Origin of the sequence: Roseovarius spongiae (genome assembly GCF_003651245.1) — a bacterium.
GTDB lineage: Bacteria > Pseudomonadota > Alphaproteobacteria > Rhodobacterales > Rhodobacteraceae > Roseovarius > Roseovarius spongiae.
The window spans coordinates 1-111578 of the sequence record NZ_RAPE01000003.1 but is presented as its reverse complement, the minus strand read 5'-3'; the positions used below and the strand labels follow the sequence as shown (position 1 = coordinate 111578).

Sequence of the window (111578 nt, the reverse complement as noted above, 5' to 3'; positions counted from 1 at the left end):
GGTACCTTCTACGGCCTTGCCACGACCGTTCCGGCCGTCGTCGACACCATCCGCAGCCTCGCCCCGCAGGACGGCGACAGCGGGGTGGAGGTCTTCAACCGGCTGATGACCGGGCTTGAATCGCAGCTTGGCGGGATGGGCGTCGCGTTCTCGTCCTCGTTGCTGGGGCTGGCCGGGTCGCTGATCGTCGGACTGCTGGAGCTGTTCGCGGGTCACGGGCAGAATCGTTTCTACCGCGAGCTCGAGGAATGGATGTCGACCATCACCCGGGTCGGCCTCGCCTCCGCCGCCGACGGCGAAGGCTCGCCGCAGGAGGCGGTTCTGGGCGAGGTGGTGGATCACATGAACGAGCAGATGGAATCGCTGCAGCAGATGCTCACCCAGTCCGACGTCAGCCGCGCGATGGCCGATGAGCGCCTCGCCGCGCTTTCGGAGTCGGTGTCGCGGCTGGCCGAACGGATGGAGGGCGTGGCCGAGACCAACGCCGCGCTGGAGCGCGTCGCCGAGGCGCAGGAGGCGCTGTCCGCGCGGCTTGCTGAGCGCGAGACAGAGGAGGACCGGCACGGGCTCGACGCCGAAAGCCGGATGCGCCTGCGCTCGATCGACGTGCAGATGCTGCGCATCCTTGAAGAGTTGAGCGCGGGGCGGCAGGAAACCATGACCGAGCTGCGCACGGATCTGGCCACGCTCACCCGCGCGCTGAACCAGGCGCGCCCCTCCCCAACGCCCCGCCGCGCCGCCCCCCGCGCCGAGCGCGAGGAGTGACGCATGGCCCTGTCGCGGCGCACCGGCCAACGGTTCCAGGCCTCGATCTGGCCCGGCTTCGTGGACGCGATGACCGGCTTGCTGCTGGTGCTGATGTTCCTGCTGACGATCTTCATGGTGGTGCAGTTCGTCCTGCGCGAGACGATCAGCGGGCAGGAAACCCAGCTTGACAAGCTGTCCGCCGAGGTTGCGGCGCTGGCCAGCGCGCTGGGTCTTGAACAGGACAGGAACGCGACGCTGACCGAACGGGTGGGGCGGCTGACCACGACGCTGGGCGACGCGCGCCAGCGCGAGAAGGAACAGGTGGCGATGATCTCCGCGCTGCGCTCCGAACGCGACGCGCAGGCCGAGGCGCTTGAGGCCGCGAACGCGCGCATCGCCAGCTTCGAGGAACAGGTCGCGGGGCTTCTGGCGCAAGGGCGCGACCGGGATGAGCGTATCGCCGCGCTCGAGGACGAGCGCGCAACGCTGATCGATGAGCAGGAGGCGCTGCAACTCGCGCTGGCGGACCTGCGCGACGAGATTGACGCCGAGGCCGAAGCCGCGCGCCTTGCCGCCGCGCAGGCCGATGCTCTCGAGGAACTGGTCGCCGACCTGCGCGCCCAGAACGCCGAGGCTGCAGAGGCGCAGAGCGCGCTGGGCGCGCAGATCGACGAATTGCAGGCCGAGCTTAGCGAGGAGGAGAAGGCCCGGCTTGCCCAGGCCGCCGCGGCGCAGGCGCTGCGCGAGAAGCTGGCGAACGCCGAGACGGAACTGACCGCGATGACCCTCGCGCTCGAGGAGGAGCGGCGCAAGGCCGAGGAAACGCTGACCCTGCTGGCCGCCGCGCGCGAGGCGGGCGACGATCTGAACGCGAAGCTCGCCGCGGCGCTGCTGGCCGGGGAGGAGAAGGCCGACCGGATCGCGACGCTTGAATCGTCACTCGCGGAGGCCGAGGGCCGGCTGGCGGACCTTGAGGAATCGCGCAGCGACACGGTCCGGACGCTGTCGGCGGAGAAGGCCGAGATCGAGGCCGCGCTGGCCGACGCGCAAGAGGAGATCGCCGCGCGCGAGGCCGCGATCGAGGCGTTGCGCAGCCGCCTGCGCGAGGTGGAGACCGCGCTGGCCGATGCGCGCTCGGACGCCGAAGCGGCGACCGCGGCGCTGGCCGCGGACAAGGAGGATTTGCAGGCCCAACTCGACACCGCGCAGACGGCGATGCGCGACCAGCGCGCGGCGGCCGACCAGTTGCGCCTGCGTCTGAGCGAGGTCGAGGCGCGGCTGGCCGATTCGCTGGGCGCGAACGAGCGGCAGGAGGCCGAACTGGCCGCGCAGATCACGGGGCTGGAGGAGCGGCTTGCCGATGCGCTGGAGCGCGGGCAGGACCAGCAGACCGAACTTGACGCGCTGCGCCGCACGCTCGCCGCGACGCAGGCGGAGCTTGAGCAGGCGCAGACCCGTCTCGCCGCGCTGCTGGCGAGCGCGACCGAGCAGACGCTGAGCGCCGACGAGGTGCGCGAGAAGCTCGCCGAGGCGCTCGCCGCGAAGTTGGCCGCGGAAGAGGACGCCGCCGAACAGCTTTCCCGCGCAGAGGAACGCGCCGCGCTCTTGTCGCAGGCGCGCGAGGAGCTGGCCCGCCAGGAGGGCGCGACGGAGGCGGCGCAGCGCGAACAGGCGCTGCTCAACCAGCAGGTCGCGGCGCTGCGTTCGCAATTGCGCGAGTTGCAGGCGCTTCTGGACGACGCCGAGGTCCGCGAAGCCGCCGCCGACGTGCAGCTTCAGGCGCTTGGCAGCGAGCTCAACAAGGCGCTGGCCCGCGTTGCGGCCGAGGAACGCCGCCGCCGCGAGGCCGAGGAGGAGAAGAACGCGCTGCTTGCCGCCGAACGCGAGCGGCTGGCGGCGGAGAAGGAAGACCTTGAGAAATACCGCTCGGAATTCTTCGGCAGGCTGCGCGACGTGCTGGGCGCGCAGGAAGGTGTGCGGATCGAGGGGGATCGTTTCGTCTTCAGTTCCGAGGTGCTCTTCCCGCCGGGACAGGCGACGCTGTCGGAGGCGGGCAAGGGCGAGATCGCCAAGGTGGCGGATATAATCCAGAAGGTCGCGGACGACATCCCGGACGGGATCGACTGGATCATCCGGGTGGATGGGCACACGGATGACGTGCCGATCCGCAACTCCTCGGAATTCGCCGACAACTGGGAACTGAGCCAGGCGCGCGCCCTGTCGGTGGTGCGCTACATGATCGATACGCTCGGCCTGCCGCCCGATCGCCTGGCCGCGAACGGCTTTGGCCAGTGGCAGCCGGTGGCGGAAGGCGACAGCGCGGAGGCGCGCGCGCAGAACCGCCGGATCGAGCTGAAATTCACCGAGAAGTAGCGCGCGAGAGAAATCCAATCTCTTGCCGCAGCTCTTGCAAGACCTCGGGACGTCACTCGATCCGCGCGGATGCCTCGGCGCTGTCGATCTCTTCGCCGTCGCGGATCAGCGTGACCCGCAGCACGATCCGCCCCGGCCCCCAGCCGCGCCCGCGCGCGCGGCGCCCGGCCGCGCGGAAGAACTGCGCCTGCGCCTTGTCGAGCGTGGCGTCATGGGTCACGATCTCGCCCCGCGCGCCCATGAGCGAGAGGCGCACCACATCGCCCGCGCGCCCGCCGAAGGCATAGCCCCAGCCGACCAGCGCCGGCGCGTCGCTGTCCAGCGTCGCGGCATGGGCGACGCCGTCCTTGATTTCCTCGAAGGAGGGAACAGTTGTGGCGATGCCCGCGGCGATGATCCCGCCGGGCGCATAGGCGGGGGTGTCCTGCCAGAGCGTATCCGAGGGCTGCGCGCCATCGCAGGCGACGGGGCCGTCCGGCGCGAAGGGATCGACGACGCGGCCTGCGTGGCGCACGCTCAGGTGGGCGTGCGGGAACTGCGTGCGCCCAGACAGCCCGACGAGGCCGAGCCTGTCGCCGCGCTTTACCCTGTCGCCCGGGCGGACCGTGACCGACCCTTTTCGCATGTGGCAATACTGCGTTTCCCAGCCGCCGCCGTGGTCGATCACCACGCCGTTGCCGCAATTGCGCCCGCCGAGCGCGGCAGCCATGTCCGGGGTATAGGCGCGATCCTCCATGGCGTTGCGCACGCCGCGCACCCGCCCCGGCGCGGCGGCGAGGACCGCCACGCCCGCGCGCATGGCGGCGCGCGAGGGCAGGGCGAAATCGGTGCCCTTGTGCCCGTCATAGGTCAGCCCGTTACACATGAAATCGCGCACGCCGGGGCCGGGGTCGCGGTCGGTATATTGCTGGATGTGGCAGGTTTCGCCCAGGATGCAGTCCACCGGCAGGCCGAGTATGAGGCGATCCTGCGCCGGGGCGCGCCCCGCAAGCGTCGTTGCGGCGAGAAGGGCGGCGCAACTCGCCGCCCATCGCGCCGCGCGCATCAGTCCGCCGTGAGCAACGGGGGTTTCTTGCCCGCAAGGCGCGGATGGTCCGGCCCTTCGATCTGCAGGTTGATCTTGCCGTCGCGCACGCCGACCTTGACCAGTCCGCCCTTGGCGAGCTTGCCAAAGAGCAGTTCCTCGGCCAGCGGCTTCTTGATGTGCTCCTGGATGACGCGGCCAAGGGGGCGCGCGCCCATCTTGTCGTCATAGCCCTTGTCGGCCAGCCATTCGGCGGCGGGTTGGGTGAGTTCGATGGTCACGTTGCGATCCAACAGCTGCGCCTCGAGTTGCAGCACGAACTTCTCGACCACGCGCAGGATCACCTCCTTGGGCAGCGCGCCGAAGGAAATCACCGCGTCCAGACGGTTGCGGAATTCCGGCGTGAAGGTGCGCTCGATGGCGGCTGTATCCTCTCCCTCGCGGCGGTCGCGGCCGAAGCCGATCGCGGCCTTGGCCAGTTCGGAGGCGCCGGCGTTCGAGGTCATGATGAGCACCACGTTGCGGAAATCGACCGAGCGCCCGTTGTGGTCCGTCAGCGTGCCGTGATCCATCACCTGAAGCAGGATGTTGAACACGTCCGGGTGCGCCTTTTCGATCTCGTCGAGCAGCAGCACGCAATGCGGGTGCTGGTCCACGCCGTCGGTGAGCAGCCCGCCCTGGTCAAAGCCAACATAGCCCGGCGGCGCGCCGATCAGGCGGGAAACCGCGTGTTTTTCCATATATTCGGACATGTCGAAGCGGATCAGCTCGACCCCGAGCGTATCGGCGAGCTGCTTGGCCACCTCGGTCTTGCCGACGCCGGTGGGGCCGGCGAAGAGGTAGTTGCCGATGGGTTTCTCCGGCTCGCGCAGGCCGGCGCGCGCCAGCTTAATCGCTGAGCTGAGCGCCTCGATCGCCGTGTCCTGGCCGAAGACCACCCGCTTGAGCGAGGTTTCGAGATCCTTCAGGACCTGCGCATCGTCCTTGCTGACGTTCTTGGGCGGGATGCGCGCGATCTTGGCCACCACCGCCTCGATCTCCTTGGGGCCGATGGACTTGCGGCGCTTTGAGGCGGCGACAAGATGCTGCGCGGCGCCGGCCTCGTCGATGACGTCGATGGCCTTGTCCGGCAGTTTGCGGTCGTTGATGTAGCGCGCGGAGAGGTCCACGGCGGTCTTGATCGCGTCATTGGTGTACCTGACGCTGTGGTGATCCTCGAAATATGGCTTCAACCCCTTGAGGATCTTCACCGAATCCTCGACCGAAGGTTCCACGACGTCGATCTTCTGGAACCGGCGCGACAGCGCGCGGTCCTTTTCGAAGTGCTGACGGAATTCCTTGAAGGTGGTGGAACCCATGCAGCGCAGCTTGCCGCCCTGTAGCGCGGGTTTCAGCAGGTTGGAGGCGTCCATCGCCCCGCCCGACGTGGCGCCGGCGCCGATGACGGTGTGAATTTCATCGATGAAGAGCACCGCGTCGGGGTGGTTCTCGAGTTCGGTCACGACCGCTTTCAGCCGTTCCTCGAAATCGCCGCGATAGCGCGTGCCGGCCAGCAGCGCGCCCATGTCGAGCGAGAAAATCGTCGTCTTGGACAACACCTCGGGGGTTTCGCCCGATACGATCTTGCGCGCCAGGCCTTCCGCGATGGCGGTCTTGCCGACGCCGGGGTCGCCGACCAGCAGCGGGTTGTTCTTGCGCCGACGGCAAAGCACCTGGATGCAGCGCTCCACCTCCGAATCACGGCCGATCAGGGGATCGACATCGCCCTGGCGAGACTTCTCGTTCAGATCGACACAGTATTTCGCCAGCGCCGATTCGCCCTGTTCGACTGCATCGGATTCCATCTTGGCGCCCGCCTCTTCCTCTTCCGCGCCCGACACGGGGCGGGATTCGCCAAAGGCGGGATCCTTGGCGACGCCGTGGGCGATGAAATTCACCGCGTCATAGCGGGTCATGTCCTGTTCTTGCAGGAAATAGGCGGCGTTGCTTTCCCGTTCGGCGAAGATCGCGACCAGCACGTTGGCGCCCGTCACCTCGGTCCGCCCGGATGATTGCACGTGGATCGCGGCGCGCTGGATCACGCGCTGGAAGGCGGCGGTGGGCACCGCCTCCGAGCCTTCGATGTCCGTCACCAGGTTCGAAAGATCGTCGTCGATGAATTCGACCAGCGTGGTGCGCAACTCCTCCGTCTCGACGCTGCACGCTTTCATCACGCGGGCCGCGTCTGGCTCGTCCACGAGGGCGAGCAGCAGGTGTTCCAGCGTCGCGAATTCGTGCTGGCGCGCATTGGCCAGCGCCAGCGCCGCGTGAATCGCCTGTTCGAGCGTCGTCGAGAATGAAGGCACGAGGGTGCTCCTTCCTGGTCTGGCCGGGCGTTGCGCCACGATCCTTGTCTTGTAACCTTAAAGTTTGGTCGATATCGGGCCGGCTTCAAGGTTTTTTTGTTCCGGCGCGGTCACATTTGCGGAATATTCCTCCGCCGTGCCCAATTTGACTCGGGTGTCAGAACCGGTCCTTGCGCGCGCGTATCTCGGCAAAGACCTCATCGTCGGGGGCGTCCTGCATGCCGAGGCGGGCCCGGATGGCCGCGTCGTCGGCGCGCAGAAAGGGGTTGGTGGCCAGTTCATCGGCCAGTTTTGAGGGAACGGTCGGGCGCCCCTCGGAGCGGGCCGCGTCAACCGCGTTCGAGCGGGATATAAGCGCGGAATTCTCCGGGTCAATGGTCAGCGCGAAACGCGCGTTCGCGGCGGTGTATTCGTGCCCCGAGTAAATGATGGTCTCGGGCGGCAGCACGGCGAGCTTTTGCAGGCTTCGCCACATCTGTTCGGGCGTGCCCTCGAACACGCGCCCGCACCCCAGAGCCATTAGGCTGTCGGCGGTGAAGGCCGCCTGCGCGCCGGGGATGTGCACGGCGATATGCCCCACCGTGTGCCCCGACACGTCGAGCACATGGCACGTCTCGCCGCCGAACTCAAAGCTGTCGCCCTCGGCCACCTTCAGGTCGAGCGGCGGGAGCCGCTTCGCATCCGCCGCGGCGCCGATCACCTGCGCGTCGCGCCCTTTCAGCAGCGCGTCGAGCCCCTGCACGTGATCCGCATGATGATGGGTCAGTAAAACGTGGCTCAGCGTCCAGCCGCGGCTCTCGAGCGCGGCCGAAATGGGCGCGGCGTCGGGGACGTCGACCACCATCGTCTCACCGCTTGCGTCGTCGTGGGCGATGAAGGCGTAGTTGTCGGCGAGGCAGGGAACGGTCACGATTTCGAGCGTCATGGGGGCCTTCCGGTTTATTGGCGTTTTCTCTCTGCGGGTTTACGGGGTAGGATCAGAGTGACTGATCGGGGACCGCGACGCAATGCATCTCGACGTGCAGGAATTGCGCAACTTCTACTACCGCAGCACGCTGGGCCGGGCGGCGCAGAAGGCGGTGCGCGCGCAACTGCTCGAGTTCTGGCCCGAGGCCAAGGGGCAGACGGTGGCGGGTTTCGGGTTCGCAGTGCCGTTCCTGCGCCCCTACCTGGCCGGCGCGCGCCGGGTGATCGCGCTGATGCCCGCGCCGCAGGGGGTGCTCGGCTGGCCGCAGGGAATGCCCAACGTGAGCGTGCTCTGCGACGAGACGCAATGGCCGCTGGAAACCGGGCTGGTGGACAAGCTGCTGATCATGCACGGCCTCGAGGTGAGCGACCGCCCCGCAGCGCTGCTCGAGGAATGCTGGCGGGTGCTTGGCCCCGGCGGGGCTGCGATATTCGCCGTCCCGAACCGCGCGGGACTCTGGTCGCGTAGCGACCGCACGCCGTTCGGGACCGGGCGGCCCTATTCGCAGACCCAGTTGGAAACCCTGCTCAAGGCGCACGCCTTCATGCCCGAGCGCCACGCCACTACGCTTTACCAGCCGCCCAGCGAACGCCGGTTCTGGCGCAAGACGGCCGGCATGTGGGAGAAGATGGGCGGGTCGCTGAACTTCATCGACGCCGGCGGCGTGCTTATGGTCGAGGCGACCAAGCGGGTGCAGGCGCCCTCCGAACCGGGGCTGCGCGCTACCGTGCGCAAGCCGCTCGACGCCCTGAACCCAAAGCCCAAACCGGTCGCCAAACCTGTCTGATCCCGTGATAGCGTTAACGCCGCCCGGACGGGTCGGCGCGCGGCGCCACGATTCCCCGCAGCCGGATCGCGGAAAATCCGATTTTTTCGTGCGGCGAATGGCGCGCAAACCGCCGCCGGGCGCATAGCCACATGAAAACGCGGGAGTTTTTCAGAAACGGGCCGATGGCATAGCAACTTGCCCGCTGTGAAAGGCTCTGCTAGACCCACGCCGGATTACAGTGATAAGAGTGCTCGGGTGCTCGCTAACGTCCCCGGAGGCGCGGTGCTGCGTCTTGAACCGGGGCTTAACCGTCGGAAGGGTGGACGTGTCCGAACCAGCTTCGATTTCCTCCGGTATCGCCGAACGCTATGCGACGGCGATTTTCGAACTCTCCCAGGAGACCGGCGAACTCGCCGCTCTTGAATCCGGCGTCGACGCGCTTGCCGCCGCGCTCGACGCCAGCGCGGATCTGCGCGAGGTCATCTCGAGCCCCGTCATCGGGCGGGAAGACCAGGCCCGCGCGATCGAGGCGCTCGCCGCCGAGATGGGCCTGACGGCGGCCTTGTCCAAGGGGCTTGCGCTGATGGCGCAGAAGCGCCGCCTGTTCGTGCTGCCGCAGCTCGTCGCGCAGCTGCGCGCGCTGATCGCCGAAGAAAAGGGCGAGGTGAACGCCGAAGTGACCAGCGCCAAGGCGCTGACCAAGGCGCAGAGCGACAAGCTCGCCAAGACGCTCAAGGCGCGCGTCGGCAAGGACGTCAAGATCAATGCAACCGTCGATGAATCCCTCATCGGCGGCCTAATCGTAAAGGTGGGCTCGAAGATGATCGACACCTCGATCCGCTCCAGGCTCTCTTCCCTCCAGAATTCAATGAAAGAGGTCGGATAAATGGGTATCCAAGCCGCAGAGATTTCTGCAATCCTGAAGGATCAGATCAAGAACTTCGGGCAAGAGGCCGAAGTCGCCGAGGTGGGCCGGGTTCTGTCGGTCGGTGACGGGATCGCCCGTGTGCATGGCCTCGACAACGTGCAGGCCGGCGAACTGGTCGAGTTCCCGGGCGGCATCATGGGCATGGCGCTGAACCTCGAGGCCGACAACGTCGGCATCGTGATCTTCGGCTCGGACCGGGACATCAAGGAAGGCGACACCGTCAAACGCACGAAATCCATCGTGGACGTGCCGATCGGGGATGCTCTGCTCGGCCGGGTGGTCGACGGCCTTGGCAACCCGCTGGACGGCAAGGGCCCGATCGAGACCAAGGAGCGCGGCCTCGCCGACGTGAAGGCGCCGGGCATCATCCCGCGCAAATCCGTGCATGAACCGATGGCGACCGGCCTCAAGTCCGTGGACAGCATGATCCCGATCGGCCGCGGCCAGCGCGAGCTGATCATCGGCGACCGCCAGACCGGCAAGACCGCGATCGCGCTCGACACGATGTTGAACCAGAAGTCGATCAACGACGCCGCCGGCGACGACGAGAGCAAGAAGCTCTACTGCGTCTATGTCGCCATCGGGCAGAAGCGTTCGACCGTGGCGCAGCTCGTGAAGAAGCTCGAGGAGAACGGCGCGATGGAATACTCCATCATCGTCGCCGCCACCGCCTCGGACCCCGCGCCGATGCAGTTCCTCGCGCCTTATTCCGCCACCGCGATGGCGGAGCATTTCCGTGACAACGGCCGGCATGCGCTGATCGTTTACGATGACCTTTCCAAGCAGGCCGTGGCCTATCGCCAGATGTCGCTGCTCCTGCGCCGCCCGCCGGGACGCGAAGCCTATCCGGGCGACGTCTTCTACCTGCACTCCCGCCTGCTCGAGCGTTCGGCCAAGCTGAACGAGGAGAATGGCGGCGGCTCGCTCACCGCGCTGCCGATCATCGAAACGCAGGGCGGCGACGTGTCGGCGTTTATTCCGACCAACGTGATCTCGATCACCGACGGTCAGATCTTCCTTGAAACCGACCTGTTCTTCCAGGGCATCCGTCCGGCGGTGAACACCGGCCTGTCGGTTTCGCGTGTGGGCTCCTCGGCGCAGACCAACGCGATGAAATCGGTCGCCGGCCCGGTGAAGCTCGAGCTTGCGCAGTACCGCGAGATGGCGGCCTTCGCTCAGTTCGGCTCGGACCTCGACGCGGCGACGCAGCAGTTGCTGAACCGCGGCGCGCGCCTGACCGAGCTGATGAAGCAGCCGCAGTATTCGCCGCTCACCAACGCCGAGATCGTCTGCGTGATCTACGCCGGCACCAAGGGTTACCTCGACAAGCTGCCCGTGAGCGACGTGGGCCGCTTCGAGGCCGGCCTGCTCAAGCATCTGCGCGGCAAGCATTCCGACCTGCTCGACTGGATCACCAACGAAGACCCGAAGGTGAAAGGCGACGCCGAGGACAGGATCAAGGCTGCGCTGGACGAATTCGCCGCCGACTTCGCCTGAGGGAAAGGACGACAGGCTCATGCCAAGTCTAAAGGACCTTAAGAACCGGATCGAGTCGGTCAGATCGACCCGCAAGATCACCAAGGCCATGCAGATGGTGGCCGCGGCGAAACTGCGCCGCGCCCAGGAATCCGCCGAAATGGCCCGCCCCTACGCCGAGCGTTTCAACGCCGTCATGGGGCGGCTCGCCGCCGCTGTCGGCGATTCCGAAAGCGCGCCGAGGTTGCTGGCCGGAACCGGCAAGCAGGAGACCTACCTGCTGATCGTGATGACCGCCGAGCGCGGGCTTTGCGGCGGGTTCAACGCCAACATCGCCAAGCTCGCGCGGCAGGACGCCAACAAGCTCTTGGAGCAGGGCAAGACGGTCAAGATCATGACCGTCGGCAAGAAGGGCCGCGACGCCCTGCGGCGCGAATATGGCGACTATTTCGTGGACCACGTCGATCTCACCGAGGTCAAGCGCGTGGGCTATGACGACGCGCAGTCGATCGCGGCCAACGTCCTGAGCCGCTTTGACGCGGGCGAATTCGACGTCGCCAAGATCTACTTCTCGGAATTCGAGAACGTGGTGACGCAGATCCCGACGGCGAAACAGATCATCCCGGCGGATTTCGCCGCGCCCGAAGAGGACCAGGACTCCGGCGGCGTGTTCTACGATTACGAGCCCGACGAGGAAGCGATCCTGCGCGACCTGCTGCCGCGCGGCGTGGCCACCGCGATCTTCAGCGCATTGCTGGAGAACGGCGCGTCCGAGCAGGGCGCGCGGATGTCCGCCATGGACAACGCCACGCGCAACGCCGGCGAGATGATCGAGAAGCTGACCATCGAGTACAACCGCTCGCGTCAGGCCGTCATCACCAACGAGCTGATCGAGATCATCTCCGGGGCGGAGGCGCTGTAGATGGCCGAAGTGACCAACGACCTGATCTGCGAAGAGCTCAAGGACGTTCAGGGCGATGTCGCGATCCTCAAGCGCGACGTCTTGGATCTGAAGGGCGGGATGCCGGCTCTCGAGATCGCCGTTGGTCACCTGCAAACCTCGATCGGACAACTGAATGGCAGGGTGGACACGATGGATTGCGGATCGACCGTATCGAAGCGCGGCCGGGCCTGACCGAAACGCCGAACCCGACGGCAGAATAGAATCACGGGCCTGAACGCCCAAAGACGGAGACGAAACATGGCAAACGCAAAAGGCAAAATCACGCAGGTGATCGGCGCCGTGGTGGACGTGCAGTTCGACGACCACCTGCCCGAGATCCTCAACGCGCTCACCACCGACAACAACGGCAAGCGCCTGGTTCTCGAAGTGGCGCAACACCTGGGCGAAAGCACCGTGCGCACCATCGCGATGGACGCGACCGAGGGCCTCGTGCGCGGGCAGGAAGTGACCGACACCGACGGGCCGATCACCGTGCCGGTGGGCAACGCGACCCTCGGCCGCATCATCAACGTCGTGGGCGAGCCCGTGGACGAAGGCGCCGAGATCAAGGCCGAGGAACGTCGCGCGATCCACCAGGACGCGCCGACCTTTGCGGAACAGTCGACCGCCTCGGAAATCCTCGTCACCGGCATCAAGGTGGTGGACCTGCTGGCCCCCTACGCCAAGGGCGGCAAGATCGGCCTGTTCGGCGGCGCCGGCGTGGGCAAGACGGTTCTCATCATGGAACTGATCAACAACATCGCCAAGGTGCACTCGGGCTTCTCCGTCTTCGCCGGCGTGGGCGAGCGGACCCGCGAGGGTAACGACCTCTACCACGAGATGATCGAATCCAACGTCATCAAGCCCGACAACCTCGAGGAAAGCCAGGTGGCGCTGGTCTACGGCCAGATGAACGAGCCTCCGGGAGCGCGGGCGCGCGTCGCCCTGACCGGCCTCACCCTGGCCGAGCAGTTCCGCGACCAGTCCGGCACCGACGTTCTTTTCTTCGTCGACAACATCTTCCGCTTTACGCAGGCGGGTTCCGAGGTGTCCGCGCTTCTGGGGCGTATTCCCTCGGCGGTGGGCTACCAGCCGACGCTGGCGACCGACATGGGCGCCATGCAGGAACGCATCACCTCGACCAAGGCGGGGTCGATCACCTCGATCCAGGCCGTCTACGTTCCCGCAGACGACCTTACCGACCCGGCGCCGGCCACGACCTTCGCCCACCTCGACGCGACGACGGTTCTCAGCCGCGCGATTTCGGAGCTGGGCATCTACCCGGCGGTGGACCCGCTCGATTCCACGTCGCGCCTGATGGACCCCGCCGTCGTCGGCGAGGAGCATTACAAGGTCGCGCGGGACGTGCAGGGGATCCTGCAACGCTACAAGTCGCTTCAGGACATCATCGCCATCCTCGGGATGGATGAACTGAGCGAAGAGGACAAGCTGACCGTGGCCCGCGCGCGGAAAATCCAGCGCTTCCTGTCGCAGCCCTTCGACGTCGCCAAGGTGTTCACCGGCTCGGACGGCGTGCAGGTGCCGCTGGAGGAAACCATCGCGTCGTTCAAGGCGGTGGTCGCCGGCGAATACGACCACCTGCCCGAAGGCGCGTTCTACATGGTCGGCGGCATCGACGAGGTGAAGGCCAAGGCCGAGCGCATGGCGGCGGACGCCGCTTAAGAACGTGGCGGGGTCCTGCCCCGCCACCACGGCAACGATCCGGGCGTAGCGTGGGGCTCCACCCCACCTTCCGCCACAAGAGGAGACCGACATGGCTGACAAGATGCAATTCGACCTGGTGTCGCCCGAACGCCTGCTGACCTCGGTCGAGGCGAGCGAGGTGCAGATCCCCGGCGCCGAGGGCGACATGACCGTCATGCCCGAGCACGCGCCGCTGATCACCACACTGCGCCCCGGCATCCTGCGCGTCCGCAGCGGTGAGGGCGACGCGGAGTACGTCGTCACCGGCGGCTTTGCCGAAATCAACGCGACCGGCGTTTCGGTCCTTGCCGAGCGCGCGCTGCCCAAAGCTGACGTGACGCAGGAACATTTCGACGAGATGGTGCAGGCGGCGAAGGATGCGCACGCAAGGGCGCAGGACAATTTCGTAAATGAGCCCGGCCCGGTGGATGACGCGGCCAAGCTCTTGGCCGACATGGTCGCGGTGGGCGGCCATATCGGGCTCGATTCCCAGTCCAAGGCGCCCCTGCCGGGTTGACCGCGGCAACCATCGCAAGATCACCGGAAAGGGGCCCGTCGGGCCCCTTTTTTGGTGCGTTTTGCCCATGCCTCACGTCCGAAGCTCGGAATTATAAGAGCGGAGGCTTTTCGGGAAAAAGACGTGCTCAGAAACGAAATTCCTGCCAGCGCAGCCTTCTTTGTGGTCTCACACGTGAAAACGGCCGGCGGCCGAGGAGGAGCCGAGGCGCCCGTCCTTCCACCGGTCAATCGCTTGGCATCCGATCTTCTCCCCGAAATATCCTCGCCGAAGGCATGAAAACTCGTCTGGCGCCCGTGCAAAGCGGCTTGGCTGAGGAACGTCCCCTTTTCACTTTTCCTTCCCATTTCCGTCGCAATTGTGGGTAGACTGCGGCCTGGGGAAGATTGACGGAACTGCATGAGAAGATTGGAAACGAGACTGATCGGGATCGATCAGGGCGAGATCGTCCTGTTTTCCGATTACGAAAAAAACGGGCCCATGTGGGCAGGCGCGGGCGAGCGTGAGCGCCGGCACTCAATCCGTTTCGAGGAGCGATTCCGCGACCCGCCCGTGGTTCAGTGCGCCCTGTCGATGTGGGACATCGACAGCGGGTCGAACGCGCGGATGGATGTCCGGGCGGAAACGATCAGCGAAACCGGCTTCGAGGTGGTGTTTCGCACGTGGTCGGACACGCGCGTCGCGCGCGCGCGAGTGCGCTGGATGGCGATCGGGGAATTGCATCACCCCGACGATTGGGAATTGTATTGAATGCGCCGAAGTCGGGATGACCCCTTGCGCGATCAGTTCCCGAACTGCCCCTCGTAGACCGGCTCCAGCGTCGGGGTGTCGAAGAGCGAGGACACGCTGGTGCCGTTCCAGATATTGAGAATGGCCTGCGCGAAGACCGGCGCGGTCGGGATGATGCGCACGTTGGGCGTGTTGCGCACCGCCTCGGTCGGGGCGATGGTGTCGGTGATGACCATGCTCTTCAGGACCGACCCGGTGATCCGCTCGACGGCGGGGCCGGACATGACGCCATGGGTGGTGTAGGCGTGAACCTCGGAGGCGCCGTTTTCCAACAGAACCTGCGCGGCCTTGCAGAGCGTGCCGGCCGTGTCGCACATGTCGTCCACGATGATGCATTTCTTGCCCGCCACGTCGCCAATGATCGTCATTTCGGCCACTTCGCCGGCCTTCTCGCGGCGCTTGTCCACGATGGAGAGCGGGGCGTTGATCCGCTTGGCCAGCTCCCGCGCTCGGGCCACCCCGCCCACGTCGGGCGAAACGATCATCACCTCGTCCAGTTCGTCCTTGAACTGCTTCATGATATCGAGCGCGAAGACCGGCGAGGCATAGAGGTTGTCCACCGGAATGTCGAAGAACCCCTGGATCTGCGCGGCGTGCAGATCCATCGTCAGCACCCGCTCGATCCCGGCTTCGACCAGCATGTTCGCCACCAGCTTGGCCGATATGGGCGTGCGCGCCTTTGAGCGGCGGTCCTGCCGCGCGTAGCCGAAATAGGGGATGACGGCGGTGATGCGCATCGCCGAGGAGCGGCGCAGAGCGTCGGCCATGATCAGCAGTTCCATCAAATTGTCGTTGGCCGGGTTCGAGGTCGGCTGGATGATGAACATGTCCTCGCCGCGGACGTTCTCGAACACCTCGACGAAGATCTCGCCGTCGTTGAAGCGTTCGACCCGCGCATCGACCAGCCCGAGATTGACGCCCCTGTGCATCGACATGCGCCGCGCGATCGCCGTCGCGAGCGGCATGTTGGCGTTGCCCGAGATCAGTTTCGGTTCCGGTGTGGCTGGCATGGGGAAGTCTCCGCGCGGGTTTCCGTTGGACAGATTCGTGACGTTGACACCGCTTAGCATGGGCGTAAGGTCTGGCAAAGCTGCTCTGCCCAGGAGGGGGCCGCGAAATGACCCGTATCGACCGTTTTTTCCCCGCGCCCGCGCCATGCGCCCGCTTTGATCGCTGATCCAGGTCATGCCGAAGGCGATCAGGGGCGGTTTTCCGACATATTGGACCACGTTCGGGCAGGGTCCGCGCGAGGCGCTGCTGATCCATTGCAGCCTCGCGCAATCCGGGGCGTGGGGCGGGATGGCGCGGCGCCTGTCCGGGGCGCTGACGATGACCGCATTCGATCTCCCCGGCCACGGGCGGAGCGGTGATTGGGACGGGCGCGGCGAAATCCAGCAGGTGACGACAGGCATCGCGGCGGATTTCGCATGCGCCGGTCCGGTCGACGTGATCGGCCATTCGTTCGGCGGGACCGTGGCGCTGCGGATGGCGGTGGACTATCCCGACCGCGTCCGCACATTGGTGCTGATCGAGCCGGTGTTCTTCGCCGCCGGGATGCGCGCCGATCCGCAGGCCGCCGAAACCTGCCGCGCGCAGGAGGCGGCGTTCGACGCGGCGATGGCGCGCGGCGATCATGAAACGGCGGCGCGCGAGTTCCTCGGACGCTGGGGCGACGGTGCGCCCTGGGAGGATCTGAACGAAGCCGAGCGCGCCGGCATCATCGCGCGGATTCCGCTGATAGAGGCGGCGACGCCGGCGCTTTACGACGACATCGGCGGGTTGCTGGCGCCCGGCGTCCTGGACTCGGTCGCCGCGCCCGCGCTGCTGATCGAGGGCAGCGAATCGCCCGGAATCATTGGCGCGGTCAATGACGCGCTGGCGGCGCGGCTGCCACGCGCGGAACGCTCGGTCATCGGCGGGGCGGCGCATATGGCGCCGATCAGCCATCCGGCGCAGGTCAGCGCGGAAATCCTGCGCTTCCTGCAACAGGCCTGACCCCTCGTCCGCCCCTCGCGGGCCGTCCTCGCCTCAGTCCCCGGCGGCGGCGACAAAGGCGTCGATCTGGTCGTCCCCGATCGACCAGTCGCAGACGAGGCGCATCATGATCGGTTCGTCGTCGTCGCCCTCGAGCGTCCCCCAAAGGCCATAGACCGCGCCCGCGTCGTGCAGCCGCCGATGCGTGCGCCGCGGCAGGGTGGCGAAGATCATGTTGGCCTGCGGCTCGGCCAGCAGCGTGAAGTCGGGCAGGTCCCGCAGCCCTGCGACCAGGCGCGCGGCCTTGGCGTTCGCGGCCTCGGCGGCGCTGCGCCACGTATCATCGGCGAGATAGCCGCGCATCTGCGCCGAGAGATACCGGTGCTTGGAAAACAGGTGCGCGCCGCGCTTGCGCCGCAGCTCGAACTCCCAGGCGTGGCGGGGATCGAAGAAGATCACCGCCTCGACCCCGGCGCAACCGTTCTTGGTCCCGCCAAAGCTCAGCGCGTCCACGCCCGCCCGCCATGACATCTCGGCCGGGCTGCATCCGAGGGCGACGCAGGCGTTGGCAAAGCGCGCGCCGTCCATGAAGGTGGGCAGGCCGTAATCCTTCGCCACCGCCGTCAGCGCGCGCAGCTCGTCCAGCGAATAGACGCGGCCCATCTCGGTCACCTGCGTGATCTGCACCGGCCCGCGCTGCGAGCAATGCACGTCGCCCTGGGCGCAGGCGTCGATCGCCGCGCGCAGCTGGTCGGACGTCATCTTGTCTTCCTCGCCGACAAGCGTGAGCTTCGCGCCGCCAGTGTAGAACTCGGGCGCGTGGCATTCATCGACCTGGATATGCGCAAGCGGCGTGCAGAACACGGTCTGCCAGGGCTGCGTCAGCGTCGCCAGCGCCAGCGCGTTGGCCGCGGTGCCGGTCGCGACGAGATAGACCGCCGCTTCGGGCGCTTCGAAGGTCTCGCGCAGCTGCGCGCGCACCTCGTCCATGAGCGCATCGGCGCCATAGGGCCGCGCGTGGCCGCTATCGGCGTCCATCAGCGCGCGCGCCACCTCGGGACGCATCGGCCCGGCGTTGTCGGAGGCAAAGAACATCAGATCGGCTCCTCTATCACGTGATCTTCCCAGTCGTCTTCGTCGATCTCGGTCTCGGAAACGGTGCGGTGCTGCATCGACACGCCCGCTGAGTGGACGCTCTCTGGATCTCCCGAGATCAGCGGGTGCCAGTCAAAGAGGGGCTTGCCCGTCCATAGCAGCTTGTAGGCGCAGGTTTCGGGCATCCAGTAGAGGTTGGCGTCCATGTTCTTTGGCCTGAGCACGATGCATTCCGGCACGAACCGGTGGCGGGTCTCGTAATGCGCGCAGCGGCAGGTCGCGTCGTCGAACAGGCGGCAGGCGACGCGGGTCAGCGCCACCTCGCCGGTGTCCTCGTCTTCGAGCTTGTTCATGCAGCACTTGCCGCAGCCATCGCAGAGCGCCTCCCATTCCTCGCGCGTCATGCGGGTCAGCGGGACAGTCTCCCAGAAGCGGGGGCGCAGCTTGGTCATGTCGCGGACAGGATGGCGCGGGCGCGGGCGCAATCGGCGTCCATCTGCGCGATGAACGCTTCCAGGCTCTCGAAGGTCTCTTCCGGGCGCAGATACTCGACCAGCGCGATCGACAGATGGGCGCCGTAGAGATCGCCCGAGAAATCGAAGAGGAAGGTTTCGAGGTTGGGCTCTTGCCCCGCGAACTGCGGCCGCACGCCAAGCGAGGCCGCACCGAGGTAATGGCCCGCATGGACGCCGTCGAGCACGTCGACCCGCACCGCGTAAACGCCGTATTTCGGCTTGTGCAGCCCCTCGAGCCGCATGTTCGCCGTCGGATAGCCCAGGGTGCGCCCGCGCTGTTCGCCGCCCTCGACGACGCCCTCGATCCGGTGCCAGTGACCCAGCATCAGCGCGGCGTCACGCGGCCGGCCATCGCTCAGCGCGTTGCGGATCGCGGTCGAACTGACCTCGCCTTTATTGCCAGCCAGAAGATGTGCGATGCCGACGCCGAAACCCATTTCGCGTCCGAACCGCTCGAGGTCGGCGGCGTTGCCCGCGCGGCCCTTGCCGAAACAGAAATCCTCGCCCACGACCACGTGGCGCAGGCCAAGACCCTCGGCGATGACGTCGCGGGCAAAGGCCTCGGGGGTGAGCGCGGACAGCGCGGCGTTGAAGTTCAGCTCATAAAGCCGCTTGACGCCCAGCTTTTCGAGCCGGTGCGCGCGCGCGGCGGGGTTCATCAGGCGAAAGGGCGGAGCGTCGGGCGCGAAATATTCGCGCGGGTGCGGCTCGAAGGTGACGATGCCGAGCGGCGCGCCGATCTTGCGCCCCGCCTCGCGCGCGAGGTCGATCACCGACTGGTGGCCGAGATGCACGCCGTCGAAATTGCCGATGGCGGCGCTGGCGCCGCGATCGTCGGGTTCGACATAGGTGTAATCGCGGATGGTGCGCATGGCGGATGGTTAGCGCGCAGGGCAGGGGCGCGCAAGCGGGGATGGCGGTTCCCCTTCTGGCGGTGTCGCATCGGTCAGGCGGTCATCGCGTCGATCTGCATCTGGGTGTCGTGCGCTTGCTTCATCAGCCATGCGACGAAACGCTGGACCTGCGCCCGACCGGCTGCGCCGTCACGCTGGTGCAACCGGTAGGGGTGCGGCGCCACGATGTGCTGCGTCTTGGGAAACGGGGTGACGAGGCGCCCGTTTTCCAGATCGGCCAGGGTCAGCGAGAGGCCGCAGATCAGGAATCCGACATTCTGCCGCACGGCGTCCAGCGCGTGGCGGGCATGTTTGTAATGCACACCGCGTTCCGGTCCGGATTCGCGGTGACCAAAGCGCGCGAACCAGTCGGGCCAGCCGGGATAGGCTGGATCGTCACGTTGCATCTGCAAATGCAGCAGCGGCATGCCCTCCATCTGCAACACCGGATCCCAATCCGCGATCCTGCGCGTGTTGTCGGGGCCGGTCACTGGAAGAAACACGTCGCGAAAGAGGGGCGGGTCGTCATCGCCGGAATAGGTGATGCGCAAATCCGGTGCGCCCAGTCGCAAGGGGACGTCTCCGGCGCCGTTGATACAGAACAGGATGTTGGGATGCTGGTCCCGAAAGGAGGGCAGGCGCGGGGACAGCCACAGCTCGGCCCAGTCCGGATCCGCAACGATGTGGATTTCGCTGACCCGCTGGAAATCGAGCGTTTCGGTGGCCCGTTCCAGCGCTGAGAAGGCGCGGTGCAAATCATCCAGCGCCTGCCCGAGCTCGACCGTGGGCTGCAACCCGGAGCGCGCCCTCAAGAGTAGATCGGACCCCAGATAATCTTCGAGCGCGCGAATCCGCTGGCCGACCGCGGCGGGCGTGATGCCGAGCCGCATGGCGGCGCCCTTGAGCGAGCCTTCGCGGATCGCCAGTTCGAGCGCCTGAAGCGATTTGAGGTGTGTGACGACGACCATTTGATAAAGGTTACCTTTCGCATACAAATACGCAAGCTTTTCAGATAAAGGTAAGCTTTCGACCCCTAAAGAAAATTGGGTTATGCAGATTTGGAAATTGCGCTCATGCTGGCGTCATCACATCCACAACACCGAAGGGAAGGACGATGAAACGCTACATGATCGAACGCGACATACCGGGAATCGGTGAGTTTTCACTGACCGAGCTTTGCGGAGCGGCCCGTGCCTCGAACCAGGCGCTCGCCACGATCGGGCCGGATATCCAGTGGGTCCATTCCTATATCGCGGGGGAAAAATCGTTCTGCGTCTATCTTGCGAAAGGGGACGAGGAAATCCGCAAACATGCCGAACTCAGCGGCATCCCGGTCACAAGGATCACCGAGGTTCCACAGATCATCGATCCGTTGACGGCGAATAACTGAGGCGTCGCGCCGATATCGGCACTGCCGGTGCGTATGTAGGAAGCACCGGTGGGGTCAGTCGAACTTGGTCGAAGGCGCCAGCACCGTCGCCTCGCCCACGAGCACCTTCTTGCCGTCCACCAGGCAGCGGCAGTCGAGCTGCACGCGGCGTTTGGCGTGGTCGATAGCGATCACCTCGACCTCGGCGCGGACCATGTCGCCGGGGCGCACGGGCGCGAGGAACTTGAGCGTCTGGCCCATGTAGACGGTCCCGTGCCCCGGAAGCTGCTCACCGATCACCGCCGAGATCAGCCCGGCGGTCAGCATCCCGTGCGCGATGCGCCCCTCGAAGATCGTATCGCGGGCGTAGTCGTCATCGAGATGCACGGGGTTGCGGTCGGTCGAGACCTGCGCGAACATCTCGATATCCTCGTCCGTCACGACCTTTTGCAGGTGCCGGACCATGCCCATCTCGATCTCTTCGATGGTGATGGTTCCACGCGGCAGGTTGTCTAACATCTCGCCCTCCTCGTCGCTGCAAGAGCAATAATCCGGCGTCACGGCGTCGGGTTTGGCAACTTTATTACTTCGCGGGTGCAGAAAATCAACCCCAAACCGTCACCGCAACCGCCCGATCGTGTAGGTCGGACTGGCCTTCTCCTTTGCCAGGTAGGCCTCGAGCGCGTCAGCGTCGGGGTGGTGCTCGGTCTTCGTTTCGCGCATGGCGAGCCCCCCGGCGATAAAGAGCGAATCGATGTCCTCGCCCATGGCGCCGCGGATGTCGGTTCCGATGCCGTCCCCGATGGCGAGGATCGCGTGGTTGCCGATGTCCTTGCCAAGCGCGACCAGACGACGACGCGCGAGGTCGTAGATCGGCGGGTGCGGCTTGCCGAAATAGAGGCTTTCGCCCCCCATCTCCGTATAGAGCCGCGCCAGCGCCCCCGCGCACCATTCGCGCCGTTCGCCGCGGTCCACGACGATGTCGGGATTGGCGCAGAGCAGTTTCAGCCCCTTCTGCTTCGCATAGAGGAACTCGGGCCGGTTCACGTCCGGGTCGGCGAAGGGGTCGAAAGGTCCGCAGCAGACGATGCCTTCGGCCTCCTTTAGCGGCACGCGGGTGATCTCGAGCGGATCGTCCAGCACTTCGAGCGGCTCGAAGAAACCATCGTCGCGTTCCGCATCACCCATGAACCACACCTTCTGGCCGACCGCGCCGCGGAACATCGCCGCGCGCGCGGAATCGCCAGAGGTTGCGATGGCGTCATAGGCGTCGCGGGGCACGCCGAACTGCTCGAGCTGCGCCTCGACCCCGGCGCGCGGCTTGGGCGAGTTGGTGACGAGCACCACGCGCCCGCCGCCCTCGCGGAAGGCCCGCACCGCCGCGACCGCGTCGGGAAAGGCGGTCACGCCGTTGTGCAGGCAGCCCCAGAGATCGACGAAGAGCGCCTCGTACCGATCGGAAATTTCGGCGAGGGAATGGATGATCCGGGTCACGTGGGCCTCCGTCTGCTGTCTAGGCGGCAAAGATATGGCAGGCGGCGGCGGATCTGGCCAGAGGCGATTGCCCGCGCATGGGCAATTGCGATGGACCTTCTTCCCTTGGCGAGGCGTTGTCGCGGCACAGAGGATCGGCGCGAGAAAGCGAGGGTTTAATGCCGCACGATCATACCGGGCGCGCCGATGCGGCGCACGCCCACGCCACCGGCGACGAGCGCAGGATCGGCATCGCCGCCGCGCTCACCGGCGCGTTCATGCTTGCCGAGGTGACCGGCGGGCTGGTCGCGGGGAGTCTCGCGCTCATGGCGGATGCGGGCCACATGCTGACCGATTTCGCGTCGCTGACCCTCGCCTGGCTGGCCTTCCGCCTGGCGCGCAGGCCGGCGGACTGGAAGCGCACCTATGGGTTTGACCGTTTCTCGGTGCTGGCGGCCTTCGTCAACGGGCTGGCGCTGTTCGTGATCGCGGGCTGGATCGTCTGGGCGGCGATAGGCCGCCTGACCCATCCGCAGGAGGTCCTGGGCGGCGTCATGCTCTGGATCGCGCTGGCGGGGCTGGTCGTGAACATCGTCGCATTCCTCGTGCTGACGCGCGGCGAGGGCGAGAACCTGAACGTGCGCGCCGCTACGCTGCACGTGATGGGCGACCTGCTGGGATCCATCGCGGCGCTGATGGCGGCGCTGGTCATTATCTGGACCGGATGGACGCCCATAGACCCGATCCTGTCGGTGTTGGTGGCGGTGATCATCCTGCGCTCGGCCTGGGCGGTGGTGGCGCAGAGCGGGCATATCCTGCTCGAAGGCACGCCCGCCGGGTTCGACCGGCGCGAGGCGACTCAGGCGCTGACGGACGAGATCGACGGGCTGGCGCGGGTCGAGCATCTGCACGCCTGGTCGGTCACGCAGGAACGGCCCATGTTGACGCTCGAAGCGGAACTGGACCCCGGCGCCGATCCCGCGGCGGTGAAAGAGGCGATCAAGGCGCTGCTGGACGAACGCTACGGCATCGGTCACGCCACAATCGAGATCGCGCAGTAGTAACCCCGCCGCCTCGGTTTGACCGGTCGAATTTTACTTGGCGGAACAGACATGCCGAATTTCACACAGAACGACACGGACATGACGATAAGTTCGGGCGATTGACGGGCCGTCGCGGACCTCGCGGATGTCGAAAACATGGTTGACGCGAACGGCGTGGATCATTTCCCGGGGAAGGACGCGCACAGCACCTTCGGCTATCCCGGCGCGCAGCTTATCCCGCAGTCAGGATCGCCGCGGCGATAAAAAGGCCGAACACCCAAAGCCACGCGAGACCGATGATATTGAGCGTGCGCGCGAAGGGTTGCTTGCGCGTCTTGTGCCGCAGAACGCGCTGCGCCAGCTTGGCGGCAGGCCAGCCGCCAACCATCGCCATCGTCAAGAGGGTCTTTTCCGGGATGCGCCATTCCTGCGTCCGTGCACGGTTCTTGTCCAACCGGAACGCCGTGAAAGTCACGGCGTTCACCATCAGGACATAACCCGCGATCGCCGCAGGATGGCCAGTTCCGATCACGGATCAGACCTTGAGGCTCGGGATGATCTGCTTCTTGCGGCTCATCACGCCGGGCAGGACCACGGCGTCGCCCTCGACCGCGACGTCGAAGGATTTCGCGGCAACGTCCCGTACCATGTCGTTGGGGATGAGCAGCGTCGCCTCCTCGTTGAGGATGTCCACCACGAAGAGCAGCACCTGGTCGACCCCGTCCTCGGCGGCGACCTTCGGCATCGCCGACATCAGCGCTTCCTTGCGTTCCAGAACCGTGCGCGGCGCGGTCGTCTCGAGCACGGAGACGCGGAAACTGACGCCGGAGACCTCGTATTCCTTGCTGTCCATGCGCAGCAGCTCCGCCTCGCAAAAGGCCGAGACATCGGATTTCGCCGCGAACATCTGCGCGGCGTAATCGCCGATATCGACGCCAAGCTCGTCGGCCAGCCGCTCGGCCACAGCGCGGTCATGGTCGGTGGTGGTCGGGCTGCGGAATTCCAGCGTGTCGCTCAGGATGCAGGTCAGCGCCGCGCCTTTGGCCCAGTCGGGCATATTGGCGGCGTCCTCGCCCATCAGGTCGATCATCACCGTCGCCGTGCAGGCCAGCGGGCGGATCGTCACGTCGATCGCGCCCTTCGTGTGAAGCCCGCCGACCAGCTTGTGATGGTCGATGATCGCGCGCAGGTCCGCGTCGTTGATCCCGGCCGGCAGTTCGGCGGGGTTGTTGGTGTCGACGACGACGCAGGGCTGGCCCGGCTCGACGTCGGAAATGATGCGCGGCGTGGGCAGTTGCCAATGCTTCAGCATGAAGGCCGCCTCGGTGCTCGGCTCGCCCAGCAGGACGGCTTCGGCGTTCCCGCCCAGGACCTCGTTGATGTACCAGGCCCAGAGGATCGGCGATCCGGTGCTGTCGGTATCGGGTGACGTGTGACCGAAGACGAGTGTTTTCATGACCAAAGCCTCTTGCGCGTGTGAAAGAATTTTCGCGCGTTATAGGCGCGCGATCCGGCCTTGTCACGCGCGCAGGCGGGGGCCAGACTGCGCGCCATGAGCAAGCCCGCCGAAACCGAACTCTACGCCCCGGTGAAGACGCTGTTCGAGGCGCGCGGCTATGCCGTCAAGGGCGAGATCGGTGGTGCGGATCTCATGGCGCGCCGCGACGGCGAGGAGCCGGTGATCGTCGAGTTGAAGTCAGGCTTTTCGCTGATCCTACTGCAGCAGGCGGCGGCGCGGCAGGCGATCACCGAGCGGGTCTATGTCGCGGTGCCGCGCTGGTCGGGCAAGGCGGGCTGGCGCGTGTTCAAGGGCAACATCGGCCTGTGCCGCCGGCTCGGGATCGGCGTCATTTCTGTCGATCTCGGGGAGGGGGCGGCGCGCGTGCATGCCGAACCCGGCCCGTTCCGCCCGCGACGCTCCAAGCCGCGCCGCGCCGCGATGCTGCGCGAATTCGACGCGCGCGAGGGCGACCCGACGGCGGGCGGGACCAACGGGCAGGTAATGACCGCCTACCGGCAGGACGCACTGCGCTGCGCCGCCTGCCTCGCCGAGGTCGAGACTGCGCGGGGCGCCGATGTCGCCCGCGCCAGCGGCGTGGCGCGCGCCACCCGGATCATGGCCGACAACCACCACGGCTGGTTCCGCCGCGTGGCGCACGGGGTCTATGCGTTGAGCGATGCGGGGGCCGAGATGATCGCCGCAGCGCCGCCGCCCTGAGCATCGAGCCGCGACCTTCGCGGCTGAACTCGGCCGCCTTCGGCGAGGATATTTGGAGCAAGAAGAAAGAGGTTGCGTTTGCCCCGCATCAGGAGTCGAACGGAATCCGCTCGATCTTGAACCCGCGGGTTTCGAGCATGTGCAGCAGGCCGTGCTCGCCGGGCAGGTGCCCGGCGCCAGCGGCGATGAACACGTCGCCGGTCACGTCGTCGCCGGTCAGCAGATCAGCCCATTCGGCGTTGCGATCGCGCAGCAGCAGGGTTTCGAACCGCTCGAAGTTCGCCTCGGCTTGCGGGCCGCTCTCCTCGGTCGAGATCTTGCGCGAGAATTCCCAGATCAGCGCGGTTTGCTGGGCCAGGTAGCGCTGGCGCAGCGTGTAGGCCGCGTCATCCGCGTCGCCCGGCCATGCGAGGAACAGCCGGATCGCGTCGAGCTGTTCTTCGCGTGGCATGTCGTCGAGCAGCGACAGCACCGCCGTCGCGTCCTCGAGCGAGCGCGTGGGAACGCCGGCGGCGGCGGCGGTCTGGCCGATCATTTCGTCGATGCCCGCGCCCATGAGCGCGCCGGCCTGCGCCTCGCAGGGGCCGATGCCGAGCATCATCGACGCCCAGATCGGCTTGAACTTGGCGGCCATGAATGACGGGAATCCGCGCTCGCCGAGCTCGTCCCGCAGGGTGCGCCAGTCTTCTTCGCCCAGAAGGTCGGGCAGGGTCGGGCCTTCGGTGATGAACATGATCGAGGGGTCTTCGGCCATCTGCCGCTCAAGGCGTTCCTGGTCGGCGGTCGACATCTCGAGATAGACGGCGTCCGCCGCCTTGATATGGGTCGCGAGCGCGTCGAGATGGGCGCGGGTGCGGTCATGTTCGAAGTGATAGGTGCCAAAGATCGTAAGGCGCGTGGACCCGCGCTCCGCGCGCCAGAGCAGCCCTTCGGGATATGGAGCGGCCTGCGCGGCCCGCTCAAGGGCCTCGCGTTCGGATGCGGGCAGGGCGGCGATCATGTCGGTCCCGCCACAGCGCGCGGCGGCGATCCCCGGCAGGAACAGCAGGCAGGCGAGGGTGGCGAGGAGGGCTTTCAATTCTCGTAACTCCGCATGGGACCAGGGCGTAGATGTAACCATGCCGGCGGTAGGATCAAGCGTCCGGCGCATCGGCGTCCATACGCCCCCCGCCGCCGATCCCTTGGGCGCGACTTTTCGCAAGAGTCCTGTTGACAGGCCGCCCCCGGCTGCCTAGCTATGCGCCGTTAGCACTCGCAAGAAGTGAGTGCTAACGGGTCCGGCCGGACCCGATCGGAGTAACTTTGAGCCAAGGAGCCTCAGAGATGGCATTTATACCGCTGCATGACCGCGTGCTTGTCCGCCGCGTTGAAAGCGAAGAGAAAACCAAGGGCGGGCTGATCATCCCCGACAGCGCCAAGGAAAAGCCCAGCGAGGGCGAAATCGTCGCCGTCGGCGAAGGCGCGCGCGACGATGACGGCGATCGGATCAAGCCCGACGTCAAGGAAGGCGATCGCATCCTGTTCGGCAAGTGGTCGGGCACCGAGATCACCATCGACGGTGAAGAACTGCTGATCATGAAAGAGAGCGACATCCTGGGCAAGATGGCCTGAGGCCGCGCCCACCGTCGCATCACGCAACACTGACTGATAGGAAATCGAGAAATGGCTGCTAAAGACGTCAAATTCGATACCGAAGCCCGCAACAAGATGTTGCGCGGCGTGAACATCCTCGCTGACGCGGTCAAGGTCACGCTCGGCCCCAAGGGCCGCAACGTCGTCCTCGACAAGTCGTTCGGCGCGCCGCGCATCACCAAGGACGGCGTTTCCGTCGCCAAGGAGATCGAGCTCGAGGACAAGTTCGAGAACATGGGCGCGCAGATGGTCAAGGAAGTGGCCAGCCGCACCAATGACGAAGCCGGCGACGGCACCACCACCGCCACCGTGCTGGCCCAGGCCATCGTCAAGGAAGGCACGAAATCCGTCGCCGCCGGAATGAACCCGATGGATCTCAAGCGCGGCATCGACCTGGCCACCGCCAAGGTCGTCGAGGCGATCAAATCCGCCGCCCGCGAAGTGTCCGACAGCGCCGAGGTCGCGCAGGTCGGCACCGTGTCCGCCAACGGCGAGGCCAGCATCGGCCAGATGATCGCGGACGCGATGCAGAAGGTCGGCAACGAGGGCGTCATCACCGTCGAGGAGAACAAGGGCCTCGAGACCGAGACCGACGTTGTCGAGGGGATGCAGTTCGACCGTGGTTACCTCAGCCCCTATTTCGTCACCAACCCCGACAAGATGGTGGCCGATCTCGAAGACTGCATGATCCTGCTCCACGAGAAGAAGCTGTCGTCGCTCCAGCCGATGGTTCCGCTGCTCGAGAGCGTGATCCAGTCGCAGAAGCCGCTGCTGATCATCGCCGAAGACGTAGAGGGCGAAGCCCTGGCCACGCTCGTGGTGAACAAGCTGCGCGGTGGCCTGAAGATCGCCGCCGTCAAGGCGCCGGGCTTTGGTGATCGCCGCAAGGCGATGCTGCAGGACATCGCGATCCTGACCGGCGGCCAGGTGATCTCCGAGGATCTCGGCATGAAGCTCGAGAATGTCACGATGGACATGCTCGGGTCGGCCAAGAAGGTCGAGATCACCAAGGACGAGACCACCATCGTCGATGGCGCGGGCGAGAAGGCCGAGATCGAATCGCGGGTCACCCAGATCCGCAACCAGATCGAGGAAACCACCAGCGACTACGACCGCGAGAAGCTGCAGGAACGTGTGGCCAAGCTCGCCGGGGGCGTCGCCGTGATCCGCGTCGGCGGCATGACCGAGGTCGAGGTGAAGGAACGCAAGGACCGCGTTGACGACGCGCTCAACGCGACCCGCGCGGCTGTTCAGGAAGGCATCGTCGTGGGCGGCGGCGTGGCGCTCGTTCAGGCGGGCAAGGTGCTCGAAGGGCTGACGGGCGACAACAACGATCAGACCGTGGGCATCGGCATCGTGCGCAAGGCGCTCGAAGCGCCGCTGCGCCAGATCGCCGAGAACGCGGGCGTCGACGGCTCGGTCGTGGCCGGCAAGATCCGCGAGAGCGACGACGCCAAGTTCGGCTTCAACGCCCAGACCGAGGAATACGGCGACCTGTTCAAGTTCGGCGTCATCGACCCGGCCAAGGTCGTGCGCCACGCGCTTCAGGACGCCGCCTCGATCGCCGGTCTGCTCATCACCACCGAAGCGATGGTGGCCGACAAGCCGCAGAAAGAGGGCGCAGGCGCCGGCGGCGGCATGCCCGACATGGGCGGCATGGGCGGCATGGGCGGCATGATGTAAGGTTCTCGCCCCGCGAAAACCGTTCAGGTCAAGGCGGCAGGCGTTTGGCGCAGCCAAATACCGAGAGCCTTGACCGCCCGGAACGCTCGATCAAGCATCACCAAGGGTCGCCTACGGGCGGCCCTTTCTCGTTTCCGTCGCTCCGGAAGAGTTTTCATGCCTCCGGCGGGGATATCTGCCGGCAAGAAGAAGGACCAGCCGCAAGGCTGTCCCGGCGCCGTCACCGCACCAGCGTTTCCAGCGCGTCGTAGGCGACATCGTCCGAGAAGGCGACGCGGGGCAGGCTGTCGGGCTTGAGACGCAGAGCGGCGAGTTCGGCGCGCGTGAACCAGCCGTGCCGGTTGACCACGCCCGCCGGGTCGCGCCAGCGCGGCGGAAGCGCGCCGCCTTGCATGTCGCAGCGGAAGAAGACCTCGACCTGGTGGAGCCCGCTGGCAGGCGCGTGAAATTCGTTGACGAGACAGGGCGCGCCCACGTTGACGCGCAGACCGATCTCCTCGCGCAATTCGCGCGCGAGGGTTTCGGCCAGCCCCTCATGCGGCTCGACCCCGCCGCCGGGGGCGCACCACAGGTCGCTCTGATCGCCCGGATAGGCATTGACGAGAAGCAGGCGGGAGTCCCTGACGATCACGGCGCGCACTGCAAGGCGAATGGGCATGGCGACCTCCGGTTAGACCTAGCGGTGAGGCGCATTTGCGCATATCTGCACCGGTATGAAAATCCTCTGCGTTCTCCTGGCCCTTGCGTGTCCCGGCGCGGCGCTTGCCGATTGCGTGATCCTGCTGCACGGGTTGGCGCGGACGGATGCGTCCTTCCTGGTCATGCAGGAGGTGCTCGAGGCCGAGGGGTATCGGGTGATCGCGCCCAGCTATCCCTCGACCGAGGCGCGGATCGACGTGCTTGCGAACGAGTCCCTGCCGCAAGCGGTTGCGGCCTGCGGGGACGCGCCGGTTCATTTCGTCACCCATTCGATGGGCGGCATCCTGTTGCGCGTGTGGCTCGAGAATAACAGGCCCGCGCGACTGGGGCGCGTGGTCATGCTGGCGCCCCCCAACCACGGCTCGGAAGTGGTGGACGAACTGGGCGGGCTGGAACTGTTCGAGTGGCTGAACGGGCCGGCGGGGATGCAGCTCGAAACCGGGCCGGACACATTGACCGAGAGCCTGCCGCCGGTTGATTTCCCGCTCGGGGTGATTGCTGGCACGCGCTCGCTCAATCCCTATTTCTCGTTCCTGATCAGGGGCGTGGATGACGGCAAGGTGTCGGTCGCCTCGACCAGGGTCGCTGGCATGGCCGATCACATCGCGCTGCCGGTGACGCATACATTCATGATGAACAGCCCGCTGGTGATCCACGAAGTGACCGCGTTCCTGCGTGACGGTCGATTCGATCACGAGATCGGTCTCGGCGACTTTTTCCCCGGCGGGGACGCGCCATGAGGCCGCTGCGGCTGACTGGGGCGCAGGTGCTTCTGCCCGACGGTCTGCACGAGACGCCTCTGGCGTTCGAAGGCGGCCTGATCGTCGCGGATGGGCAGGGTCGCGAAGTGGATCTGAGCGGTTTCCTGGTGCTGCCGGGCATCGTCGACATCCATGGCGACGGGTTCGAGCGGCACCTCGCGCCCCGGCGCGGCGCGATGAAGGACATGGACGGCGGGCTGATCGCCGCCGAGGCGGAGTTTGCCGCGAACGGGATCACGACCGCCGTTCTGGCGCAGTTCTACAGCTGGGAGGGCGGCATGCGCGGCCCCGATTTCGCGGTCCGCGTCTTCGGCGCGCTGGAGAGGGTGCGCGGCGCGACCGTCACCGACCTGCGCGCTCAGCTGCGGTTCGAGACGCCGATGCTCGACGCTTACGACGCGGTGCTCGACGTGATCGACGCACACCGAATCGGTTACGTGGCGTTCAGTGATCATTTGCCGCATGACGCGCTGGCGCGTGGCAAGCGACCGCCGCGCCTTAACGGGCAGGCGTTGCGGATCGGGCGCAGCCCCGAGCGCCATCTCGAAGCAATGCAGGCGATGCATGCGCGCATGCACGAGGTTCCGGCCGCCATTGAGCGGCTCACCGCCGCCTTGCGCGCGCGCGGCGTACTGATGGGCAGCCATGACGACCGGACCGCGGCCGAGCGCGCCGCGTGGCAGGCGCGGGGCGTCGCTGTGTGCGAGTTTCCCGAGACGCTGGAGGCGGCCGAGGCGGCGCGGGCGGCGGGCGGCGTGGTGGTCATGGGCGCGCCCAACGTGGTGCGGGGCGGGTCGCATAACGGCAACGTGAGCGCGCCGGACCTGGTCGCGATGGGGCTGGTCGATGCGATCGCGTCCGACTACCACTATCCTTCGTTGCGCGCGGCGGCGTACCTGCTGGCGGATGCAAGGCTTTGCGACCTGGCCGCGGCCTGGCGTCTTGTCTCGGGCGGGCCGGCGGCGGTGCTGGGCCTGCGCGATCGGGGCGCGCTGACGCCGGGCATGCGCGCTGATCTCGTGGTGCTCGACGCGGCCACGCGGCGGGTGGCGGCGACGCTGTGCGCGGGGCGGATCAGCTATGCCCGGGGTGAAGCGGCGGCGCGGTTCATGGGCTAGCGCCGAGCGTCGGGATCGGCGGCGCACCGCGCGGCGTTTTCATTGTCGCTTCCGATTCGGACCTTGTTTGGCTACACTCTGTTTCGAGGCAGCAAACAAAAGGGCGAGGGAATGCGAACGGCAATTCTGTGGGCAGCAGTCGCCGGACTGGCGATGTTGCAGGGCGCAAGCGTCACCGCGGCGGAACTCAGGACATCGCTGAGACCGCAGGTACGGCCTGTCGGTCTGCGCATCGTGACGCGGGACGAGACCGTCACCCGCGAGGCCATGCCGGTGGTGTCACTGCGCCCCGTGCTGCGTCCCACGCAGGCCGCAAAGCCGGCGGTCGTGCAGGTGTCGGCGGTGAATCCGGGCTTCGCCAACTGGATCCGCGGTTTCCGCGGCCGCGCCGGGGCGGCCGGCGTTCAGGGACGCGTGTTCGACGCGGCCTTCAGCGGCGTGCAATACGACCCGGGCGTGGTGAAGCTCGACCGCAACCAATCCGAGTTCACCAAGCAGATATGGGAATACCTCGACAGCGCGGTGTCGCCCACGCGGATCAGCAACGGCAAGCGCGAGCTGCGCCGCCATCGCCGCACGCTGGAAAGGATCGAGGCGCATTTCGGCGTCGAAAAGGAGGTCGTTACCGCGATCTGGGGCATGGAGAGCGCCTATGGCGCGCGGCGCGGCTCGCGTCCGCTGATCCAGAGCCTCGCGACGCTGGCCTATGACGGACGGCGCGGGCGGTTCTTCGAGAAACAGCTGATCGCGGCGCTCAAGATCGTGCAGGCGGGCGACGTGGCACCGCGCTTGATGACCGGGTCCTGGGCGGGGGCGATGGGGCATACACAGTTCATCCCGACCTCCTATCTCGCCTACGCGGTGGACTTCACCGGCGACGGAAGGCGCGATATCTGGTCGGATGACCCGACCGACGCGCTGGCCTCGACCGCGGCCTATCTCGCGCGGTTCGGCTGGAGGAAGGGCCAGCCCTGGGGCGTGGAGGTGATCCTGCCGCGCGGGTTTGATCCGGCGCGCGCTCGCCGGTCGCTCACGCAGGCGCCGTCCGCCTGGGCCGCCGAAGGCGTACGCGACATTCACGGCAGGCCGGTGCCGAATTACGGCGACGCCTCCATCTTGTTGCCGGCGGGAACGCAGGGCGCGGCCTTCATGATCTTCCACAATTTCAGCGTGATCGAGAAATACAACAAGGCCGACGCCTACGTGATCGGCGTCGGGCACCTGTCCGACCGGCTCAAGGGCGGGCCCGCCATCCAGGCGAACTGGCCGCGCCAGTACCAGTCGACCACCTCGCGCCAGAAGAAGGAAATCCAGCGTCATCTCAAGCGCCGGGGCTACGACGTGCAGGCCATCGACGGGCTGATCGGCCCCAAGACCATCACCGCGATCCGTGCATTCCAGAAATTGCGCGGCATGCCGCCGGACGGCTATCCGTCGCGGCAATTGCTGAAGGCGCTCAAGGGCGGCTGAAAGGTTACTGCGGGAATTCCGCTGCCGGCTCGCATTCGCCGCCGGCGAAGCAGCGGCGCACCGTTTCGCGCATGACGCGGTTGGGGTCGGCGAAGGCGTCGCCACCGCAGGGGTTGATGGACAGGCTGTAATCCCCGTTTTCCTTGCGCAGGAACCCGAGGTAGAGCGTGCCCGACTGCGGTTTGGCGCACCACGGCCCGGCGCATTGCACGTTGAGCGTCACGTCGCGCGCGAACGCGGTCACGAAACCCTCTGCGCTGAGCGTGTGGCCCTTGATCCGGGCGGGAATCTTGGTTTCCGGCGGGATGTTCTGTTGCTGCTCCATGTCGACCACGGGCAGGCGGCTTTCGTCGAAGGTGAGCGTGCCGAGCACGCCGACATAGACCTCTTCGGCGTCGTTCACCCGCTGGAAGGTCGCGGCGACGTCATGCGGCAGGCAGGACAGGGCGGACGCGGGGACGGGCGCGAGAAGAGAAAGGCACAAGAGGATGCGCGGGATCATGCGAGGCGCTCCTTGAATTCGGACAGCACGCGGGCGTAGACCTCACGTTTGAACGGGACGATATGTGCGACCAGGTCGTCGGGAGGTAACCAGCGCCATTCGGAAAACTCCGGATGCTCGGTGGCGAGGTCGATGCTATCGTCCGCGCCATTGAAACGCAGCAGGAACCACTTCTGTTCCTGCCCCCGATAGCGCCCCTTCCAGACCCGCGACACGAGGTCGTGCGGCAGGTCGTAGCGCAGCCAGCCGCGCGTTTCGGCCTCGACCGTCACGAGGTCGGCGGGTACGCCGGTTTCCTCGTGAAGTTCGCGCAGCGCGGCGCGGCGCGGATCCTCGCCCGGGTCCACCCCGCCCTGCGGCATCTGCCAGGCGGGGGCGTCATTATCGATGCGCTGCCCGACAAAGACATGCCCCCGCGGGTTGGCGAGCATCACGCCCACGCAGGGGCGATAGGGCAGGCGGGCGATTTCCTCGGGCGTCACATGGGCCTCCGTGGGCGGGCCGGGTCCGGTCCCCGGCCCGCGCCGCGCGTCAGTCCGATCCGTTCAACGTGCTCAGCCCCTTGAGGATATCGATGGCGTAGGCCAGTTGATAATCCTCCTCGCGCAGCTTCGCGACTTCCTCGGCGCGGACGCGATCCTCCTCGATGTGGCGGATCTCGTCCTCGGTCAGGCTGTCATTGTCGAGCCGACCGCGCAGGTCCGCCTCCGAGCGCAGGAGCGGGTTCTTGTTGGTTTCCTCTTCCTCCTCTTCCGAACGGTTGCGGCGCGGCTGTTTCACCAGAATGTCCGGAGAGACCCCCAGCGCCTGGATCGAGCGGCCCGAGGGCGTGTAGTAGCGCGACGTGGTGAGGCGCATGGCGCCGTCCCCGCGCAGCGGCATGACCGTCTGCACCGAGCCCTTGCCGAAGCTCTTGGTGCCGACGACCACAGCGCGGTGGTGATCCTGCAACGCGCCGGCGACAATTTCGGACGCCGAAGCCGAGCCGCCGTTGATCAGCACGACCATCGGCTTGCCGTCGGCAAGGTCGCCGGGCGTCGCGTTGAAACGCTCGCCATCGGCGGGGTTGCGGCCGCGGGTCGAGACGATCTCGCCCTTGTCGAGGAATGCGTCTGAGACCTTGATCGCCTGGGTCAGCAGCCCGCCGGGGTTGTTGCGCAAATCGACGACGATGCCGTCGATCGCGTCGATGCCGCCGGCCTCCTCGATCTGTTTTTCCAGCCCTTCCTTGAGGTTCGGGAAGGTCTGGTCGTTGAAGGTGGTGACGCGCAGAACAACGGTGTTCTGTTCGGTGCGCGCGCGCACCGCCGTCAGCTTGATCGTATCGCGGATGATCGAAAGCTCGAACGGTTCCGCCTCGCCTTCGCGCACGACGGTGATGACGATTTCGGAGCCGACCGGCCCCCGCATCATCTCGACCGCCTGGTCGAGCGTAAGGCCGAGCACGCTTTCGCCGTCGACATGTGTGATGAAATCGCCGGCCTCGACGCCGGCTTCGTCCGCCGGGGTGCCGTCGATGGGCGAGACGACCTTGACGAAGCCCTCTTCCTGCGTGACCTCGATGCCCAGCCCGCCGAATTCGCCGCGGGTCTGTTCCTGCATCTCCCTCGCGTCATCGGGGCTGAGATAGGACGAATGCGGATCGAGCGAGGTCAGCATGCCGTTGATCGCCGCCTCGATCAGGTCGGCCTCGTCCACTTCCTCGACATATTGCGCGCGGATGCGCTCAAAGATGTCGCCGAACAGGTCGAGCTGCTCATAGACGTTGGTGTTGCGCGTCGCCTCCTGCGCGATCAGGGGCGCGGCGACCTGCGTGGTCACGACCAGCCCCGCCAGCGTTCCCGCCGCGGCGGCCATCACGAATTTCCTCATGTCTCAATCATCCTTGTCTGTCCTGAACCACTGTGCCGGATCGACGGGCGTATTATCCTGCCTGACCTCTATATATAGAGTTTGGGTCCAATCGGAACCGGGGTCTTGCAGACGGGCGGGAACAATTCCGTCATCATCGGGCTCTAGCCCCCCCATCAGCCCCACCGGGCTGCCCGCGGGCAGGACTTCGCCCGTTTCGCCAAAGGTCGTCTCCATCCCCGCCAGCACGATCAGCAGGCCCGATCGCGGCTCGAGGATGGCCACGTCGCCGTAATCGAGCAGCGGACCGCGATAGCGCAGCGTGGCGGCGGCGGGCGCCGTCACCAGCGCGCGGGGCGGGGCGGCGACCAGGATGCCGGGGCGCTTGATGCCCGCCGCGTCGGCCTCGCCCGCGCCGCGCAGAAGGCGGCCCTGCACCGGCAGCGGCAGCGATCCCTTGGCCAGTTCCGCCGCGGGCCCGGGCGCGCCGGTCGGGTCGGCAGCGATCTGGCTCAACCCGCTGGCGAACCCGTCAAGCGATTCGGTTGAGGCGATCAGCAGCGCGGTCTTCACCGGATCCTCGGTGAAGCGGCGGGGCAGGTCGGTGCGGTCTGCGATCGCCTGGCTGAGCGCCGCGCGCGCGGCCTGAGCTCCCCTGAGCCCGTCCTCGAGGCGGTTCGCCGCGCTGTCCTGGAGCGCGCGCAGAACGACGAGATCGTCAAGCTTGGCCCGCAGCTTCACCACGCGCGCGTTCAGCCCCGGCGTCACGTCGGCGAGGATCATGCCCGAGCGCGCGGCGCCCACCGGCCCGGTGGGATGGAGCATCGTCACCGGCGCGGGGGTGTGGCTCATCGATTGGAGCACGCCGAGGAGCTGCGCGATCTCCTCCTCGCGCGCGGCGAGGTCGCGTTCGAGCGCCTGCTGGCGCACGGCGGCGCGGCGCAGCCCCTCGCGCATCGCCTGCAAGCCCGCCTCGTAGGCGCGCACCGTTTGCGTCAGCGCCTTCACACGGTCGCGCGCTGCGGACGCATCGTCTAGCGCGCGGGTCGCTTCCTCCAGCATGCGCGCGGCGGCCTCGGCCTCGGCGGCGGGGCCGTCCTGCGCCTGCGTCGCGCCGGCGAGCGCGAGCGCGAACAGCAAGGCGACGAGGCGTTTCATGTCAGCAGGCTCCGCCCAGTCATCTCGGGCGGTTGGGACAAGCCCATCAGTTCCAGCAGCGTCGGCGCGAGATCGGCGAGCCGTCCGTCGCGCAAGCCCGCCCCGTCGGGGCCGCCGGTGAGGATCACCGGCACCGGGTTGGTGGTGTGCGCGGTGTGCGGCGCGCCGGTCGCGGGGTCGACCATAACCTCGCAATTGCCGTGATCCGCCGTGACGATCATCGCGCCGCCGACTTCGCGCAGCACAGTGATCGCGCGGCCCAGCCCGGCATCGACCGCCTCGCAGGCTTTGATCGCCGCGGCGAGGTCGCCGGTATGTCCCACCATGTCCGGGTTCGCATAGTTCACGACGATCAGATCGTATCGTTTCCCGATGGCGCCGACCAGGTGATCGCTGACCTCTTCGGCGGACATTTCCGGGGCGAGGTCATAGGTCGCGACCTTGGGCGAGGTGGCCATGTAGCGGTCCTCACCCTGCTCGGGGGCTTCCTTGCCGCCGTTCAGGAAGAAGGTGACATGCGGGTATTTTTCGGTCTCGGCGATGTGAAACTGCGTGCGCCCGTGCCGCGCGACCCAGGCGGAAAGCGTGTTGATGGGCGCCTCGTCGGGAAAGATGCAGTCCATGTAGGTCGAATGCCGGCGCGAATACTCGGTGAAGCCGCTGACGATGGCGAATTTCGGGCGCGCGCCGGTCTCGAAATCGTCGAAGTCCGGGTCGGCGAAGGCCGCCAGAAGCTGGCGCGCGCGGTCGGCGCGAAAGTTGAGGCAGAGGATGCCGTCGCCGTCCTTCATGCCGGCATAGCCGCCGAGCACGCGGGGCTTGATGAACTCGTCCGTGCGCCCCTTGCCGTAGGCCACGTCGATGGCCTCCCCGGCGGTGTCGGCTGTATAGCCGCGCCCCTGCGCCAGCGCCTCGTAGGCGAACTTGACCCGCTCCCAGCGATTGTCGCGGTCCATCGCGTAGTAGCGCCCCGACACGGTGGCGATGAAGGCGCCGACGGGCAGGGCGGCGCGCAGTTCCTCAAGATAGGTCTTGGCCGAAACCTGCGCCACGTCGCGCCCGTCGGTGAAGGCGTGGATCGCCACCCGCAGCCCTTGCGCGGTGAGCGCGCGGGCGGTCGCGATCATGTGGTCGAGGTGGCTGTGAACGCCCCCGTCCGACAGCACCCCCAACAGGTGCGCCGTGCCGCCGGAGGCGCGCAGCGTCTCGGCGAAGTGCAAGATGCCCGGCAGGCGCGCGAATGTCCCGGTCTCGATGGCGCGGTCGATGCGGCGCAGGTCCATCTCGACCACCCGGCCGGCGCCGATGTTCATGTGCCCGACCTCGGAATTGCCCATCTGCCCGGTCGGCAGGCCCACGTCGGGCCCGTGCGTGACCAGCCGCGCATTCGGGCATTCCGCCATCAGCGCGTCGAAATGCGGCGTATGCGCGAGATGCGGCGCGTTGGCCTCGGTGCGCTCCGAGAGGCCCCATCCGTCGAGGATGCACAGGACCACCGGTCTTGGCGTGCTCATGGGTCGTCTGCTCCTGCCCCGGTTGTTGCCGCCTTACTAGGGGACAACGCGGACGGGGAAAACTCTGTTTGCGATAACGCGCTAATTCGTGATGATTTCCGGCCCCATCAGCATGTTGGGCAGGTAGGTGGACAGCCACGGGATGTAGGTCACCATGATGAGGAAGATGAAGAGCACGCCGAGGAACGGCAGCGCCGCGCGCACCACCCCCATCATCGGCATCCCCGCGACCCCCGATGTCACGAAGAGATTGAGCCCCACCGGCGGCGTGATCATTCCGATTTCCATGTTGACCACCATGATGACGCCCAGGTGAATCGGGTCGATCCCCAGTTCGATGGCGATGGGAAAGACCAGCGGCGCGACGATCACCAAAAGGCCCGAGGGCTCCATGAACTGCCCGCCGATCAGCAGGATCACGTTGACGGCGATGAGGAACATCACCGGCCCGAACCCCGCGTCCAGCATCGAGCGGGCGACCATCTGCGGAATCTGCTCCTCGGTCAGCACGTGTTTCAGGATGAGCGCGTTGGCGATCACGAACATCAGCGTGACCGTGAGCTTGCCCGCCTCGAAAAGCGTGCGCCGCGTGTCGCGGTGAAAGAACGCAGTGACGAGCGCATGCGGCGCGCGCAGCAGTGAGCGGCGCGGGCTGTCGCCATGCGCGGCCAGCGGCCCCATGTCGCGGTAGATGAAACATGCGACGATGAAGGCATAGACCGACGCCACCGCCGCCGCCTCGGTCGGGGTGAAGAACGCGCCGGTGAGGCCGGGGATGCCGTAGATTCCGACCATGATGACCACGATGAGCAACAACCCCCAGAGCGCATCGCGGAAGGATGCGGCGATCTCGCGCCAGCCGCGCCATTCGCCGGCCGGCATGCCCTTGATCCGGGCCAGCACGTAGATCGCCACCATCAGCATCAGCCCGGCGAGGATGCCAGGAATGACCCCGGCGAGGAACATGCGGCCCACGGACACCTCGACCGCGGCCGCATAGACGACCATGACGATGGAGGGCGGGATCAGGATGCCCAGCGTGCCGGCGTTGCAGATCACGCCGGCGGCGAACTCGCGGGTATAGCCCGCCTGCCGCATCGCCGCGATCACGATCGAGCCGATCGCCACCACGGTTGCCGGAGACGACCCCGACAGCGCCGCGAACATCATGCAGGCGAACACGCCCGAGATCGCGAGCCCGCCGCGCAGATGCCCCACGCAGGCGATGGAAAACCGGATGATCCGTTGCGCCACGCCGCCCGTGGACATGAACGAACTGGCGAGGATGAAGAACGGGATGGCGAGCAGGGTGTAATGCCCCTCGAACGCCTGGAAGAGCGTCTGCGCCACCGAGGCCAGCGTCGTGTCCGAGAACCACAGCAGAAACAGGATAGACGACATGCCCAGCGACACGGCGATGGGCACGCCGATCATCAAGAGGCCGATGATCAGCAGGAAAAGCAGGAGGACCGCCATCAGGCGCCCTCTGCGCGCTGTTCGCGCACGTTGTCGAGTTCGTCCTCGACCTCATGGCTGGCGACGACGCGGTCGATCCTGCCGGTCCAGAGCCGGACGGCGGCCTGGATGAAGCGATAGAGCAGCAGCGCCATCGACAGCGGCAGCACCGCGTAGGGTATCAGGCGGGGCAGCTTGTTGTAGGATTCGCCTTCGTTGAAGGCATCGCTCATCCAGTTGAGGAAGGCGGGAAGCGGCACGTCGTTCACCTCGTACCAGCCCTTGTCGAGGAACTTGTCCTCGAACCCGGCCGGGAACCAGCGCCCGGTGGTGGCCGGCAGGTTGGCGAAATTGGCCCAGTAGTCCCACGCTCCCTTGAGCAGCAGGAACGAGAACGCGATGCAGACCGAGACCGAGATCAACCCGAGGACGCGCCGCGCGGGCGGCGAGACCATGTCGATGATCACGTCAACGCCCAGATGCGCCCCCTTCTTGACCGCGTAGGACGCGCCCAGCAGCACCAGCCAGCCAAACAGGAACACGGTCAGTTCGAGCCCCCACAGCAGGTTCGAGTTGAAGCCCTTGCGCAGCACCACGTTGGCGAAGGTGATCAGCGTCATCGCGCCCAGCAGGAACGCGATCAGGTTCTCCTCGATCCTGTCGACCAGGGTTTCGCCCGGTTTCGGATGCATCTTGTCGTCCCCTCCCGAAGTCGCGCCCCCGCCGCGCGCGATGGCGGGGGCGGCGGGGGTCCGGTTTCCCGCCGGGCCCCTTTTCGTCACGCGGTTACAGACCCGCGTTGATTTCCTGCGCGGCGTCGATGTTCTCCTGCCCGACGTCCTCGGCGAACTGCTCCCAGACGGGTTTCATCGCGTCGACCCATTCCTGGCGCTGCTCGGGCGTCAGCTCGCGCACCTCGCCGCCGGCGTCGATGATCGCCTGGCGCGCGGCCTGGTTGACCTCGTAGGATTCGGCGTTGCGCGTCTTGGTCACCTCTTCGAGGATGGTCAGGAACTGCTCGCGCACGTCCTCGTCCAGGCTGTCGAGCCACTCGGTCGAGGTCACGACCATGTAGTCGATCACGCCGTGGTTGGTTTCGGTGATTCCGTCCTGCACCTCGAAGAACTTCTTACCGTAGATGTTGGACCAGGTGTTCTCCTGCCCGTCCACGACGCCTTGTTGCAGCGCGCCGTAAACCTCGGAGAAGGCCATCTTCTGCGGGATGCCGCCGATCGCCTCCATCTGCGCCACGAGTACGTCCGAAGATTGCACGCGGAAGCGCAGCCCCTCGGCGTCCGACGGCACGAGCAGCGGTTTGTTCGCCGACATCTGCTTCATCCCGTTATGCCAGAACGCCAGCCCCTGAAGGCCGCGGCGCTGCATCGTGTCCTTCATCGCCTGCCCCGCCTCCGAGTTCTGGAACGCGTCCACGGCATCGATGTTCTTGAACATGAACGGCAGATCGAACATGCGGTATTTCTTGGTGAAGGCCTCGAACTTGGACAGCGAGGGCGCGGCAAGCTGCACATCGCCCTGCAACAGCGCCTCGAGCACCTTGTTGTCGTCATAAAGCGTCGAGTTGGGGAAGACCTCCATGCAGGCCTTGCCGTCCATTTCCTCGTTCACGCGCTCCGACAGCAGCGAGGCGGCAATCCCCTTGGGGTGTTTGTCGGTGTTGGTGACGTGGCTGAACTTGATGACGACCTCGCCGTCGTCGCAGGCGGCGGTGGCGGCGCCGGTCATCGCGCCGAGGGCCAGAGCGGCGATTGCGGCCGCGGTTGCGAATTTCATGATCTATCCTCCCAGGGTTCGATCGGTTTTCATCAGAGCGGTGCGCCGGTGCGGCGCGCTCGAACCCGAGCAGACACCGTGTTGGGCCATATCGCAAGCAAAAGCTGGGTTGCGGCGTTTTGGCCGCGTAGCGGGACGCCGGAAAACAGCGGGTTGCGTCATGACCTGCGGTCATGGGGTCGACGCCGGCTCTAGGCGTTTATCGGATGAATTCGTCACGCTCCGGGTCGGTGAAGCGCGAAGAGGTCCGGCCATCCACATGTCGTGAGCGTCTCGCATCAAGCCTGCAACCGGAATCAATCGCGGGACGCCTTGTCAGCGGCGCCGCAACGTATCGCCGTAGCTGATCGTCGGTTCAAGCGCGACGCGCACCGGCGAGGGGTCGCCCGCATCCGTTATCCGCGCCGCGATGATCTCCGCCGCGCGGTGTCCGATCTCGTGCCGGCACGCGTCCATCGTCGCCAGTTCGCGCGGCAACCCCTTGAGCAGGTTCAGCCCGTTGAACCCGGCAAGCCCGATCTCGTCGGGGATGCTTGCCTTCTGTTCGAGCAGCCACAGCAGCCCGCCCGCGCCGATCATGTCGTTGGAGTAATAGATGAAATCCAGCTCGGGATCGCGCGCCAGGATGGTTTGCGTCATCTCGCGCCCCTTCACCAGCGCCGAGCCGCCCTCGTAGAATTCCTGGTCCGCGATCTCGACCCCGCCCTTGGCCAGCGCCTCGGTGAACCCCTCGAAACGTTTGCGCGCCCGGTGATCGCGCGGCATCTTGGTGCCGAGGAACCCGATCCGCTCATACCCGGCGCGCAGGATCGCCCGCGCCATCTGCTCGCCCGCGCGGCGGTGCGAGATCCCCACCACCGAGTCGATCGGCGTGCCGTCCACGTCCATGATCTCGACCACCGGAATCCCGCTCGCGCGCAGCATGGCGCGCGAGGCGTCGGAATGTTCGAGCCCGGCGATGATCACCCCCGAGGGCCGCCATGACAGCATTTCGTAGAGAACTTTCGCTTCCTTTTCGGAACTGTAGCCGGTCACGCCCACGACCGGCTGCAACCCGGTGTCGTCAAGCGCGGCGTTGATCCCGGTCATCACCTCGGGGAAGACGAGGTTGGACAGCGACGGGATGATCACCGCCACGAGGTTCACCCGCGACGAGGCGAGCGCACCCGCGATCTTGTTGGGCACGTACCCCAGCGCCTTGGCCGTGCTCAGCACCTTTTCGCGGGTCGCGTCGGAGACGTCGCCGCGGTTGCGCAGCACGCGGCTCACCGTCATCTCGGACACGCCCGAGGCCTCGGAGACGTCGCGCAGGGTCAGCGGGCGTTTTTCATGGGATGTCATGGCGCTCGGCAATCGCAAGAGAGATCGCCCGATGCTAGCCGAACCTCCGCGCCCGGCGCAAGCCGTAGCGGCGCGGACCGGCGCGCTCAGTTTTTTGCCGCCTCCGGCGGTTCGCACGCGTGACAAGCGCGGAGCGCCCCGCTAAGACCCCCCGCAGCGGCCCCGTGGCTCAACTGGATAGAGCAGCCCCCTCCTAAGGGGCAGGTTGCAGGTTCGAATCCTGCCGGGGTCGCCAGAACCACCGTCCGCCAACGAGGCATAAAAGCGCGCATAGTGTCAACTTGGCGTGATGATTGCGGATCCGGGACGATCCGCCGCTCCTGATTCTCCTGCGCCTTCAAGGCGCAAGGCGAACCCGAGAAAAGTTCCATTCTTCAATAAAAAATATTACCGCAGAAGCGGTTGAACCTCCGGCGCGCTTTTGTTTGTCTACGGCCGAACTCGTCGCGGACAGCCTGACACGGCTGTTTCCGCGCGAAGTTGCGGGCTGCTCATCCCATGGGCAGGCCGCAGGAAGACGAAGATCAAGAGGAGACGACGTCATGAAAAAGTATCTACTCGGAACCGCGCTGGCGCTGATGCTTCCCGCCGCCGCGATGGCCGCGGACGATTGCGGCGAGGTGTCGATGGCTGAAATGAACTGGGCCTCGGCCAAGATCGACGTGGCGGTCGCCAAGTTCCTGCTGGAGCAGGGCTATGGCTGCGACGTCAAGGTCGTGCCGTCGGACACCACGCCGGCCGTGACCTCGCTTGCGGAAAACAACGAGCCGGACATCGTGCCGGAAATGTGGCCGAACTCGGCCGGCGACGTCTATACCAAGCTGAAAAAGAGCGGCAAGATCGTCGAACTGACCAGCATCCTCGATCCCGGCGGGGTCGAAGGCTGGTGGATCCCCGCCTACCTGGCCGAAGAACACCCCGAGTTGAAGACCATTCAGGGCGTGCTCGAACATCCCGAATTGGTCGGCGGCCGGTTCAACAACTGCCCCGACGGCTGGGGCTGCCGCATCGCCAGCGACAACCTGGCGCGCGCCTTTGACCTCGAGGGGCACGACATCAGCGTGTTCAACCACGGTTCGGGCGAAACGCTGGCGACCTCGATGGCCTCGGCCTACGAGAACGAGGAGCCGTGGTTCGGCTACTACTGGGGGCCGACGACCCCGCTGGGCAAGTATGACATGGTCAGCGTGGATCTCGGGCCGTTCGACGAGGAAGCCCACGCGGCCAACCAGAACCCGAACACCCCCGATCCCAAGCCGTCGGCCTTTCCGACCGCTCCGATCCTGACGATCGCGACCAAGGATTTCGTCGACTCCCACCCCGAAGAGGCGGAATTCATGTCGAAACTGTCCTTCAAGACCGACGAGATGAGCAGCCTTCTGGCCTGGATGGACGAGAACAACGCCACGGCCGAGGAAGCAGCGGCCCACTACCTTCAGAACAACAAGGATACGTGGAAAACCTGGCTGAACGACGACGCCAAGGAGAACCTGTCGAAGCTGCTGAAGTAACGCGGCTTCGAACGGGGCGGCGCCAAGGGGCGCCGCCCTTCACCTTGGTCGATACAGTGACGAAAGCGTTTCGTTCAGGGGGCGAAGCGCTTTCGTGATTATCGACATGAAGGGAGCGGCGGCGCGATTTGCGCGTCGGCAGAACAATGACGCGATGCGCGCGTCAACGGACAAGAGGCCGCCCGGCCCGGGAAGGATTTGATGGCGACATACGATTTTCTGTTTGACAGTCTCGGCTTGCGCGAATGGTGCGGTGACGAAGGCGGCGGCATCACCTCAATGGCCGACCTGATGAGCGAGGCCACCGGCGAAGAGCAGGTCGTCTCGGCCTGGGACACGCCGTTTCCGTCGCTCGACGCGCTGCACGACGCCTGCGCCGCGATCCCGCAATCGCGCGACGTGACGCTGGGGCTGGAGAATGGATTCCTCGACATCAAGGACAGTCTCAAGGTGGTGGTCGACCCGATCACGCAACCGCTGAGCTGGGCGCTGGAGAACGCGCTCTGGCTAATGCAATCCGTGCCGTGGTGGATCATGATCCCGGCCTTGATGCTGATCGTCTATCTCGTCGGGCGCTCGTTCAAGCTGGTCGGGCTGGTCGCGGCGGCGTTCGGTTTCCTCGCCTTCATCGACTATTACGACTACACGATGCAGACGCTCGCGATCATCTTCGTCTGCGCGGTGATATGCGTGGTGCTGGGGGTGCCCATAGGCATCGCCATGTCGCGCAGCGACAGGGTGCAGCGCGCGATCATACCGATCCTCGACATGCTGCAAACGCTGCCGCCCTTCGTCTATCTGATCCCGCTGATCTTCCTCTTTTCGGTGACCGAGCCCAAGCTATATGGCATCGCCATCATCCTCTACGCCATCGTGCCGGTGGTGCGGCTGACGGATCTTGGCATCCGGCTGGTGGACAAGGACGTGATCGAGGCGGCCGACGCCTTCGGCATGACCAAGCGGCAGAAGCTCTACGGGGTGCAGATCCCGCTGGCGCTGCCCAACATCATGGCCGGCGTCAACCAGACCATCATGATGAGCCTCGCCATGGTCGTCATCGCCTCGCTCGTCTCGGCGCCGGGGCTGGGCGTGCTGGTGCTGCGCGGCATCCGCAACCTTGAACTGGGGGTCGGCCTGCTCTCGGGTCTCGGGATCGTGCTGCTGGCCATCATCCTCGACAGGGTGACCAAGGCCGCGCTGGCGCGCATCAACGCGCAGCAGAAAAGCTGAAGGAGGCGAGCATGGTTGACGAGAACACCCCCAAGATCTCGGTCCGCGGCCTCTACAAGATCTTTGGCGACGCCCCGGGATCGGTGCTGGACCTGGTCAGGGACGGCATCGGCAAGGCCGAATTGCAGGCCGAGACGGGGCATGTCCTTGGCCTCAACGACATCAATGTCGACATGCCGCGCGGCAAGACGACCGTGATCATGGGGCTTTCGGGCTCGGGCAAGTCGACGCTCATCCGTCACCTCAACCGCCTGATCGAACCGACGGCGGGCGAAGTCTGGGTCGATGGCGAGAACATACTGGAATACAGGCAGGGAAAACTGCGCGAGTTGCGCCAGAAGCGCATGTCGATGGTGTTCCAGAAATTCGCGCTGCTCCCGCACCGCACGGTGCTCGAGAACGCCGGGCTGGCGCCGGCGGTCAGCGGCAAGAGCCGCCGGCAATACGCGGAGGAAGCGACCAAGTGGCTGGACCGCGTCGGGCTGGAAGGGCAGGGGGGACAATACCCCGCGCAACTTTCGGGCGGGATGCAGCAGCGCGTCGGCATCGCCCGCGCGCTGACCAGCAATTCCGACATCATGCTGATGGACGAGGCGTTCTCGGCGCTTGATCCGCTCATCCGTACGGACATGCAGAACCTGCTGATCGATCTTCAGGAGGAGTTGCAGAAAACGGTGGTCTTCATCACCCACGATCTCGACGAGGCGCTGAAGCTGGCCGATCACCTGGTGATCCTGAAGGACGGCTATGTCGTTCAGCAGGGAGAGCCGCAGGAGATCCTGCTCAATCCCAACGATCCCTATATCGAGGATTTTGTCGCCGACATCAACCGCGCCCGCGTGCTGCGCGTCCGATCGGTCATGGAAGAGACGCGGGATGATCCGGGGGAAGTGGCCGGAGAGGTCGACCATGACGACACGCTGGAATCCGTGATCGCGAAATCCGGCGGCGACACGACCAAACGCTACCGGGTCACCGAGGACGGCCGGCTGGTGGGCGTCTTGCACATGCGCGCCCTGGTGCGCGCGCTGGTTCCCTCGTCCCGCGATGATGCGCCGGCAATGGCGGACGCCTGAGCGGCGGCCAGCCGCGGCGACGAGCAGGGCGAGCTTCTGGGTCGCGCGTTGGCGGGGCGCGGCGTTCTCGGCTTTGGGGGGCGAGGCGCGGAAAACCGGCCATGCCGCGCGCTCAGCCCTGCTCGTCGGCGCCCTGCTTCATCGCCGACAGCATCAGCATGAGCGCGTCGGACTGATTGCGGGTCTGGACCGCGCCGATCGCGAGGTCGATCAGCACCTCGGGCGCGTCGTTGAGCGCGCGGACGTCCGCCGCGCTCATCCCCGGCGACAGCCGGCAGGCCACGTCGGTGTGGAACCTGTCGTTGAGATAGTGCGCCCAATCGCTGATGCGCGCATCTTGCGCGCCGGTCAGCACGTCGCGCACGGCGTCGCCCATCGCGGGGTCAGCATCCTCGCAAGCCTGCGCGGCTCTGGCGATCAGTAGCGCGGCGGCGGCCGCCCTCATCAGCTGTTTCATTCCTCGATCTCCTCTTGGGGCGCGTCATCGGGCGGCACGTCGGCGCGCACCTGCGCGAGATAGCGGGCAAAGCAATCTTCGGCCACGCCGTGCGATTGCACGATCTTGGAATAATAGGGCGTCGCGATCCGGCTGAGGAATCCCGCCCTTTCCATGTTCTCGATCACCCGGCGGCCGGTCTCCGGCGAAAACAGCATGATCGTCAGCCGCTGGATATCCGCCTGGTCGAGCCCCGGCGTGTCCGACAGCAGGTTGGCCTTGGCCTTGTGGATCTGGATCATGCTGAACATCCCCCGCTTCAGACGCGGAACCTCGAGCCCCATCAGCCTGCGCCGCTCCGGCCCATCGATCAGATCCTGCAACTGGTCGTTATGGGTCAGGATGTAGCGTTCCAGTCGCGCGGGATGCGCGATCAGGTCGAATGCGCGCAGCAGGAACAGGAATTCGGTCAGCACAAAGACGTTCTCGCTGCGCAGGGTCTGAAGCAGTCCGGGATCGCTGTCAGTGGAGGCGCGGCAAAGATTGTTGTGGAATTCCGTCTTGGCCCGTCGCAAACTCTCAAGCGTCGTGATGTCGGTGGCGAAGCTCATCGTCATGGCTCTCATCTAGAGGGAGGCGGCACGGTTTGAAAATGCCTGCCAGAAATTAGTTGGGCGCCTATTAATCAGTCAAGCCCACCATGATTGAGTGGCAAGCGGACCTCGCCTATCTTTCCTTTTGACGACGGCGGATGGATCGCGACAAAGGAGCAAGAGAATGTTCAATCCCCTCAGAATGACGGCAATCGCCGCATTGTTGGCCACGGCCGGTCTGGCGCAGGCCGACAGCGCGGCGCTCGACGGGTTTCGCGCGCTGAGCGCGGTCGAGGTGAGCGAGGCCAAGATGAGCGCGGTGATGAAGCCCGTGGACGTCGCCGACGCGGCGAGCGCGGCCAAGGGCGTGCTGCGCCCCGGCGACCGGATCGCGTTCGAGATCAGCGGCGTCAAAGGGACCAAGGTATATATCCTGAACATGGACGCGACCGGGACGATCCAGATGATCTATCCCAACAAGTTCGTTGAGGACGGCGGCGCGGCGCAGGCGCAGGACGTGATGACGGTGCCCGCCGAGGGCGCGAATTACGAATTCGAAGTCAGCGGCGACGGCGGCAGCGAGATCGTCAAGGTCATCGCGGTGGAGGGCGACAGCATGGCGTTCGATGCGCTGATCGCCTCGCTTTTCGATCAGGAGAAGGCTTTTCCGCGCGCGCTGCAACCAGCGGCCAAGACCACCGACGCGCTGACGGCGTTCTTTGAGGCGACGGGAGACGCGAAAATCCGCGACCCGACGCTTGAATACGTGATCGCGCAATAGGCGGCGCGATGCGGGGAGGGAACGACATGGCTGGTAAGGCGGCGCTCGGGGTGCTGGCGGCGGCGGTCGCCGCGCTTGTGGCGGTGGGGCCGTCAGCTGCGCGGGACGCCTGCGGCGCGCTGCCGGAGGTCCTGGGCGAGTCGGCGGACAGCGCGCAGATCAGATGCGCCCTGACGCGCGCGCGAGAGGCGTCACAGACGCGGGCCATCACCATCAACGAGGTCAAGCCGGCGGTCGAAGCGGCGCCCTTCGCGATCGAGTTCGAGTTCGGCAGCGCGCGCGTGACGCCCCGCTCGGCGGAACTGCTCGCCAGGGTGGCGGGGGTGATCGCCGCCGACGACGCCCTGCGCGGCGCGGCCTATTTCATCGACGGGCATACAGACGCCGTCGGATCGGACGCCGCGAACGAGGAACTGGGCCGCGCCCGCGCGGCCGCCGCCGCGGCCCACCTGCTGAGCGCCGTCGACTTCGCCCTTGTCGTCAAGGTCCGCAGCTTTGGCGAAAGGCAGTTGCTGGACGCCGAGAACCCGAATTCCGCCCGCAACCGCCGGGTCGAGATCACCCCCGTCGCATTGGAGTAGATGCATGTCGAACCTGAATGGACCCCGATCGCGGATCGTTCCCGGACTGCGGATCGGTCTGAGCGCCCTCACCGCCGTCGCTCTCATGAGTTGCACTGAGACGACGCCATGGGCCGGCGCGGCCAAGCCGAAACCCGCGGAACAGGCAACTGCGCCCGAACCGGCGCCTGCGCCCGCCCGCACAGCAGCCGTCCCCAAGCCAAAGCCACGCCCGACCATGACCCGCAAAGCACCGCCGAACCCTGCGCCCCGCGACCTCGCGCTCAGCGTGACCTATCTCGTCCGGCTGATGGTTCCGCCGGGCAGCGAGCTGAGCGTGCGCGCCGAGGGCGCCGACGGCGCGTCATCCGTCAAGACAATCGAGACCGCGGGCGGCCCGCCCTATGCTCTCGAACTTCCGGTCAGCGGCGACAAGTCCGCCTATCCGATGACAGTGAACGCGACCCTGAATTCGCTTGTCGGGCACACGCTCACGGGTGCGGTCACGCTTGATGCGCCGCCGGGCGACGCCCCGGTCGAGATCGTTCTCGCCCCCGCATCCGAGTAAGGAAAAGTTCGACATGAAAAAGAATTTTCTCAAATCCATTTGCGCCGCCGCGATCGCCTGCGCGCCCTTTGCCGCCAGCGCCGCCTGCATCGACGCCTTCATGACCGGCCTTGACGAATACGAGAAAGGCGCCGCCACCTCCAAGCCCAGCTTTCGCGTGAACGAGTTGCTGGTGCTATGCTTCACGCCCAACCAGTCGGGTTTCGTGTCGGTGTTCGACGCACCGATCAAAGGGGATTTCCAGCAGCTTTACCCCAACGTGCTGACCCATCCCGATGGCGAAACCTACGCCCCGGTCAAGGCCGGCCAACAGTATTGCTTTGGCGGGCGCGACAGTTTCCCGCTCTACCATCCGCCGGAAGAGGGGATCGGCGTCGGCAAGGTCTCGATCACGCTGACCAGCAAGGAGGAATATCAGCTTGACGAGGACGACTACGCCATTCCCGGGCAGAGGGTGAGCCAGTCAAAGATGAACCTGCATCTCAGCAACCACCAGAGATCACGGGAAAAATGTTCCGCGCGCGATGTCACCTACATCGAATACCGCATCACGAATTGAGTTGGAGATTTCCATGAAAACCATGTTCAGCAGGTTCCTGGCCTCTGCCGCGCTCTGCCTTGGCGTGGTCGGCGAGGTCGGCGCACAGACGCAGATGGAGTGCGTCGATCCCAAGTCCGACCAGCCGACGCTGCGCATCGTCAACGGCGACCGCGCCAAGGCAAGCGACTGGCCCTTCATCGTCGCGCTCTATCACACGGGGGCGAAGGCGCAGTATTGCGGCGGTTCGCTCATCAGTCAGGACTGGGTGCTGACGGCGGCGCATTGCTGGGGTGACGGCAACGATCCCGCGCAAAGCGTCGTGGCCCGCGCGGCGCGCGACGGCACGCTTGACCCCGAGGCCCGCGGCATCGCCAAGCTGATCGTGCATCCCGGCTACGATGCGCAGGACGCCAATCTGCACGACGTTGCGCTGCTGAAACTGTCGAGCCCGTTCGACATTCCCAACAGCCAGCTCGCCATCCTGCCGACGAAGAAGGTCGAGGCCAAGCTCGCCCCGACGCGCACCTGTTCCGAGGTTGCGGGGTGGGGGGCGCTCGAATTCGGGGCCGGGTCCGGGTCGAAATACCTGATGTCGGTGAATGTCCGGCAATTACCGACCGAAGTGTGCCAGAAGGGATATCAGGGCATCCGTCCCGGCAACGGCCCGCATCTTTGCGCCGGCTACGAAGAGGGCGGCAAGGACAGCTGCCAGGGTGACAGCGGCGGACCGCTCATCGTGCGCGACGGGCCGACCGGCTACCTCCAGGTCGGCGTGGTGAGTTTTGGCCGGGGCTGCGCCTGGGAGGGCTTCCCCGGCGTCTATGCGCGCACCTCGGATCACCGCGACTGGATTTTCCAGACAGTCGAAGCCAACTGACGCGATGCGGGGCCCGCGCACATACCTGCGCGCCTGCGCGATGGCGGCGGCGGCCCTCGCCGCCGCCCCGGCCGCGGCAAGCTGCGCCGGCCCGTTCCAGTTTCCGGTGGAAGACCTCGAGGCAAGCGTCGTGCGCCAGATCCTCGTCACCACCAGGGACGAGATCGAGCGGTTCTTCGATTTCCGATTCGACGCCTTCTGCATGGATGAAGAGGAATACGGCGCCTATTACGACATCAGGGGCAACACGCTTGTCGTCGGGGTGCAGTTCTTTCTCGACGTGGCCAATCCGCCGGGCAACATCAACCGCGCCATCGGCGTGATCGCGCACGAAGCCGCGCATGCGTTCCAGACCAAGCATGGCCTGCTCGACATGCTGGTGGAGACTAACCCACACCGGGTCAAGTGCATAGAATTGCACGCGGATTTTCTCGCAGGCGGCTATATGGGCTGGCGGGCGCGGCTTTACGACGTCGACGTGACCAACCTGACCGAAATGTTCTACGATCTCGGGGACCAGCAGATGCAGGCGGATGGTCATCACGGATTGGGGGCCGAACGGTTCCTGTCGTTCCGGCAGGGTTTCCAGACGGTGACGGACAACGAAATTACACTTTCAAGCATGGGGATTGCATATGTTTCACAAGCGAAATGCGATTGACGCGGGGCGCGCGACGGCCCTCGCGCTGATCATGGGGATGGGGATCGCCGCCGCGCCCGCCGCGGCCCAGCAACTGAAGATGAACATCGGCTGCCCGACGCTCGGCAGCGCGGATATCGGCAACTACACCATCGATGAGCTGAACAAGCTCTGCCACAACAACAGCGGCTCGGCCTCCACCGGCGGCAGCGGATCGACCTCGGCGCAGGACGAGCTGATGGCCTCGGCCGAGGGCGGCGCGGCGCTCAGCTGCGGGCAGCACAAGGCGCTCGCGTTCAAGGCGCGGCTCAACCCCGGCTTCGTGGAGGGAGAAGCCTCGCAATCGGTGGTCGACAAGTATTGCCAGGGCAAGCCCGACGACGCGCTGCCGGACGAGAGCTACACCGGCGGCGATCAGGTCGCGGGCGCGTTCCGCTTCGAGCGCGGCTACAACAACCATTATTCCGGCGCCAAGGGCCGCATCTGCAAAAGCTACTACTCGGGCGACGCCTATCTCGACAACGGTCGGATCCAGTTCACGTCGGGCGGGCACACCTGGCGCGGCACGATCAGCTCGAACTCCTACATCTCGGTCACGCGCGACGGGGTGACGCCGCGGCCCAAGAACCCGACCTCGATCACCGGCCCGATGTTCAATGCCGAGCTCTATAACGGCTATTGCGGCTACGGCTTCTTCCGTCTTTCAGCACAGTAGGTTCACATGACAGGAAATTTCCGGACGATTCTCGGCGGCGCGCTGCTCGCCCTCGCGCTTGCCGGCGGGGCCGCGGTGGCGAGCGAGGATTGCCTCGCCCCCGGTGAGGTGCGCGACAAGGACGTGGCGCGCAACGCCAAGCTCATCGGCGCACAGAAGGGGCTGTGCCTCTCGGCTCTCGATTTCGAGGAGAACGGCATCACTTGGCGCGTCACCGTGATCGACGACAGCGCCCAGCCGGACGGCCCGACGATCTACCTGCTGCACGACAACGAGGATTCGGCCTTCGACGCCGGGCTCTACTCGGTGCTGAAATACGGCGGCAGGCTGATCGCGCTCGAATCGGGCGAAAGCCGCACCCACCAGGGCCAGGATCCCAACCGCAATTTCGGCATGACGAAAAAGGCCACCGCCGCCTGCGCCGACATGCGCGTCAAGCCCGCGCCGCTCTTCACGCAGTTCCTGCTGGACCTGCGCAACCCGCGCATCGCCTTCTTCCTCACGCTGCACAACAACGCCGACGGGCATCGCGGCAACGGCGGCTCGGGGGGGATCAGCGCCAAGCGCACGAGCGCGGTGATGACCGGGATGATGTCGCCGAAGGGTAACGCGGACGAGGATGACGCGGTGCTGCTCGCCGGTAAGCAGCCCTATGAGAAGAACCGCCGCGCCAAGATGGCGGCGGGGTTCTTCCTCGAGCGGGGGATCAACGTGATTTACGAACACGTCCGCCCCGAGCGCAACGATTGCTCGTTCTCGAACTACGTGGTGTTGAACGACCTGGGCGAGTATTACAACATCGAGGCCCAGCACGGCCATACCGCGCAGCAGAAGGCGATGCTCGATTCGATGATGACCTTCCACCGCATCGGCGTGCGCAACAACGCGATCAGGTAGCGGCGGCGCGGCTCACCCCTTCATCAGCGCGGGCAATTCGCCGGTCAGGCCGGCGGCCTCGCGGATGAAACCGCGCCGCAGTCCCGGCATTGCGCCGAGCGCCCCCATCCCAAGGTGCCGCGCGGCGCGCAGCAGCGGGTTGTCGTTCGAAAACAGCCGGTTGCTGGCGTCCGTGGCGAGCGCGAGCGTCTGCGTGTCGAAGCGGCGCCATTGCTCGTAACGGCGCAGCACGTCGGGGGCGGCGATGTCCTCGCCCCGCCGCTGCGCCTCCGTGAGGACCTGGGCCAACGCGGCCACGTCGCGCAGCCCGGCGTTGAGCCCCTGGCCGGCGATGGGGTGCAACCCGTGCGCCGCGTCGCCCACCAGCGCCACCCGCTCGGCGATGAAGCGATTGGCGAGGCTCAGGCCCAGCGGATAGTTGTAGCGCGGACCCTTGATCGCAATCTCGCCCAGGAAATCGCCGAAGCGCGGGCGCAGGACATGCAGGAAATCCGCATCGTCCAGCGCGGCGAAGTCGCGTGCGGTGGCCGCCGATTCGCTCCAGACGATGTTCGACACGTTGCCCGGCAGCGGCAGGATCGCGAGCGGGCCGGGGGGCATGAAGAACTGATGCGCGATGCCGTGATGCGGCCGCTCATGTTCGATGGAGCAGACCAGCGCGGTCTGCCCGTAATCCCAGCCGGTGCGCGCGATGCCCGCGCGCCGCGCAGTGCCCGATTGCCGCCCGTCCGATCCGACGATGAGCCGCGCCGCGACGCGTTCACCGGAGGCGAGCGTGAGAATCGCCCCTCCCGGCGCCGTCTCCTGCCCGGTCACCGTTTCACCCGTGCGCTGGGTGATGCGCGGCTCAAGGTCCATCGCGGCCAGCAGCGCGCGGCGCAGGAAGCGGTCCTCGCACATGTGGCCCATCGGGCCTTCCTCGATCTCGGCGTGGTCGAAATGCACGAAGAAGGGCGACAGCGGCCCTTCGCCCGCGCGTCCATCGCTGACCTTGATCTCGAGCATCGGCTGCGTATCGCCCGCGAGCCTGTCCCAGAGTCCGAGCGCGCGCAACAGCCGCACCGACGCCAGCGCCAGCGCGTAAGCCCGCCCGTCGAATTCGGCGTCGTCATGCACCGGGCGGGACAGGGCGTCGATGATGGTGACGGTCATCCCCGCCTGCGCGAGCGCAAGGGCGAGTGCGGGACCGTTCAGCCCGCCGCCGACGATGGCGATATCGGTGGTGTTTTCCATGCTGCTCAATATGGCGGGCGCGACGGGATTGTCCATGCGGCCCGCCGCCGCTAGTTTCTGACCGAACGATACGAGGGCGGGTGCATGACGAACTGGCGGGAAATGAGCGCGGCCGCGCTCGGGCGCGGGATAGGCGCGGGAGAGATCGACGCGGTGGAACTGGCCGAGACGTTCCTTGACGCGATCGACGCCCATGACGACGGCGCGCGCATCTATGCCCGCACGACCCGCCCCCGCGCATTGGCCGAGGCGCGCGCGGCGCGGGATCGCGCGCGGGCGGGGCAGCGGCGCGGGCCGCTCGACGGGGTTCCGATCAGCTGGAAGGACATGTTCGACACCGCCGGCGTAGCGACCGAGGCGGGCAGCGCGCTCTTGAAGGGCAGAACGCCCGCGCGGGACGCCGAGGTGCTGCGCAACGCCACCGCGGCGGGCCTCGTGTGCCTTGGCAAGACGCATATGAGCGAACTGGCCTTTTCGGGCATCGGGCTAAACCCGGTGACAGCGACGCCGCCCTGCATCAACGATCCGAAGGCCGTGCCGGGCGGATCGTCCTCCGGCGCGGCGGCCAGCGTCGCGCATGGCCTCGCCGCCGCCGCGGTGGGCAGCGACACGGGGGGATCGGTGCGCATTCCCGCCGCGTGGAACGATCTCGTGGGCCTCAAGACGACGGCCGGACGGTTACCGATGGGCGGCACGGTGCCGCTGGCCGCGCGGTTCGACACCATCGGACCGCTTTGCCGCACGGTCGAGGACGCCGCGCTGATGCTGGCCGCGCTGGGTGGCGAATCCGCCGTAGATCTGCGCGGCGTCTCGCTCTCCGGGCTGCGTTTGGCGACGCTGGAAACGGTGGTGATGGACGATATTCGCGACGAACCGGCGGCGGCCTATCGCGACGCGCTCGACCGGTTGGCCGCGGCGGGGGCGATCATCGAACCACTCGAGGCGCCTGAGGTGGCGGAGGCGATGCCGATGTCCGGCGTTCTCTTTACCGCCGAGGCCTATAGCGCCTGGGGCGAGGCCATCGAGGCGGATCCCGACGCGATGTTCGCTCCCATCCGCGACCGGTTCCGCAGTGGCGCCGAGGTGAAGGCCGCCGACTACGTCGCCGCCTGGCGGCGGCTCGACCGGCTGCGCATCGATTGGGCCGCGCGGGTGACGGGCTTTGACGCCGTTCTGATGCCTGCCGCGCCCAACATGCCGCCCGACGCGGCGCGGCTGATGGAGGACAACGACTACTACGTGACCGAGAACCTGCTCACGTTGCGCAACACCCGTGTGGGCAACCTCATGGGGCTGAGTTCGGTGTCGCTGCCCACGGGGCGGGCGAGCTGTGGCATCCTGCTCTGCGGCACGGCATTCGGTGAGAACAGGCTGCTGCGGATCGCCTCCGCTGCCGAGCGCGCGCTGGGGTAAGGCGTTGGATTCGGGTATTTTTACCAGGAACCAGCCCGGTTTGCCAAAAATGCCACATATGGGCCGCGCACCGGCGGTTTAGCTGGACCTCGCGGCGGGATTTGCGCTAGTTTCGTCTCCAACGGGGCGATGATGATCCCGAACCAGAGGCAGTATCGATGTTCCCCGAGCGGTTTTCGAACCTTCCGGCTTATGCGTTCCCGCGTCTGCGCGCCCTTTTGGACGTGCATGAACCGGGCGGCGACGTGCTGCACATGACCATCGGGGAGCCCAAACACCCCTTTCCGGCGTGGATCGGAGACATCATCGCCGAACACATGGCCGAATTCGGCAATTACCCCGCCAATGACGGCACGGACGGGCTGCGCCGTGCGATCTGCGGCTGGGTGGGGCGGCGCTATGGCGTGACGCTGGACCATGACGCGCATGTGGTGGCGCTCAACGGAACGCGCGAGGGGCTTTACAACGCTGCAATGGCGCTTTGTCCCGAGTCGAAGGGAAGCAAGCGGCCAGTGGTGTTGCTGCCCAACCCGTTCTACCAGGTCTACATGGTCGCGGCCCTATCGGTCGGGGCCGAACCGGTCTTCGTTCCGGCGACGCGCGAGACGGGGTATCTGCCGGATTACGCCGGCCTGCCCGACGAGGTGCTGAACCGCGTGGTCGCAGCCTATCTCTGTTCGCCGAGCAACCCGCAGGGCGCGGTGGCGGATGAAGGGTATTGGCGCGACCTGATCGGGCTGGCCGAGCGATACGATTTCCAGGTCTTCGCGGATGAGTGTTACGCCGAGATCTACCGAGACGCCCCGCCGCCCGGCGCGCTGGCCGTCGCCGCCGACATGGGCGCGGATCCCGAGCGGATGGTCACGTTTCACAGCCTGTCGAAACGGTCGAACCTGCCAGGGTTGCGCAGCGGTTTCGTCGCCGGCGGACCTGAAAGCGTGAGGCGCATCAAACAGTTGCGCGCCTATTCCGGCGCGCCGCTGTCGGGGCCGCTTCAGCGCGTCGCCGAGGCGATCTGGGCCGATGACGCCCACGTCGTCGAGAACCGCCGCCTTTACGGCGAGAAATACGCGGCAGCCGATGAGATCATGCAGGGCGCGCCCGGCTATGCCGGGCCGCGGGCGGGGTTCTTCCTGTGGCTGCCGGTCGCGGATGGCGAGGCGGCGGCGCTGCGGCTCTGGCGCGAGACCGGCGTGCGGGTCCTGCCCGGCGCCTATCTCGGCCGCGAGAGCGACGGGCGAAACCCCGGGAAGGATTACATCAGGGTCGCGATGGTGGCCCCAATAGACGAGATGACGCGCGGGCTGACCGCCCTGCGCGATTGTCTTTACACATAAGAGACGAGGGACGAGATGGCATACCAGGCACGAGGACGCGACCCGCTGCTGGACAGCAACATGGCGCAGGCGATCGAGAAACGCGGCAAGGAACTGCTGGGCCTCGGCCTGCTGGGCCTCGCCGTGATCGCGGCGATGATGTTCGCCTCCTACAGCCCGGACGATCCATCGTGGCTGTCGGCGGTGGACGCGCCGGTGCATAACTGGCTGGGCCAGACCGGGGCGACCATCGCCGCGACGCTCTTCATGGTCGTGGGCTGGGGCGCCTGGGGCGTGGCGGTGGTGCTTGCCGCCTGGGGCGTGCGCTTCGTGCTGCATCGCGGGCAGGAGCGCGCGCTTGGGCGGGTGATCTTCGCGCCGATCTGGATCGCAGTGCTGTCGCTCTATGCCGCGTCGCTGACGCCGGGGGCGGAATGGTACGCAACGCACAGCTTCGGCCTGGGCGGGATCTTCGGCGACACCGTGCTGGGCGCGGTTCTGGGCGTGCTGCCGATCGGCGCGGCGGCGGGACTGAGGCTCGTGTCGTTCGCGCTGGGGGCGGGGATGCTCGTGCTCGGGGCGTTCATCCTCGGGTTCACGCGGCTCGAGCTGACGCGCGCCGGACGCTTCCTGCTGGTCGGCCTGATCATGAGCTATTCGGCGCTGATCGCGCTGATGGGGCGCGGCGCGGGCGGGGCGCGCGACGCCATGCGCGCGCGTCGTGAGCGCCGGGCGGAGGCCGCCGCCGCGGAACCCGAAACCCACCGGCCCGGCAAGGTGGCGATCGTCGCTCCGCGCATGCGGCGCGGCAATGGCGCGGTCATCGACGAACCCCATGCCGAGCCGCCCTTGCAGGCCGAACCGCAGGAGAAAACCGGCGGTCTGCTGGCGCGGATGCCGTCGCTCATCCGCAAGCCCGATCCGCTGCCCGAACCCGAACTGGTAGAGCCGCAGGCGCTGAGCGCGGCCCGCGAGATGCCCGGCGAGGACCGCATCCGCGAGAAGATCAACGACGTGATCAAGTCCCGCGTGCGTCAGAAGACCAGCGTGCAGGTCGAATCGGTGGCCCCCCTGACCAAGGGGCGCGGGCGCGGGCCGACGCCGCTCGTGCTCGATACGTCGCGCCCGGCCGTCGGGCTGCGCCCGGAGCCGCCGCTGACCTCTGCCGGCGTCGCCCTACCGCCGGAGCCGCCGCTGACGGCGCCGCCGGCAAACGCCTCACAGCCCGAAATGGCCTTCGAACACAACGCCGAGGACGATCTGATCGAGGACGCCCACCCGGATCACGTCGATCAAGAGATGCGAATCCCCGTGCCGGAGCCGCGCAAGGTCGTGCAGCACACGCCCCGCAAAACCCCCTCGCCCAGCACCCGCGCCAAGGCCGAGGCGCAGCCCAAGCTGCAATTCGAGCAAAGCGCGACCGAATTCGAACTGCCGCCGCTCAGCCTGTTGTCGAGCCCCGACAACATCCAGCGCTATCATCTGAGCGATGAGGCGCTCGAGGAAAACGCGCGCATGCTGGAAACCGTTCTGGACGATTACGGCGTCAAGGGCGACATCGTGAGCGTGCGCCCCGGTCCCGTCGTCACCATGTACGAGCTGGAGCCCGCCCCCGGCCTCAAGGCGAGCCGCGTGATCGGCCTGTCGGACGATATCGCGCGCTCCATGTCGGCCCTGTCGGCGCGGGTCAGCACCGTGCCGGGGCGCACCGTGATCGGAATCGAACTGCCCAACGACAACCGCGAGATGGTCAGCCTGCGCGAGATCCTGTCGACCCGCGACTTCGGAGACGGCAACCACAAGCTGCCGCTCGCGCTCGGCAAGGATATCGGGGGCGATCCGATCGTCGCGAACCTCGCCAAGATGCCGCATCTGCTGATCGCGGGGACCACCGGATCGGGCAAGTCGGTGGCGATCAACACGATGATCCTCAGCCTGCTCTACAAGCTCAGGCCGGACGAATGCCGGATGATCATGATCGACCCCAAGATGCTGGAACTCAGCGTCTATGACGGCATCCCCCATCTGCTCAGCCCCGTGGTGACGGACCCCAAGAAGGCGGTCGTCGCGCTGAAATGGGTGGTGGCCGAGATGGAGGAACGCTATCGCAAGATGTCCAAGATGGGCGTGCGCAACATCGACGGCTACAATTCCCGCGTGGCCGACGCGCTCTCAAAAAACGAGATGTTCAGCCGCACGGTGCAGACCGGGTTCGACGACGACACCGGCGAACCGGTCTTCGAGACCGAGGAATTCGCGCCCGAGAAGATGCCCTATATCGTCGTCATCGTCGACGAGATGGCCGACCTGATGATGGTCGCCGGCAAGGAGATCGAGGCCTGCATCCAGCGCCTCGCGCAGATGGCGCGGGCCTCGGGCATCCACCTCATCATGGCCACGCAGCGTCCCTCGGTCGACGTCATCACCGGGACGATCAAGGCGAACTTCCCGACGCGGATCAGCTTCCAGGTGACGTCGAAGATCGACAGCCGCACCATCCTCGGCGAAATGGGTGCCGAGCAGCTTCTGGGCATGGGCGACATGCTCTACATGGCCGGCGGCGCCAAGATCACCCGCTGCCACGGGCCGTTCGTCAGCGACGAAGAGGTCGAGGAGGTGGTCAATGACCTCAAGGCCTACGGCCCGCCCGAGTATCTCAGCGGCGTCGTGGACGGGCCCGATGAAGAAAAGGCCAGCAACGTCGACGCGGTGCTGGGGCTTGGCGGGAACACCGATGGCGAGGACGCGCTTTACGACCAGGCGGTGCAGATCGCCATCACCGACCGCAAGGTCAGCACCTCCTACATCCAGCGCAAGCTGGCCATCGGCTATAACAAGGCCGCCCGGTTGGTCGAGCAGATGGAGGAAGAAGGGCTCGTGAGCGCGGCCAACCATGTCGGCAAGCGCGAGATCCTGGTGCCCGAGCAGTAGGGCCTCTTGCCCTGCGCGGCCGACCGGACCGCGCCATCCCACCCGAGGGGACGGCGCGGTGCTGTCGTAATTCTGTCAGACCTCGGCGTTTGATCCGATGAACCACGCATCCTTGTCGACGGCGCGGCTCACCTCGGTGAAAAGGTCTTCGGTATCCGCGTCGCCTGCCTCGCTGGCTTCGTCAATCGCCTTGCGCAGCGCTTCGCCCACGGCGAGAAACCGTTCCTTGAGCGCCGCGACGTGGTTCTCCAGCGGCGTCATCTCGAGCGGGTAGGGGGCCAGCGTGCTTTTCTCCGCCGCTTCCTCGACCGTGCCCTTGGCGTGACCACCGAGGATCACGGCGCGTTCCGCCATGAGGTCAGCCCCTTCGCGCAGCCGGTCCGCGACCTCGTCCAGCAGTTCGTGCACGCCGATATACCCCGGCCCCTTGAGATTCCAGTGCGCCTGCTTCACCGCAAGCGTCAGCGCGACGGTGTCGGCGAGCCGCGCGTTGAGAAGATCGATCATCTTGTGGCGGGTCTGGTCGTCCAATCCGGACACGAATGCTTCGGGCATCTTGAGCTCCTTTCGTGACATGCTGGCAAGCGGACGCCGCCCGACATCGAACTTTTGCCAAAAGACGATGCGCAAGCAAATTTCCGCGGCCTGTTATTCCATATCAACGCCGCATTCCCTATGTCTGTTCCCGATCCTTCATGCACAGGGAGCACACAAGTTGCGCCATCTCATCCTTATCGCCGGAGCGATCGCCGCAAGCGTCGTTCTCGCGCTGCCCGCGGCGGCCGAGAAACTGTCGCTCGGCGCGTTGTCGGGCTATCTCAATTCTCTCAAGACCGCGACGGGCGAGTTCACCCAGATCAACGATGACGGCACGATCAGCACCGGGCGCATCCTGATCAAGCGCCCCGGGCGCGTGCGTTTCGAATACGACCCGCCGGAAGAGACGCTTGTGGTGTCGAACGGGGACACGGTGGGGATCGTCGATCCCAAGTCGAACCAGGGCACGCAGGCCTATCCGCTACATCGCACGCCGCTGTCGATCATCCTCGCGCGCAATGTCGACCTGACCCGCGCGCGGATGGTCACCGGCCATTCCAGCGACGGCAAGACGACGACCGTGCGCGCGCAGGACCCCGAACACCCCGAATACGGCAATATCGAGCTGGTCTTCACCGGCAACCCGATCCAGCTGCGCCAGTGGGTGGTGAACGACGACGCGGGCAGCCGCACCACCGTGGTGCTGGGCGACCTGCGCACCGGCATGCGCATCAAGGACGACCGTTTCGTCATCCCCGGCCTCAATACGGCCCGCCCGATCGACCGCTAAAGCGTACCGGAGCGGGCCGCGTCAGAAAAGCCCGCGCCGGCCGCCGCAGCGACGCAGTTGCACCTCGTAGGTGGCGGCGCGGTCCTCGACGGTCTGGGCCACGCGCATCAGCCACGCCTTGTTGCGATAGCTGCCGCGGGCATAGCCCGTGCGCCCCTCGTGATAGGCAAGGTATTGCCGCCGCGCGTCCGAAAGCGGAATGCCGAGGCGCTGGTTGCTTTCGGCCATGTACCAGCCCATGAAATCGGTCGCATCGTTGATGTTGTCGCGCCTCGCACGGCGGCTACGGGTGTCCTGAACATACTCGTCCCAGGTCCCGTCAAGCGCCTGGCTGTAGCCGAAGGCCGAGCTTTGCCGCCCCATGGGGATGATTCCCAGCGTGTAGCGGAACGGCGTGCGCGCGTCGCTGACGAACTTGCTCTCCTGATATATGGTGGCCATCTGCACATGCATCGGCACGCCGTAGCGGCGTTCGACCGCGCGGAAGGCGCGTTTGTAATTCGGGCGCTCGCGCAGGATTGCACAGGCGTCGTCCATCGTGCTCGGGGACGAGCCATAGCTGCCGCCACGGCCACAGGCCGCGATCAGCAATAGCAATAGCGCGGCGCGAAGCTGTCTGCTCATCTGACTCTGCCTCTCGCTCTTCTTTTTTCCGGGTAGTGTAGCGGATCGGCGTGCGTTCGCAAATGATGAAATTTCCATTTAGGCAGCCGACCGCGGACCGCGCGCGAACGAAAGGCAGGCGCCTTCGGTCCGGGAACTGTCACTAGGAGGTTCACAGACTGTTTCCCGGCGATTCGCGTTGAAGATTGGACAATGCCCCCTTGAAACCTTTAGAGTCGGAGGTTAGGGGCTGCACTACTATGCTTAAAACGCACGCGAAATACCATTTGGGCCAGGTCGTCCGCCACAAGAAGCACCCGTTCCGGGGCGTGGTGTTCGACGTCGACCCCGAGTTCTCGAACACCGACGAATGGTATTCCTCGATCCCCGAGGAGAGCCGCCCGGTCAAGGATCAGCCGTTCTATCACCTGCTGGCCGAGAACGAGCAGAGCTACTACGTCGCCTATGTGAGCGAGCAGAACCTGGTCGCGGATTACTCGGGCCAGCCGGTCGAGCATCCCGACATTCCCGACCTCTTCGGCGATTTCGAGGACGGGCATTACCCGCTGCATTTCCAACTGAACTGAGCCGGGCGGTGGGTTGAAAACCCACCCTACGCGCCGCGTTCTCAGTATCCCAGCGCGCACCCGTCCTTGCGCGGGTCCGATCCGCCTTCGAGCACGCCATCCGCGCGGATCAAAATCGCCTGCGCGCCGCCGATCGGTTCATCCGGCGTGACGACGTCGTGCCCCAAATCGACGAGCGCGCGGCGCACCTCCGGCGCATAGCCGCGCTCGAGCCTGAGCTTGCCGTCGCAGGCATAGGCGCGCGGCGCGTCGATGGCGGTTTGCGGGTCCATGCCGAAATCGCGCAGGTTTGACACGAAACGCGCATGCCCGGTCGGCTGGTAGGATCCGCCCATCACGCCGAACGGCATCTTGATGCGCCCGTCCTCGCGCAGCATGCCGGGGATGATCGTGTGCATCGGGCGCTTGCCGCCGCCCATCTCGTTGGGGTGACCCGGCTCGAGCGTAAAGCCCGCGCCGCGATTTTGCAGCAGGATCCCGAATTTCTCGGATGCGATCCCGGCGCCGAAACCGTGGAAGATCGAGTAGATCAGCGATACCGCCATGCGGTCGCGGTCCACCACGGTGATGTAGACCGTGTCGCGGTGCAGCGCCTCGGTGAGCGGCGGCGCGGCCGCGATCACGCGATTCGGGTCGATCAGCGCGGCGAGATCGGCCGCCAGTTCGGGTGACAGCATCCGCGCGCCGCGCGCGGCGTGGTCTGGATCGGCGATCAGGCGATTGCGCGCGTCATAGGCCAGTTTCGCCGCCTCCGCCTCGAGATGCACGCGTTCCGCTCCGAGCGGGTCCAGCGCCGCGACGTCGAAATGCGACAGGATGTTCAGCATCAGGATCGCCGTCGCGCCCTGGCCGTTGGGCGGATGTTCGACCAGCTCCACCCCGCTATATTCGCCCGAGAGCGGCGTCGTAGGCGTTCCGCGATGTCCGGCGAAATCCTCCGCCCTGTGGACGCCGCCCGCCTCGGCGAGCGCGGCGAGCATGTCTTCGGCCACCTCGCCCTCGTAGAAGGCGGAGGCGCCGTTGCGGGCGATGCGGCGCAGCGCCTCGGCCTGGCCCGGCGCGCGAAAGATCGAACCCGCACGCGGCGTGCCGTTAGGCATGTAGTGGCGGATGGCGTGGCCCCGCAACGTCGGGCCTGAGCGCGGCCAGTCGTCGATCACCCGCGCGGCCAGCGGCACACCTTCCTCGGCATAGCGGATCGCGGGGGCGAGCAGCGCGTCAAGGCCGAGCCGGCCGTGTTGCGCGCTCAGCGTGCAGAACGCCTCGACCGCACCGGGGATGGTGACCGCCGCGGCGCTGCCGAGCGGCACGGCAGCGTGGCCCGCGCGGCGCAGCGCCCCGGCGTCGGCAGCGGAGGGCGCGCGGCCCGAGCCGTTATAGCCACGCACCTCCGCCGAGCCCGGCGCGTTCCAGAGCACGAAGCAATCGCCGCCGATCCCGGTCATTTGGGGCTCGCATATGCCCAGCAGAACCGCGCCCGCGATTGCCGCGTCCATCGCGTTGCCGCCGCGCGCGAGCATGTCGACCGCGACCTGCGCGGCGAGCGGGTGCGACGTGGCGCACATGCCGTTGAGCGCAAGGACGGGCGAGCGCCCGGGAAGGTGGAGATCGCGCATGGGGACTGCCTCTGCCGTGATTGCGCGGGTAGGGTAATGCGTTTTCGCGCGGATCGGAATTGCCAATTTCGCGGGATGTTCTCTCGGGGGGAGGAGGGAGACCTCGACGCCGCGCACTGGGTGGGGGCTGTTAAACGCGACGCCGAGGGAAGCTATATGCAGCTACGGGATGGGTTATGACGTCCCACTCTGGCGTCAATACGTAGAGATCGGGGCATATTTGGGGCATCTCGCGCATGGTGATCGGCTGACTTCAATCCATCCGGCGCAAGGGCGGTGTAGCGCCGCCGCCGCCCCCGGTTTCGCGCGGGGCGTCTTTCCGGTGTCGCCCGTGATTCGCCCATCTGGCGCTTCCCGGGTGCAGCCCCTCACGCGCAGAGGATGACGAATGACAGGCGGTTCTCCTCGCCCTCGCGGCGATACTCCAGATCATGGGCGAGCGTGCGAATCAAGAACCAGCCGAACCCGCCCTCGGGCAGTTCCGTGCGGGCGACGTCGAGCACGGGGGCGGCGCCCTTTGGCAAGCAGAGACCGGGCAGGGGCGCGCCGTGATCGCGGATCGTCACATGCATGAGCGACGCCTCGCGTGAGAGCGTGACATGCACGGGTCCCGGCGCATTGGCCGGATAGGCATGTTCCGCGAGGTTGTTCAGCACTTCGGCAAGCACGATCTCGATCGTTCCGCACGTCTCCGGCGCAAGGTCGCTACGGAGCAGGAAGCCCCGGATTCGGGCAAGGCAGGCGCGGATGGCGCCCCCATCGGCGGTCAGCGTTTCAAGGTGATCGGCCCCGATCACGGCGCGCCCGCCGTGCAAGCGCCGCAACGGTGACGCATTGGGCCGCGCGACATCGCGTATCACCCGGATGCGCGTTTCATCGCCGCCTCCGGATCCTCATGAATGACAAAGATCGTGTCCATCCGCGTCAGGCGAAACACCTTGTCCACGTCCGGCGTCAGCGCGGCGAGGTCCATCCGCTTGCCCGGGCCCAGATGCTTGAGCGCGGCGACGATCGCGCCAAGCCCGCTGGAATCGATGAACCTGACCTGTCTGAGGTCGAGGATGATATGATCGTCCCCGGCGGCGATTTCGCGCATCGCGTCCTTGAAGCGGATCGCGGCCGAGGCGTCGATGCGCGGCGCGTTGACGGTGACGATCGCGTGAGGGCCGGATCGGCGGCGCGAGAGTTCCATGCATGTCTCCGGTGTTACGTCTGGGCGCAAATCACGCTAGACCGTAATCGTTACCATCCGGTATCCGCCGGACAGACCAGGAGGACAGGGCGATGAAAGAGGTCGTGATCGCGGGCGCCGCCCGCACGCCGATGGGCGGTTTCCAGGGGGATTTCGACGGCGTCGCCGCCGCGCAGCTGGGCGGCGCGGCGATTCGCGCGGCACTTGACGGCGCGGGCGCCGCTGCGGCCGAAGAGGTGCTGATGGGTTGCGTGCTGCCCGCCGGGCAGGGCCAGGCCCCCGCGCGCCAGGCCGCGTTCAAGGCCGGGCTGGGCGAGGACGTCCCCGCCACCACGCTCAACAAGATGTGCGGATCGGGCATGAAGGCGGCGATGATCGCCTGGGACCGCATCGCGCTGGGCCACGCCGAGACGCTGATCGCCGGCGGCATGGAGAGCATGTCGAACGCGCCCTACCTGCTGCCCAAGATGCGCGGCGGCGCGCGCATCGGCCACGGCGAGGTGATCGATCACATGTTCCTCGACGGACTCGAGGACGCTTATGACAAGGGCCGCCTCATGGGCGCTTTCGCCGAGGACTGCGCGCAGAAGTATCAGTTCACCCGCGAGGCGCAGGACGCCTACGCCATCCGCTCGCTCGAGAACGCGCTTGCGGCGCAATCGAATGGCGCCTTCGCCGACGAGATCGTCCCGGTCGCCGTGGCCACCCGCAAGGGCGAGGTCACGATCGCCGAGGACGAGCAACCCGGCAAGGCCCGCCCCGAGAAGATCCCGCAACTGAAACCCGCCTTCCGCAAGGACGGCACCGTCACCGCGGCCAACGCCTCCTCGATCTCGGACGGCGCCGCAGCGCTGCTGCTCGCCTCGCGCGAGGCGGCGGAACGCGACGGTCTTGCCGTGCGCGCGCGCATTCTCGGCCATGCTGGCCACGCCCAGGCGCCGGGCTGGTTCACCACGGCCCCGGTGCCGGCGGCGCAGAAGTTGCTCAAGCGCCTCGGCTGGAGCGTCGATGACGTCGACCTCTGGGAGGTGAACGAAGCCTTCGCCGTGGTCCCGATGGCTTTCATGCAGGAGATGGACGTGCCGCGCGAGCGCATGAACGTCAACGGCGGCGCCTGCGCGCTGGGCCATCCGATCGGCGCCAGCGGCGCGCGGATCATGGTGACGCTGCTCAACGCGCTGGAAAAACGCGACCTCAGACGCGGCGTCGCCGCGATCTGCATCGGCGGCGGCGAAGGAACCGCCATCGCGATCGAGCGCGCCTGACCTTCTTCCTGCTCAAAATATCCCTGGGCGCGCGGGGGTGAAACCCCGGCCCTGCACCAACCGGACACACGCCATGCAGATTGATTACCCGACACTTGCCAAGACCCTCGCCGCTCTCACCGAGGGCGTGGATGACGAAATCGCGCTCATGGCCACGATGGTCTGCGAGTTGCACCACGCGGATGAACGGTTTGACTGGACCGGTTTCTACCGCGTGACCGCGCCGGAGATGCTGACCATCGGTCCCTACCAGGGCGGGCACGGCTGCCTGAGCATTCCCTTCTCACGGGGCGTCTGCGGCGCGGCGGCGCGCACGGGCAAGGTGCAGATGGTCGACGATGTCGACGCCTTCGCCGGCCATATCGCCTGCGCCAGCAGCACCCGTTCGGAGATCGTGCTGCCGGTGCGCGACGGCGCGGGACGGCTGATCGCGGTGCTCGACATCGACAGCGACCGGCCGGCGGCGTTTTCGGACGCCGATGCGGAGGGACTCGGCGGCCTCATCGCCGCGACATTCGCCCGCTCGTCCGCGGCGTGATGAAAAAAGGCTTGGAAATTTCATAGAATCGGGCCACCGTGAAAATCACGCTAGGTTTTTCATGGATGGAGCCGCGATGCACCAAAGCGATCCGAACCGGATGCGCTCTCTCGGGGCCGACCTTCGGGCGCTGCGCAAGGCGCGCGGGGTCACGCTGGCGGATCTGGGCGCGCGGCTGGGGCGCTCGGTGGGCTGGCTGAGCCAGGTCGAGCGCGACCTCTCGAACCCTTCGGTCATTGATCTGCGGCGGATCGCATCGGCGCTCGACGCGCCGGTCTCGTTGCTTTTCGGCCATGCGGCGGTTCCGGCCGAGGAGGCCGGCCATGTCGTGCGGCGCGGCGCGCGGCGGCGCATCGGCTCGGACGCCGCCGGGCTGGTCGAGGAACTGCTCTCGCCCGATCTCACCGACGATTTCGAGGTGGTCCACTCCACCTTCGCGCCCCACAGCCGCCGCGGCGAGGTGATCGAACGCCCGACGCAGGAGGTCGGCTATGTGGTTTCCGGGCGGCTCGACCTGGTGATCGCCGGCCAGTCCTTCACGCTCGGCCCCGGCGACAGTTTCCGGATCCGGGGGGAGCCGTTCGAGTGGAGCAATCCCCATGACGCCCCGGCGGTGGTGATCTGGGTGATCGCACCGCCGGTCTATTGAGGGGGCGCCGATGAGCTTCGACGCATGGCCGATCTGCACGCTTTCCCGGGCGGCGTTCGCGACCACGCCGGGTGCGATCGCGGACTGTCTGGCCGGCTCCGGCCGGATCGTCGCGAAGACGCCCGCAAGGGCAGAGGGGCGGCTGATCGCTATGACACTTGCCCAGGGAGGATAAGAACATGACACGAGGACACTGCCTGTGCGGCGCGGTCCGCTTTCACACCGACGCCACGCCAGACGGCGCCAGCGTCTGCCATTGCGGCCAGTGCCGGCGCCAGTCGGGGCATCTCTGGGCCTCGGCCCACGTCCCGCGCGACGCGCTCGTGATCGAGGGCGACGTGCGCTGGTTTGAGGCGAGCGGCGCAGCCAAACGCGGCTTCTGCCCGACCTGCGGCAGCTTCCTCTTCTGGGCCGCCCATGACGAAGACACCATCAGCTTCGCTCTTGGCGCGCTCGACGGGCCCACCGGCGTCACGCTCGAAAAACACATCTTCACCGCCGACAAGGGCGACTACTACGCCATCGAAGACGGCCTGCCCCAACACGATCAGTAACGGAGCCAACCCATGTCTGATTTCCCCACCACCGCCCGCGTCGTCGTCATCGGCGGCGGCGTCGTCGGCGCCTCGACGCTCTACCACCTCGCGAAGGGTGGCTGGACCGACAGCGTCCTGCTGGAGAAGAACGAACTGACGGCAGGCTCCACCTGGCACGCCGCCGGCAACTGTCCCAGCTTCTCGACCTCCTGGGCGGTGATGAACATGCAGCGCTATTCGCTCGACCTCTACTCGCGTCTCGAGGCCGAGGTCGACTACCCGATGAACTACCACGTCACCGGTTCCATCCGGCTGGGCCACAGCAAGGAGCGGATGCAGGAATTCGCCCGCGCCCGCGCGATGGGCCGCCACCAGGGCCTGTCGCTCGAGATGATGGACCTCAAGGACATCAAGGACCGCTATCCTTTCATCGAGACCCACGACCTCGCCGGCGGCCTCTGGGATCCGGCGGATGGCGACATTGACCCGGCGCAGCTCACTCAGGCGCTGGCCAAGGGCGCGCGGATGGCGGGCGCGCGCATCGAACGCTTCTGTCCCGCGACCGGCGTGAGCCGCGAGAACGGCGAATGGATCGTGCACACGCCCAAGGGCGACATCCGCTGCGAAAAGGTGGTCAACGCCGCCGGTTACTACGCACAGCGCGTCGGCGAATGGTTCAAGCCCTTCGGTGGGCGTACCGTGCCGATGGTCGCCATGTCTCACCAGTATTTCTTGACCGAGGAAATCCCCGCGCTGAAGAAATGGACCGCCGAGCAGGGCCACAAGGTGCCGCTGCTGCGCGACGTCGACAGCTCCTACTACCTCCGCCAGGACAAGAACGGCCTCAATCTCGGCCCTTATGAGCGCAACTGCCGCGCCCATTGGGTGACGCCCGACGATCCCATGCCCGAGGATTTCAGCTTCCAGCTCTATCCGGACGATCTTGAACGGCTGGAATGGTATATCGAGGACGCGGTCGCCCGCGTGCCGATCCTGGGCGAAGGCGGGGTCAACCGCGTCATCAACGGCCCCATCCCCTACGCGCCCGACGGCCTGCCGCTGATCGGCCCCATGCCGGGCGTCGAGAACGCGTTCGAGGCCTGCGTCTTCACCTTCGGCATCACCCAGGGCGGCGGCGCCGGCAAGGTGGCCGCCGAATGGATCATGCATGGCGAGACCGAATGGGACATGTGGGCGACCGATCCGCGCCGCTACACCGATTACACCGATGCCGACTACTGCCTCGCCAAGGCCAAGGAGGTCTACGGCCACGAGTACGCGATGCATTTCCCGCATCACGAATGGCCCGCCGGGCGGGACAAGAAGCGCGGCCCGAATGATGCCAAAGTCCGCGAACTGGGCGGCGTCATGGGAGCCTATAACGGCTGGGAGCGCGCCAACTGGTTCGCGAAACCCGGCGACGACACCTCCGAGGAGGCGACCCAGACCTGGAACCGCGCCGGCCCGTGGGAACCGCGCATCCGCGAGGAATGCGAGGCCGTGCGCGACGGCTGCGGCGTGCTCGACCTGCCTGGCTTCTCGCGCTTCTGGGTGTCGGGCGCGGGCGCGGATGACTGGCTGCGCGGCTTCGTCGCCGGTGGTTTGCCCAAGGTGGGGCGCATGAACCTCGTCTATGTCGCTGACAGCCGCGGCCGCACGCTGACCGAACTCAGCTGCATCCGGCTGGCCGAGGACAGTTTCGTGCTCATCACCGCCGCGTCGGCTCAGTGGCATGACGGCGAGATGATCCGCGGCTCCGTCCCCGAGGGCGTTACCGTCAACGAGACCACGACCGAGCGCAGCGCGCTGATCGTGACGGGGCCGAAATCGCGCGACGTTCTCGGCCCGCTCACCGATGGCGACCTGTCGCTGCCCTGGCTCAGCCATCAGCACTGCACCGTCGCGGGCAAGAAGGCGTTCTTGATCCGCGTCAGCTTTGCCGGCGAGCTCGGCTGGGAGGTGCACGCCGCCAACGAGGACATGCCCGCCATCTATGGCGCGATCCTCGACGCGGGGGCCAAACCCTTCGGCATGTATGCGCTCAATTCCCTGCGCATCGAGAAGGGCTACCGCGCCTGGAAGGGCGATCTCTCGACCGATTACTCGCTGCTCGAAGCCGGGCTTGACCGGTTCGTGAAGCTCGACAAGCCGCAGGATTTCCCCGGCAAGGCGGCGCTTCTCAACGAGAAGCAGCAGGGCAGCGCCAAATGTTTCGCCATGCTCATCGTCGACGCGGGCGAGGCCGACGCGCCTTACATGTCCTCGGTCCTGCATGAGGGCGAAGTCGTGGGCGAAACCACCAGCGGCGCCTGGGGGTATCGCGTCGGCGCCTCCGTCGCGCTGGCGATGCTGCGCCCCGACCTGGCCGAACCGGGCACTGAGCTTGAAGTCGATATCTACGGCACGCGGCGCAGGGCCGTGGTCCAGCCCGAGGGTCCGCTCTGGGATCCGCAAAACGAAAGGCTGCGCGCATGACCGATATCACGCTTCTCGACGGTTCGGTCGGGCAGGAAATCGTCAAACGCTGCGGCGACCGGGCGACGCCGCTCTGGTCGACGCGGGCGATGATGGAGAAACCCGGCGTCGTGGGCGACGTCCATGCCGATTACTTCCGCGTCGGCGCCACCATCGCCACCGCCAACACCTACGCGCTGCATCGCGACCGGCTGGCGCGCGTCGCGCTCGAGGACGAGCTGCCCGCGCTCATCGACCGCGCGCTGTCAGAGGCCGAGCGCGCGCGCGACAAGGCGGGGGCCGGGCGCATCGCCGGCGCTCTCGGCCCGCTCGGGGCGTCCTACCGCCCCGACATTTCTCCGCCCGAGGAAGAGGCCGCGCCGCTCTTCGCAGAACTCGTGGCGCTGATGGCGCCGCGCGTGGACCTGTTTATCGTCGAAACGGCCTCTTCCGTTGCGCAGGCGAACGGCGCGCTGGCGGGTTGCGCGGAGGCGGGCAAACCCGTCTGGCTCGCCGTCAGCGTCGATGACGACGACGGCGCGCGCCTGCGTTCGGGCGAACCCTTGGGCGATCTCGCCCCGATCCTCGACCGGCATGACCCGGCCGCGGTTCTGATCAATTGCTCGCGCCCCGAGGCGGTGGCGGCGGGGCTTGACATCCTCAAGGACATGGGCCGCCCGTTCGGCGCCTACGCCAACGGTTTCACCCGCATCAGCGAGGCGTTCCTCAAGGACGCGCCCACGGTCGACGCGCTGGAACAGCGCAGCGATCTGGACCCGGCGGCCTACGCGGACTTCGCGATGGGCTGGGTCGGCCAGGGCGCCACCATCGTCGGGGGCTGCTGCGAGGTCGGCCCCGATCACATCGCCGAACTGGCGACGCAATTGCACAAGGCAGGTCATGAGATCGTGTAATTGCACCTTCATCTTTCTGAAAATACTCAAAATTCCGACGAGGGCGACAAAATGACAAACCTTCCTACACAGGCCCGCGTGGTCATCATCGGCGGCGGCGTCATCGGCTGCTCCGTCGCCTATCACCTGGCGAAACTCGGCTGGAGCGACATCGTCCTGCTTGAGCGCAAGCAGCTCACTTCGGGCACGACATGGCACGCCGCCGGCCTCATCGGGCAGTTGCGCGCCAGTTCCAACATGACCAAGCTCGCGCGCTACACCGCGGAGCTCTACGCGAAGCTGGAAGAAGAAACCGGCGTCGCCACGGGGCTGCGCCAGGGCGGGTCGGTATCGGTCGCGCTCACCTCGGAGCGGCTGGAGGAACTGATGCGCTCGGCCGCGATGGCCCGCGCCTTCGGCGTCCCGGCCGAGGAATTGTCGCCGACCGAGATCAAGGAAAAGTACGAACATATCAACCTCGACGGCGTCACCGGGGGCGTCTGGCTGCCGACCGACGGGCAGGGCGATCCGGCGAATATCGCGCTGGCGCTGGCCAAGGGCGCGCGCCAGCGCGGCGCGCAAATCCAGGAGCGGGTCAAGGTCACCGGACTTTCCTGCGAAGGCCGCCGCGTCACCGGCGTCGACTGGGTCAGCGACGACGGCCATGAGAACGGCCATATCGCCTGCGACCACGTGGTCAACTGCGCCGGCATGTGGGGCCGCGAGGTGGGGCGCATGGCGGGCGTCAACGTGCCGCTCCAGGCCTGCGAACATTTCTACATCGTGACCGAGCCGATCGAGGGTCTCGACCGGCTGCCGGTCCTGCGCGTCCCGGATGAGTGCGCCTACTACAAGGAGGACGCGGGCAAGATGATGCTCGGCGCGTTCGAGCCGGTCGCGAAACCCTGGGGCATGGACGGCATCCCCGACAGTTTCGAATTCGACCAGCTTCCCGAGGATTTCGACCATTTCGAACCCATCCTCGAGGCCGCCTGCAACCGTCTGCCGATGCTGGCCGAGGCGGGGATACATACCTTCTTCAACGGCCCCGAGAGCTTTACCCCCGACGACGCCTACCATCTCGGCCTCGCGCCCGAGATGGACAATGTCTGGGTCGCCGCCGGGTTCAACTCCATCGGCATCCAGTCGGCGGGCGGGGCGGGCATGGCGCTCGCCCAATGGATGGAGGACGGGCAGAAGCCGTTCGATGTCGGCGACGTCGACATCTCGCGGATGCAGCCCTTCCAGAACAACCGGAGCTACCTTGTCGAGCGCGCGACCGAGGCGCTGGGCCTGCTCTACGCCGATCACTTCCCCTTCCGCCAGAAGACCACGGCGCGCGGCATAAGGCGCAGCCCGTTTCACCAGCACCTGCTGGATCGCGGCGCGGTCATGGGTGAGGGCGCCGGGTGGGAGCGCGCCAACTGGTTCGCGAATGACGGCCAGGCGCCCGAATACGAATACAGCTGGAAGCGCCAGAACTGGTTCGACAACGCCGCCGCTGAACACCGCGCGATCCGCGAGAATGTCGGCATGTACGACATGTCGAGCTTTGGCAAGATCCGCGTCGAAGGTCCGGACGCCGAAGCCTTCCTGAACCATGTGGGCGGCGGCGATTATTCCGTGCCGGTGGGCAAGATCGTCTATACCCAGTTCCTGAACCCTATGGGTGGGATCGAGGCCGACGTGACCGTCACCCGCCTGTCCGAGACGGCCTATCTCGTCGTCACCCCCTCGGCCACGCGGCTGGCGGACCAGACCTGGATGATGCGCCACAAGGGCGATTTCAACGTCGTCTTCACCGACGTGACGGCGGGCGAGGGCGTGCTGGCGGTCATGGGGCCCAATGCGCGCAAGCTGTTGCAACGGGTCTCCACCGGCGATTTCTCGAACGACGTCAATCCGTTCGGCACGGCGCAGGAGGTCGAACTGGGCATGGGCCTCGCCCGAGTGCATCGCGTGACCTATGTGGGTGAGCTTGGCTGGGAGGTCTACGTGAGCGCCGACATGGCCGGCCATGCCTTCGAGACGCTGATCGAAGCGGGACGCGACATGGACCTGAAACTCTGCGGGATGCACATGATGGATTCCTGCCGCATCGAAAAGGGCTTCCGCCATTTCGGTCACGACATCACCTGCGAGGATCATGTGCTCGAGGCGGGGCTGGGTTTCGCCGTCAAGACAGCCAAGCCCGATTTCATCGGCCGCGACGCGGTGCTGCGCAAGAAGGAGGAAGGCCTGAACAACCGCATGGTGCAGTTCCGCCTCACCGATCCCGAACCGCTGCTCTACCACCACGAACCGATCCTGCGCGACGGCGAGATCGTGGGCTATCTGAGCTCCGGCAACTACGGCCACCACCTGGGCGGCGCGATCGGTATGGGATACGTCCCCTGCAAGGGAGAGAGCGTCAGTGAACTGCTGGCCTCGTCCTACGAGATCGACGTCGCCGGCGTCCGCGTTGAGGCCGAGGCGAGCATGCGTCCGATGTACGATCCCAAGGCCGAGCGCACCAAGGCGTGATCCAAACGAGCGCGGCTGCGCCGCGCGCTGCTTTGGCGGGCTGTGTGGCGGGCGCAATACGTCCGGTCAGGCGGTGCGCGGGTGGTGATGGCGGGGCCGAGTATTTGGAGAACATTGAAACAGGTCTTTCAATGTTCCAAAAATACTCAATCCCCGTTCTCGCCCTCGCGCATCCGGTCGAGCGTGGCGCGGCAGGCGCGGTCGACGGCGGCGTGCAGCGCCACGGTGAAGAGCGCGAGCACGATGAGCGCCGCGAACATCAGGTCGGTCTTGGCCCGCCCGTTGGCCAGCAGCATCAGGTAGCCGAGGCCGCGTGACGCGCCGACCCATTCGCCGATGATCGCGCCGATCGGCGCATAGACAGCGGCGAGCCGAAGCCCCGAGGCAAAGCCCGGAAGCGCGGCGGGCACGCGGATGCGCCACATGATGCTGGCCGGGCGCGCGCCCATGATCCGCGCAATGTCGAGCCAGCCTTGCGGGGTGCGCATCAGCGCGTCGAAGAAGGCCGAGGTCACGGGGAAGTAGATGATGAGCAGCGCCATCGCGATTTTGGACCCCATGCCGTAGCCGAACCAGAGCGTGAGGATCGGCGCCAGCGCGAAGACCGGCACCGCCTGCACGAAGACCAGCATCGGGCGCACGAGGTTGCGCGCGACGGGAGAGGCGGCGAGCGCGATCGCCGTCGCGCCGCCGAAGACCGCGCCGAGGACGAGGCCCGCCAGCACCTCGGCGATCGTGATCCAGGCGTGTTCGGCGATAAGCGCCCGGCTGCTCCAGAGCGTTTCGGCCACGCGCAGCGGACCCGGTAGGATGAAGGGCGGCAGCCCGCCCAGCGTCACCACCGCCTGCCAGAGCGCCAGCGCCACCACCGAGGACGCGAGGATGGCGAGCGGCCGGGTCATGCCGCGCCCCGCAGGCGGGCGAGCAACGCGCCCTGCGCCGCGAGCGTGTCCGCGCCGTCCACCGCGCGGGGCGGCGCCTCCGGCGGCGCGGGATGTTCGGCCAGCCCGGTTTCTGAGAGAATGAGAATGCGCTGGCCGAGCCGCGCGGCCTCGGCCGGATCGTGGGTGACCATCAGCACGGTGCAGCCACGCAGCCGCGTGGCGGTCAGTTCCTGCATCTGCACGCGGGTGCGCGCGTCGAGCGCCGAGAAAGGTTCGTCGAGCAGCACCACGGGCCTGTCCTCCATCAGGGTCCGGGCCAGCGCGGCGCGTTGCCGCTGCCCGCCCGAGAGCGCGCCGGGGCGTTTCTGCGCATGCGCCGCGAGGCCGACGCCGGCGAGCACCTTATCCGCGCGGGCGGGATCGGGAGCGGCGCCGCGCAGCCGGTCGCCCAGCATGGCGTTCTGCGCCACGCTGAGCCAGGGCAGCAGCAGCGCGTCCTGCGCCATCATCGCTATTCGCCCGGCAAGCGGCGCGCCGTCGCTGGCGGCGATCGTCCCGTCGAGCGTGGCCTCGTCCGCGACCCCGGCGATCAGCCGCAGCAGCGTTGTCTTGCCCACCCCCGAGGGGCCAAGCAGGCAGGTCCATTCCGCGGCGGGCAGCTCGAACCGGATGCGCGGCAGCACCTGCGTCGCGCCGATGCTTGCCGCGCCGTCGAAGATGAGGCCGGGGGCGGGCGTGCCGGGCACGTTACTTGGCGCCCAGGTCGATGGCGAGCTCGGGGACCGGCCGGATCGCGTCGATCAGCCCGGCGTCGGCGAGGAATTCCTCGAATCCCGAGTAGCGCCCGGCGTCGAGTGCGGCGGGGCGCAGCGCGAAGCGCGGAATCGTGTCCACCCACGCGCGCGCATTGAGCGCGTCGTCGAGCTCGGTCGAAGTGGCGCGGAAGATGTCCCAGCTTTCGTCCGGGTGGTTGACGATATACTGCGTCGCCAGTTCGGTTGCGTGCAGGAAGCGGCGGATCGCGTCGTCGTTGCGGGTTTCGGAATTGGCGACGTAGATCAGTTCGTCATAGGGGGGCACGCCTTCCTCCTCGAGATAGAAACAGCGGCCCGGGCGGCCCTCGATCTCCATCTGGTTCAGTTCGAAGTTGCGATAGGCGCCGAGCACCGCGTCGACCTGCCCGGACATCACCGAGGGCGCGAGCGACCAGTTGACGTTGATGAGCTCGACGTCCCCAAGGCCGAATCCGTGGCGCGCGAAGATCGCCTTGAGCAGCGCCTCCTCGACCCCCGCGACGGAAAAGCCGATCTTGCGGCCCTCGAGGTCGGCGGCGGTTTCGATGGGTCCGTCCGCCAGCGTCAGCAGGCAGTTGAGCGGGCTGGCGATCAGCGTGCCCACCCGGATCAGCGGCAGCCCCTCGGCCACCTGGAGATGCAGTTGCGGCTGGTAGGACAGCGCAAGGTCGGCCTTGCCCGCGGCGACGGTCTTGGGCGGCGCGGTGGGATCGGCGGGCGCGATGATCTCGACCTCGAGATCCTGGTCGGCGAAAAAGCCGCGCTCCTCGGCGATGACCAGCGGGGCGTGGTTGGGGTTCACGTACCAGTCGAGGATCACCGTCAGCTTGTCCCGCGCGAGCGCGGGCGCGGCGGAAGCGAGGGCCAGGATGATGGCGAGGGCGAGGGCAGGGGTCTTCATCGGACGTCTCCCGAAAGTTGGCGTGAAGGGGTGGGACGACGGTCGCGCGTCCCGGCGGGCGAAGCTGCGCGGCGGGGTGCGGTGCGGCGGATATGGCATGTGCTCACGCGCATCGTCGTCTCCGTTAAGGGCGGCGGCGATGGGTGGAATGCGCAGGGCCGCGCGGTGCGGCCTGCATGCTCCGTTCCCTCCGCCGGCATTGCCCGGATCAGGTTCGGTGGGTTGGCGCATCGGCCTCTCAGCCCCCGGATCGAGAGCACCCCAACGGATACCGCACATCTAGCAACGCGCAGGCGCGGCGGCAAGCCCCGGACCCGTCGCCGCGATCCGCCCCACGCGAACGCGCCGGTTTCAACCGCTCAACCCATGCCGTAAACTGCGCGAAACGGCCACGAGGAGAGCCAGGATGAATGAACGGGGCGACGCCATGGGGCTGCGCGGCAGCCTGGCCCTGATCGGCGCGATCGCGGGGCTTGCGCTCTGGGCGCTGTTCGAGGTGATCCCGGAGGTGGTCGCCAACGCGCGGCTGGCGCTGTTCCTCGTGGCCGGCGGCGTGGCGTTCTTCGGCGTCCTGCTTGCGCTTGCGGGGCCTGTGCGGCTGATGCAGGCCGCGGCGGCCTCGGCCTTGCTGAGCCTTTGCGCCACGCTGCTGCTGCTCTGGGCAAGCCTGCGGTTTGACGCGACAGAGCGGTTTCTCGAGATTCCTCACCACGTCTTGGCCTTCGCCTGCATCCTGATGATCGCGACGCCGTTCATCGCCGCCGGGCTGATCGAGCGGGGCGGCTGGCGGCGCTACGCCCTCCTGTTCGACACCGCCTGGGAGATAGTCGTGCGCTACGCGGCGGCGGTGCTGTTCGTCGGGGTTGTCTGGGGGGTCGTCACGCTTTCGGACGCGCTGTTGCAGTTGGTCGGGATCGGGGCGATCGACTGGCTGCTTTCGGTCGATGTCGTGCCCTACCTGCTGAGCGGACTGGCCTTCGGCGTCGGGCTCGCCATCGTTCTGGAACTCGACGACTACGTTTCGCCCTTCCTCATCATCCAGTTGCTGCGCGTGCTCATACCGGTCGTGTTCGTGGTGCTGGCGATCTTCATCCTCGCGCTGCCGGTGCGCGGGCTTTCGGGGCTGTTCGGCGGGTTGTCGGCGGCAGCGACGTTGGCCGCGGTCAGCCTGGCGGCGATCACGCTGGTGACCACCGGCGTTCACCGCGAGGACGCGCGGGCGGTCGAGGGCTGGCTGATGCTCGGCGCGACGAAGGCGCTGACGCTGCTGGTCAGCGTGCCCGCGGTGCTGTCGGTCTACGCGGTTTGGCTGCGGATTGCGCAATACGGGCTGACGCCGGACCGGGTCGCGGCGCTGGTCGGGGCGCTGATCGTCGCGGTCTATGCGCTTGCCTATGCGGCGTCGATCCCGTTGCGCGACGACTGGACCGGGCGGGTGCGCGCGATGAACCGCTGGATGGCGCTGGCTACGATCGCGGTCGCCGCGCTCTGGCTCACCCCGGCGCTCAACGCCGAGCGCCTGTCGGCCGCAAGCCAGGTCGCCCGCGCCGAAGCGGGCGCGCCTTTGCGGCAACTGGCGCTTTACGAGATGGCGCAAGACTGGGGCCGCGCCGGGAAGCGCGGGCTGGAGCGGGTGCTGGCCCTTGCCGAACGCGAAGACAGTGACGCGGTGCGCGAGGCGGTCGCGGCGGCGCGGCGCGCGGAGACGAGATGGGATTACGATCACCGCAAGGCGAAGGGCGATTTCGCGCCGCTCGACCAGGTGGTGCCGGTCCTCCCCGCGGGAACGACGCTGCCGCCGGGCGCGTTCGGGCGCCTGAGGATGAATGACCGCGGCCTGATCCATGAGGCATGTCAGCGCCGGGTTCCGGGGGGCTATCCGGCCTGCGTGCTGTTCGTCGCGGATTTCGATCCGCTGCGCGCGAACCGGCAGGCGATCGGCTTTTTCGAGGTGGCGCCGGACCGCATGCGAGTCATGGCCTTCGAATTGCGCGACGGCGTTCTCGCCGCGCGCGGGAGCGTCACCGCGGCGGGCGAAGGCGGGCTGCCGAAGGTGGCGCCGTCGACGATCACGGATCTGCGCGAGGGCCGTTTCGCGATCACGCCCTACACGCGCAATGCGCTGGAAGTGGGGGGCTTGCGCCTCGTGCCGCAGGACTGACGGCCAGCGGATATTGAGGGAAAATTAAGCCTCGGCTGGCATGGTGCGCGTATCTGATGCGGAGGACGCCATGCACGGGCTCATCAACCGCGCCATCGAGCGGTTCGTTCGCGACACCTACGGACGCGACAGCTGGCGGCGCATCATTGGTCGCGCCGGGGTCGAACAATCCGAGTTCGAGGCGATGCTGACCTATGAAGAGGCGGTCACCTTCGACCTGCTCGCGGCCGCGCAGGAGGTTCTCGAACGTCCGACCGCCGAAATCCTCGAGGATATCGGCACCTATCTGGTGTCTCACCCGAACGTGGAGGCGCTTCGCCGATTGCTGCGCTTCGGCGGCGCCACGTTCGGCGACTTTCTGCATTCGCTGGACGACCTCCAGGCGCGCGCCCGTCTCGCGGTCTCCGACCTCGAGTTGCCGCAGCTGGAACTGCGCGAACACGCCAATGACAGCTTTACCCTGACCTGCCGGTTCCGGCGCGCCGGGTTCGGACATGTCGCGGTCGGGCTGCTGCGGGCGATGGCGGATGATTACGGCGCGCTGGTCCTGCTCGACCACAAGGGAGCGCGTGGCGGCGTGGAGCTCATCGGGATCCGCCTGCTCAGCATGGCGCACGCCAGCGGGCGGGAGTTCGATCTGGGCGCGAGGGCGGGATAGATGCCGAATGCCGCGCACCCGCTGGCCGCGGTGCTAGATACGTTGTGTCCGATGCATGCGCTGATCGACGCGACCGGTCATATCGTGCATGCCGGGCCGACGCTGCACAAGCTGTGCCCCGGTGGCATCGCGCCCTGGGCGCGGTTCACTGAACTGTTCGAGATGAAGCGCCCCCGCTGCGACAGTTCCATGAAGGCATTGCGCGCCCGTGGCGGGCAAAAGCTGCACCTGATCCTGCGTGGCGGGCCGCGCTGCGACCTCAAGGGCGTTCTCGCGCCGCTGCCCGAGGACGGGCCGATCCAGCCGGCGGGCGGGGCGATCGTCAACCTGTCGTTCGGCATCTCGGTCGTCGACGCGGTGCGCGATTTCGCGCTGACCAGCACCGATTTCGCGGCCACTGACCTCGCGATCGAGATGCTCTACCTCGTCGAGGCCAAGACCGCCGCGATGGAGGCGTCCCGCACGCTGAACCTGCGGCTCCAGGGCGCGATGATCGCCGCCGAGGAAAAGGCCTATACCGACGCGCTGACCGGGCTCAGGAACCGACGCGCCGCCGATTACCTGCTGGAACGGCTGCTCGAGAGGAAGCAGGATTTCGCGCTGATGCAGCTCGATCTCGATTTTTTCAAGGCGGTCAACGACACGATGGGCCACGCGGCGGGCGACCATGTACTGCGCGAGGTGGCCGCGATCATGATCGAGGAAACCCGCGCCGAGGATATGATCGCCCGCGTCGGGGGCGACGAATTCGTGCTCGTCTTCGCCCGGCTGACCGATCCGGGGCGGATGCATGATATCGCGACCCGGCTGATCGCGCGGCTGGAACAGCCGATTCGCTACGGTGAGGAATTGTGCCGCATCTCGGCCAGCGCCGGCTCGGTCCTGAGCTGTGATTACGCCCGCCCGACGCTTGCACGCATGCTCGAGGATGCGGATGCGGCCCTCTACGCGGCCAAGGCCGCGGGGCGGGGCAGGCATGTGCCCTTCGCCCCGCAAGCGCCGCCCGCTTCTGCGGACGGGGCGGCCCGCCGGCAGGGGTGAAATGGCGGCGTCGCGTATATCCGACTAAAACAATCGGATTGACATATCCGAGAGAATGACTCAGTTTTGCGCCGTGGTCCAGCCACCCCGAACCGGGATTCGGGGAAGCCCGACGGATGCAGACATGAGGACTTTCAGATGCACCAGACATGGCAGACCCCGGACAGACCGGCCCTCAGACCGGACGCCCCGGCATTCGCCCGGCTTGACAGGACCGAGGTCCTGCAGGCCGCGCTCGTCAGCGATTGCCGCGACGCCGAATGGATCATCGACCGCACCGCCGCACTGAACGAGCGCGACGCATGAGCGTTCATTCCCGTCCGCCGACGACATCGGCCCCGGCGGACGATGCGCCGACATTCGACGCGCGCGACCTCCTGTCGGGTGCGGATCGCGCGCGGATCGTGCTTGAGGATCAGGTCTATACCCTGCGGATCACCCGCGCGGGCAAGCTGATCCTGACGAAATGAGGGCCGCGCGACCGCATACCGGACACCAGCGAAGGACATGACCGAATGACACGCAATTTCCTGCTCACCACCGCGCTCGCCGCCCTGTCCGCCACCCCGCTGATGGCGGTTGAGCGGGCGGAGGTCGTCGATTCCTACGCCGATATCGCCGCCGCCAAGTACGAGGACAGCCTGATCGCCGCGCGCAACCTGGCCGACAAGGTGGACGCGCTGATCGCATCGCCCTCGGCCGAGGCGTTGCAGCACGCGCGCGCCGCATGGATCGAGGCGCGCGTGCCCTATCAGCAGACCGAGGTTTACCGCTTCGGCAACCCGATCGTCGACGACTGGGAAGGCAAGGTGAACGCCTGGCCGCTCGACGAGGGGCTGATCGACTATGTCGACGCCGCCTATGGCGGCGCCAGCGTCGAGAACGACCTCGCCGCGCTCAACGTCGTGGCGAACCCGCATTTCACCCTGTCGGGACAGGAGATCGACGCGAGCGAGATCACGCCCGAACTGCTTTCGGACACGCTGCACGAGGCCGACGGGATCGAGGCCAACGTCGCCACCGGCTATCACGCGATCGAATTCCTGCTCTGGGGCCAGGACCTCAGCGGCACGCAGTCCGGCGCGGGTGAGAGGCCCTGGACCGATTACGCCAAGGGAGACGCCTGCACGCATGACAATTGCGACCGCCGCGGCGAATACCTCGCGGCGGCTGCCGATCTGCTGGTGTCGGATCTCGAATGGATGGCCGCGCAATGGGCCGAGGGAGGCGCCGCCCGCGCCGCGGTGACGGAAAACCCGGACGCCGGAATCGCCATGATGCTGACCGGCATGGGCTCGCTTTCCTATGGCGAACAGGCGGGCGAGCGGATGCGCCTTGGCCTGATGCTCAACGACCCCGAGGAAGAGCATGACTGCTTTTCCGACAACACCCATAACAGCCACTATTACGACGGGCTGGGCGTGCAGAATACCTATCTCGGCGAATACGTGCGCCGCGACGGCACGCTCATTTCCGGCCCGTCGCTGTCGGACCTCGTGGCCGAGACGGACCCGGCGCTCGACGACGAGATGCGCGCGAAGCTGGCGCACACGATGTTCGCGCTGGCCCGGATCAAGACTGCGGCCGAGGCCGGTTTCGCCTATGACCAGATGCTCGCGCGCGGCGACGCCGGCGGAGAGGCTCTCATCATGGGCGGGGTTGACGCGCTGATCGATCAAACCCGCACGATCGAGCGCGTGGTGAGCACGCTCGGCGGCGACCGGATCGCCTTCGAGGGTTCCGACAGCCTCGATAACCCCGGCGCCGTCTTTCAGTAAGGCCGCGTCAATGTCCACGCATTCGAAGGGTGCGCCATGATCGTCTGCCACTGCACGGGTATAACCGACCGCGAAATCGATGCGGCGATCGACTGGATGCGCGCCGCCGATGACAAGGCGTTGATCACGCCGAACAAGGTGTATCGCGCGCTCGGGAAGTCGGCGGAATGCGGTGGCTGTATGCCGCTTTTTCTGGCAACCATGCGTCGAAACGATAACATGGAGGTTCCCATGACACTTCGCGGCCTCGGGCCCGGACCAGAACAGGAGACCTCGACATGCAGGGCGACGGCAAAGTCATCGAATATCTGAACAGCGCACTTCGCAGCGAACTGACGGCGGTAAGCCAGTATTGGCTGCACTACCGTCTGCAAGAGGATTGGGGCCTTGGCCACATGGCCGCCAAGAGCCGCGAGGAAAGCATCGAGGAGATGCACCATGCCGACAAGCTGATCGCGCGCATCCTTTTCCTCGGGGGGCATCCGAACCTGCAAAAGCTCGACCCGCTGCGCATTGGCGAGACTCCGAAGGAGACGCTCGACTGCGATCTCGCCGCCGAGCACGAGGCGCGCGAACTTTATGCCGAGGCGCGCAAGCATTGCGAAAGCGTCGGCGACTTCGTGAGCAAGAACCTCTTCGAGGAGTTGATGGCCGATGAGGAGGGACATATCGATTTCCTCGAAACGCAGCTCGACCTGGTGGAGAAACTTGGCGAAGAGAAATATGCCCAGCTCAATGCCTCCAAGATGGACGAGGCGGAGTAGCCTCATCCTCGCCGCGGCAGGGGGGATCGCCTCTGCCGCGCTCGCCGGCCCGCTGGACGAGCCGCATCTTCAGATCGTGCCGCGCACCAAGGCCGAGGCGGCGCGCATCGCAAATGTCACCGCCCCACCCCGGAGTTTCGACGCCCCCCAGCCGTTCGAGGACATGTCAGCCGGCGCCGCGACGGTGCGCGCGCGCAAGGATGCCGATGCGTTCTCGCTGCCCTCGGGAAACGTCTCGTTCGAGGACGAGCTGAAGTTCAAGATGGGCAACGGGCTTTTCCGCAAGGTCTGGGTGTCTTCCCCGTCCTCGACGCTGGCGTCGGACGGGCTCGGGCCGCTTTACAACGCGCGCTCGTGCCAGCGGTGCCACCTGAAGGACGGGCGCGGCCACCCGCCTGAGGGGCCGGATGACGACGCGGTGTCGATGTTCCTCCGCATCTCGATCCCGGACGAGGCGGCAGGCGTAGAAGGGATCGAGGATTACCTCGGCACCGCGCCCGACCCGATCTACGGCACGCAGTTGCAGGATTATGCGCTGCCCGGCATCCCGGCGGAATACCGGCTCGATGTAACCTACGCGGAAGAGGAGATCGCGCTTTCGGGTGGCGAAGTCGCGCACTTGCGCGCGCCGACCTACCGCGCCGCCGATCTCGGCTACGGCCCGCTGCACCCGCAGGCGATGCTGAGTCCGCGCGTCGCGCCGCAGATGATCGGCCTCGGTCTGCTCGAGGCGATCCCGGCGACGGATATCCTCGCGCTCGCCGATCCGGACGACGCCGACGGCGACGGCGTATCGGGGCGCGCGAACCTCGTCTGGTCGGCGGAGTTCGATCAGGTCATGCTCGGCCGGTTCGGTCTCAAGGCTGGCGTGTCCACGGTGCACGAGCAGGCGGCGGGCGCCTTCGCCGGCGATATCGGCATTTCCAACCCGCTCTTCGCTGACCCGTTCGGGGAATGCACGACCATCCAGGACGCCTGCCAGCACGCGCCGCATGGCGACGGCGACGCGCGCGTCTACGAGATCGATCAGGAAGGGCTCGACCTCGTGACCTTCTACAGCCGCAACCTCGGCGTGCCGGCGCGGCGCGAAACGGGAGCGCCGCAGGTGCTGCGCGGCAAGCAGGTGTTTCACCAGACCGGCTGCGCCGCCTGCCATAATCCCAGCTTCGTCACTCACCGGCTGAGGGACCAGCCCGAGCAGAGCTTTCAATTGATCTGGCCCTATACCGACATGCTCTTGCACGACATGGGCGAGGGGTTGGCCGATCACCGCCCCGAGGCGCGCGCGACAGGGCGCGAATGGCGCACCGCGCCGCTCTGGGGGATCGGTTTGACGAAACAGGTCAGCGGACATACCTTTTTCCTGCATGACGGGCGCGCGCGCTCGCTGCTCGAGGCGATCCTGTGGCATGGCGGCGAAGCCAAGCGCGCCCGCGATGCGGTGATCGACATGCCGCCCGGGGACCGCGCCGCGCTGATCGCCTTTCTGGAGAGCCTATGAAACATCTCCTTCTCGCCGCGCTGATCGCGCTCGCCCCGCTGCCTGCGGCCGCGCAGGAGGACAGGCAGGAGATCGTCGACGACGTGGTGCAGAACCACGTGCTGCCCCGGTTCGAGACGCTCGCGGCGCAGGCGCAGAACCTCGCGCAGACGGCGCAGGCGGATTGCAAGGCGGACTCGCCGGTGCTGCGCGCAGCCTATGGCGATGCGTTCGACGCCTGGGTTGCCGCCAGCCATCTGCGCCTCGGCCCGACGGAGGTCGATGACCGCGCCTTCGCGCTCGCCTTCTGGCCCGACAGCCGGGGCGTGACGCCGCGGGTGCTGGCGGGTTTGATCGAGGAAGAAGACCCGATCGCGTTTTCGCCCGAGGATTACGCCGATGTCTCGATCGCGGCGCGCGGCTTCTACGCGCTGGAATTCCTGCTTTATGACGAGCGGATCAGCAGCTTGGGCGCGTCCGGCTATCGCTGCGCGCTGGTCCGCACGGTAAGCGGCGATATCGCAAATCTCTCCGCCGCGATCCTGCGCGGCTGGCGCGAAGGTTACGCCGAGACGATGACGCACCCCGCGCCGGATGGCGCCTACCGCGACACCGGCGAGGCGCTGAAGGCGTTGTTCCAGACGCTGACCACGGGGCTGGAATTCACCATCGACCTGCGGTTGGGCCGTCCGCTCGGCACGTTCGATCACCCCCGGCCCAAGCGGGCCGAGGCCTGGCGCTCGGGGCGCTCGGCGCGGCACGTGATGCTGTCGCTTGCGACCCTTGGCGACCTCGCCGGGCGGCTGGCGGCGGATGCGCCCGCCTTGCACATGGAGCTTGACGCGGCGGTCGCGCGGGCGGCGGGGCGGTTGGCCGATCTCGACGATCCGATCTTCGCAGGCGTGTCCGATCCCGAAAGCCGCATCCGCATCGAGGCGCTTCAGCAGATGGTGATCGACATCCGCGAGATGGTGCGCAAGGATCTCGGCCCCGATCTGGGCGTGAGCGCGGGCTTCAACGCGTTGGACGGAGACTGACATGACCGGATGGACACCCGGGCGGCGCGGATTCCTTGCCGGGATGCTGGCCACGGGGCTTGCGCCGCGCGCGACATGGGCGGACGCGGGCGCGCCGGCCTTTCTCGGGGCCGCCGCCGATGCGGCGGGCGGCTATGCGCTCTGCGGCATCGGGTCCGCGCTCGACATCGCGTTCCGCATCCCGCTGCCGGGCCGGGGTCACGCGGCGGCCACGCATCCCGACCGTCCGCTGGCTGTCGCCTTCGCCCGCCGGCCCGGAGCCTTCGCGCTGGTGATCGACTGCGCGGCGGGGCGCGAGGTGGCGCGGCTCAGCGCGCCGGAGGGACGGCATTTCTACGGACATGGCGCGTTCTCGAGCGACGGCCGCTGGCTCTACACGACCGAGAACGTTTACGACGCGGGGCGCGGACAGATCGGCGTCTGGGACGCCGAGGGCGGTTTCGCGCGCGCGGATGAATTCGACAGCGGCGGCGTCGGTCCGCATGACATCCGCCGTCTTCCCGGGCGCGAAACGCTCGTCGTCGCCAATGGCGGGATCGAGACCCACCCGGCGAGCGGGCGCGCCAAGCTCAACATCCCGTTCATGCGCCCCAACCTCAGCTACATCGAGGACGGCCAGGTGATCGAGACGATCGAGCCCGCGCCCGAACACCACAAGAACTCGATCCGCCACCTCGCGGTTGCGGGCGATGGCCGCGTGGCCTTCGGTGCGCAATGGCAGGGCGCGGCCGCGCAGGCGCCGCTGGTCGGCTTTCACACGCGCGGGCAGGCGATCGAGATGGCCGAACCGCCTGCCGATGCGCTGCGCGCGATGCGGGACTACGTTGGCAGCATCGCGTTCTCTCCCGATGGCGCGCAGGTGGTGGCGACCTCTCCGCGCGGCGGCGTGGTGCAGGTCTATGACGCGCGCGCGCGCCGCCTGTCCGGCGCGCTGCCCCTGCGCGACGTGAGCGGAGTCGCGGCATCGGGCGGGGCGCTTGTGGTGTCTTCGGGGACCGGGCTCTTGCGGCGGCTGGACGACGGGGCCGAACGCGCGGCCGAGGGGCTGCGCTGGGACAACCACCTCGTCGCGCTCTGAGGGATTGCGGCGGCGCGCGCGCTCGCGCAATCTGGAGATGACGAGCAGGCAAGGGAGGAACGACGATGGCGCAACAGGCCGACCTGGTCATCCTGAACGGCAGGGTGCTGACGATGGAAGACCACGCGCCCCGCGCCGAAGCGGTGGCGCTGGCGGGGGGCGTGATCCTCGCCGTGGGCGGCACGGAGGAAATCCGCGCGCTGGCCAGGCAGGGCGCGCGGGTGATCGACGCGAGCGGCGCGACAGTGCTGCCCGGCTTCATCGACAGCCACGTTCACCTCTTTCAGGGGGCGGCCGCGCTCGACTTCATGGCGATGGAGGGGGTCGCGGGGCGCGACGCGCTGACCCGCACCATCCGCGCCTATGCCGACGCCAACCCGGACGAGCCGCTGATCCTCGGGATGGGCACGGACTATGGCGTCCTGGACGGGAAAGAACCCACGCGCCACGACCTCGACGCGATCCTCTCCGACAGACCCGTGGCGCTGCTGGCGCCGGACATCCACACGCTCTGGGCCAATACGATGGCGCTCGACCGGGCGGGGCTGCTGCACGGGGCGGAGGTGCCCGAGGGCAGCACCATCGTCATGGGCGAGGACGGGATGGCGACGGGTCTTCTGCTTGAGACGGGGGCGTTCGGGCCGGTGCTCAGGCTCAGCCGCACGGGCGGGCGCGACATGCTGGGCTATGTCACCGGCGCCGATCCCGACCCGCCCGCGACGATGGCCGAACGCGCCGCCGACCGCGCGCTGATCGCTCGCGGGCTGAAACACGCCGCGTCCAGGGGTGTGACGACCATGCACAACATGGACGGGAATTTCTACCAGCTCGACCTCCTGAACGAGCTGGACACGGCGGGCGAACTGGCCTGCCGGATGCAGGTGCCGTTCCATCTGAAGAATTTCGACCCGCTCGACCGGCTGGAGGAGGCGGGCGAGATGGCGCGCCATTACACCGGCGACTGGGTCTGGTCCGGCGCGGTCAAGATGTTCATGGACGGGGTGATCGACGCCCGGACCGCGCTGATGCTGCGCGGCTATCCAAACGCGCCCGAGCGCACCGGCGACGCGGTGTTCGAGCCCGAGCATTTCAACGAGGCGTGCCGCAGGATCGACGCGATGGGGTTGCAGATCTGCGTGCATTCCATCGGCGATCTGGCGACGCGCCGCACGCTCGATGGCTACGCGGCCGCGCGCGCAGCCAACGGCGCGCGCGACAGCCGCCATCGGATCGAACATATCGAGGTGATCGCGCCCGAGGACATCCCGCGCATCGCTGAACTGGGCGCGGTGGCCTCGATGCAGCCGCTTCATTGCCCGCTCGGCGGGCATTTTCCGCTGATCCCGCAGGGCACGATCCTGCATGACGACCAGTATCCCTACGCCTTCGCATGGCAGCGCATCCGCGACAGCGGCGCGCCGCTGGTGTTCTCGACCGATTGGCCGGTCGTGCCGGTGGATCCGATGCGCTCTGTCCAGGCCGCGGTTGCGCCGCTGGTCCCCGGCGCGCCCTGGGACGTGCGGCCGCAATCCCTGCTCGAGACCCTGGCGAGCTATACGCGCATGGGGGCCTGGGCGTCCTTCCGCGAGGGACGGATGGGGCAGCTCGTCGCCGGGCAACTGGGCGACGTGGTGGTGATGGACCGCGATATCGAGGCGATGGAGCCTTCCGCGCTCGGCGCCGCCAAGCCGGCGGTGACGATCTGCGGCGGGCAGGTGACCTTCGGCGGCTGAGGGGCCAAGGCTCTTCGAAGAGCCTTGGCAATTCTCTTCGGGAAGGAGAATTGGCGCGCGTCAGGAAGCGCGGGCGAACAGGAAAAGATTGTTGGCCGGCATTACCACCCGATCTTCCACATCGAGACCAAGCGCGCGCAAATGCTCGGCGACCGCCTCGGCATCCTTGTAGCCGATCATCGGGTCGCTCGCGCGCAGACTGGCATGGAACCGCGCGTCGCCCTCCGAGGTCGTGCCGCCGCCGCGCAGGAACGGGCCGTAAATCGCCAGCAGCCCGCCCGGCGCGAGGGCGGCGCGCGCCTCGGTGAGCAGGGTGGCGGCCTCGGCGTCGGAGATCAGGTGCAACAGGTTTACCAGCAGCACGAGATCCTGCCCGCCATGCGCCGCGCCCCAGCCCGGCGCGGTCGCGTCAAGCGCGATGGCGGGCGCGACATTCGCGAGGGCGGCGGCGCGCGCGTAGGCGTCGATGCTGGCGCGGCGGGTGGGGTCCGGTTCGCTCGGGCGCCAGCGCCAGCCGGGCAGCGCGGCGGCGAAATGCGCCGCGTGCTGGCCGGTCCCGGCGGCGAGTTCGAGCGCGCGGCCCTGCGCCGGCAGCCGGTCCGCCAGGACGGCGAGGATCGCCCCGGCGTTGCGCGCAGCCGAGGGCGCGAAAAGCCTGCCATCCCCCGAATCCTGCGCGATCGACGCGGTGGGCGGCAGGCGGCGCTGGGTCATATCAGCGCGCGCAGCCGGGCCGCCGCCTGCGCGATCTCGTCCTCGGTGTTGTAGTAGTGCGGCGCCATGCGCAGGAGCGTCGGCAGGCCGCGGCGTTCGGCGTCGAGGCGCGTGCTCTCCGGGTCGGACGCGCCGATGGTGAAGCCCGCGGCGCGCATGCCCTTCACGATTCGGGCCGGGTCCGTCCCCTCGATCGAGAAGCTGACGATCCCCGAGGGCCGCGCACCGAGATCGCGCAGCCGGATGCGTCCGTCCCGCGCCAGCGCCTCGCGGCAGAGACCCGCCAGCCCGCGCACACGCGCCTCGATCGCGTCGATGCCAATCGCGTCGGCATAGTCCATCGCCGCCTTCAACCCGGCGCGCAGGGCATAGGAATTCTCCCAGGTCTCGAAGCGGCGCGCGTCAGGGCGCAGTTCGTAGGCGTCGCGCGTCACCCATGGCGCGCCGAAATGGTCGATCATCGCCGGGTGCAGCCGGTCGAGCCACGCATCGCGCACGTAGAGAAATCCGGTCCCGCGCGGCCCGCGCAGGAACTTGCGCCCGGTAGCGGACAGGAAATCGCAGCCCAACGCCTTCACGTCGATGCGCATCTGCCCGGCCGCTTGGCAGGCGTCGAGCAGGTAGGGCGCGCCATGCGCCCGCGCGATGCGCCCGACCTCGGCGGCGGGATTGACCAGCCCGCCATTGGTCGGGACCCAGGTGACCGCGATCAGCCCCACGTCATCGCCCATCGCCGCGTCGAGCGCGGCGACGTCCAGCGCGCCGGCGGCGTCCGAGGGGATCACCTCGATCCGCAGCCCGTCGCGCTCCGCCCGGTGGAGCATGGCGACGTAGTTGGCGGCGTATTCCGCTTCGCAGGTGAGGATGCGCGCGCCGCGCTCGATGGGCAGCGCGTAGAAAGCGTGGCACCATGCGACGGTCGCGTTCTCCACTATGGCGATCTCCTGCGCCGCCGCGTTGATGTGGCGCGCCACGGCGGGGTAGAGCGCGTCGAGCGCCTCGGCGGCCTCGGCGTGGGCTTCGTAGCCGCCGATCTCGGCCTCGCGCCTTGTGTGGTCCACCACCGCGTCGATCACCGGCCGCGGCATCAGCGCAGAGCCCGCGGCGAGCAGATGCGCCCCATGCGCCAGCCCCGGCGTGTCGGCGCGGATCAGGTCGATATCCATGCGCTCGCTCCTCCTTCAATGGAAAAGGCCCCGCGCGGGCGGGGCCTCCGGTCCTTGCGGCCCCGCGCTTACTGCGGGATGTCGCCCTTGATCCCCTCGACGTAGAAATTCATCCCCAGGAGCGTGGCGTCGTCCGCCGTCTCGCCTTCCTTCAGCCATTCGCTGCCGTCCTGCTTGTTGAGCGGGCCGGTGAAGGGATGGTATTCACCCGACGCGATGGCGTCTCGCATGGCGAGCGCCTCTTGTTTCACGTCGTCGGGCACGGGGCCGGTGATCTCTCCGATCACGACCATGCCATCGTCGATCCCGGCCCATGTGTCGGTGCTCTCCCAGGTTCCGTCCATCACCGCCTGCACGCGCTCGATGTAGTAGGGGCCCCAGTTGTCGATGATCGAGCTCACCCGCGGCTCGGGCTTGTATTCGGCCATGTCCGAGGCCTGCCCGAAGGTGATGACGTCGCCCTTGGCCTTGGCCGCGGCGCTTGGCGCGGTCGAATCGGTGTGCTGCAGGATCACGTCGTTGCCCTGCTCGATGAGCGCGGTGGCGGCGTCGGCCTCCTTGGCGGGGTCGAACCAAGTGTAGGCCCAGATGATGTTGAACTCCACGTCGGGGTTCACCTTCTTGGCCTCGATGTAGGCCGCGTTGATGCCGCGGATCACCTCGGGGATCGGGTAGGAACCGATATAGCCGATCTTGTTGGTCTTGGTCATGTGGCCGGCGATGACGCCCAGCACCGAGCGCCCCTCGTAGAAGCGCGCGGAATAGGTCGACAGGTTGTCGGCGCGCTTGTAGCCGGTGGCGTGTTCGAACTTCACCTTTGGAAATTTCTTCGCGGTGTTCACGGTCGCGTCCATGAACCCGAAGGAGGTGGTAAAGATCAGATCCGCCCCCTGAAGCGCCATCTGCGTGATCGCGCGTTCCGCGTCGGCGCCTTCCGGCACGCTTTCCTGGTAGACGGTCTCGACCTTGTCGCCGAAATGTTCCTCGACGGCGAGCCGGCCCTGGTTGTGCTCGTAGGTGTAGCCGCCGTCCCCGATGGGACCGACATAGATGAAGCCGACCTTGGTCTTGTCCTCGGCGATCGCCGTGGTCGCCATCCCCAGCGCCAGCGCGGCCCCGGTAAGCAATCTGGTGAATGTCATGGAATTTCCCCCTGTTGTCGTTTGCTGTTCTGCCTCACCGCGAGGCGTGAAAGATCCGGCCCAGTGATCCGGGCGCCCGGCTGCGGTCCGCCGAAAGGATGACCAGCACCAGGATGGTGATCAGGTATGGTGACATGGAAAGGTATTCGACGGGAATATCAACCCCCGCCGCCTGAAGGTTGAGCTGCAGCACCGTCACCCCGCCGAAGAGATAGGCCCCGAGCAGCACGCGCCCCGCCTTCCACGAGGCGAAGACCACCAGCGCCAGCGCGATCCAGCCCGCGCCCGCGGTCATGCCCTCGGTCCATTGCGGCACCCGCACGAGGCTGAGATAAGCGCCGCCAAGGCCCGCGCAGGCGCCGCCGAACAGGATGGCGAGGATGCGCACCCCCACGACGTTATAGCCCAGCGCATGCGCGGCGTCGTGGTTCTCGCCCACCGCGCGCAGGATGAGGCCCGCGCGGCTGTATTTCAGCGCCGCCCAGACCGCCAGCGTCAGGGCGAGGCCGAAATAAACCATCCAGTCATGGCTGAAGAGCACCGGCCCCAGCACCGGGATGTCGCCCAGCAGCGGAATGTCCAGCTTGGCCGTGGCGGGTGGCCTGATGCCGACATAGGACTGCCCCAGAAGCGCGCTCAGCCCCAGCCCGAAAAGCGTGAGCGCGAGCCCCGAGGCCACCTGGTTGGCGAGCGCCAGCTGCGTCAGCAGCGCGAAGAGAAGCGACAGCAGCGCGCCCCCCGCCGCCGCGGCGGCGAAACCCACCACCGGCGATCCGGTCTCGACCGCGATGGCGAAACCGCAAATCGCCCCGGTGATCATCATCCCCTCGACCCCGAGGTTCAGCACCCCCGCGCGCTCGGACACCAGTTCGCCCAGCGCAGCCAGCAGGATCGGCGTCGCGGCGACCATGAGAGAGGCCAGCAGCAGGATCGGGTTGATCGAGGACAGGTCCATCACGCCGCCTCCGCCCGCCGCCACCGCAGGCGGAAATGCACCAGCACGTCCACCGCCAGCAGGAAGAACAGCAGCATCCCCTGGAAAAGCTGCACCGCCGCGGCGGGCAGTTGCATGTTCGACTGCGCCAGTTCGCCCCCGATATAGGTCAGCGCCAGCAGCAGCCCGGCCAGCAGGATGCCGACGGGATGCAGCCGCCCGAGAAACGCCACGATGATCGCGGTAAAGCCGTAGCCCACGTTGAAATCGATGGTGACCTGCCCGGCCGGCCCGGCCACCTCGAACATGCCCGCAAGCCCCGCGAGCGCCCCCGACGCGCCGAGGCAGAACAGGATGAGCCGCCCGGGCCGCACGCCGGCGAAGCGCGCCGCGCGAGGCGCCTCGCCGGTGAGGCGGATGTGATAGCCGAGGATATGCCGGTTCAGCAGCACGTAGGAGAAGATCACCGCGATCAGCGCCGCCGCCACGCCCCAGTGCATGCCGGTTCCCGCGATCAGCTCGGCGTTATGCGCCGGCGCATATTGCTGGAGGTTCCGGCTTCCCGGAAAGCCCATGCCCTCCGGGTTGCGCATCGGCCCCAGCGCCATCGAGGCGAGCAGTTGCTCGGCCACATAGACCAGCATCAGGGACACCAGAATCTCGTTGGTCCCGAAGCGCACCTTCAGCACCGCCGGGATCATCGCCCAGGCCCACCCCCCGAGCGCGCCGGCAAGGACCATCCCCGGAAAGATCAGCCAGCTTTCGGACGGGTAGGCCGCAAGCGCCACGCCCGCCCCGCAGAGCGCGCCGATGATGTATTGCCCCTCTGCGCCGATGTTCCAGATGCCTGCGCGAAACCCGAGGCTGAGCCCGATGGCGATCAGGATCAGCGGCGCGGCCTTCACCAGAAGCTGCGGGCGGTAATAGAACGCGAACTCGCCAAAGAGCGGCTCCCAGAAGATCGTCTCGATCGCCACCACCGGGTCCTTGCCCAGCGCGGCGAAAAGCGCGCCGCCGACGATCATCGTCACCAGCACCGCCAGCGGCGGCGTGAGCAGCGTCCAGAGCCTCGAGGGTTGCGGGCGCCGGTCCAGCCTCAGCATGCGCGCGCCCCTGCGCTTTCAATATTCCTGAAATACTCATTGCCCAGCGCTTCAGACATGCGCCACCTCCATGCCATGCGCGCCGCCCATCATGAGGCCGATCTCCTCGACGTTCAATTCCTTCGCCGGGCGGATCGCGGACAGCCTTCCTTCGTTCAGCGCGCCGAAGCGATCGGATATCTCCATCAGTTCATCCAGATCTTGGCTGATGCAGAGCACCGCCGTGCCGCTGCCCGCAAGGTCAAGCAGCGCCTGGCGGATCGCCGCCGCCGCGGCCGCGTCGACGCCCCATGTCGGCTGGTTCACGACCAGCACCTCGGGGCGTTGCAACACCTCGCGCCCGATGACGAACTTCTGAAGGTTGCCGCCCGAGAGCGCCCGCGCCGCCACCTGCGGCCCCGGCGTGCGCACGTCGAACCGCTCGATGATGCGCCGCGCGAAATCCTCGGCCCTGCGCCAGCGCAGGAAACCGTGGCGCATCAGGTTCTCGCGCTCGGCCCCGGTCAGCAGGGCGTTCTCGGTCAGGCTCATGTCGGGGGCCGCCGCATGACCCAGCCGTTCCTCGGGCGCGGTAAGCAGACCCAGCCGTCGGCGCGCGCCGGGGCCGAGGCGTCCCACCGGCCGCCCGGCCAGCCGCACCGCCCCGGGCGCGACGCGGACCTCGCCGGAAAGCGCGGCCAGCAATTCGTCCTGCCCGTTGCCCGCGACGCCGCCGATCCCGAGGATCTCTCCGCGGCGCACCGCAAGCGTGATCTCCTTCAGCGACGCGCCGAAGGCGTTGGGCGAACGCAGGCTCAGCCCAGTCAGCTCGAGCGCTGCGTCGCCGGTCTCGCGGGCCGCGCGCTCGGGCGCGGCGAAGGCGCTGCCGACCATCATCTCGGCCATCTCGCGCGCGCTGGCGTCGCGCGGGATGCAGGTGCCCACGTTCCGGCCCAGCCGCAGGATCGTGGCCCGGTCGCACAGCGCGCGGATTTCCTCGAGCTTGTGCGAGATGTAGAGGATCGCCACCCCCTCGCGGGTGAGCTTGCGCAGCGTCTCGAACAGGATCTCGACCTCCTGCGGGGTCAGCACGCTGGTCGGCTCGTCCATGATGAGCAGGCGCGGGTCCTGCAGCAAACAGCGCACGATCTCGACCCTCTGGCGTTCCCCGGCGGACAGCTCGCCCAGCGTGCGCGCAGGATCGAGCGGCAGGCCATATGTCTCGGACACCTCCCGGATGCGTGCGGCGAGGTCGTGCATCCGCGGCGGGTTCTCCATCCCGAGCGCCACGTTCTCGGCCACGTCGAGCGCGTCAAAGAGCGAGAAATGCTGGAACACCATCGCCACGCCCCCGGCGCGCGCGTCGCTCGGGTTTGCGGGGGCGTAGGCGCGGCCATGCAGCGTCATGCGGCCGCTGTCGGGCCGCACGAGGCCGTAGATCATCTTGACCAGCGTCGATTTGCCCGCGCCGTTCTCGCCCAGCAGGGCGTGCACCTCGCCGGGCTTGATGTCGAAGGACACGTCGTCATTGGCCACCACGCCGGGATAGGCCTTGGTCAGTCCCTCGATCGTCAGCAGCGGCGGGCTCATGCGTCGTTCCTTTCCCGCAGCAGCGCCGCGACGACGCCTTGTGCGATGGCCGCGGGGGTCTTGCCAAGCGATTTGTCGCCAATGGGGCAGGTGATCGGCGCCGGGTCAAGCCCCGCGGCGCGCAGACGACGCGAGAAACGCGCCCATTTCGTCGCCGACCCGATCAGCCCGCAGGAGGCGAACCCGCGCCGCAGCAACGCGGCGCAAAGCGCGAGATCGATCTCGTGGCTGTAGGTGAAGACCAGGTGATGCGCGTCCGCGGGCGCACGCGCGGCGAGGCGCGGCATGTCGGCGGCGGGCAGGGCGGTGACATGGGCGGGGATCTGCGCCGGAAACCGTTCGGGCGCGCTGTCCACCCAGGTGATCGCGCCCGCGCCGGGCGGGACGGCGCGCACCACGGCCCGCCCCACATGTCCCGCCCCCCAGAGCCAGAGTCCGCCGACGAGCGCAACCTCTGCCGCCACGCGCGCCGCCGGCGGGCCGTCCGCGTCGGTCGCCCGCGGGCTGCGCGTGAACCGCAGAGTCACCGCGCCCCCGCAGCACTGCCCGAGATTGGGGCCGAGCGGAAAGCGCCGCGTCTCCTCGGGCGCGTCCGAGGCCAGCATCTCGCGCGCCCGCGCCATCGCCGCCCATTCGAGCGCGCCGCCGCCGATGGTGCCCTCGCAGCCCTGGGGCGTGACCTTCATCGCCGTGCCCGCGTCGCGCGGCGCCGATCCGCGCGTCGCCACGATCTCGACCCAGATCGCGCTCATCCGCGCACCGCCTGGATCGCGCGCAACAGCCGCTCGGGCGTGGCGGGCGCGTCGAGCGCGGGATAGACCGGTCCGCAGGCCGCAACCGCGTCCGACAGCGCGAGGAACGCCGATATCCCCAGCATCAACGGCGGCTCGCCCACCGCCTTGGAGCGGTAGATCGTATCGGCCGCGTTCTCTCCGTCCCAGAGCGTCACGTTGAAGACCTCTGGCGCGTCGCCACAGGCCGGGATCTTGTAGGTCGAGGGCGCATGCGTGCGCAGCCGCCCGACCTCGTCCCAGACGACCTCTTCGGTGGTGAGCCACCCGGCCCCCTGCACATAGCCGCCTTCGATCTGCCCGATGTCGATGGCGGGGTTCAGGCTGCGCCCGACGTCATGCAGGATATCTGCGCGCAGGATGCGGTTCTCGCCGGTCAGCGTGTCGAGCGCGACTTCCGTGACCGCCGCGCCGTAGGCGAAGTAGAAGAATGGCCGCCCCGCGCCCCGGATCCGGTCCCAGGCCAGTTTCGGCGTGGCGTAGAACCCCGTCGACGAAAGGCTCACCCGATGCTCGTAGGCAAGCTGCGCGGCGGCGGCGAAGCTGTAGACCTCCCCGCCCACGCGCACCTCGCCATCGGCGAATCGCACCGTGTCGGGCCGCGCCTGGTGGTAGCGCGCGAGGAACTCCGCGATGCGCCCGCGTATCGTGTCGCAGGCCGCCTTCACCGCCATGCCGTTCAGATCGCTGCCCGACGAAGCGGCGGTGGCCGAGGTGTTGGGAACCTTGCCGGTGTCGGTCGCGGTGATCCGCACCGCCCCGGCGTCAAGCCCGAACCGCGCGGCGGCCACCTGCGCAACCTTCTGGAACAGCCCCTGTCCCATCTCGGTGCCGCCGTGGTTGATCTGAACCGAGCCGTCCGCGTAGACATGCACCAACGCCCCGGCCTGGTTGAGATGGGTGAGCGTGAAGGAAATCCCGAACTTCACCGGGCTGAAGGCGATGCCCTTCTTCAGCACCGGGTTGCGCGCGTTCCACTCCGCCACCGCCGCCCGCCGCGCGGCGTAATCGCAGCGCTCCAGAAGCGCGTCGGTTATCCCGTGCAGGATGAAATCCTCGACCTCCTGCCCATAGGGCGTGGTCTGCGCGCCCTTCGGCGCCGCCGCCACCCGACCCTCGGGAAGCGCCTCCACCGCCCCGCGCGAGGTCGGATCAGCGTCGCGGAGTTCATGGGTCTTCTTCCGGCTTGAAATATCCTCGGGGAAGACGTTGAAATCCTGTGGGCGTTCGGCGTGGGGGGCGGACAGCGCCCCTGCATCGTCCGATCCCGCCTCGGCGTAGTAGTTGACGCGCCGCACCTCCACCGGGTCGAGGCCCAGCTCATGCGCGATATGGTCGATCACCCGCTCGATCCCCAGCACCCCCTGCGGGCCGCCAAAGCCGCGAAAGGCGGTGGCGCTCTGGGTGTTGGTGCGCAGCCGGTGGCTCTCGATCCGGGCGTGGGGCAGCAGGTAGGCGTTGTCGGCATGAAGCATCGCACGGTCGGCGACCGGCAGGCTCAGGTCCTGCGCCCAGCCGCAGCGCGTGTAATGGGTGAAGTCCACACCATGTATGCGCCCATTCCCGTCGAACCCCACGTCATAGAGGATGCGGAAATCGTGCCGCTTGCCGGTGATCACCATGTCGTCGTCGCGGTCGTACCGCATCTTGCAGGGTCGCCCCGTGCGCGCCGCGGCGATGGCGCAGGCCACCGCCGGCGCGTTGCCCTGGCTTTCCTTGCCCCCGAACCCGCCGCCCATGCGCCGGGTTTCGACCCGCACGCCGTGCATCGGGCGGCCCAGCGCGTGCGCCACCTTGTGCTGCACCTCGGTGGGGTGCTGGGTCGAGGAATGGACGACCATGTCGCCCCCCTCCTGCGGCAGCGCCAGCGCCGCCTGCACCTCGAGGTAGAAATGCTCCTGCGCGCCGATTTCCACTTGGCCGCGCAACCGCTGCGGCGCGGCGGCGATGGTGGCGGCGGGGTCGCCCTTGGTGTAGATGCGCGGTCCGTCCTCGAACCGGCTGTTCGCGGCCAGCGCGTCGTCGATGCTCAGCAGCGCGGTCTTCTCCTCGATCTCGATCCGCCCCAGGCGCGCTGCGCGGCGCGCGGCAAGGTGGCTCTGCGCCACCACCAGGAACACCGGCTGGCCGGCGTAGTGCACCTCGCCCGTCGCCAGAAGCGGTTCGTCATGGGCTGAGGGCGAGCAATCGGCGCCCAAAGGGAGGTCGTCCGCCGTCAGAACCGCGACCACGCCGGGCGCGGCGCGCACGTCGTCGAGGTCGAGCGCGGTGATCGCGCCGCGCGCCACGTCGCAAAGGCCAAAGCACAGGTGGAGCGCGCCCACAGGTACGGGGATGTCGTCGACATAGCGCGCAGCACCCGTGACGTGCAGCGGCGCCGCGTCATGCGGCAGGGGGCGGTTCACGCTCATGGCCGCACCTCCAGCACCGACGCGGGCGCGCCGGCATCCTCGTGAAAGTAGCGGGTGAGCATGTTTTGCGCCGCTTCGAGCCGGTAGGCGGCAGAGGCGCGCATGTCGCTCATCGGCATGAAATCCTCGGCGAAGGCCGCACGCGCGTCCGCTACGGTCTCGGCGGTCCAGTTTTGGCCCTGCAACGCGGTCTCGACATGGGCGGCGCGTTTCGGCACGCCGGCCATGCCGCCGAACGCGATGCGTGCGGAGGCGACGCGACCCCGCTCCACGGTGATCGAGAAACAGCCGCAGACGGCCGAGATATCCTGGTCGAGCCGCTTGGAGAGCTTGTAACAACGCAGCCGGTCGGGCTGGCGCGGAATGCTGACCGCCTCGACAAATTCGCCGCGCCGCAGATCCTGCCTGCCATATTCGAGGAAGAAATCCTCGAGCGCGATCTCGCGCCGCGCGTCGCCCTGCCGCAAATGCAGCCGCGCGCCCAGCGCGATCAACGCGGGCGGCGCGTCCCCGATGGGCGAGCCGTTGGCGATGTTGCCCCCGATGGTCGCGGCCGAGCGCACCTGCACCGACCCGAACCGGCGGATCAGCTCTGCGAACGAGGGATGATGCTGCGCTATCGCTCGCCCCATCGTCTCGACGGTGACGATCGCGCCGATGCGGATCGCGTCGGCGCCGACCTCGATCCGCCGCAGGTCCGCGCAGCGATGCAGGAAGGCGGCGGGCGCGATGTCGCGCAGCGCCTTCGTCACCCAAAGCCCCACGTCGGTCGCCCCGGCGACGAGCGTGGTGTCGGGCGCCTGCGTCAGGAGCGCGGCGAGCGCGTCCGCGCTCTCGGGCAAGGCGGCGTCGGACTGTGCTACCTCGGGGGGCGCATCACGGCTCCATTCCGGCGCCGGCTCGGCCTCGGCGGCGCGCGCGGCGCGCAGGATCGGCGCGTAGCCGGTGCAGCGGCAGAGATTGCCCGCCAGCGCGGTGGCATGGTCCGTCGCGCCATTCATGTGCGCCGCCGCCATCGCCACGACGAAGCCCGGCGTGCAAAACCCGCATTGCGAGCCGTGATGCTCGATCATCACCTGTTGCACCGGATGCAATTGCCCCTCCGGCCCCGCGATCCCCTCGATCGTGCGCAGCGCCTTGCCGTGAAGCTGCGCCAGCAGCAGGATGCAGGCGTTGAGCGGCCTGCTCCCCTGCGCATCGGTGACGAGCACGGTGCAGGCGCCGCAATCGCCCTCGTTGCAGCCCTCCTTGGTCCCGGTCAGGCCGCGCCTCTCGCGCAGCCAGTCCAGCAGCGTGTCGCCCGGCGCGACGTCGCTCAGCGTCACGTCCTCCCCGTTCAGACGGAACGAAATCTCCATGCGGTTCAATCCGCCACCATACCCGTGCCCGTTGGTTGCCCGCCCCGATGTGGCGTAGAGGCGGGAGGCTCTCCCTTTTGGCAAAGGCTACGCGCGGGCCGCGCGTCTTGGCAAGAGGGATCGGGCGAAACGGGGGATGCAGAGCGCGCTGCATTCACGCTATGGTATGCTCATGACCGACAGTCCGCGATTCATCCATCTCAGGGTTCACACCGAATATTCCCTTCTCGAAGGGGCGGTGCGGCTCAAGTCCTTGCCAAAGCTGTGCATCGCCGCGGACATGCCCGCCGTCGCGGTCACCGACACCAACAACATGTTCGGCGCGCTCGAATTCGCCGTCTCCGCGCAGGAGGCCGGCGTGCAGCCGATCATGGGCTGCCAGGTCGATCTCGCCTATGTCCCGGCCGCGCCGGGCGAGCGGCCAAGACCCCCCGCGCCGGTGGTCCTGCTGGCGCAGGACGAGACGGGCTACCAGAACCTGATGAAGCTCAATTCCTGCCTCTACCTGCGCGGCGATGGGGAATTGGCGCATGTCACGCCCGAGGAACTGGCGCGTCATTCGCAGGGCGTGATCTGTCTCACCGGCGGGCCGGACGGCCCCATCGGGCGGCTCTTGCGCGCCCATCAGCGCCCCGCCGCCGAGGCGCTGATGGGCCAGTTGGCCGCGGCTTTCCCGTCGCGGCTCTATGTCGAGTTGCAGCGCCACCCCGGCGAGGACGGCGCGCCCGAGGCCGAGCGCGAGACCGAGCGCGGCCATGTCGAGATGGCCTACGCGATGGACCTGCCGTTGGTGGCGACCAATGACGTCTATTTCCCCGACGCGAAGATGTACGAGGCGCATGACGCGCTTCTGTGCGTGGCCGAAGGATCCTACGTCGACCAGTCCGCGCCGCGCAGACGCCTGACCGCGCAGCATTACTTCAAGTCCCCCGCCGAGATGGCGACGCTGTTCTCCGATCTGCCCGAGGCGTTGGAGAACACCGTCGAGATCGCCCGACGCTGCGCTTTCGCCGCCTATCGGCGCGACCCGATCCTGCCACGATTCGCCGATGACGAGGTGGACGAGTTGCGCGCCCAGGCCCGCGCCGGACTGGCCGCGCGGCTGGCGGTGATTCCGCACGCGGCGCCGGTGGAAGAGTATGAAAAGCGGCTGGAATTCGAACTCGGCATCATTGAGGGGATGGGGTTTCCCGGCTACTTCCTGATCGTTGCCGATTTCATCAAGTGGGCCAAGCAACGCGACATTCCGGTCGGTCCGGGGCGCGGTTCCGGCGCGGGGTCGCTTGTGGCCTACGCGCTCACCATCACCGACCTCGACCCGCTGCGCTATTCGCTGCTCTTTGAACGCTTCCTCAACCCCGAGCGCGTATCCATGCCGGATTTCGATATCGATTTCTGCATGGACCGGCGCGAAGAGGTGATTCACTACGTTCAGGAAAAATACGGTCGCGACAAGGTGGGCCAGATCATCACCTTCGGCGCGCTGCTCAGCAAGGCCGCCGTGCGCGACCTCGGGCGCGTGCTCCAGATGCCCTACGGGCAGGTGGACCGGCTTAGCAAGATGATCCCGGTCGAGGGCGTGAAACCCGTGAGCATCGAACAGGCGCTCGCGCAGGAGGATCGCCTGCGCGAAGAGGCCCGCAACGAGGAGGTCGTGGACCGGCTGCTGAAATACGGGATGCAGGTCGAGGGGCTGTTGCGCAACGCCTCGACCCACGCGGCGGGCGTGGTGATCGGGGACCGCCCGCTCGATGAACTGGCGCCGCTCTACCAGGATCCGCGTTCGGACATGCCGGCGACGCAGTTCAACATGAAATGGGTCGAACAGGCGGGGCTGGTGAAGTTCGACTTTCTCGGGCTCAAGACGCTGACGGTGATCCAGAACGCGATCGAGCAGATCCACGCCGGCGGGCGCGACCTGCACATCGCCGCCGACGGCGCCACGATCTATGAACCCTTCGAGGGGGCCGAGAACGATATCGGGCAGATCCCGCTCGACGACGAAAAGACCTACGCGCTCTACGCCAAGGCGCGCACGGTCGCGGTGTTCCAGGTGGAAAGCTCGGGCATGATGGATGCGCTCAAGCGCATGAAACCCGACTGCATCGAGGACATCATCGCGCTCGTGGCGCTCTACCGGCCCGGTCCGATGGAGAACATCCCGAAATTCTGCGAGGTGAAGAATGGGCTCAGCGGGCGCGACACGCTGCATCCCAGCATCGACCATATCCTCGACGAGACGCAGGGCATCATCGTCTACCAGGAACAGGTGATGCAGATCGCGCAGGAGATGGCGGGCTACAGCTTGGGCGGCGCGGACCTGTTGCGCCGCGCGATGGGCAAGAAGATCCAGGAGGCAATGGACGCGGAGCGGCCCAAGTTCCTGAAAGGCGCGGCCGAGAACGGCGTCGACAAGGAAAAGGCCACCGAGGTCTGGAACCTGTTGGATAAATTCGCCAATTACGGCTTCAACAAGTCCCACGCCGCGGCCTACGCGGTGGTGAGCTACCAGACCGCCTGGCTCAAGGCCAACCACCCGGTCGAGTTCATGGCCGGGGTGATGAACTGCGACATCCACCTCACCGACAAGCTCGCCGTCTATTTCGAGGAAGTGAAGAAAGGGCTGGGCCTGCCCTGGGCCGCTCCATGCGTGAACGACTCGGCCGCCACATTCATGGTCCGCGACGGCACGCTGCACTACGCGCTGGGCGCGCTCAAGAATGTCGGCGTCGAGGCGATGAAACTGATCGTGGAGGGGCGGAACGACCGGCCCTTCGCCACGCTCTTTGATTTCGCGCGGCGCGTCGATCTCAAGCGGATCGGCAAGCGCCCGCTCGAGATGCTCGCGCGCGCCGGCGCGTTCGACGCGCTCGACCGCAATCGGCGGCGCGTCTTCGAGGCGGTGGAACCGCTGATGAACTATTCGGCGGCGATCTTCGAGCAGCGCAACTCGAACCAGGTGTCGCTTTTCGGCGAGGCGGGCGAGGATCTGCCCGAACCCCGCCTAGCCCCGGTCGCGGGCTGGCTGCCGGCCGAGCGGCTGACCGAGGAGTTCAAGGCCGTCGGCTTCTACCTCTCGGGCCACCCGCTCGACGATTACATGGCCGCGCTCCGGCGCAAGAACGTGAAGACGCTTGACGAAGTGATCGAGGCCGCCGCGCGCGCGCCAGCGGTGCTCAAGATGGCCGGCGTGGTCGCGGGTCGGCAGGAACGCAAATCCGCGCGCGGCAACCGCTTCGCCTTCGTGCAGCTGAGCGATGCGACGGGCGGGTACGAGGTGACCATGTTCTCCGAAACGCTCGAGAAATCGCGCGAGTTCCTCGAGACGGGCGCGCAGGTGGTGGTCACGGTCGAGGCGACGATGGAGGCCGAGCAGCTGAAGCTGCTGGCGCGCTCCGTCGCGCCCATCGACGGGGTCGTGGCCGATGCGGGCAGCGCCGGGCTGCGGATATTCATCGATGCGCAGGATGCGATCGCCTCGGTCGCCAGCGTGTTGGAGAACGCGCGCGAGGCCGCGAGGGCGGCCCGGCCGGGGCCGATCCGTTTCTGCCTGCTGTCACCGGGACTGCCCGGCGAAGTCGAGCTCGACGCAGGGCGCGAATACCCGGTGACGCCGCAGGTCAAGGGCGCGATCAAGAGCCTCGAAGGGGTGATGGACGTGCAGGACATCTGAGCCGGGCGGACATTTTTCGTCGAAGAATCCCGGGCTGCGGAGGGGTCAGTAATGCGGCGGGCGCTCGTCGCCCAGCACCACCGCCGCGCCGCTTTCCGCCTCGCGCTCGCCCTCGCGGCGCATCAGCATCTCGACCCGGCGGGTGAGCGTGGCGATCTCGCGCTCCTGCCGTGCGACCACGTCCGACAGGTCGTCGACCGTGCGCATCAGGTGCGCGAGCTTTTCCTCGATGGCCGTCATGGGGGTGATGTAACGGCGGCGGCGCGCGCGCGTCAACGCGGGAATGAGTATTTGCGGAACATTGAAAGAGCGGGGCGCGCCGCTTGCCCCCCCGTGGCGCATCCGCTAGACCCCGCGGCAACTGATCCTGCCGGGAACCGGACCCATGTCGAAGCCTAGAAAGACACCCCGCCCCAAGGCGGTCACGCCCAAGGGATTCCGTGATTATTTCGGCGCGGATGTCAGCGGGCGCGCCGCCATGCTCGAGACGATCCGCGCAGTCTATCACCGCTATGGGTTCGACGCGCTTGAGACCAGCGCGGTCGAGACGGTCGAGGCGCTGGGCAAGTTCCTGCCCGATGTCGACCGCCCCAACGAGGGCGTGTTCGCCTGGCAGGAGAGCGAGGAGGACGGCAAGGGCGACTGGCTGGCCTTGCGCTATGACCTGACGGCGCCGCTGGCGCGGGTTTATGCGCAACACCGCAACGATCTGCCGACGCCCTACCGGCGCTACGCGATGGGCCCTGTCTGGCGAAACGAGAAGCCCGGGCCGGGGCGGTTTCGCCAGTTCTATCAATGCGATGCGGATACTGTAGGATCCGCCAGCGTGGCCGCGGACGCCGAGATCTGCGCGATGCTGGCCGACACGCTGGAAGCGGTCGGGATCGAGCGCGGCGATTACGTGGTGCGGGTGAACAACCGCAAGGTGCTGAATGGGGTGCTGGAAACGATGGGTGTGCAAGACGCGGGCCAGCGCGATGCGGTCCTGCGCACCATCGACAAGTTCGACAAGGTCGGCGAGGCGGGCGTGCGCGAACTGCTCACCACCGGGCGGAAAGACGCCTCAGGCGCATTCATCGACGGCGTGGGACTGAGTGACGCGCAGGCTGCGCCTGTGCTGGCCTTTCTGACCTCGAAGGCCGAGAGCGCCGACCAAACGCTGGAGAATCTACGCGGCGCGGTGGGCGAGAGCGCCACCGGGGCCGAAGGCGTGACCGAGTTGGAGCAGATCGCCGCCCTCCTCGACTCTCAGGGCTACGGCCCCGACCGCATCGTGATCGACCCCTCGGTCGTGCGCGGCCTCGGTTACTACACAGGGCCGGTTTACGAGGCGGAGCTGACCTTCGACATTCTCGACGAGAAGGGGCGCAAGCGGCAGTTCGGCTCGGTCGCGGGCGGCGGGCGGTATGACGATCTCGTCAAGCGGTTCATCGGGCAGGCCGTGCCCGCCACCGGAGTCAGCATCGGGGTCGACCGGCTGCTCGCCGCGCTGCATGCGAAGGGGCGCGCCGGGACGGAGGAGGCGGGGCCGGTCGTGGTCACGGTGATGGACAGGAACCGCATGGCCGACTACCAGGCGATGGCCGCAGAGCTGCGGCAGGCGGGCATCCGGGCCGAGGTTTACCTCGGCAACCCGAAGAATTTCGGCAACCAGCTCAAGTATGCGGACAAGCGCAACAGCCCCGTCGCGGTGATCGCCGGGAGCGAGGAATTCGAGCGCGGCGTCGTGCAGATCAAGGATCTCGTGCTTGGCGCGCAGATCGCGCAGAACGCCACGCTCGAGGAATGGAAGGAACGGCCCAGCCAGTTCGAGGCGCCGCGCGCCGACCTTCTCGCCCGCGTCCGCGAGATAGTGGAAAGCCGGCGCGAATGATCCCGAGGGCCGCGATCACCGCCGAGGCCGCGCGGCTGCGGGGCCTCTTCGAGCAGGCGGGCGCCGCGCCGGTCGAGACCGCGATCCTGCAACCCGCCGCGACGCTCCTCGATCTCTATGGCGAGGACATCCGCGCGCGGACCTACACCGCGACAGACGCCCTGCGTGGAGAGCAGATGCTGCGGCCCGACTTCACCGTGCCCGTGGTGCAGATGCACATGGAGAACGGCGCGGAGCCTGCGCGCTATACCTACTCGGGCGAGGTGTTCCGCCGGCAGGACGACGACGCCGAGCGCGCCAACGAGTATATCCAGGTCGGCTATGAAGTTTTCCAGCGAACCGACCCGGCGCAAGCGGATGCCGAGGTCTTCGCGCTCATGCATCGCATCCTCGCGCCGCTGGGCTTGCGCGCGGCGACCGGCGATATCGGCATCCTGACCGCCGCCGTCGCGGGGCTGCGCACGACCGAGCGTCGCAAGGCCGCGCTCCTGCGCCACATCTGGCGGCCGCGCCGGTTCCGCGCGCTGATCGAGCGTTTCGCGGGCCGCGCGCCGGTCCCGCCGAGCCGCGCGGCGCTGCTGGATGCGGCGGATCCGATGGCGGACGCCGGGCCGCTCATCGGGCTGCGCAGCCGGGCCGAAATCGCCGCGCGCATCGAGGTGCTGCGCGAGGACGCCGCCGCGCCGCCGATCTCGGAGACCGAGGTCGACCTGATCGACGCCATCCTCGACGTGCGCGAAACCAGCGTCCATGCGCTTGGCCGGTTGCGCGATATCGCGGTGGACATGCCCGCCATCCTGCGCGCCGTCGATCTGCTGGGCGACCGGCTCGACGCGCTTGCGGGGCGCGGCATCGACGCCGAGTCGCTGCCCTTCGAGGCGGCCTACGGGCGCACGCAGATGGAATATTACGACGGATTCGTCTTCGGCTTCACCGCCGAGGCGCGCCCCGACCTGCCCCCGGTGGCCAGCGGCGGGCGCTACGACGCGCTGACCCGGCGGCTGGGGCAGGGGCGCGAGATACCCGCCGTGGGCGGCGTCATCCGGCCCGGACTGGTGCTGAAGCTGGAGGCCGGGACATGACCGTGAAGCTCGGCGTGCCGTCCAAGGGGCGGCTCATGGAAAAGACCTTCGAATGGTTCGGCGCGCGCGGCGTGACGCTTGGCCGGGCGGGGACCGAGCGCGAATATGCCGGCCTTGTCGAAGGGGTGGAGGGCGTCGAGCTGATCCTGCTGTCGGCCGGCGAAATCCCGCGCGAACTGGCCGCCGGGCGAATTCATCTCGGCGTCACCGGAACCGATCTCGTGCGCGAGAAGCTGAGCGGCTGGAACGCGCGGCTCGAAATGCTGACCGAGATGGGGTTCGGGCAGGCCGACCTCGTGATCGCGGTGCCGAACGCCTGGGTCGATGTCGGCACGCTCGACGATCTTGACGCGGTGGCGGCGGCGTTCCGCGCAGCGCACGGGTTCCGGCTGCGGATCGCGACCAAGTATCACCGGCTGGTGCGGGATTTCCTGCGCGAGAACGGGGTTGCGGATTACGCGCTCGTCGACAGCCAGGGCGCGACCGAGGGCACGGTGAAGAACGAGAGCGCCGAGGCGGTCGCCGACATCACCTCATCGGGGGATACGCTGCGGGCGAACCACCTCAAGATCCTCGAAGACGGGCTGATCCTGCGCAGCCAGGCGACGCTGTTCCGCGCGCGCAAGGCGGCGCTGGACGACGCCGGCCGCGCGGCCATGGCGGCGCTGCTGCGGCGACTGCGGGTGGACTGAACGCCCGCGCGCAGCCTTCCCCGATTGCGCAAAAAAGAACCGGCCCCCTCGCGGAGGCCGGTTCCTGTCCCGGTTTCGGATCAGGCGATCAGAAGCGGAAGGTGGCGCGGACCTGATAGGTCGTTGCGTCGATATCGGTCGCGGTCGAGCCCACGTTGTCGAACTCGTTCTGCAGCACCTCTGCGCCGACCGTGAACTTGTCGGCGATCATGTGCTCGTAACCGGCGCCGTAGAACTTGCCGTCTTCGCTGCCGATCGAGTTGGTGTCGACCTGCGCGTACCCGCCCGTCAGGTAGAGCAGGCCGTTGCCGATCTTGACGCCGCTGCGCATTTTCAGACGCCACATGCTGTCCACGTCGAGCGTCGGGCTCAGCGAGACGTCGGCGAAATCGTAATCGGCGCCGATACCGACGACGAAGTCGCCGAGATCATAGTCGTAACCTGCGGTGAGGCCGCCGATCATGTCGTCGCCGTCGACGCCGGCAAGGTTCGTGTCGACATCGGCAAAGCCGAGCTGGCCACCGGCGTAGAACCCGGTCCAGTTGGGCGAAACGGGCGCGGCGGGGGCGGGGGGCGCGATCACAGGCTCGACCGGCGCGGGTTCGATGTTCCCTGCGACGGCGGGCAGTGCCACGGTCGCAAGGGCGGCTGCGAGGGCTGTTGTTTTGCGGAGCATCAGAAACTATCCTTTTTGTCTGCGTTCATGGTCAACGCCACGCTGTCATATCTGTGCGTTGCTTCTCGCAAAACAAGATACCTCACACCATCGTTCCTGCAATCGGGAACATGGCCGGTCGGCGGGCTGCCGCTCAGGCCTCGGCGGAAGGCCGCCCGCAGGGTGCCGCCGGAATAATATCTTTCATTTCAATTGGTTGTTGACGTGTTGCGGGCGCGCAACATTTGGCGGAGAAATGGTATGTAAAGACGTCAGAGAACGCCGATCTCCGCGAGGGCGGCGGACAGGTCCACGGGCAGGCTGTCCTCGTTCACGCGGTTCCGCGGCAGGTCGGCCGGCGCCTCGGATCCCGGCAGGTAGCGCCAGCCCTGGAACGGGCGCTTGGAAGCGGTGACGGTGCGGATCACCTCGGGGTCCAGGACGATGCCGCAGCGGCGAATTCCATCCTCGCGCACCACCTCGTCGAGGCGAACGATCCGCTGACGGCACTGCACCAGCCCCTGGATCACCCAGTAGATCGACCCGTCCTTCAGCAACTCGGCCTCGCGGCGCGGCCACATCCGGGTGACGTGGCGCGGTTGCCCGTCCTGTCCCTGCGCGCGCCGTGACGCCTGCCACGCGATCAGGCTGTCGACGCTTTCGCTGCCGACGCTGAGCTTGATGAGGTTGAGAGGGGCGGTTGCCATGACGCCAAGGATAAGCCATTCCCGACCCGGTTCAAAGGTTCGGACGCCGGTTTTTCCCGCGCGATTTGCGCAGCAGAGCGCGCGGGGCGCGCGCGCATGCGGATTTTTCGCTCCTGTGGCGGGTGTAATGTTCTGGTCGAAAACGGGTTTCCCGGCGGCGGGCCGGGAGTGAATGCTCGCAGAACATTGATGCCGGGAAAATCGCGGCCTCGCCCGTGGCGTGGTTGACCTGTGCCCGGGGACAGCATACTGTGTCATCCTTCACTCAGAGCACAGGGTTTAGTGGGATGTCACGATTCGCCGCCCCCATCGCCGAGCAGATCTGGAACATGAAGTACCGCTTCATCGACCCGGACGGCGCGTCGGCCGACGCGACCGTCGAAGACAGCTGGCGGCGCGTGGCGCGCGCGCTGGCCGCGGTCGAGGCGGACCCGGACGCCTGGGAAGAGCGGTTCTACTCCGCGCTCGAGGATTTCAAGTTCCTGCCCGCGGGACGGATCGCCGCCGGAGCGGGGACCGGACGGCGGGTGACGCTGTTCAACTGTTTCGTGATGGGCACGATTCCCGACGACATGGGCGGCATCTTCGACAACCTGCGCGAGGCGGCGCTGACCATGCAGCAGGGCGGCGGGATCGGTTATGATTTCTCCACCATCCGGCCGCGCGGCGCGGACGTGAAGGGGGTCGGCGCGGACGCCTCCGGCCCGCTGTCGTTCATGGATGTCTGGGACGCGATGTGCCGCACGATCATGAGCGCGGGATCGCGGCGGGGCGCGATGATGGCCACCATGCGCTGCGACCATCCCGACATCGAGGATTTCATCGCCGCCAAGGCCGATCCCGCAAGGCTGCGGATGTTCAACCTCAGCGTGCTGGTGACAGACGATTTCATGCGCGCGGTCGAAGAAGGCGCGTCATGGGATCTGAGCTTCGGCGACAAGGTCTATCGCACGGTGGAGGCGCGCGACCTCTGGAACCGGATCATGCAGGCGACCTACGATTTCGCCGAACCCGGCGTGATCTTCATCGACCGGATCAACCAGGCCAACAACCTGAACTATTGCGAGGAGATCGCCGCGACCAACCCGTGCGGCGAGCAACCCCTGCCGCCCTACGGCGCCTGCCTTCTGGGCTCGATCAACCTCGCCCGGTTGGTGATCGACCCGTTCGGGCCGCGCGCGCGGGTTGATGCGGCCGCGCTCAAGGACCTGGTGCGCGTGGCGGTGCGGATGATGGACAACGTCGTGGACGTGTCGCAATTCCCGCTGCCCCAGCAGGCCGAGGAGGCGCGCGCCAAGCGGCGCATCGGGCTCGGGGTGACGGGCCTTGCCGACGCGCTGCTGATGCTCGGGCTGCGCTATGGCTCGGACGAGGCCGCGCGGCAGACGGAAATCTGGATGCACAAGATCGCCGTTGCCGCCTATCTCGCCAGCGTCGGCCTCGCCCGCGAGAAAGGGGCGTTTCCGCTCTTCGACGCCGAGAAATTCCTCGCCTCCGGCAACATGCGCGAGATGGACGAAAGCGTGCGCGACGCCATCGCCCGGCATGGCATCCGCAACGCGCTGCTGACCTCCGTCGCGCCCACCGGCACGATCAGCCTATATGCCGGCAACGTCAGCAGCGGGATCGAGCCGGTCTTTGCCTACAGCTACACGCGCAAGGTGCTTCAGAAGGATGGCTCGCGCACCGAGGAGGAGGTCGTGGATTACGCCGTCGCCCTCTGGCGCGAGCGGTTCGGCGACGCGCCCCTGCCGGATCATTTCGTCAACGCCCAGACGCTGACCCCGTCCGAGCACGTGAAGATGCAGGCGGCAGCGCAGAAATGGGTGGATTCGTCGATCTCCAAGACCATCAACTGCCCCGAGGATATCGGGTTCGAGGCGTTCAAGGATGTCTACATCCAGGCGTGGCAGGAAGGCTGCAAGGGTTGCACGACCTATCGGCCGAACGACGTGACGGGCAGCGTGCTGAGCGTGAGCGAAACCGCCGACGTGGCCCCCGGCGAGGGCGCCGCGCAGGGCGAGGGCGGCGAGGTCGTCTACATGGCCGAACCTCTCGACCGTCCGGCGGAACTCGAGGGCGCCACCTACAAGCTCAAGTGGCCCGACAGCAACCACGCGATCTACATCACCGTCAACGACATCGTGCTGGCCGGACGCCGGCGGCCCTTCGAGGTGTTCATCAACTCCAAGAACATGGAGCATTTCGCCTGGACGGTGGCGCTTACGCGGATGATCTCGGCGGTGTTCCGGCGCGGCGGCGACGTGTCCTTTGTCGTGGAGGAACTGAAGGCCGTCTTCGACCCGCGCGGCGGCGCCTGGATGCAGGGCAAGTACGTGCCGTCGATCCTCGCCGCCATCGGTGGAATACTGGAGCAACACATGGTGCGCACCGGGTTCCTTGCGGGCGAGGGGATGGGGCTGAAGGCCGATCCGACCGCCGAAGTCGTCAACCTCGGCGCCCCCCGCGGCCCCGCCTGCCCGAACTGCGGCCAATACGACATGCGCATGATCGAAGGCTGCATGACCTGCGCGAGCTGTGGCCACAGCAAGTGTTCTTGAATGGCGGGGAACGCTTGTTGAAATTGAAAGGACTAATTGTCCTTTTTCAGTGTCTTTTTGACCATTCTGATAAGCATAACCTGACCACTGGGCGGAAATGCCCGGTTTTTCGCGTGTCTAACGTCGATATCCATGCTCGCAGGGTTCGACTCTGTCCCGAGAGAGATGGTTCCGTGAACCGGGCGGCCAAAACGAATTTCGAGAATTCTTTGCGCCAACCGCGATTTATCAAGATTGTCGCGCCAGACACCGCCCGATTGAGGCAAATGCGGGCTGTACATGAACGATCACTGCCAGTCGTGGGCTCTTTCGCAGGTAGAGTTGCACCGCCAGGGTTCGGAGTGCTCTCTGTAAGGTTGAAGCGCAAAGTCGGACCGGTCGACAGGTCGAGAAACGATAGGCATGAAAAAAGGGCGGCTCGCGCCGCCCTCGGATGAAAATATGGTTGTAAGTTTACGCTGATCGCCACCTGCGCAGGGCCGCCTCGATCCGCGCGAAAGCCTGTATCGCTTCGTGCCGCGAATGATGGCCATCACAGAGCGGGTAGCCATAAGTATCCCCGCCGGTGTTCTCGATTACATAGCCGAGCGCGACGAATGCATCGCGCGCCATTGCGGTCAGAGGCTCGGGGTGCTTGGGCACCGTCAGCACCTTCACGTTGGCAATTTCCGGACCGGGATAGAAATAATGCCGGTCGATCCAGAGGAGAAGCGAATGCTCCTGGGATTTCTCTTTCAACCACAGCGTGACGTCGCAGATGTCCTGCTCCATCCCGAATTCGCCGGGATAAGCACTCAGCCGGTGGTCACGCGCAATTTGTAACGTGCACCGCATCCCGCGCTCATTGCGCATGATGAAACCGCGCCCGCAACTCGCTGACGCGGGCGCCGTGGCATCGCGCCATGTCAGACGCGGGCAGATCGCGCGTCTCGCCGATCCGGCCGAGCGACGGCGACGCCTGGTCGCCCATAAGGGATCGGATAGCGCGCAGCGCGCCCCCGACGGGATCGGCATTCCGGATCGGTTGGCCCAAAGCGCCATAGAAGTCGCAGAGCGCGGCGAACCCGCTGGAGTGTGAACCGGCATGCAAGATTGACCCCTGTATTGGGGTAATCGGCGTCCAAAAGTGACCCCCCTGATATTTCTGTTCAGAAGCTTCCTCGACGGATTTGAGGGAGCGAGTTGGGGATGTTGGTTGTG

The 111578-nt window shown here is 67.1% G+C and carries 109 protein-coding genes, 1 tRNA gene and 1 riboswitch (1 of these 111 running past the window's edge); of the genes, 61 read left to right on the top strand and 49 right to left on the bottom strand.

Annotated elements, in window-relative coordinates; all coding sequences use genetic code 11:
- Both D6850_RS11785 and D6850_RS11780 read left to right on the top strand, forming a co-directional pair.
- Nucleotides 1-765, top strand: partial view of an AAA family ATPase gene (locus D6850_RS11785; RefSeq protein WP_121167159.1) — the 3' portion only. It extends 450 nt beyond the left edge of the window; 765 of the gene's 1215 nt are visible here — the last part of the coding sequence; its start codon lies off the left edge, out of view; it ends in the stop codon at nt 763-765.
- Between the two features lie 3 nt (nt 766-768).
- Nucleotides 769-3120 carry a peptidoglycan -binding protein gene (locus D6850_RS11780; protein ID WP_121167157.1) on the top strand — a complete coding sequence of 784 codons (2352 nt, stop codon included), beginning with the start codon at nt 769-771 and terminating at the stop codon, nt 3118-3120.
- Between the two features lie 52 nt (nt 3121-3172).
- On the opposite strand, the gene D6850_RS11775 is transcribed toward D6850_RS11780, so the two are convergent.
- The 3 genes from D6850_RS11775 to gloB form a co-directional block, all read right to left on the bottom strand.
- Nucleotides 3173-4165 carry a M23 family metallopeptidase gene (locus tag D6850_RS11775; protein WP_121167155.1) on the bottom strand — a complete coding sequence of 331 codons (993 nt, stop codon included), beginning with the start codon at nt 4163-4165 and terminating at the stop codon, nt 3173-3175.
- Nucleotides 4165-6489: an ATP-dependent Clp protease ATP-binding subunit ClpA gene (gene clpA / locus D6850_RS11770; protein WP_121167153.1), complete on the bottom strand. Its 2325-nt coding sequence runs from the start codon at nt 6487-6489 to the stop codon at nt 4165-4167. The genes D6850_RS11775 and clpA overlap by 1 nt, the downstream gene beginning before the upstream one ends.
- 157 nt (nt 6490-6646) lie before the next feature.
- Nucleotides 6647-7414, bottom strand: coding sequence for a hydroxyacylglutathione hydrolase (gene gloB, locus D6850_RS11765; RefSeq protein ID WP_121167151.1), 768 nt, complete (start codon nt 7412-7414; stop codon nt 6647-6649).
- A gap of 82 nt (nt 7415-7496) precedes the next feature.
- Here gloB and D6850_RS11760 point away from each other — a divergent pair, with 82 nt between their 5' ends.
- From D6850_RS11760 to D6850_RS11725, 8 genes are all read left to right on the top strand, one after another.
- Entirely contained in the window at nt 7497-8243 is a 747-nt protein-coding gene (locus D6850_RS11760) for a class I SAM-dependent methyltransferase (RefSeq protein ID WP_121167149.1), read from the top strand.
- A 301-nt stretch (nt 8244-8544) separates the two neighbouring features.
- Complete coding sequence (locus D6850_RS11755; protein ID WP_121167147.1) at nt 8545-9111, top strand: F0F1 ATP synthase subunit delta; 567 nt, start codon at nt 8545-8547, stop codon at nt 9109-9111.
- Nucleotides 9112-10650 carry a F0F1 ATP synthase subunit alpha gene (gene atpA / locus D6850_RS11750; RefSeq protein ID WP_121167145.1) on the top strand — a complete coding sequence of 513 codons (1539 nt, stop codon included), beginning with the start codon at nt 9112-9114 and terminating at the stop codon, nt 10648-10650.
- A gap of 19 nt (nt 10651-10669) precedes the next feature.
- On the top strand, nt 10670-11551 hold the full coding sequence (locus D6850_RS11745) for a F0F1 ATP synthase subunit gamma (RefSeq protein WP_121167143.1): 882 nt from the start codon (nt 10670-10672) through the stop codon (nt 11549-11551).
- Nucleotides 11552-11764, top strand: a complete 213-nt coding sequence (locus D6850_RS11740; RefSeq protein WP_121167140.1) for a hypothetical protein — start codon at nt 11552-11554, stop codon at nt 11762-11764. It abuts the gene before it with no gap.
- 66 nt (nt 11765-11830) lie between these two features.
- Complete coding sequence (atpD, locus tag D6850_RS11735; RefSeq protein WP_121167138.1) at nt 11831-13255, top strand: F0F1 ATP synthase subunit beta; 1425 nt, start codon at nt 11831-11833, stop codon at nt 13253-13255.
- Between the two features lie 91 nt (nt 13256-13346).
- The gene (locus D6850_RS11730) at nt 13347-13793 is read left to right on the top strand and encodes a F0F1 ATP synthase subunit epsilon (RefSeq protein WP_121167136.1); all 447 of its coding nucleotides are present in this window, start codon (nt 13347-13349) and stop codon (nt 13791-13793) included.
- A 399-nt stretch (nt 13794-14192) separates the two neighbouring features.
- Entirely contained in the window at nt 14193-14543 is a 351-nt protein-coding gene (locus tag D6850_RS11725) for an H-type lectin domain-containing protein (RefSeq protein WP_121167134.1), read from the top strand.
- Between the two features lie 32 nt (nt 14544-14575).
- Here the strand turns inward: D6850_RS11725 and D6850_RS11720 are convergent, their stop codons facing one another.
- Complete coding sequence (locus tag D6850_RS11720; RefSeq protein WP_121167132.1) at nt 14576-15592, bottom strand: ribose-phosphate pyrophosphokinase; 1017 nt, start codon at nt 15590-15592, stop codon at nt 14576-14578.
- Between the two features lie 175 nt (nt 15593-15767).
- Between D6850_RS11720 and D6850_RS11715 the strand changes: the two genes are divergently transcribed.
- Nucleotides 15768-16577 (top strand): alpha/beta fold hydrolase, encoded by an 810-nt coding sequence (locus tag D6850_RS11715; protein ID WP_121167129.1) that lies wholly within the window; start codon nt 15768-15770, stop codon nt 16575-16577.
- 33 nt (nt 16578-16610) lie between these two features.
- Here D6850_RS11715 and D6850_RS11710 read toward each other — a convergent pair whose 3' ends face one another.
- The 4 genes from D6850_RS11710 to D6850_RS11695 form a co-directional block, all read right to left on the bottom strand.
- Nucleotides 16611-17651: a threonine aldolase family protein gene (locus D6850_RS11710; protein ID WP_121167127.1), complete on the bottom strand. Its 1041-nt coding sequence runs from the start codon at nt 17649-17651 to the stop codon at nt 16611-16613.
- The gene (locus D6850_RS11705) at nt 17651-18103 is read right to left on the bottom strand and encodes a YcgN family cysteine cluster protein (protein ID WP_121167828.1); all 453 of its coding nucleotides are present in this window, start codon (nt 18101-18103) and stop codon (nt 17651-17653) included. The genes D6850_RS11710 and D6850_RS11705 overlap by 1 nt, the downstream gene beginning before the upstream one ends.
- A complete protein-coding gene (locus D6850_RS11700; protein WP_121167125.1) occupies nt 18100-19038 on the bottom strand; it encodes a bifunctional riboflavin kinase/FAD synthetase in 939 nt (312 codons plus the stop codon). Before D6850_RS11700 ends, D6850_RS11705 begins: the two co-directional genes overlap by 4 nt.
- Before the next feature lie 74 nt (nt 19039-19112).
- Complete coding sequence (locus D6850_RS11695; RefSeq protein WP_121167123.1) at nt 19113-20027, bottom strand: LysR family transcriptional regulator; 915 nt, start codon at nt 20025-20027, stop codon at nt 19113-19115.
- A 146-nt stretch (nt 20028-20173) separates the two neighbouring features.
- Here D6850_RS11695 and D6850_RS11690 point away from each other — a divergent pair, with 146 nt between their 5' ends.
- Nucleotides 20174-20449, top strand: a complete 276-nt coding sequence (locus D6850_RS11690; protein WP_121167121.1) for a DUF4242 domain-containing protein — start codon at nt 20174-20176, stop codon at nt 20447-20449.
- A 54-nt stretch (nt 20450-20503) separates the two neighbouring features.
- On the opposite strand, the gene D6850_RS11685 is transcribed toward D6850_RS11690, so the two are convergent.
- On the bottom strand, nt 20504-20947 hold the full coding sequence (locus D6850_RS11685; protein ID WP_121167119.1) for a MaoC family dehydratase: 444 nt from the start codon (nt 20945-20947) through the stop codon (nt 20504-20506).
- A 99-nt stretch (nt 20948-21046) separates the two neighbouring features.
- Nucleotides 21047-21922: an HAD family hydrolase gene (locus D6850_RS11680; protein WP_121167117.1), complete on the bottom strand. Its 876-nt coding sequence runs from the start codon at nt 21920-21922 to the stop codon at nt 21047-21049.
- Nucleotides 21923-22080: 158 nt separating this feature from the next.
- Here D6850_RS11680 and D6850_RS11675 point away from each other — a divergent pair, with 158 nt between their 5' ends.
- A complete protein-coding gene (locus tag D6850_RS11675) occupies nt 22081-22962 on the top strand; it encodes a cation diffusion facilitator family transporter (protein WP_121167115.1) in 882 nt (293 codons plus the stop codon).
- 214 nt (nt 22963-23176) lie between these two features.
- Here the strand turns inward: D6850_RS11675 and D6850_RS11670 are convergent, their stop codons facing one another.
- Nucleotides 23177-23431, bottom strand: a complete 255-nt coding sequence (locus D6850_RS11670; RefSeq protein WP_121167113.1) for a DUF1294 domain-containing protein — start codon at nt 23429-23431, stop codon at nt 23177-23179.
- Between the two features lie 48 nt (nt 23432-23479).
- Nucleotides 23480-24400 carry a manganese-dependent inorganic pyrophosphatase gene (locus tag D6850_RS11665; protein ID WP_121167109.1) on the bottom strand — a complete coding sequence of 307 codons (921 nt, stop codon included), beginning with the start codon at nt 24398-24400 and terminating at the stop codon, nt 23480-23482.
- Between the two features lie 96 nt (nt 24401-24496).
- Here D6850_RS11665 and D6850_RS11660 point away from each other — a divergent pair, with 96 nt between their 5' ends.
- Complete coding sequence (locus D6850_RS11660) at nt 24497-25162, top strand: DUF2161 domain-containing phosphodiesterase (RefSeq protein WP_121167826.1); 666 nt, start codon at nt 24497-24499, stop codon at nt 25160-25162.
- An 88-nt stretch (nt 25163-25250) separates the two neighbouring features.
- On the opposite strand, the gene D6850_RS11655 is transcribed toward D6850_RS11660, so the two are convergent.
- The gene (locus D6850_RS11655; protein ID WP_245964168.1) at nt 25251-26240 is read right to left on the bottom strand and encodes a TraB/GumN family protein; all 990 of its coding nucleotides are present in this window, start codon (nt 26238-26240) and stop codon (nt 25251-25253) included.
- Between the two features lie 245 nt (nt 26241-26485).
- On the opposite strand from D6850_RS11655, the gene D6850_RS11650 reads away from it, so the two are divergent.
- Entirely contained in the window at nt 26486-26773 is a 288-nt protein-coding gene (locus D6850_RS11650) for a co-chaperone GroES (RefSeq protein WP_121167105.1), read from the top strand.
- 51 nt (nt 26774-26824) lie between these two features.
- Entirely contained in the window at nt 26825-28477 is a 1653-nt protein-coding gene (gene groL, locus D6850_RS11645) for a chaperonin GroEL (protein ID WP_121167103.1), read from the top strand.
- A 220-nt stretch (nt 28478-28697) separates the two neighbouring features.
- Here the strand turns inward: groL and D6850_RS11640 are convergent, their stop codons facing one another.
- Nucleotides 28698-29135 carry an NUDIX domain-containing protein gene (locus D6850_RS11640; protein ID WP_121167101.1) on the bottom strand — a complete coding sequence of 146 codons (438 nt, stop codon included), beginning with the start codon at nt 29133-29135 and terminating at the stop codon, nt 28698-28700.
- Between the two features lie 55 nt (nt 29136-29190).
- Here D6850_RS11640 and D6850_RS11635 point away from each other — a divergent pair, with 55 nt between their 5' ends.
- The 3 genes from D6850_RS11635 to D6850_RS11625 all read left to right on the top strand — a co-directional run bounded on the left by D6850_RS11635 (nt 29191) and on the right by D6850_RS11625 (nt 32525).
- A complete protein-coding gene (locus D6850_RS11635) occupies nt 29191-29916 on the top strand; it encodes an esterase/lipase family protein (protein WP_121167099.1) in 726 nt (241 codons plus the stop codon).
- Entirely contained in the window at nt 29913-31055 is a 1143-nt protein-coding gene (locus D6850_RS11630) for an alpha-D-ribose 1-methylphosphonate 5-triphosphate diphosphatase (protein WP_121167097.1), read from the top strand. The genes D6850_RS11635 and D6850_RS11630 overlap by 4 nt, the downstream gene beginning before the upstream one ends.
- A gap of 111 nt (nt 31056-31166) precedes the next feature.
- Nucleotides 31167-32525, top strand: a complete 1359-nt coding sequence (locus D6850_RS11625; RefSeq protein ID WP_121167095.1) for a lytic murein transglycosylase — start codon at nt 31167-31169, stop codon at nt 32523-32525.
- Nucleotides 32526-32529: 4 nt separating this feature from the next.
- Here the strand turns inward: D6850_RS11625 and D6850_RS11620 are convergent, their stop codons facing one another.
- The 9 genes from D6850_RS11620 to D6850_RS11580 form a co-directional block, all read right to left on the bottom strand.
- A complete protein-coding gene (locus tag D6850_RS11620; protein ID WP_121167093.1) occupies nt 32530-33027 on the bottom strand; it encodes a hypothetical protein in 498 nt (165 codons plus the stop codon).
- The gene (locus D6850_RS11615) at nt 33024-33509 is read right to left on the bottom strand and encodes an RNA pyrophosphohydrolase (RefSeq protein WP_121167091.1); all 486 of its coding nucleotides are present in this window, start codon (nt 33507-33509) and stop codon (nt 33024-33026) included. Before D6850_RS11615 ends, D6850_RS11620 begins: the two co-directional genes overlap by 4 nt.
- A 49-nt stretch (nt 33510-33558) precedes the next feature.
- The gene (locus tag D6850_RS11610; RefSeq protein WP_121167089.1) at nt 33559-34899 is read right to left on the bottom strand and encodes a S41 family peptidase; all 1341 of its coding nucleotides are present in this window, start codon (nt 34897-34899) and stop codon (nt 33559-33561) included.
- Nucleotides 34900-34902: 3 nt separating this feature from the next.
- Nucleotides 34903-36036, bottom strand: coding sequence for a murein hydrolase activator EnvC family protein (locus D6850_RS11605; RefSeq protein WP_121167087.1), 1134 nt, complete (start codon nt 36034-36036; stop codon nt 34903-34905).
- Nucleotides 36033-37550, bottom strand: a complete 1518-nt coding sequence (gpmI, locus tag D6850_RS11600; RefSeq protein WP_121167085.1) for a 2,3-bisphosphoglycerate-independent phosphoglycerate mutase — start codon at nt 37548-37550, stop codon at nt 36033-36035. Before gpmI ends, D6850_RS11605 begins: the two co-directional genes overlap by 4 nt.
- Before the next feature lie 81 nt (nt 37551-37631).
- Nucleotides 37632-39026, bottom strand: a complete 1395-nt coding sequence (locus D6850_RS11595) for a TRAP transporter large permease (protein ID WP_121167083.1) — start codon at nt 39024-39026, stop codon at nt 37632-37634.
- A complete protein-coding gene (locus D6850_RS11590; RefSeq protein ID WP_121167824.1) occupies nt 39026-39697 on the bottom strand; it encodes a TRAP transporter small permease in 672 nt (223 codons plus the stop codon). Before D6850_RS11590 ends, D6850_RS11595 begins: the two co-directional genes overlap by 1 nt.
- 94 nt (nt 39698-39791) lie before the next feature.
- The gene (locus D6850_RS11585) at nt 39792-40796 is read right to left on the bottom strand and encodes a DctP family TRAP transporter solute-binding subunit (protein WP_121167081.1); all 1005 of its coding nucleotides are present in this window, start codon (nt 40794-40796) and stop codon (nt 39792-39794) included.
- 315 nt (nt 40797-41111) lie between these two features.
- A complete protein-coding gene (locus D6850_RS11580) occupies nt 41112-42137 on the bottom strand; it encodes a LacI family DNA-binding transcriptional regulator (protein WP_121167079.1) in 1026 nt (341 codons plus the stop codon).
- Between the two features lie 158 nt (nt 42138-42295).
- Here D6850_RS11580 and D6850_RS11575 point away from each other — a divergent pair.
- From D6850_RS11575 to D6850_RS11560, 4 genes are all read left to right on the top strand, one after another.
- A tRNA-Arg gene (locus tag D6850_RS11575) sits at nt 42296-42372 on the top strand.
- Between the two features lie 307 nt (nt 42373-42679).
- Nucleotides 42680-43648 (top strand): ABC transporter substrate-binding protein, encoded by a 969-nt coding sequence (locus D6850_RS11570; RefSeq protein ID WP_121167077.1) that lies wholly within the window; start codon nt 42680-42682, stop codon nt 43646-43648.
- 201 nt (nt 43649-43849) lie between these two features.
- Complete coding sequence (locus tag D6850_RS11565) at nt 43850-44878, top strand: ABC transporter permease (protein WP_121167075.1); 1029 nt, start codon at nt 43850-43852, stop codon at nt 44876-44878.
- Between the two features lie 11 nt (nt 44879-44889).
- Nucleotides 44890-45954, top strand: a complete 1065-nt coding sequence (locus tag D6850_RS11560) for a quaternary amine ABC transporter ATP-binding protein (protein ID WP_121167073.1) — start codon at nt 44890-44892, stop codon at nt 45952-45954.
- A 112-nt stretch (nt 45955-46066) separates the two neighbouring features.
- Here the strand turns inward: D6850_RS11560 and D6850_RS11555 are convergent, their stop codons facing one another.
- Together D6850_RS11555 and D6850_RS11550 are read right to left on the bottom strand one after the other, a co-directional pair.
- Nucleotides 46067-46411 carry a hypothetical protein gene (locus tag D6850_RS11555; RefSeq protein ID WP_121167071.1) on the bottom strand — a complete coding sequence of 115 codons (345 nt, stop codon included), beginning with the start codon at nt 46409-46411 and terminating at the stop codon, nt 46067-46069.
- Nucleotides 46408-47007, bottom strand: a complete 600-nt coding sequence (locus D6850_RS11550; protein ID WP_121167069.1) for a hypothetical protein — start codon at nt 47005-47007, stop codon at nt 46408-46410. Before D6850_RS11550 ends, D6850_RS11555 begins: the two co-directional genes overlap by 4 nt.
- 160 nt (nt 47008-47167) lie before the next feature.
- On the opposite strand from D6850_RS11550, the gene D6850_RS11545 reads away from it, so the two are divergent.
- The 8 genes from D6850_RS11545 (at nt 47168) to D6850_RS11510 (ending at nt 52562) form a co-directional block, all read left to right on the top strand.
- Nucleotides 47168-47764 (top strand): DUF4384 domain-containing protein, encoded by a 597-nt coding sequence (locus tag D6850_RS11545; RefSeq protein WP_121167067.1) that lies wholly within the window; start codon nt 47168-47170, stop codon nt 47762-47764.
- A gap of 26 nt (nt 47765-47790) precedes the next feature.
- On the top strand, nt 47791-48345 hold the full coding sequence (locus tag D6850_RS11540) for an OmpA family protein (protein ID WP_121167065.1): 555 nt from the start codon (nt 47791-47793) through the stop codon (nt 48343-48345).
- A gap of 217 nt (nt 48346-48562) precedes the next feature.
- On the top strand, nt 48563-48892 hold the full coding sequence (locus D6850_RS11535) for a hypothetical protein (RefSeq protein WP_121167063.1): 330 nt from the start codon (nt 48563-48565) through the stop codon (nt 48890-48892).
- A 13-nt stretch (nt 48893-48905) separates the two neighbouring features.
- On the top strand, nt 48906-49451 hold the full coding sequence (locus tag D6850_RS11530; protein ID WP_121167061.1) for a hypothetical protein: 546 nt from the start codon (nt 48906-48908) through the stop codon (nt 49449-49451).
- Nucleotides 49452-49464: 13 nt separating this feature from the next.
- Nucleotides 49465-50310, top strand: coding sequence for a S1 family serine peptidase (locus tag D6850_RS11525; RefSeq protein ID WP_166434058.1), 846 nt, complete (start codon nt 49465-49467; stop codon nt 50308-50310).
- A 4-nt stretch (nt 50311-50314) separates the two neighbouring features.
- Complete coding sequence (locus D6850_RS11520) at nt 50315-50971, top strand: hypothetical protein (protein WP_121167057.1); 657 nt, start codon at nt 50315-50317, stop codon at nt 50969-50971.
- On the top strand, nt 50946-51665 hold the full coding sequence (locus tag D6850_RS11515; protein WP_121167055.1) for a hypothetical protein: 720 nt from the start codon (nt 50946-50948) through the stop codon (nt 51663-51665). The genes D6850_RS11520 and D6850_RS11515 overlap by 26 nt, the downstream gene beginning before the upstream one ends.
- A gap of 6 nt (nt 51666-51671) precedes the next feature.
- Nucleotides 51672-52562: a hypothetical protein gene (locus D6850_RS11510; protein ID WP_121167053.1), complete on the top strand. Its 891-nt coding sequence runs from the start codon at nt 51672-51674 to the stop codon at nt 52560-52562.
- Between the two features lie 12 nt (nt 52563-52574).
- Here the strand turns inward: D6850_RS11510 and D6850_RS11505 are convergent, their stop codons facing one another.
- Nucleotides 52575-53831, bottom strand: a complete 1257-nt coding sequence (locus tag D6850_RS11505; RefSeq protein ID WP_206019249.1) for a UbiH/UbiF/VisC/COQ6 family ubiquinone biosynthesis hydroxylase — start codon at nt 53829-53831, stop codon at nt 52575-52577.
- A gap of 48 nt (nt 53832-53879) precedes the next feature.
- Here D6850_RS11505 and D6850_RS11500 point away from each other — a divergent pair, with 48 nt between their 5' ends.
- The 3 genes from D6850_RS11500 to D6850_RS11490 all read left to right on the top strand — a co-directional run bounded on the left by D6850_RS11500 (nt 53880) and on the right by D6850_RS11490 (nt 59455).
- Nucleotides 53880-55208, top strand: coding sequence for an amidase (locus tag D6850_RS11500; RefSeq protein ID WP_121167051.1), 1329 nt, complete (start codon nt 53880-53882; stop codon nt 55206-55208).
- Between the two features lie 158 nt (nt 55209-55366).
- Entirely contained in the window at nt 55367-56545 is a 1179-nt protein-coding gene (locus D6850_RS11495) for an aminotransferase class I/II-fold pyridoxal phosphate-dependent enzyme (RefSeq protein ID WP_121167049.1), read from the top strand.
- 15 nt (nt 56546-56560) lie between these two features.
- Nucleotides 56561-59455, top strand: a complete 2895-nt coding sequence (locus D6850_RS11490) for a DNA translocase FtsK (RefSeq protein WP_121167047.1) — start codon at nt 56561-56563, stop codon at nt 59453-59455.
- 75 nt (nt 59456-59530) lie between these two features.
- Here D6850_RS11490 and dps read toward each other — a convergent pair whose 3' ends face one another.
- Nucleotides 59531-60010, bottom strand: coding sequence for a DNA starvation/stationary phase protection protein Dps (dps, locus tag D6850_RS11485; RefSeq protein ID WP_121167820.1), 480 nt, complete (start codon nt 60008-60010; stop codon nt 59531-59533).
- 160 nt (nt 60011-60170) lie between these two features.
- Between dps and D6850_RS11480 the strand changes: the two genes are divergently transcribed.
- Nucleotides 60171-60782, top strand: a complete 612-nt coding sequence (locus D6850_RS11480; RefSeq protein WP_245964167.1) for a LolA family protein — start codon at nt 60171-60173, stop codon at nt 60780-60782.
- Between the two features lie 21 nt (nt 60783-60803).
- Here the strand turns inward: D6850_RS11480 and D6850_RS11475 are convergent, their stop codons facing one another.
- Nucleotides 60804-61406, bottom strand: coding sequence for a transglycosylase SLT domain-containing protein (locus D6850_RS11475; protein ID WP_121167043.1), 603 nt, complete (start codon nt 61404-61406; stop codon nt 60804-60806).
- 239 nt (nt 61407-61645) lie between these two features.
- On the opposite strand from D6850_RS11475, the gene hspQ reads away from it, so the two are divergent.
- A complete protein-coding gene (gene hspQ, locus D6850_RS11470; protein ID WP_121167041.1) occupies nt 61646-61972 on the top strand; it encodes a heat shock protein HspQ in 327 nt (108 codons plus the stop codon).
- Nucleotides 61973-62013: 41 nt separating this feature from the next.
- Here the strand turns inward: hspQ and D6850_RS11465 are convergent, their stop codons facing one another.
- From D6850_RS11465 to D6850_RS11455, 3 genes are all read right to left on the bottom strand, one after another.
- Nucleotides 62014-63588 carry a gamma-glutamyltransferase family protein gene (locus D6850_RS11465; protein ID WP_121167039.1) on the bottom strand — a complete coding sequence of 525 codons (1575 nt, stop codon included), beginning with the start codon at nt 63586-63588 and terminating at the stop codon, nt 62014-62016.
- Nucleotides 63589-63956: 368 nt separating this feature from the next.
- A complete protein-coding gene (locus tag D6850_RS11460; RefSeq protein WP_166434057.1) occupies nt 63957-64412 on the bottom strand; it encodes an ATP-binding protein in 456 nt (151 codons plus the stop codon).
- Between the two features lie 32 nt (nt 64413-64444).
- A complete protein-coding gene (locus D6850_RS11455; protein WP_121167035.1) occupies nt 64445-64780 on the bottom strand; it encodes an STAS domain-containing protein in 336 nt (111 codons plus the stop codon).
- Between the two features lie 92 nt (nt 64781-64872).
- Between D6850_RS11455 and D6850_RS11450 the strand changes: the two genes are divergently transcribed.
- The 8 genes from D6850_RS11450 (at nt 64873) to D6850_RS11420 (ending at nt 73638) form a co-directional block, all read left to right on the top strand.
- A complete protein-coding gene (locus D6850_RS11450; protein ID WP_121167033.1) occupies nt 64873-66045 on the top strand; it encodes a thiolase family protein in 1173 nt (390 codons plus the stop codon).
- Nucleotides 66046-66118: 73 nt separating this feature from the next.
- The gene (locus D6850_RS11445) at nt 66119-66583 is read left to right on the top strand and encodes a GAF domain-containing protein (protein WP_121167031.1); all 465 of its coding nucleotides are present in this window, start codon (nt 66119-66121) and stop codon (nt 66581-66583) included.
- A 76-nt stretch (nt 66584-66659) separates the two neighbouring features.
- Nucleotides 66660-67232 carry a helix-turn-helix domain-containing protein gene (locus D6850_RS11440; RefSeq protein WP_121167817.1) on the top strand — a complete coding sequence of 191 codons (573 nt, stop codon included), beginning with the start codon at nt 66660-66662 and terminating at the stop codon, nt 67230-67232.
- Between the two features lie 10 nt (nt 67233-67242).
- Complete coding sequence (locus D6850_RS19505) at nt 67243-67407, top strand: hypothetical protein (RefSeq protein ID WP_166434056.1); 165 nt, start codon at nt 67243-67245, stop codon at nt 67405-67407.
- Nucleotides 67408-67411: 4 nt separating this feature from the next.
- Nucleotides 67412-67786, top strand: a complete 375-nt coding sequence (locus D6850_RS11435; protein ID WP_121167029.1) for a GFA family protein — start codon at nt 67412-67414, stop codon at nt 67784-67786.
- Between the two features lie 12 nt (nt 67787-67798).
- Nucleotides 67799-70243, top strand: a complete 2445-nt coding sequence (locus D6850_RS11430; protein WP_121167027.1) for a GcvT family protein — start codon at nt 67799-67801, stop codon at nt 70241-70243.
- Nucleotides 70240-71136: a homocysteine S-methyltransferase family protein gene (locus D6850_RS11425; RefSeq protein ID WP_121167025.1), complete on the top strand. Its 897-nt coding sequence runs from the start codon at nt 70240-70242 to the stop codon at nt 71134-71136. The genes D6850_RS11430 and D6850_RS11425 overlap by 4 nt, the downstream gene beginning before the upstream one ends.
- 51 nt (nt 71137-71187) lie before the next feature.
- Nucleotides 71188-73638 (top strand): GcvT family protein, encoded by a 2451-nt coding sequence (locus D6850_RS11420; protein WP_121167815.1) that lies wholly within the window; start codon nt 71188-71190, stop codon nt 73636-73638.
- A 146-nt stretch (nt 73639-73784) separates the two neighbouring features.
- On the opposite strand, the gene D6850_RS11415 is transcribed toward D6850_RS11420, so the two are convergent.
- From D6850_RS11415 to D6850_RS11405, 3 genes are read right to left on the bottom strand one after another with little or no spacing between them, the layout of a single operon-like run.
- Complete coding sequence (locus D6850_RS11415; RefSeq protein WP_121167023.1) at nt 73785-74540, bottom strand: ABC transporter permease; 756 nt, start codon at nt 74538-74540, stop codon at nt 73785-73787.
- Nucleotides 74537-75268 carry an ABC transporter ATP-binding protein gene (locus D6850_RS11410; protein ID WP_425452383.1) on the bottom strand — a complete coding sequence of 244 codons (732 nt, stop codon included), beginning with the start codon at nt 75266-75268 and terminating at the stop codon, nt 74537-74539. Before D6850_RS11410 ends, D6850_RS11415 begins: the two co-directional genes overlap by 4 nt.
- Before the next feature lies 1 nt (nt 75269).
- Nucleotides 75270-76217 carry an ABC transporter substrate-binding protein gene (locus D6850_RS11405; protein WP_121167021.1) on the bottom strand — a complete coding sequence of 316 codons (948 nt, stop codon included), beginning with the start codon at nt 76215-76217 and terminating at the stop codon, nt 75270-75272.
- Nucleotides 76218-76385: 168 nt separating this feature from the next.
- Nucleotides 76386-76491: riboswitch (TPP riboswitch) on the bottom strand.
- A gap of 132 nt (nt 76492-76623) precedes the next feature.
- On the opposite strand from D6850_RS11405, the gene D6850_RS11400 reads away from it, so the two are divergent.
- The 12 genes from D6850_RS11400 to D6850_RS11350 all read left to right on the top strand — a co-directional run bounded on the left by D6850_RS11400 (nt 76624) and on the right by D6850_RS11350 (nt 87947).
- Nucleotides 76624-78378, top strand: coding sequence for a DUF4153 domain-containing protein (locus D6850_RS11400; RefSeq protein ID WP_121167019.1), 1755 nt, complete (start codon nt 76624-76626; stop codon nt 78376-78378).
- A 70-nt stretch (nt 78379-78448) separates the two neighbouring features.
- Nucleotides 78449-79036, top strand: coding sequence for a heme NO-binding domain-containing protein (locus D6850_RS11395; protein WP_121167811.1), 588 nt, complete (start codon nt 78449-78451; stop codon nt 79034-79036).
- Nucleotides 79037-80077, top strand: coding sequence for a GGDEF domain-containing protein (locus D6850_RS11390; RefSeq protein WP_121167017.1), 1041 nt, complete (start codon nt 79037-79039; stop codon nt 80075-80077).
- A 138-nt stretch (nt 80078-80215) separates the two neighbouring features.
- Entirely contained in the window at nt 80216-80383 is a 168-nt protein-coding gene (locus D6850_RS19500) for a hypothetical protein (RefSeq protein ID WP_166434055.1), read from the top strand.
- Nucleotides 80380-80547 carry a hemin uptake protein HemP gene (hemP, locus tag D6850_RS11385; RefSeq protein WP_121167016.1) on the top strand — a complete coding sequence of 56 codons (168 nt, stop codon included), beginning with the start codon at nt 80380-80382 and terminating at the stop codon, nt 80545-80547. The genes D6850_RS19500 and hemP overlap by 4 nt, the downstream gene beginning before the upstream one ends.
- A gap of 45 nt (nt 80548-80592) precedes the next feature.
- Nucleotides 80593-81855, top strand: coding sequence for an imelysin family protein (locus tag D6850_RS11380; RefSeq protein WP_121167014.1), 1263 nt, complete (start codon nt 80593-80595; stop codon nt 81853-81855).
- 36 nt (nt 81856-81891) lie between these two features.
- Complete coding sequence (locus D6850_RS11375) at nt 81892-82167, top strand: (2Fe-2S)-binding protein (protein WP_121167012.1); 276 nt, start codon at nt 81892-81894, stop codon at nt 82165-82167.
- Entirely contained in the window at nt 82134-82619 is a 486-nt protein-coding gene (gene bfr / locus D6850_RS11370) for a bacterioferritin (protein WP_121167010.1), read from the top strand. Before D6850_RS11375 ends, bfr begins: the two co-directional genes overlap by 34 nt.
- Nucleotides 82591-84120, top strand: coding sequence for a di-heme oxidoreductase family protein (locus D6850_RS11365; RefSeq protein WP_121167008.1), 1530 nt, complete (start codon nt 82591-82593; stop codon nt 84118-84120). Before bfr ends, D6850_RS11365 begins: the two co-directional genes overlap by 29 nt.
- On the top strand, nt 84117-85136 hold the full coding sequence (locus tag D6850_RS11360; protein ID WP_121167006.1) for an imelysin family protein: 1020 nt from the start codon (nt 84117-84119) through the stop codon (nt 85134-85136). Before D6850_RS11365 ends, D6850_RS11360 begins: the two co-directional genes overlap by 4 nt.
- Before the next feature lies 1 nt (nt 85137).
- Nucleotides 85138-86214 carry a DUF1513 domain-containing protein gene (locus D6850_RS11355; protein ID WP_121167004.1) on the top strand — a complete coding sequence of 359 codons (1077 nt, stop codon included), beginning with the start codon at nt 85138-85140 and terminating at the stop codon, nt 86212-86214.
- 65 nt (nt 86215-86279) lie between these two features.
- The gene (locus tag D6850_RS11350; protein ID WP_121167002.1) at nt 86280-87947 is read left to right on the top strand and encodes an amidohydrolase; all 1668 of its coding nucleotides are present in this window, start codon (nt 86280-86282) and stop codon (nt 87945-87947) included.
- A 60-nt stretch (nt 87948-88007) separates the two neighbouring features.
- Here the strand turns inward: D6850_RS11350 and D6850_RS11345 are convergent, their stop codons facing one another.
- From D6850_RS11345 to xdhA, 9 genes are all read right to left on the bottom strand, one after another.
- Entirely contained in the window at nt 88008-88661 is a 654-nt protein-coding gene (locus D6850_RS11345) for a DUF938 domain-containing protein (RefSeq protein ID WP_121167000.1), read from the bottom strand.
- On the bottom strand, nt 88658-89827 hold the full coding sequence (locus tag D6850_RS11340; RefSeq protein WP_121166998.1) for an aminotransferase class V-fold PLP-dependent enzyme: 1170 nt from the start codon (nt 89825-89827) through the stop codon (nt 88658-88660). Before D6850_RS11340 ends, D6850_RS11345 begins: the two co-directional genes overlap by 4 nt.
- A gap of 68 nt (nt 89828-89895) precedes the next feature.
- Nucleotides 89896-90969: a BMP family ABC transporter substrate-binding protein gene (locus tag D6850_RS11335; protein ID WP_121166996.1), complete on the bottom strand. Its 1074-nt coding sequence runs from the start codon at nt 90967-90969 to the stop codon at nt 89896-89898.
- A gap of 34 nt (nt 90970-91003) precedes the next feature.
- Entirely contained in the window at nt 91004-91924 is a 921-nt protein-coding gene (locus D6850_RS11330; protein ID WP_121167809.1) for an ABC transporter permease, read from the bottom strand.
- Entirely contained in the window at nt 91924-93006 is a 1083-nt protein-coding gene (locus D6850_RS11325; protein ID WP_121166994.1) for an ABC transporter permease, read from the bottom strand. Before D6850_RS11325 ends, D6850_RS11330 begins: the two co-directional genes overlap by 1 nt.
- 51 nt (nt 93007-93057) lie before the next feature.
- A complete protein-coding gene (locus tag D6850_RS11320) occupies nt 93058-94575 on the bottom strand; it encodes an ABC transporter ATP-binding protein (protein ID WP_121166992.1) in 1518 nt (505 codons plus the stop codon).
- Nucleotides 94572-95327, bottom strand: coding sequence for a xanthine dehydrogenase accessory protein XdhC (gene xdhC / locus D6850_RS11315; RefSeq protein ID WP_121166990.1), 756 nt, complete (start codon nt 95325-95327; stop codon nt 94572-94574). Before xdhC ends, D6850_RS11320 begins: the two co-directional genes overlap by 4 nt.
- Nucleotides 95324-97777, bottom strand: a complete 2454-nt coding sequence (locus D6850_RS11310; RefSeq protein ID WP_121166988.1) for a xanthine dehydrogenase molybdopterin binding subunit — start codon at nt 97775-97777, stop codon at nt 95324-95326. Before D6850_RS11310 ends, xdhC begins: the two co-directional genes overlap by 4 nt.
- A complete protein-coding gene (xdhA, locus tag D6850_RS11305) occupies nt 97774-99135 on the bottom strand; it encodes a xanthine dehydrogenase small subunit (protein WP_121166986.1) in 1362 nt (453 codons plus the stop codon). Before xdhA ends, D6850_RS11310 begins: the two co-directional genes overlap by 4 nt.
- A 172-nt stretch (nt 99136-99307) precedes the next feature.
- On the opposite strand from xdhA, the gene dnaE reads away from it, so the two are divergent.
- Entirely contained in the window at nt 99308-102808 is a 3501-nt protein-coding gene (dnaE, locus tag D6850_RS11300) for a DNA polymerase III subunit alpha (protein WP_121167807.1), read from the top strand.
- Nucleotides 102809-102853: 45 nt separating this feature from the next.
- On the opposite strand, the gene D6850_RS11295 is transcribed toward dnaE, so the two are convergent.
- Complete coding sequence (locus D6850_RS11295) at nt 102854-103048, bottom strand: SlyX family protein (protein WP_121167805.1); 195 nt, start codon at nt 103046-103048, stop codon at nt 102854-102856.
- 145 nt (nt 103049-103193) lie between these two features.
- Here D6850_RS11295 and hisS point away from each other — a divergent pair, with 145 nt between their 5' ends.
- Genes hisS through hisG form a run of 3 tightly spaced genes read left to right on the top strand, consistent with a single transcriptional unit; the run spans nt 103194 to nt 106455 of the window.
- Nucleotides 103194-104681: a histidine--tRNA ligase gene (hisS, locus tag D6850_RS11290; RefSeq protein ID WP_121166984.1), complete on the top strand. Its 1488-nt coding sequence runs from the start codon at nt 103194-103196 to the stop codon at nt 104679-104681.
- Nucleotides 104678-105763, top strand: coding sequence for an ATP phosphoribosyltransferase regulatory subunit (locus D6850_RS11285; RefSeq protein ID WP_121166982.1), 1086 nt, complete (start codon nt 104678-104680; stop codon nt 105761-105763). The genes hisS and D6850_RS11285 overlap by 4 nt, the downstream gene beginning before the upstream one ends.
- Entirely contained in the window at nt 105760-106455 is a 696-nt protein-coding gene (gene hisG / locus D6850_RS11280; protein ID WP_121166980.1) for an ATP phosphoribosyltransferase, read from the top strand. Before D6850_RS11285 ends, hisG begins: the two co-directional genes overlap by 4 nt.
- An 88-nt stretch (nt 106456-106543) precedes the next feature.
- Here the strand turns inward: hisG and D6850_RS11275 are convergent, their stop codons facing one another.
- Together D6850_RS11275 and D6850_RS11270 are read right to left on the bottom strand one after the other, a co-directional pair.
- Entirely contained in the window at nt 106544-107131 is a 588-nt protein-coding gene (locus D6850_RS11275) for an outer membrane protein (RefSeq protein WP_121166978.1), read from the bottom strand.
- 251 nt (nt 107132-107382) lie between these two features.
- On the bottom strand, nt 107383-107817 hold the full coding sequence (locus D6850_RS11270; protein WP_121166976.1) for a DUF1489 family protein: 435 nt from the start codon (nt 107815-107817) through the stop codon (nt 107383-107385).
- 287 nt (nt 107818-108104) lie between these two features.
- Between D6850_RS11270 and D6850_RS11265 the strand changes: the two genes are divergently transcribed.
- Nucleotides 108105-110378: an adenosylcobalamin-dependent ribonucleoside-diphosphate reductase gene (locus tag D6850_RS11265; RefSeq protein ID WP_121166974.1), complete on the top strand. Its 2274-nt coding sequence runs from the start codon at nt 108105-108107 to the stop codon at nt 110376-110378.
- A gap of 32 nt (nt 110379-110410) precedes the next feature.
- Here the strand turns inward: D6850_RS11265 and D6850_RS19495 are convergent, their stop codons facing one another.
- The 3 genes from D6850_RS19495 to D6850_RS19625 form a co-directional block, all read right to left on the bottom strand.
- Nucleotides 110411-110659: a hypothetical protein gene (locus tag D6850_RS19495; protein ID WP_166434054.1), complete on the bottom strand. Its 249-nt coding sequence runs from the start codon at nt 110657-110659 to the stop codon at nt 110411-110413.
- A 172-nt stretch (nt 110660-110831) separates the two neighbouring features.
- Complete coding sequence (locus tag D6850_RS11260) at nt 110832-111230, bottom strand: hypothetical protein (protein WP_147438899.1); 399 nt, start codon at nt 111228-111230, stop codon at nt 110832-110834.
- A partial coding sequence (locus D6850_RS19625) for a hypothetical protein (RefSeq protein ID WP_206019248.1) occupies nt 111220-111578 on the bottom strand: 359 nt, incomplete at its 5' end. The genes D6850_RS19625 and D6850_RS11260, both read right to left, overlap by 11 nt.

Coding starts and splice junctions, on each gene's coding strand:
- D6850_RS11780 (WP_121167157.1), top strand. CDS start 769: ATGGCCCTGTCGCGGCGCACCGGCCAACGGTTCCAGGCCTCGATCTGG.
- D6850_RS11775 (WP_121167155.1), bottom strand. CDS start 4,165: ATGCGCGCGGCGCGATGGGCGGCGAGTTGCGCCGCCCTTCTCGCCGCA.
- gloB (WP_121167151.1), bottom strand. CDS start 7,414: ATGACGCTCGAAATCGTGACCGTTCCCTGCCTCGCCGACAACTACGCC.
- D6850_RS11760 (WP_121167149.1), top strand. CDS start 7,497: ATGCATCTCGACGTGCAGGAATTGCGCAACTTCTACTACCGCAGCACG.
- atpA (WP_121167145.1), top strand. CDS start 9,112: ATGGGTATCCAAGCCGCAGAGATTTCTGCAATCCTGAAGGATCAGATC.
- D6850_RS11745 (WP_121167143.1), top strand. CDS start 10,670: ATGCCAAGTCTAAAGGACCTTAAGAACCGGATCGAGTCGGTCAGATCG.
- D6850_RS11740 (WP_121167140.1), top strand. CDS start 11,552: ATGGCCGAAGTGACCAACGACCTGATCTGCGAAGAGCTCAAGGACGTT.
- atpD (WP_121167138.1), top strand. CDS start 11,831: ATGGCAAACGCAAAAGGCAAAATCACGCAGGTGATCGGCGCCGTGGTG.
- D6850_RS11730 (WP_121167136.1), top strand. CDS start 13,347: ATGGCTGACAAGATGCAATTCGACCTGGTGTCGCCCGAACGCCTGCTG.
- D6850_RS11725 (WP_121167134.1), top strand. CDS start 14,193: ATGAGAAGATTGGAAACGAGACTGATCGGGATCGATCAGGGCGAGATC.
- D6850_RS11720 (WP_121167132.1), bottom strand. CDS start 15,592: ATGCCAGCCACACCGGAACCGAAACTGATCTCGGGCAACGCCAACATG.
- D6850_RS11715 (WP_121167129.1), top strand. CDS start 15,768: ATGCCGAAGGCGATCAGGGGCGGTTTTCCGACATATTGGACCACGTTC.
- D6850_RS11710 (WP_121167127.1), bottom strand. CDS start 17,651: ATGTTCTTTGCCTCCGACAACGCCGGGCCGATGCGTCCCGAGGTGGCG.
- D6850_RS11705 (WP_121167828.1), bottom strand. CDS start 18,103: ATGACCAAGCTGCGCCCCCGCTTCTGGGAGACTGTCCCGCTGACCCGC.
- D6850_RS11700 (WP_121167125.1), bottom strand. CDS start 19,038: ATGCGCACCATCCGCGATTACACCTATGTCGAACCCGACGATCGCGGC.
- D6850_RS11695 (WP_121167123.1), bottom strand. CDS start 20,027: ATGGTCGTCGTCACACACCTCAAATCGCTTCAGGCGCTCGAACTGGCG.
- D6850_RS11690 (WP_121167121.1), top strand. CDS start 20,174: ATGAAACGCTACATGATCGAACGCGACATACCGGGAATCGGTGAGTTT.
- D6850_RS11685 (WP_121167119.1), bottom strand. CDS start 20,947: ATGTTAGACAACCTGCCGCGTGGAACCATCACCATCGAAGAGATCGAG.
- D6850_RS11675 (WP_121167115.1), top strand. CDS start 22,081: ATGCCGCACGATCATACCGGGCGCGCCGATGCGGCGCACGCCCACGCC.
- D6850_RS11670 (WP_121167113.1), bottom strand. CDS start 23,431: ATGGTGAACGCCGTGACTTTCACGGCGTTCCGGTTGGACAAGAACCGT.
- D6850_RS11665 (WP_121167109.1), bottom strand. CDS start 24,400: ATGAAAACACTCGTCTTCGGTCACACGTCACCCGATACCGACAGCACC.
- D6850_RS11660 (WP_121167826.1), top strand. CDS start 24,497: ATGAGCAAGCCCGCCGAAACCGAACTCTACGCCCCGGTGAAGACGCTG.
- D6850_RS11650 (WP_121167105.1), top strand. CDS start 26,486: ATGGCATTTATACCGCTGCATGACCGCGTGCTTGTCCGCCGCGTTGAA.
- groL (WP_121167103.1), top strand. CDS start 26,825: ATGGCTGCTAAAGACGTCAAATTCGATACCGAAGCCCGCAACAAGATG.
- D6850_RS11640 (WP_121167101.1), bottom strand. CDS start 29,135: ATGCCCATTCGCCTTGCAGTGCGCGCCGTGATCGTCAGGGACTCCCGC.
- D6850_RS11635 (WP_121167099.1), top strand. CDS start 29,191: ATGAAAATCCTCTGCGTTCTCCTGGCCCTTGCGTGTCCCGGCGCGGCG.
- D6850_RS11630 (WP_121167097.1), top strand. CDS start 29,913: ATGAGGCCGCTGCGGCTGACTGGGGCGCAGGTGCTTCTGCCCGACGGT.
- D6850_RS11625 (WP_121167095.1), top strand. CDS start 31,167: ATGCGAACGGCAATTCTGTGGGCAGCAGTCGCCGGACTGGCGATGTTG.
- D6850_RS11620 (WP_121167093.1), bottom strand. CDS start 33,027: ATGATCCCGCGCATCCTCTTGTGCCTTTCTCTTCTCGCGCCCGTCCCC.
- D6850_RS11610 (WP_121167089.1), bottom strand. CDS start 34,899: ATGAGGAAATTCGTGATGGCCGCCGCGGCGGGAACGCTGGCGGGGCTG.
- D6850_RS11605 (WP_121167087.1), bottom strand. CDS start 36,036: ATGAAACGCCTCGTCGCCTTGCTGTTCGCGCTCGCGCTCGCCGGCGCG.
- gpmI (WP_121167085.1), bottom strand. CDS start 37,550: ATGAGCACGCCAAGACCGGTGGTCCTGTGCATCCTCGACGGATGGGGC.
- D6850_RS11595 (WP_121167083.1), bottom strand. CDS start 39,026: ATGGCGGTCCTCCTGCTTTTCCTGCTGATCATCGGCCTCTTGATGATC.
- D6850_RS11590 (WP_121167824.1), bottom strand. CDS start 39,697: ATGCATCCGAAACCGGGCGAAACCCTGGTCGACAGGATCGAGGAGAAC.
- D6850_RS11585 (WP_121167081.1), bottom strand. CDS start 40,796: ATGAAATTCGCAACCGCGGCCGCAATCGCCGCTCTGGCCCTCGGCGCG.
- D6850_RS11580 (WP_121167079.1), bottom strand. CDS start 42,137: ATGACATCCCATGAAAAACGCCCGCTGACCCTGCGCGACGTCTCCGAG.
- D6850_RS11570 (WP_121167077.1), top strand. CDS start 42,680: ATGAAAAAGTATCTACTCGGAACCGCGCTGGCGCTGATGCTTCCCGCC.
- D6850_RS11565 (WP_121167075.1), top strand. CDS start 43,850: ATGGCGACATACGATTTTCTGTTTGACAGTCTCGGCTTGCGCGAATGG.
- D6850_RS11560 (WP_121167073.1), top strand. CDS start 44,890: ATGGTTGACGAGAACACCCCCAAGATCTCGGTCCGCGGCCTCTACAAG.
- D6850_RS11555 (WP_121167071.1), bottom strand. CDS start 46,411: ATGAAACAGCTGATGAGGGCGGCCGCCGCCGCGCTACTGATCGCCAGA.
- D6850_RS11550 (WP_121167069.1), bottom strand. CDS start 47,007: ATGACGATGAGCTTCGCCACCGACATCACGACGCTTGAGAGTTTGCGA.
- D6850_RS11545 (WP_121167067.1), top strand. CDS start 47,168: ATGTTCAATCCCCTCAGAATGACGGCAATCGCCGCATTGTTGGCCACG.
- D6850_RS11540 (WP_121167065.1), top strand. CDS start 47,791: ATGGCTGGTAAGGCGGCGCTCGGGGTGCTGGCGGCGGCGGTCGCCGCG.
- D6850_RS11535 (WP_121167063.1), top strand. CDS start 48,563: ATGACCCGCAAAGCACCGCCGAACCCTGCGCCCCGCGACCTCGCGCTC.
- D6850_RS11530 (WP_121167061.1), top strand. CDS start 48,906: ATGAAAAAGAATTTTCTCAAATCCATTTGCGCCGCCGCGATCGCCTGC.
- D6850_RS11525 (WP_166434058.1), top strand. CDS start 49,465: ATGAAAACCATGTTCAGCAGGTTCCTGGCCTCTGCCGCGCTCTGCCTT.
- D6850_RS11520 (WP_121167057.1), top strand. CDS start 50,315: ATGCGGGGCCCGCGCACATACCTGCGCGCCTGCGCGATGGCGGCGGCG.
- D6850_RS11515 (WP_121167055.1), top strand. CDS start 50,946: ATGTTTCACAAGCGAAATGCGATTGACGCGGGGCGCGCGACGGCCCTC.
- D6850_RS11510 (WP_121167053.1), top strand. CDS start 51,672: ATGACAGGAAATTTCCGGACGATTCTCGGCGGCGCGCTGCTCGCCCTC.
- D6850_RS11505 (WP_206019249.1), bottom strand. CDS start 53,831: ATGGACAATCCCGTCGCGCCCGCCATATTGAGCAGCATGGAAAACACC.
- D6850_RS11500 (WP_121167051.1), top strand. CDS start 53,880: ATGACGAACTGGCGGGAAATGAGCGCGGCCGCGCTCGGGCGCGGGATA.
- D6850_RS11495 (WP_121167049.1), top strand. CDS start 55,367: ATGTTCCCCGAGCGGTTTTCGAACCTTCCGGCTTATGCGTTCCCGCGT.
- D6850_RS11490 (WP_121167047.1), top strand. CDS start 56,561: ATGGCATACCAGGCACGAGGACGCGACCCGCTGCTGGACAGCAACATG.
- dps (WP_121167820.1), bottom strand. CDS start 60,010: ATGCCCGAAGCATTCGTGTCCGGATTGGACGACCAGACCCGCCACAAG.
- D6850_RS11475 (WP_121167043.1), bottom strand. CDS start 61,406: ATGAGCAGACAGCTTCGCGCCGCGCTATTGCTATTGCTGATCGCGGCC.
- hspQ (WP_121167041.1), top strand. CDS start 61,646: ATGCTTAAAACGCACGCGAAATACCATTTGGGCCAGGTCGTCCGCCAC.
- D6850_RS11465 (WP_121167039.1), bottom strand. CDS start 63,588: ATGCGCGATCTCCACCTTCCCGGGCGCTCGCCCGTCCTTGCGCTCAAC.
- D6850_RS11455 (WP_121167035.1), bottom strand. CDS start 64,780: ATGGAACTCTCGCGCCGCCGATCCGGCCCTCACGCGATCGTCACCGTC.
- D6850_RS11450 (WP_121167033.1), top strand. CDS start 64,873: ATGAAAGAGGTCGTGATCGCGGGCGCCGCCCGCACGCCGATGGGCGGT.
- D6850_RS11445 (WP_121167031.1), top strand. CDS start 66,119: ATGCAGATTGATTACCCGACACTTGCCAAGACCCTCGCCGCTCTCACC.
- D6850_RS11440 (WP_121167817.1), top strand. CDS start 66,660: ATGCACCAAAGCGATCCGAACCGGATGCGCTCTCTCGGGGCCGACCTT.
- D6850_RS19505 (WP_166434056.1), top strand. CDS start 67,243: ATGAGCTTCGACGCATGGCCGATCTGCACGCTTTCCCGGGCGGCGTTC.
- D6850_RS11435 (WP_121167029.1), top strand. CDS start 67,412: ATGACACGAGGACACTGCCTGTGCGGCGCGGTCCGCTTTCACACCGAC.
- D6850_RS11430 (WP_121167027.1), top strand. CDS start 67,799: ATGTCTGATTTCCCCACCACCGCCCGCGTCGTCGTCATCGGCGGCGGC.
- D6850_RS11425 (WP_121167025.1), top strand. CDS start 70,240: ATGACCGATATCACGCTTCTCGACGGTTCGGTCGGGCAGGAAATCGTC.
- D6850_RS11420 (WP_121167815.1), top strand. CDS start 71,188: ATGACAAACCTTCCTACACAGGCCCGCGTGGTCATCATCGGCGGCGGC.
- D6850_RS11415 (WP_121167023.1), bottom strand. CDS start 74,540: ATGACCCGGCCGCTCGCCATCCTCGCGTCCTCGGTGGTGGCGCTGGCG.
- D6850_RS11405 (WP_121167021.1), bottom strand. CDS start 76,217: ATGAAGACCCCTGCCCTCGCCCTCGCCATCATCCTGGCCCTCGCTTCC.
- D6850_RS11400 (WP_121167019.1), top strand. CDS start 76,624: ATGAATGAACGGGGCGACGCCATGGGGCTGCGCGGCAGCCTGGCCCTG.
- D6850_RS11395 (WP_121167811.1), top strand. CDS start 78,449: ATGCACGGGCTCATCAACCGCGCCATCGAGCGGTTCGTTCGCGACACC.
- D6850_RS11390 (WP_121167017.1), top strand. CDS start 79,037: ATGCCGAATGCCGCGCACCCGCTGGCCGCGGTGCTAGATACGTTGTGT.
- D6850_RS19500 (WP_166434055.1), top strand. CDS start 80,216: ATGCACCAGACATGGCAGACCCCGGACAGACCGGCCCTCAGACCGGAC.
- hemP (WP_121167016.1), top strand. CDS start 80,380: ATGAGCGTTCATTCCCGTCCGCCGACGACATCGGCCCCGGCGGACGAT.
- D6850_RS11380 (WP_121167014.1), top strand. CDS start 80,593: ATGACACGCAATTTCCTGCTCACCACCGCGCTCGCCGCCCTGTCCGCC.
- D6850_RS11375 (WP_121167012.1), top strand. CDS start 81,892: ATGATCGTCTGCCACTGCACGGGTATAACCGACCGCGAAATCGATGCG.
- bfr (WP_121167010.1), top strand. CDS start 82,134: ATGCAGGGCGACGGCAAAGTCATCGAATATCTGAACAGCGCACTTCGC.
- D6850_RS11365 (WP_121167008.1), top strand. CDS start 82,591: ATGCCTCCAAGATGGACGAGGCGGAGTAGCCTCATCCTCGCCGCGGCA.
- D6850_RS11360 (WP_121167006.1), top strand. CDS start 84,117: ATGAAACATCTCCTTCTCGCCGCGCTGATCGCGCTCGCCCCGCTGCCT.
- D6850_RS11355 (WP_121167004.1), top strand. CDS start 85,138: ATGACCGGATGGACACCCGGGCGGCGCGGATTCCTTGCCGGGATGCTG.
- D6850_RS11350 (WP_121167002.1), top strand. CDS start 86,280: ATGGCGCAACAGGCCGACCTGGTCATCCTGAACGGCAGGGTGCTGACG.
- D6850_RS11345 (WP_121167000.1), bottom strand. CDS start 88,661: ATGACCCAGCGCCGCCTGCCGCCCACCGCGTCGATCGCGCAGGATTCG.
- D6850_RS11340 (WP_121166998.1), bottom strand. CDS start 89,827: ATGGATATCGACCTGATCCGCGCCGACACGCCGGGGCTGGCGCATGGG.
- D6850_RS11335 (WP_121166996.1), bottom strand. CDS start 90,969: ATGACATTCACCAGATTGCTTACCGGGGCCGCGCTGGCGCTGGGGATG.
- D6850_RS11330 (WP_121167809.1), bottom strand. CDS start 91,924: ATGGACCTGTCCTCGATCAACCCGATCCTGCTGCTGGCCTCTCTCATG.
- D6850_RS11325 (WP_121166994.1), bottom strand. CDS start 93,006: ATGCTGAGGCTGGACCGGCGCCCGCAACCCTCGAGGCTCTGGACGCTG.
- D6850_RS11320 (WP_121166992.1), bottom strand. CDS start 94,575: ATGAGCCCGCCGCTGCTGACGATCGAGGGACTGACCAAGGCCTATCCC.
- xdhC (WP_121166990.1), bottom strand. CDS start 95,327: ATGAGCGCGATCTGGGTCGAGATCGTGGCGACGCGCGGATCGGCGCCG.
- D6850_RS11310 (WP_121166988.1), bottom strand. CDS start 97,777: ATGAGCGTGAACCGCCCCCTGCCGCATGACGCGGCGCCGCTGCACGTC.
- xdhA (WP_121166986.1), bottom strand. CDS start 99,135: ATGGAGATTTCGTTCCGTCTGAACGGGGAGGACGTGACGCTGAGCGAC.
- dnaE (WP_121167807.1), top strand. CDS start 99,308: ATGACCGACAGTCCGCGATTCATCCATCTCAGGGTTCACACCGAATAT.
- D6850_RS11295 (WP_121167805.1), bottom strand. CDS start 103,048: ATGACGGCCATCGAGGAAAAGCTCGCGCACCTGATGCGCACGGTCGAC.
- hisS (WP_121166984.1), top strand. CDS start 103,194: ATGTCGAAGCCTAGAAAGACACCCCGCCCCAAGGCGGTCACGCCCAAG.
- D6850_RS11285 (WP_121166982.1), top strand. CDS start 104,678: ATGATCCCGAGGGCCGCGATCACCGCCGAGGCCGCGCGGCTGCGGGGC.
- hisG (WP_121166980.1), top strand. CDS start 105,760: ATGACCGTGAAGCTCGGCGTGCCGTCCAAGGGGCGGCTCATGGAAAAG.
- D6850_RS11275 (WP_121166978.1), bottom strand. CDS start 107,131: ATGCTCCGCAAAACAACAGCCCTCGCAGCCGCCCTTGCGACCGTGGCA.
- D6850_RS11270 (WP_121166976.1), bottom strand. CDS start 107,817: ATGGCAACCGCCCCTCTCAACCTCATCAAGCTCAGCGTCGGCAGCGAA.
- D6850_RS11265 (WP_121166974.1), top strand. CDS start 108,105: ATGTCACGATTCGCCGCCCCCATCGCCGAGCAGATCTGGAACATGAAG.
- D6850_RS19495 (WP_166434054.1), bottom strand. CDS start 110,659: ATGTACAGCCCGCATTTGCCTCAATCGGGCGGTGTCTGGCGCGACAAT.
- D6850_RS11260 (WP_147438899.1), bottom strand. CDS start 111,230: ATGCGCAATGAGCGCGGGATGCGGTGCACGTTACAAATTGCGCGTGAC.